The 82872-nt window shown below is 40.5% G+C and carries 84 protein-coding genes; 66 read left to right on the top strand and 18 right to left on the bottom strand.

Annotation, left to right across the window (positions count from 1 at the left end; translation table 11 throughout):
* The first annotated feature begins 68 nt into the window (after positions 1-68).
* The 8 genes from ACPLOV_RS05585 to ggt all read left to right on the top strand — a co-directional run bounded on the left by ACPLOV_RS05585 (position 69) and on the right by ggt (position 9543).
* Positions 69-845, top strand: a complete 777-nt coding sequence (locus tag ACPLOV_RS05585) for an AAA family ATPase (protein ID WP_424909834.1) — start codon at positions 69-71, stop codon at positions 843-845.
* A 19-nt stretch (positions 846-864) separates the two neighbouring features.
* The gene (gene acsD, locus ACPLOV_RS05580; protein ID WP_424909833.1) at positions 865-1803 is read left to right on the top strand and encodes an acetyl-CoA decarbonylase/synthase complex subunit delta; all 939 of its coding nucleotides are present in this window, start codon (positions 865-867) and stop codon (positions 1801-1803) included.
* Between the two features lie 20 nt (positions 1804-1823).
* Positions 1824-3182, top strand: a complete 1359-nt coding sequence (gene acsC / locus ACPLOV_RS05575) for an acetyl-CoA decarbonylase/synthase complex subunit gamma (RefSeq protein ID WP_424910784.1) — start codon at positions 1824-1826, stop codon at positions 3180-3182.
* 30 nt (positions 3183-3212) lie between these two features.
* A complete protein-coding gene (gene acsE, locus ACPLOV_RS05570) occupies positions 3213-3998 on the top strand; it encodes a carbon monoxide dehydrogenase/acetyl-CoA synthase methytransferase subunit (RefSeq protein WP_424909831.1) in 786 nt (261 codons plus the stop codon).
* A gap of 52 nt (positions 3999-4050) precedes the next feature.
* Positions 4051-6174: an acetyl-CoA decarbonylase/synthase complex subunit alpha/beta gene (gene acsB / locus ACPLOV_RS05565; RefSeq protein WP_424909830.1), complete on the top strand. Its 2124-nt coding sequence runs from the start codon at positions 4051-4053 to the stop codon at positions 6172-6174.
* Positions 6175-6186: 12 nt separating this feature from the next.
* Positions 6187-6564: a glycine cleavage system protein GcvH gene (gene gcvH, locus ACPLOV_RS05560; RefSeq protein ID WP_424909829.1), complete on the top strand. Its 378-nt coding sequence runs from the start codon at positions 6187-6189 to the stop codon at positions 6562-6564.
* Between the two features lie 191 nt (positions 6565-6755).
* Positions 6756-7922 (top strand): hypothetical protein, encoded by a 1167-nt coding sequence (locus ACPLOV_RS05555; RefSeq protein WP_424910783.1) that lies wholly within the window; start codon positions 6756-6758, stop codon positions 7920-7922.
* A gap of 13 nt (positions 7923-7935) precedes the next feature.
* On the top strand, positions 7936-9543 hold the full coding sequence (gene ggt / locus ACPLOV_RS05550) for a gamma-glutamyltransferase (protein WP_424910782.1): 1608 nt from the start codon (positions 7936-7938) through the stop codon (positions 9541-9543).
* Between the two features lie 160 nt (positions 9544-9703).
* On the opposite strand, the gene ACPLOV_RS05545 is transcribed toward ggt, so the two are convergent.
* The gene (locus ACPLOV_RS05545) at positions 9704-10240 is read right to left on the bottom strand and encodes a spore maturation protein (RefSeq protein ID WP_424910781.1); all 537 of its coding nucleotides are present in this window, start codon (positions 10238-10240) and stop codon (positions 9704-9706) included.
* A gap of 26 nt (positions 10241-10266) precedes the next feature.
* The gene (locus ACPLOV_RS05540) at positions 10267-10845 is read right to left on the bottom strand and encodes a nucleoside recognition domain-containing protein (RefSeq protein ID WP_424910780.1); all 579 of its coding nucleotides are present in this window, start codon (positions 10843-10845) and stop codon (positions 10267-10269) included.
* A gap of 212 nt (positions 10846-11057) precedes the next feature.
* On the opposite strand from ACPLOV_RS05540, the gene acsV reads away from it, so the two are divergent.
* The 8 genes from acsV to ACPLOV_RS05500 are packed head-to-tail and all read left to right on the top strand — an operon-like array spanning position 11058 to position 17154.
* Positions 11058-13001, top strand: coding sequence for a corrinoid activation/regeneration protein AcsV (gene acsV, locus ACPLOV_RS05535; RefSeq protein ID WP_424910779.1), 1944 nt, complete (start codon positions 11058-11060; stop codon positions 12999-13001).
* Between the two features lie 5 nt (positions 13002-13006).
* Complete coding sequence (locus ACPLOV_RS05530) at positions 13007-13249, top strand: hypothetical protein (RefSeq protein WP_424910778.1); 243 nt, start codon at positions 13007-13009, stop codon at positions 13247-13249.
* Positions 13250-13263: 14 nt separating this feature from the next.
* The gene (locus tag ACPLOV_RS05525) at positions 13264-13455 is read left to right on the top strand and encodes a CooT family nickel-binding protein (RefSeq protein WP_068748223.1); all 192 of its coding nucleotides are present in this window, start codon (positions 13264-13266) and stop codon (positions 13453-13455) included.
* Between the two features lie 2 nt (positions 13456-13457).
* Positions 13458-13871, top strand: a complete 414-nt coding sequence (locus tag ACPLOV_RS05520) for a DUF3842 family protein (RefSeq protein ID WP_424910777.1) — start codon at positions 13458-13460, stop codon at positions 13869-13871.
* Positions 13872-13887: 16 nt separating this feature from the next.
* Entirely contained in the window at positions 13888-14379 is a 492-nt protein-coding gene (locus tag ACPLOV_RS05515; protein WP_424910776.1) for a nucleotidyltransferase domain-containing protein, read from the top strand.
* On the top strand, positions 14376-14783 hold the full coding sequence (locus ACPLOV_RS05510) for a HEPN domain-containing protein (protein ID WP_424910775.1): 408 nt from the start codon (positions 14376-14378) through the stop codon (positions 14781-14783). Before ACPLOV_RS05515 ends, ACPLOV_RS05510 begins: the two co-directional genes overlap by 4 nt.
* Positions 14784-14801: 18 nt before the next feature.
* Positions 14802-15920 (top strand): DUF362 domain-containing protein, encoded by a 1119-nt coding sequence (locus ACPLOV_RS05505; RefSeq protein WP_424910774.1) that lies wholly within the window; start codon positions 14802-14804, stop codon positions 15918-15920.
* Positions 15921-15933: 13 nt separating this feature from the next.
* Positions 15934-17154 carry a DUF401 family protein gene (locus ACPLOV_RS05500; RefSeq protein ID WP_424910773.1) on the top strand — a complete coding sequence of 407 codons (1221 nt, stop codon included), beginning with the start codon at positions 15934-15936 and terminating at the stop codon, positions 17152-17154.
* A gap of 29 nt (positions 17155-17183) precedes the next feature.
* Here the strand turns inward: ACPLOV_RS05500 and ACPLOV_RS05495 are convergent, their stop codons facing one another.
* Both ACPLOV_RS05495 and ACPLOV_RS05490 read right to left on the bottom strand, forming a co-directional pair.
* A complete protein-coding gene (locus tag ACPLOV_RS05495; protein ID WP_424910772.1) occupies positions 17184-19928 on the bottom strand; it encodes a phosphodiester glycosidase family protein in 2745 nt (914 codons plus the stop codon).
* A gap of 1 nt (position 19929) precedes the next feature.
* On the bottom strand, positions 19930-20628 hold the full coding sequence (locus tag ACPLOV_RS05490) for a heparan-alpha-glucosaminide N-acetyltransferase (RefSeq protein ID WP_424910771.1): 699 nt from the start codon (positions 20626-20628) through the stop codon (positions 19930-19932).
* A gap of 330 nt (positions 20629-20958) precedes the next feature.
* Between ACPLOV_RS05490 and ACPLOV_RS05485 the strand changes: the two genes are divergently transcribed.
* The 19 genes from ACPLOV_RS05485 (at position 20959) to ACPLOV_RS05395 (ending at position 38296) form a co-directional block, all read left to right on the top strand.
* Complete coding sequence (locus tag ACPLOV_RS05485; protein WP_424909224.1) at positions 20959-22143, top strand: M20 metallopeptidase family protein; 1185 nt, start codon at positions 20959-20961, stop codon at positions 22141-22143.
* A gap of 24 nt (positions 22144-22167) precedes the next feature.
* The gene (locus ACPLOV_RS05480; RefSeq protein ID WP_424909225.1) at positions 22168-23694 is read left to right on the top strand and encodes an AbgT family transporter; all 1527 of its coding nucleotides are present in this window, start codon (positions 22168-22170) and stop codon (positions 23692-23694) included.
* 123 nt (positions 23695-23817) lie between these two features.
* The gene (locus ACPLOV_RS05475) at positions 23818-25083 is read left to right on the top strand and encodes a M20 family metallo-hydrolase (RefSeq protein ID WP_424910770.1); all 1266 of its coding nucleotides are present in this window, start codon (positions 23818-23820) and stop codon (positions 25081-25083) included.
* Between the two features lie 41 nt (positions 25084-25124).
* Positions 25125-26312, top strand: a complete 1188-nt coding sequence (locus ACPLOV_RS05470) for a DNA polymerase IV (RefSeq protein WP_424910769.1) — start codon at positions 25125-25127, stop codon at positions 26310-26312.
* Between the two features lie 97 nt (positions 26313-26409).
* Positions 26410-26601: a Flp family type IVb pilin gene (locus tag ACPLOV_RS05465; protein WP_424909758.1), complete on the top strand. Its 192-nt coding sequence runs from the start codon at positions 26410-26412 to the stop codon at positions 26599-26601.
* Positions 26602-26840: 239 nt separating this feature from the next.
* Positions 26841-27365: an A24 family peptidase gene (locus ACPLOV_RS05460; protein ID WP_424909759.1), complete on the top strand. Its 525-nt coding sequence runs from the start codon at positions 26841-26843 to the stop codon at positions 27363-27365.
* Between the two features lie 14 nt (positions 27366-27379).
* Entirely contained in the window at positions 27380-27787 is a 408-nt protein-coding gene (locus ACPLOV_RS05455) for a TadE/TadG family type IV pilus assembly protein (protein WP_424909760.1), read from the top strand.
* Positions 27788-27804: 17 nt separating this feature from the next.
* On the top strand, positions 27805-28758 hold the full coding sequence (locus ACPLOV_RS05450; protein ID WP_424910768.1) for a TadE/TadG family type IV pilus assembly protein: 954 nt from the start codon (positions 27805-27807) through the stop codon (positions 28756-28758).
* A gap of 17 nt (positions 28759-28775) precedes the next feature.
* On the top strand, positions 28776-29474 hold the full coding sequence (gene cpaB / locus ACPLOV_RS05445; protein WP_424910767.1) for a Flp pilus assembly protein CpaB: 699 nt from the start codon (positions 28776-28778) through the stop codon (positions 29472-29474).
* A 14-nt stretch (positions 29475-29488) separates the two neighbouring features.
* Positions 29489-30643 (top strand): response regulator, encoded by a 1155-nt coding sequence (locus tag ACPLOV_RS05440; protein ID WP_424910766.1) that lies wholly within the window; start codon positions 29489-29491, stop codon positions 30641-30643.
* A gap of 6 nt (positions 30644-30649) precedes the next feature.
* A complete protein-coding gene (locus ACPLOV_RS05435) occupies positions 30650-32056 on the top strand; it encodes a CpaF family protein (protein ID WP_424909764.1) in 1407 nt (468 codons plus the stop codon).
* Positions 31989-32942, top strand: coding sequence for a type II secretion system F family protein (locus ACPLOV_RS05430; protein WP_424909765.1), 954 nt, complete (start codon positions 31989-31991; stop codon positions 32940-32942). The genes ACPLOV_RS05435 and ACPLOV_RS05430 overlap by 68 nt, the downstream gene beginning before the upstream one ends.
* 12 nt (positions 32943-32954) lie before the next feature.
* Positions 32955-33797, top strand: coding sequence for a type II secretion system F family protein (locus ACPLOV_RS05425; RefSeq protein WP_424910765.1), 843 nt, complete (start codon positions 32955-32957; stop codon positions 33795-33797).
* Between the two features lie 12 nt (positions 33798-33809).
* On the top strand, positions 33810-34154 hold the full coding sequence (locus ACPLOV_RS05420) for a DUF192 domain-containing protein (protein ID WP_424909253.1): 345 nt from the start codon (positions 33810-33812) through the stop codon (positions 34152-34154).
* Between the two features lie 14 nt (positions 34155-34168).
* Positions 34169-34723 carry a hypothetical protein gene (locus tag ACPLOV_RS05415; RefSeq protein WP_424909254.1) on the top strand — a complete coding sequence of 185 codons (555 nt, stop codon included), beginning with the start codon at positions 34169-34171 and terminating at the stop codon, positions 34721-34723.
* Positions 34724-34726: 3 nt separating this feature from the next.
* A complete protein-coding gene (locus ACPLOV_RS05410; RefSeq protein ID WP_424910764.1) occupies positions 34727-35866 on the top strand; it encodes a sensor histidine kinase in 1140 nt (379 codons plus the stop codon).
* A gap of 17 nt (positions 35867-35883) precedes the next feature.
* Positions 35884-36546: a response regulator gene (locus ACPLOV_RS05405; RefSeq protein ID WP_424910763.1), complete on the top strand. Its 663-nt coding sequence runs from the start codon at positions 35884-35886 to the stop codon at positions 36544-36546.
* 22 nt (positions 36547-36568) lie between these two features.
* On the top strand, positions 36569-37348 hold the full coding sequence (locus ACPLOV_RS05400; protein WP_424909257.1) for a DUF72 domain-containing protein: 780 nt from the start codon (positions 36569-36571) through the stop codon (positions 37346-37348).
* A gap of 21 nt (positions 37349-37369) precedes the next feature.
* A complete protein-coding gene (locus tag ACPLOV_RS05395) occupies positions 37370-38296 on the top strand; it encodes a Cof-type HAD-IIB family hydrolase (RefSeq protein ID WP_424909258.1) in 927 nt (308 codons plus the stop codon).
* Here ACPLOV_RS05395 and ACPLOV_RS05390 read toward each other — a convergent pair.
* The 4 genes from ACPLOV_RS05390 to ACPLOV_RS05375 all read right to left on the bottom strand — a co-directional run bounded on the left by ACPLOV_RS05390 (position 38265) and on the right by ACPLOV_RS05375 (position 42548).
* The gene (locus tag ACPLOV_RS05390; protein WP_424910762.1) at positions 38265-39221 is read right to left on the bottom strand and encodes a D-alanine--D-alanine ligase family protein; all 957 of its coding nucleotides are present in this window, start codon (positions 39219-39221) and stop codon (positions 38265-38267) included. The genes ACPLOV_RS05395 and ACPLOV_RS05390 overlap by 32 nt on opposite strands.
* A gap of 125 nt (positions 39222-39346) precedes the next feature.
* The gene (locus ACPLOV_RS05385) at positions 39347-40450 is read right to left on the bottom strand and encodes an HD-GYP domain-containing protein (RefSeq protein ID WP_424909260.1); all 1104 of its coding nucleotides are present in this window, start codon (positions 40448-40450) and stop codon (positions 39347-39349) included.
* 18 nt (positions 40451-40468) lie between these two features.
* Positions 40469-40912 (bottom strand): chemotaxis protein CheW, encoded by a 444-nt coding sequence (locus ACPLOV_RS05380; RefSeq protein ID WP_424909261.1) that lies wholly within the window; start codon positions 40910-40912, stop codon positions 40469-40471.
* A gap of 121 nt (positions 40913-41033) precedes the next feature.
* On the bottom strand, positions 41034-42548 hold the full coding sequence (locus tag ACPLOV_RS05375; RefSeq protein ID WP_424910761.1) for a methyl-accepting chemotaxis protein: 1515 nt from the start codon (positions 42546-42548) through the stop codon (positions 41034-41036).
* A 293-nt stretch (positions 42549-42841) separates the two neighbouring features.
* Between ACPLOV_RS05375 and truD the strand changes: the two genes are divergently transcribed.
* The 18 genes from truD (at position 42842) to ACPLOV_RS05285 (ending at position 59916) form a co-directional block, all read left to right on the top strand.
* Positions 42842-44011 (top strand): tRNA pseudouridine(13) synthase TruD, encoded by a 1170-nt coding sequence (truD, locus tag ACPLOV_RS05370; RefSeq protein WP_424910760.1) that lies wholly within the window; start codon positions 42842-42844, stop codon positions 44009-44011.
* 72 nt (positions 44012-44083) lie between these two features.
* Positions 44084-45040: a polysaccharide deacetylase family protein gene (locus tag ACPLOV_RS05365; RefSeq protein ID WP_424910759.1), complete on the top strand. Its 957-nt coding sequence runs from the start codon at positions 44084-44086 to the stop codon at positions 45038-45040.
* 86 nt (positions 45041-45126) lie between these two features.
* Positions 45127-45495: a 6-carboxytetrahydropterin synthase QueD gene (gene queD / locus ACPLOV_RS05360; RefSeq protein ID WP_424910758.1), complete on the top strand. Its 369-nt coding sequence runs from the start codon at positions 45127-45129 to the stop codon at positions 45493-45495.
* Positions 45486-46262, top strand: a complete 777-nt coding sequence (gene folE2 / locus ACPLOV_RS05355; RefSeq protein WP_424909266.1) for a GTP cyclohydrolase FolE2 — start codon at positions 45486-45488, stop codon at positions 46260-46262. The genes queD and folE2 overlap by 10 nt, the downstream gene beginning before the upstream one ends.
* Positions 46259-47473, top strand: coding sequence for a dihydropteroate synthase (gene folP, locus ACPLOV_RS05350; RefSeq protein WP_424909270.1), 1215 nt, complete (start codon positions 46259-46261; stop codon positions 47471-47473). Before folE2 ends, folP begins: the two co-directional genes overlap by 4 nt.
* On the top strand, positions 47437-47898 hold the full coding sequence (gene folK, locus ACPLOV_RS05345; RefSeq protein ID WP_424909267.1) for a 2-amino-4-hydroxy-6-hydroxymethyldihydropteridine diphosphokinase: 462 nt from the start codon (positions 47437-47439) through the stop codon (positions 47896-47898). Before folP ends, folK begins: the two co-directional genes overlap by 37 nt.
* Positions 47899-47937: 39 nt before the next feature.
* Entirely contained in the window at positions 47938-48783 is an 846-nt protein-coding gene (locus ACPLOV_RS05340) for a DegV family protein (RefSeq protein WP_424910757.1), read from the top strand.
* Between the two features lie 35 nt (positions 48784-48818).
* Positions 48819-49337 (top strand): gamma carbonic anhydrase family protein, encoded by a 519-nt coding sequence (locus tag ACPLOV_RS05335; RefSeq protein ID WP_424910756.1) that lies wholly within the window; start codon positions 48819-48821, stop codon positions 49335-49337.
* Between the two features lie 100 nt (positions 49338-49437).
* On the top strand, positions 49438-50535 hold the full coding sequence (locus ACPLOV_RS05330; protein ID WP_424910755.1) for a BMP family lipoprotein: 1098 nt from the start codon (positions 49438-49440) through the stop codon (positions 50533-50535).
* A gap of 63 nt (positions 50536-50598) precedes the next feature.
* Positions 50599-52125 carry an ABC transporter ATP-binding protein gene (locus ACPLOV_RS05325; RefSeq protein ID WP_424909548.1) on the top strand — a complete coding sequence of 509 codons (1527 nt, stop codon included), beginning with the start codon at positions 50599-50601 and terminating at the stop codon, positions 52123-52125.
* Positions 52122-53213 carry an ABC transporter permease gene (locus ACPLOV_RS05320; RefSeq protein WP_424909547.1) on the top strand — a complete coding sequence of 364 codons (1092 nt, stop codon included), beginning with the start codon at positions 52122-52124 and terminating at the stop codon, positions 53211-53213. The genes ACPLOV_RS05325 and ACPLOV_RS05320 overlap by 4 nt, the downstream gene beginning before the upstream one ends.
* A gap of 1 nt (position 53214) precedes the next feature.
* Positions 53215-54099, top strand: a complete 885-nt coding sequence (locus ACPLOV_RS05315) for an ABC transporter permease (RefSeq protein WP_083947372.1) — start codon at positions 53215-53217, stop codon at positions 54097-54099.
* Between the two features lie 26 nt (positions 54100-54125).
* Entirely contained in the window at positions 54126-55358 is a 1233-nt protein-coding gene (locus ACPLOV_RS05310) for a fucose isomerase (protein WP_424910754.1), read from the top strand.
* A gap of 38 nt (positions 55359-55396) precedes the next feature.
* Positions 55397-56116: a GntR family transcriptional regulator gene (locus tag ACPLOV_RS05305; protein ID WP_424910753.1), complete on the top strand. Its 720-nt coding sequence runs from the start codon at positions 55397-55399 to the stop codon at positions 56114-56116.
* A 1-nt stretch (position 56117) separates the two neighbouring features.
* Positions 56118-56525 (top strand): cytidine deaminase, encoded by a 408-nt coding sequence (locus ACPLOV_RS05300; RefSeq protein ID WP_424909543.1) that lies wholly within the window; start codon positions 56118-56120, stop codon positions 56523-56525.
* A gap of 22 nt (positions 56526-56547) precedes the next feature.
* On the top strand, positions 56548-57882 hold the full coding sequence (locus ACPLOV_RS05295) for a pyrimidine-nucleoside phosphorylase (RefSeq protein WP_424909542.1): 1335 nt from the start codon (positions 56548-56550) through the stop codon (positions 57880-57882).
* 15 nt (positions 57883-57897) lie between these two features.
* Positions 57898-59067: a phosphopentomutase gene (locus ACPLOV_RS05290; protein ID WP_424909541.1), complete on the top strand. Its 1170-nt coding sequence runs from the start codon at positions 57898-57900 to the stop codon at positions 59065-59067.
* A gap of 27 nt (positions 59068-59094) precedes the next feature.
* Positions 59095-59916, top strand: coding sequence for a purine-nucleoside phosphorylase (locus ACPLOV_RS05285; RefSeq protein ID WP_424910752.1), 822 nt, complete (start codon positions 59095-59097; stop codon positions 59914-59916).
* 56 nt (positions 59917-59972) lie between these two features.
* On the opposite strand, the gene ACPLOV_RS05280 is transcribed toward ACPLOV_RS05285, so the two are convergent.
* Positions 59973-61076, bottom strand: coding sequence for a BPL-N domain-containing protein (locus ACPLOV_RS05280; RefSeq protein ID WP_424910751.1), 1104 nt, complete (start codon positions 61074-61076; stop codon positions 59973-59975).
* A gap of 6 nt (positions 61077-61082) precedes the next feature.
* Positions 61083-62537, bottom strand: coding sequence for a sodium/proline symporter (locus ACPLOV_RS05275; protein WP_424908902.1), 1455 nt, complete (start codon positions 62535-62537; stop codon positions 61083-61085).
* Between the two features lie 423 nt (positions 62538-62960).
* Between ACPLOV_RS05275 and ACPLOV_RS05270 the strand changes: the two genes are divergently transcribed.
* The 4 genes from ACPLOV_RS05270 to ACPLOV_RS05255 all read left to right on the top strand — a co-directional run bounded on the left by ACPLOV_RS05270 (position 62961) and on the right by ACPLOV_RS05255 (position 66863).
* A complete protein-coding gene (locus tag ACPLOV_RS05270; protein WP_424908903.1) occupies positions 62961-63962 on the top strand; it encodes an aspartate kinase in 1002 nt (333 codons plus the stop codon).
* Positions 63963-64076: 114 nt separating this feature from the next.
* Positions 64077-65090, top strand: coding sequence for an aspartate-semialdehyde dehydrogenase (locus ACPLOV_RS05265; protein WP_424908904.1), 1014 nt, complete (start codon positions 64077-64079; stop codon positions 65088-65090).
* Positions 65091-65100: 10 nt separating this feature from the next.
* The gene (gene dapG / locus ACPLOV_RS05260) at positions 65101-66276 is read left to right on the top strand and encodes an aspartate kinase (protein ID WP_424908905.1); all 1176 of its coding nucleotides are present in this window, start codon (positions 65101-65103) and stop codon (positions 66274-66276) included.
* Positions 66277-66308: 32 nt separating this feature from the next.
* A complete protein-coding gene (locus ACPLOV_RS05255; RefSeq protein WP_424908906.1) occupies positions 66309-66863 on the top strand; it encodes a pyruvate kinase alpha/beta domain-containing protein in 555 nt (184 codons plus the stop codon).
* Positions 66864-66892: 29 nt separating this feature from the next.
* Here ACPLOV_RS05255 and ACPLOV_RS05250 read toward each other — a convergent pair whose 3' ends face one another.
* From ACPLOV_RS05250 to ACPLOV_RS05240, 3 genes are all read right to left on the bottom strand, one after another.
* Positions 66893-67408 (bottom strand): TlpA family protein disulfide reductase, encoded by a 516-nt coding sequence (locus ACPLOV_RS05250; RefSeq protein WP_424908907.1) that lies wholly within the window; start codon positions 67406-67408, stop codon positions 66893-66895.
* Between the two features lie 24 nt (positions 67409-67432).
* A complete protein-coding gene (locus tag ACPLOV_RS05245) occupies positions 67433-68083 on the bottom strand; it encodes a cytochrome c biogenesis CcdA family protein (RefSeq protein WP_424910750.1) in 651 nt (216 codons plus the stop codon).
* A 147-nt stretch (positions 68084-68230) separates the two neighbouring features.
* On the bottom strand, positions 68231-69331 hold the full coding sequence (locus ACPLOV_RS05240) for a coiled-coil domain-containing protein (protein ID WP_424910748.1): 1101 nt from the start codon (positions 69329-69331) through the stop codon (positions 68231-68233).
* Between the two features lie 80 nt (positions 69332-69411).
* On the opposite strand from ACPLOV_RS05240, the gene ACPLOV_RS05235 reads away from it, so the two are divergent.
* The 5 genes from ACPLOV_RS05235 to ACPLOV_RS05215 all read left to right on the top strand — a co-directional run bounded on the left by ACPLOV_RS05235 (position 69412) and on the right by ACPLOV_RS05215 (position 74876).
* Positions 69412-70146 carry a metallophosphoesterase family protein gene (locus tag ACPLOV_RS05235; protein WP_424908910.1) on the top strand — a complete coding sequence of 245 codons (735 nt, stop codon included), beginning with the start codon at positions 69412-69414 and terminating at the stop codon, positions 70144-70146.
* Between the two features lie 14 nt (positions 70147-70160).
* On the top strand, positions 70161-71519 hold the full coding sequence (locus tag ACPLOV_RS05230) for a sigma-54 interaction domain-containing protein (protein ID WP_424908911.1): 1359 nt from the start codon (positions 70161-70163) through the stop codon (positions 71517-71519).
* 303 nt (positions 71520-71822) lie between these two features.
* Entirely contained in the window at positions 71823-73211 is a 1389-nt protein-coding gene (locus ACPLOV_RS05225) for a tryptophanase (RefSeq protein WP_424908912.1), read from the top strand.
* Positions 73212-73237: 26 nt separating this feature from the next.
* On the top strand, positions 73238-74770 hold the full coding sequence (locus ACPLOV_RS05220; RefSeq protein ID WP_424908913.1) for a sodium-dependent transporter: 1533 nt from the start codon (positions 73238-73240) through the stop codon (positions 74768-74770).
* A complete protein-coding gene (locus ACPLOV_RS05215; protein ID WP_424908914.1) occupies positions 74763-74876 on the top strand; it encodes a MetS family NSS transporter small subunit in 114 nt (37 codons plus the stop codon). The genes ACPLOV_RS05220 and ACPLOV_RS05215 overlap by 8 nt, the downstream gene beginning before the upstream one ends.
* A gap of 53 nt (positions 74877-74929) precedes the next feature.
* Here the strand turns inward: ACPLOV_RS05215 and ychF are convergent, their stop codons facing one another.
* Together ychF and ACPLOV_RS05205 are read right to left on the bottom strand one after the other, a co-directional pair.
* A complete protein-coding gene (gene ychF, locus ACPLOV_RS05210) occupies positions 74930-76024 on the bottom strand; it encodes a redox-regulated ATPase YchF (protein WP_424910747.1) in 1095 nt (364 codons plus the stop codon).
* Between the two features lie 98 nt (positions 76025-76122).
* Positions 76123-77298: a Gfo/Idh/MocA family protein gene (locus ACPLOV_RS05205; protein ID WP_424908916.1), complete on the bottom strand. Its 1176-nt coding sequence runs from the start codon at positions 77296-77298 to the stop codon at positions 76123-76125.
* 145 nt (positions 77299-77443) lie between these two features.
* Here ACPLOV_RS05205 and ACPLOV_RS05200 point away from each other — a divergent pair, with 145 nt between their 5' ends.
* Both ACPLOV_RS05200 and ACPLOV_RS05195 read left to right on the top strand, forming a co-directional pair.
* On the top strand, positions 77444-78259 hold the full coding sequence (locus tag ACPLOV_RS05200; protein ID WP_424908917.1) for a Cof-type HAD-IIB family hydrolase: 816 nt from the start codon (positions 77444-77446) through the stop codon (positions 78257-78259).
* A 14-nt stretch (positions 78260-78273) separates the two neighbouring features.
* A complete protein-coding gene (locus tag ACPLOV_RS05195; protein WP_424908918.1) occupies positions 78274-79842 on the top strand; it encodes a hypothetical protein in 1569 nt (522 codons plus the stop codon).
* Positions 79843-79852: 10 nt separating this feature from the next.
* Here the strand turns inward: ACPLOV_RS05195 and ACPLOV_RS05190 are convergent, their stop codons facing one another.
* Both ACPLOV_RS05190 and ACPLOV_RS05185 read right to left on the bottom strand, forming a co-directional pair.
* A complete protein-coding gene (locus ACPLOV_RS05190) occupies positions 79853-80578 on the bottom strand; it encodes a pseudouridine synthase (RefSeq protein WP_424910746.1) in 726 nt (241 codons plus the stop codon).
* A gap of 102 nt (positions 80579-80680) precedes the next feature.
* Positions 80681-81100: a hypothetical protein gene (locus ACPLOV_RS05185; RefSeq protein WP_424910745.1), complete on the bottom strand. Its 420-nt coding sequence runs from the start codon at positions 81098-81100 to the stop codon at positions 80681-80683.
* A 117-nt stretch (positions 81101-81217) separates the two neighbouring features.
* Here ACPLOV_RS05185 and ACPLOV_RS05180 point away from each other — a divergent pair, with 117 nt between their 5' ends.
* Positions 81218-82309, top strand: a complete 1092-nt coding sequence (locus ACPLOV_RS05180) for a S8 family peptidase (RefSeq protein ID WP_424910744.1) — start codon at positions 81218-81220, stop codon at positions 82307-82309.
* 13 nt (positions 82310-82322) lie between these two features.
* Positions 82323-82631 (top strand): hypothetical protein, encoded by a 309-nt coding sequence (locus ACPLOV_RS05175; protein ID WP_424908064.1) that lies wholly within the window; start codon positions 82323-82325, stop codon positions 82629-82631.
* A 1-nt stretch (position 82632) separates the two neighbouring features.
* Here the strand turns inward: ACPLOV_RS05175 and ACPLOV_RS05170 are convergent.
* A partial coding sequence (locus tag ACPLOV_RS05170; RefSeq protein ID WP_424910743.1) for a hypothetical protein occupies positions 82633-82872 on the bottom strand: 240 nt, incomplete at its 5' end.

Here is an 82872-nt window from a genome sequence, read left to right as displayed (position 1 = left end):
CTTTAATGGAAGCTGTTCACGATGTTCACGGAGAGTCTGTTCATAATGCTTAAAATGGAGATGATTATATGGCATATACGATTGCTTTAGCAGGTAAGGGAGGTACCGGTAAAACCACCCTTGCTGGATTTACAGTAGATTATCTTATAAAAAAGGGATTGGGTCCCGTACTTGCAGTGGATGCTGATCCAAATTCCAATTTAAATAACGTCCTCGGGATGGAAGTGGAGTTCACCTTAGGAGAGATTCGCGAAGAAGTAAAAAATATGGACAATCTTCCAGGCGGCATGACCAAAGCCGATTATCTGAATTTCAGACTGCAGCAAGCCATTGTAGAGGGAAAGGGATATGACCTGCTGGTAATGGGAAGGCCCGAAGGATTGGGATGTTACTGTTTTGCAAACGGCATTTTAAGAGAAGCAACAGATAAACTTTCGAATTTTTACTCTTTTATGGTAATTGACAACGAAGCAGGACTTGAACACCTTTCCAGGAGAACCACAAAAAAAGTCGATCTGATGTTTGCCGTAAGTGAATGCTCTAAAAGGGGAATAGATGCCGCTTACAGGGTAAAAACATTAATTGAAGAACTTGAACTGGATGTAAAGGAACTTTTTCTAATTGTTAACAGGGTACCAAAAGAGGGAATACAAAAGGAATTGATGGATCACATCGAAAAATACAATATTCCTCTGGCAGGCCTGGTACCCCTTGATGAGAACATCTATGAATACGACAATAAAGGTATACCCCTGGTGAATTTGCCTGAAGAAAGCCAGGCAATAAAGGCTTACAGGAGTATACTTGATAATATTCTTTTACCTCGGGTTACTGTAAAAAAATAGGGATATGGAGGCGAAGGATATGGCTTATAAAAATCCCCAGCAAAAGTTTCAGGGCAAAATAAAGGAAGTTGTTCTGGGTGAAGGCTTAAAATTAGGCGGGGAATCGGTGCTTCCCTTTTACTCTTTTGACGGAGATACGGGAAACACACCCAAGGTTGGCATGGAGGTTTGGGATATACCTCCTGTTGATTGGCCCGAAGGATTGATGAATATTATTAAGGATGTAGCCGATGATCCTGCAAAATGGGCAAAGTTTTATGCGGAAAAATACAACCCCGATTTTATAACCCTCAGGTTTATAGGTGCAAATCCCGATACCCTTAATAGGAGTCCCGAAGAGTGTGCTGAAATTGCAAAAAGGGTGGCAAAGAACGTTGACGTTCCTCTTGTTATTGCCGGATGTGACTCTAATGAAAAGAATGCGAGAATCTTTACAAAGGTAGCGGAAGTCCTTTCCAATAAAAATTACGCTTTTCTTTCCGCGGTTGAAGGTAATTACAAAGAAGTCGGTGCTGCGGTGGGATTGGCTTACGGAAACCTGGTGGTGGCGGAATCCTCTGTGGATTTGAACTTGGCAAAGCAGCTCAATATTTTACTTACTCAGCTGGGTGTAAAACCTGAAAAGATGCTTATGAATCCGGGAGTGTCTTCGGTAGGATACGGATTCGAATACGTTATTACCACCTTGGACAGGATAAAACTTGCTGCTTTAGAGCAAAACGATACAACCCTGCAAATGCCTATCATAATGCCTGTATCCTTTGAAACATGGAAGGTGAAGGAATCCGTTGCTTCAAAGGAAGATGCTCCGGAATGGGGAGACAGGGAAGAAAGAGGAATTGCTATGGAAGTGTCCACTGCGGTAGGTGTGCTGACAGCCGGTGCAAATGCTGTTATCTTGAGGCATCCAAAGTCCCTCGATGTGGTAAGAGGATTCATTAATGAAATGGTCAACTAATTGGGAAGGGAGAGGTAATTATGGCTTTAACAGGTATGGACATATATAAAATGCTTCCAAAGAAAAACTGCAAAGAGTGTGGTTTTCCTACCTGCCTCGCTTTTGCTATGAAATTAGCCCAGGGGGGCGTAGAAGCCGAAAGGTGCCCCTATATGTCGGAGGAAGTAAAACAAAAGCTTTCCGAGGCTACCGCTCCTTTGATGAAAACGGTTAAATTCGGATACGGTGAAAAAACCTATACCCTTGGAGGAGAAACTGTCCTTTTCAGGCATGAAAAGACTTTTGTGAACAGAAATAGATTTGCCGTAATGTTCAGCGATGCGATGTCCGAAGAAGAGATCAATAGTAAAATTGGACGCATGAACAAAATAAATTACGTTCGCATAAATGAGAGAATGTATGTGGAAATTGCCGCGGTGAAATGTGAAAGTGACAACAAAGAAAAATACTTAGGACTTTTGAAAAAAGTCAAGGATGAATGTAAAGATGCCGTGCCCATGATCGTTACCGAAAATGCGGAAATTGCAAAAGCAGCGGTGGAAGAGGTAAAGGACTTAGGACCGATACTCTACGGTGCAAACGAGCAAAACTACGAGGCGATGGTAAATATTGCAAAGCAGTATAATATTCTTTTAGGTGTTGAGGCGAACAATTTAGAAGAATTGTATAAACTGGTAGAGAAAATACATGCCCTTGGTTATAAAGAATTAATACTGGGGACAAAGGCGGAAAGCGCCAAAAAAGCCTTTGAAGATGTGGTAAACATCAGGAGGACCGCTCTAATTACCCAGGACAGGGTCTTTGGATACCCTGCAGCAGTCTTTGTAAACCGGTTATCAAAGGATAAATTCCTGCAGCTTTCCTATGCCACCATGTTTGTTGAAAAATACGCGTCAATAATAGTCCTGGACGATATTGATTATTCAGTAGCGCTGCCGTTATTTGCCTTAAGACAGAATATTTATACCGATCCGCAGAGGCCTATGAGGGTGGAACAAGGTATATACAGGATAGGACAGGCCGATGAAAATTCACCGGTTCTCGTTACGGTGGATTTTGCCCTGACCTATTTTATAGTTTCCGGTGAGGTAGAGAGGTCAAAGGTGCCTTCCTGGGTGCTGGTTCCCGATGCGGGTGGATACTCCGTGCTTACAGCCTGGGCAGCAGGGAAGTTAAGCGGAAAATCAATTGCAAAAGCTGTGAAGGATTTTGGAGTGGAAGAAAAGGTAAAAACCCGGGAAATTATTATCCCCGGAAAGGTGGCGGTTCTAAAATCCGACATTGAGGATGCCCTGCCCGGCTGGAAAGTGGTTGTGGGTTCCGAAGAGGCGGCTTTGCTTCCGAAGTTCCTGAAAGATTATATGGCCAAAAGGGCTTAATCGAGTTTGAAAATTCAGGAGGTGCGCATTATGGCAAGGTTTCTAACAATTGGAGAAAGGATCCACGTGATTTCTCCGGTCATAAGAAAAGCTCTTCAGGAAAGGGATCCAAAACCCATCCTGGAAAGAGCGAAGGAACAGGTATTAGCAGGGGCTCATTACCTTGATGTAAATATAGGCCCTGCTGAAAGGGATGGAGAAGAGTTAATGCAGTGGGTGGTAAAGCTTCTGCAAGCCGAATTCCCCAATACCCCTCTTTGCCTTGATACTGCCAATGCCAGGGCGATAGAAGCGGGATTAAAGGTTTACGATCCCAAACCGGGCAAGGCTATAATAAACTCTGCCGATGCAGGGTCAAGAATGGGTATGCTGGAAGTTGCGGCCGAATACGGTGCTATGGTAATAGGCCTTTGTGCTAAAGAGGGAATCCCCCGGGACAATGATGAAAGAATTACCTACTGCACTGAAATCCTGGATAGAGCTATGCAGCTCGGGCTCAACCCGGAAGATATTTTATTTGACCCGCTTTTTGTGGTGGTAAAGGGGATGCAGGATAAACAGCAGGAAGTATTAGAAGCTGTAAGGCAGATTTCCGAAATGGGCTTAAAAACTACCGGGGGACTGAGCAATGTTTCCAACGGATGCCCCAAAGAGTTAAGAGGCCTTATCGAGGCGGTATTTTGTTCAATGGCAATTCAGAGCGGATTAACTTCTGCTATTATAAATCCCTGCAACAAAATGCTGATGGATGTAATCAAAACGGCCGAAGTAATAAAAGGCTGGAATTTATACTGCGATTCATACCTGGAACTTTAAAAATGATTAATGGCCTGAAGGCCAAATATAAAATCCTTGGAGGGATTAGATTATGACATTATTTGATATCATTTTTGCCGGTTCAAAACAGGCTTTAGAGGCGGCTAAAGGTGTGGTGGAAGACGCAATTTCTAAAAAGGGAGAAGAAGGCAAGGTAGCTTTCCCGGAAACAGCTTACAGCCTTCCGACCATTTACGCAGCTACCGGGAAAAAGCTGGGTACTCTTAAAGATTTAAAGGACGCTCTTTCAATTGTAGAAAGTCTAATTGTAGAGGAGCAGAGCTTAGAAAAAGCATTAAATGCAGGACTTGCAACGGCGCTTTCTGCGGAAATAATAGAGGCTTGCAAATACGCTACCCAGGAGAAGCCCTATTCCGAGCCCTGTGCGGGATTTATTTCCGATGCTATCATTCGCTCCCTTGGCGTTCCTCTTGTAACAGGAGATATCCCCGGAGTGGCTGTGGTCATCGGAGAAGCACCTTCTGCCGAGGAAGCGGGGAAGGTGATTAAAGGCTATCAGAATAAAGGGCTCCTGGTATTCCTGGTGGGGAAAATTATCGATCAGGCAATAGAGGCCAAGGTAAAAATGGGACTGGAACTCAGGGTTATACCCTTAGGATATGATGTCACTTCAGTAATTCACGTAGTAACCGTTGCCATAAGGGCAGCCCTAATTTTCGGAAACGTCCAGCCGGGCAACGTAGGAGATTTGTTAAAATACACAAAAGAAAGGGTTCCCGCTTTTGTAAACGCTTTAGGCCCCTTGAGCGAGATCGTGGTATCGGCCGGGGCTGGAGCTATAGCCTTAGGGTTCCCGGTTATTACCGATCAGGAAGTTCAGGAAGTGCCCCATTATTTAATAGTTCAAAAAGACTACGATAAAATGGTGGCCACTTCTTTAGAGGCAAGGAACATAAAAATAAAAATAACGGAAATACCCATCCCCGTCGGTTTTGCGGCAGCCTTTGAAGGAGAAAGGGTAAGAAAGGAAGACATGTACGCCGAGTTCGGAGGAGGAAGGACACCTGCCTGGGAGCTTGTAAGAAAAAGAGAAATGGCGGAGATTGAAGACCATAAAATTGAGGTTATAGGTCCGGACATTGACACCTTAGGGCCTGATGGCGGCAAACTGCCTTTGGCGGTTCTGGTGGATGTAGCGGGTAGAAACATGCAGGAGGACTTTGAACCCGTTCTTGAAAGAAGGATTCATTATTTCTTGAATTACATTGAAGGCGTAATGCATATAGGTCAAAGGGATATAATGTGGCTTAGAATCAGTAAATCTTCTTATGAAGCGGGGTTAAGGCTCCATCATCTCGGCGAGGTACTATATGCAAAAATGCTTGACGAATTCGGAAGTATAGTCGATAAGGTTCAGGTGACCATCATCACCGACAGGGAAAAGGTGGAAGAACTTGCAAAAGAAGTGGCAAAACCCCGTTATGAAGCCAGAGACGCAAGACTTGCGGGATTGACCGATGAAAGCGTTGATGAATTTTATTCCTGCACCCTCTGTCAATCCTTTGCCCCCGCCCATGTATGTGTTGTAACACCTGAAAGACTTGGACTCTGCGGGGCGGTAAGCTGGCTTGATGCAAAGGCTACAAAAGAGATTAACCCCACGGGAGCCTGTCAGCCTATTGTAAAAGGCGTTGCAAGGGATGAAGTAAAAGGTATATGGGATTCCGTTAATAAAGCGGTGGAGGAATTATCCCACGGAGCAACAAAAGAAATCTGTATATATTCTTTAATGGAAAATCCGATGACCTCCTGCGGATGCTTTGAATGTATATGCGGCATTATGCCCGAAGCTAATGGGGTAATTATAGTAAACAGGGAATACACCGGGATGACGCCTCTTGGGATGACTTTTGGAGAACTTGCGTCCACTACCGGCGGTGGAATGCAGACACCCGGCTTCATGGGATTGGGCAGGCAGTTTATTACCAGCAAAAAATTCATTTTTGCTGAGGGCGGGATTAAGAGATTGGTATGGATGCCGAAGGAATTAAAAGAGGCCTTGAGGGAAAAAATAAACGCAAGAGGAAAAGAACTGGGTTATGACAATTTCGCCGATATGATTGCCGATGAGACGGTGGGAACGGATCCCGATTCGGTAACTGAATTTTTAACCAGAGTGGGCCATCCCGCACTTACCATGGATCCAATAATGTAAGGAGGTAAGAAAATGTATTTTCCACAGGATTATAAATACCACAAAGAACACACCTGGGCAAAAATAGAGGGAGATATAGCGGTAATTGGAATTACCGATTATGCCCAGGATAAATTGGGAGAGGTGCTGTTTGTGGACCTTCCCGAGGAGGGAAGCAGCATTAAGCAAAACGAGATTTTTGGGTCCGTAGAATCGGGTAAGGTGGCCTCTGACCTTTACGCCCCCCTTAGCGGCGAAGTAATAGAGGTCAATGAAGAATTAGCGGACAGTCCCGAACTTATCAACGAGTCGCCTTATGAAAAAGGATGGATGATCAAAATAAAGATTGAAGATCCGGCAGAAATTGAAAATTTACTGGATTATAATGATTACGAGAGTATATTAGAGTAAAATAATTACTAAAAAATTATCATATTTACCGGTAAAGCTCCTGCGGTCAAAACCGCAGGAGCTTTTTGCACTATTATAAGAATTTCTTCAACCACTAATATTATTCAAAACCGAAAACAATTAATGAATATTAATCCTCATTCTTGAATATCTATTTATAAAAGTATACCAAAAACCATAGGGGGGTCGTTATGAATTTCAAGTTATTATTTATCTGTCTTGCTGTTTTTGCAATTGGGGACATATTGGGAGCCTGGACAAAGGCGAAGCTATCTTCCGTTTTTGTTGCTTTAATGCTTTTTCTGGCAGGATTTTTGACAGGCGTTATTCCGAAAGATATAATTAACCAGGCTGGATTAAGTCAGATTGCAAAATGGGCTTCACCTTTTATAATTTTTCACATGGGGACAATGATAAACTTTAAAGAGCTGATTAAGGAATGGAAAACCGTTGTATTATCGATTATTGCAATGTTAGTAGCAGCTTTGTCGATATTTATCATTCTGCCTTTAATAGGTAGAGAAGCGGCAATTGTAAGTATACCGATTATAAACGGAGGAATTGTAGCTACTCAAATAATGACTCAAGGGGCTATGGAAAAAGGGTTTTCCCAGGCTGCTGCCTTAGGGGCAATCGTATATGCGGTACAAAAATTTGTGGGAACACCACCCGCATCTTTATTTGGGCTTAAAGAGGCAAATATTATCCTTAATGAACATAGAATGGGCATTAAAAGGGAAGTATTTATAAAAAAGGAGGAAATTTCAAAAGAAAAGGAGAAAACTTTTTATGAAAGATTTGAAAAATATTTTACCCCATTTACATGTCTTGGAGTAACGGCATTTTTTGCATGGATGTCCAGGCTCTTAGAAAGTATTACTCCTGTAAATTATTCTATTTGGGCACTGATTTTAGGTGCATTGGTGGGATATTTTGGGCTCGTTCCTCCAAAAATCCTTGAGAAGGGCAATTCAGCCGGGCTATTGCAGATGGCCATTTTTGCAAGCATTATTCCCTCACTTGCGGAAATAAATGTAGCGGACTTAGCAAAACTCAGCTTTCAGACCTTACTGGTTTTTGCCGTTGTTTTAATAGGGATTTTCATATTTATTTACCTTATACCTTTATGGAAGATTGTGGGCTCAAGAAATTTAGCAGTGGGAATAGCGGTGGCTCAATTACTGGGCTTTCCGGCTACTTACCTTATTGCCAACGAGATAGCTACTGCTGTATCAAAAACCCAGGAAGAGAAGGAATTAGTACTTCAGAAGATAATGCCTGCTTATGTGGTAGCGGGTTTTGCCTCAGTAACCACTATTTCGATTATTATCGCGGGAATTTTTGTAAAATTTTTATAGGGGGGGTAGTCAGGTGTTAGAATTTGATCTTTTGCAGTACAATTACCCTTCAAGAAGGAATGTGGTTCTGTCAAAAAAGGGGATGGTAGCAACTTCTCACCCCTTAGCCGCTCAAGCGGGTATAGAAATAATGAAAAAAGGAGGCAATGCGGTAGATGCGGCAATTGCGGCGGCAGCATGTTTAACCGTGGTAGAACCTACCGGAAACGGCATCGGAGGCGATGCTTTTGCAATCGTATGGTATAAGGATAAAATGTACGGATTAAATTCCAGCGGACCTGCGCCAAAAGGAATAACTGCTGACAAATTATTGGATATGGGATTAAAGGAAATGCCAAAGTACGGCTTTATTCCGGTAACGGTTCCGGGAATTCCCGCGGCCTGGGCAGCACTTAATAAAAGATTTGGCAAGCTCAGCTTAAAGGAGGTTTTGGAACCGGCAATCCGGTATGCCTATGAAGGCCATCCGGTATCGGTAAACGTAGCAAAATTATGGAAAAAGGCTTACGATACTTTTATTCAGCTGAAAGGAGAGGAATTTAAACCCTGGTTTGATACCTTTTGCCCTGACGGAAAACCGGTAAAAGCTGGAGAGGTATGGAGTTCAAAAGATCACGCCCGCACCTTGGAATCCATAGCGGAAACTTATGCGGAATCCTTTTACTGGGGAGAATTAGCGGAAAAAATTGACGATTTTTCGAGAAAATTCGGCGGTTTTTTAAGGAAGGAAGACCTGGAATCCTTTGAACCGGAATGGGTAGATCCGGTAAGTGTAAACTACAGGGGTTATGATGTATGGGAAATTCCTCCAAATGGTCACGGAATCACGGTATTAATAGCTTTAAATATATTGAGCGGTATGAGCTTTGATTCAAAGGAAACCGTAGAAACCTATCACAAGCTCATAGAAGCGGTAAAACTTGCCTTTGCCGATGCACAAAAACACATAGCAGATCCTAAGTACATGAAAGTTTCCGTGAAGGATCTATTAAGCTTAGATTATGCGGAAAAGAGGAGAAAATTAATCGGAAATGAAGCGATGGTACCCGTTGCCGGTGAGCCTAACAAAGGAGGGACGGTTTACCTAGCAGCGGCCGACGAAGAGGGAAATATGATTTCATATATTCAGAGCAATTACATGGGGTTTGGTTCGGGTCTGGTGGTACCGGGAACGGGAATTGCCCTGCATAACCGGGGGAATAATTTCTGTTTAGATAAAGAGCATGTAAATTGCATAGCTCCCGGTAAAAAGCCTTACCACACTATAATCCCGGGGTTTTTAACAAAGGATGGGAAAGCTGTAGGGCCTTTTGGAGTGATGGGTGGCTTCATGCAGCCGCAGGGACATTTACAGATTCTCGTAAGCATGCTGGATTTTAAACTGAATCCTCAGGATGCTCTCGATGCACCCAGATGGCAGTGGGTGAAGGGTAAGACGGTCCAGGTAGAACCGGGTTTTCCTGCAAATATTGCTCAGGCCCTTGCAAGAAAAGGTCATGATATAGTGTATGAAACGGAATCTATAAATTTTGGAAGGGGGCAGATTATTTGGAGGACTGACGACGGTGTATTCATCGGTGGGACAGAACCGAGAACGGATGGGTATATAGCCGTATATTAATGATAAAGGGTCTATAATAAGAAAAGGCTGTTGGGTACCAAACCAATAGCCTTTTTAATGTGCGCGCGGCATGTTTACAACCTATAGGGTGAAAGTCCATTACGGGGGTTGATAGCACCAACCGTTAGCTGAAGGCAAGGAGCTTCACATTTTAAATGGTTCACATTAAAAGAAGTTTTACTGCAATTACGGAAGCAATAAAGCCAGTAAGGTCGGCAAAAAGGCCTGCAGGAAGGGCGTGCCTCGTATTTTTTATACCTACCGATCCAAAGTACACTGCTAAAATGTAAAGGGTTGTATCGGTTGCGCCGTTCATTGTCGCTGCGATCCTTCCTAAGCAGGAATCCGGCCCGTAGGTTTTAAAAATTTCCACCATTATACCCTGGGCTCCTCCACCGGAAAGAGGCCTGATTATAGCCATTGGCAATACTTCCGCGGGAATCCCCGTAATCCTGGTTAATGGAGCAAGTAAAGAAATGAACAAATCCATGGCACCGGAAGCTCTAAATATTCCCACACTTACCATTACTGCCATTAAATAGGGGATAATTCTTACAGACGTAAAAAAACCTATTTTTGCACCTTCTACAAAGACCTCGTATATTTTTATTTTTTTTATGTATCCGTAAGTCATAATAAAAAGGATAAAAATGGGAATTGCCCATTGAGAGAGAATATTTATTAAACGGTAAAGCAAAACAATCCCTCCATAGTTAAAAGTATCTAATAAAACTTTTCAAGGATTTTTACAGCGATGATCCCCGCGATTGTAGAACAAAGGGTGGCCATTAAGGTAGTACCTATGATTGCGGAAGGATTGTCAGAACCCGATGCTTTCATTAAAGCTAAGGTGGTTGTGGGGATAAGGGTAATGGAAGAAGTATTTATTACTAAGAAGGTGCACATGGCGTTGGATGCGGTGTCTTTTTTAGGGTTTAAATTTTGAAGTTCTTTCATGGCTTTTAAACCCAGGGGTGTGGCAGCATTCCCGAGGCCCAGTAAATTTGCAGCAAAATTCATCGCCATTGCCCCCATAGCGGGATGGTTCGACGGTATATCGGGAAAAAGTTTTTTCATAACGGGTTTAAAAAAAGAAGCTATCTTTTCTATAAGCCCTGATTCTTCTGCGATTTTCATAAGGCCCATCCAGAAAGAGATACTGCCGATTAGCCCAAAACATAGTTCAACAGTGGATTTACTGCTTTCAAATACCGCCTGCGTGACCGCATCAGTTTTTCCAGTGATAGCACTTAAAACAATTCCCGTAAAAACAAAAAAGAAAAATATAAAATTCATCGCCATTGCCAATTACCCCCTCATATATATTTATGAAAAATGTTTGGCATAAATCCATAAAAAAAATAAGGGGAAATGGTAATAGCTGTAAGAATATGATAAATTTATATTAAATAATTTAATAAAAGGTGGATAAATATTGTTAAATAAATAACAAAATGCCAAACATTGTGTTATAATTAAAAATGAGAAATATGTCACAAGATGGGTGATAAAAAATGGAAAAATGTACCGTAGTATTTAATCCTGCAAAAAAAAGTATAATTGTAAAAAAAGGTGCGAACCTGCTGGAAGTAGCGAGAAAGGCAGGTATATTTATTGATGCACCCTGCGGAGGAAAGGGTAACTGCGGAAAATGCAGGGTAAGGGTAGTAAGCGGTGAGCATCGAATGGAATTTACATCTTTACTAAAAGAGGAAGAGCTAAAAAATGGGATCAGGCTGGCATGTCTAACTTTTGTCGAAGGCGATATGGTAGTGGAGTTACAGCATGTGGACGTTGTGGAAGGTATTTTCGTGGAAGATATAAAGCCGGGAGATGAAAAGAGCGAAAGGATTGAAAAGGCATGTAAAATGCTAATGGAGCAGGGTTTTAAAAGAGATAGCGGAGCTTTTTCTGCATATTTGGAATTACCGCCACCTACCTTAGATGATAATGTGGCGGATTTAGAAAGGTTAAAAAGAGAACTCAGGAAAAAGTACGGAATAAATGACCCGATGTTTTCCTTAAATGTAATGAAAAAAGTTTCGGCAAAATTGAGGGAAGGAGATTTCAGGGTAAGAGGCCTTATTTTGAAAGATAAATCTTCATACGAAGTATTGGGATTGGACGGTTTTTATACCGATGGTATTTACGGTATATGTGCGGATATCGGTACTACTACGGTAGCGGTAAACCTGGTGGATTTAAATACGGGCGAAATAATAGCTTTTGCCTCCAGCGCAAACCTTCAAATCCAGTACGGAGGGGATGTAATAAGCAGGATAATATACTCCGGTGAGGAAGGAGGGTTGGACAGGCTCAGGAAATCGATAGTAGATGGAACTATAAATCCATTGATTAATAAAATCACCCTGAAAAACAACATAAAAAAAGAAAACATAGTTTTATGCGTGTTTGCCGGGAATACTACCATGAGTCACCTCTTTCTGGGGATTGACCCTGCCAATATAAGAATTGAGCCGTATATTCCCGTTTTTAAAGAATGTCCTGAACTGAAGGCGAAGGATGTGGGTATAAACGTGAACCCCGAAGCAAAAGTTATACTCCTGCCCAATGTGGCGAGCTATGTGGGAGGGGATATTGTTTCGGGAATTCTGGCTTCGGGTATATGGACTCAGGATAAAAATATACTATTTTTGGATCTGGGTACAAACGGAGAAATTGTACTGGGGAACAGGGATTATTTGCTTACCTGTGCTTGCTCGGCAGGGCCCGCTTTTGAAGGAGGGGAGATCAGCTGCGGGATGAGGGCTGCACCCGGGGCAATAGAGAGCATTAAAATTGACAGGGAAACCTTTGAGCCTTCAATAAATGTCCTGGGGGGTAAAAAACCTAAAGGTGTTTGCGGTTCGGGACTGATTGACCTTATTGCAGAAATGTTTCTTTCAGGTATAATTGATTCTAAAGGGAAGATTTCCCGGGAGGTTCCATCGGATAGGATCAGGTACGATGAGGACCTGGATGTAATGGAATACGTCCTTGTCCGGGACAAGGACAGTTACGATGGAAGGGATATTACGATAAATGAAATTGATATCGATAATCTTTTAAGAGCAAAAGCCGCAGTCTATTCGGGTTTAAGTGTGCTTTTAAACAGTGCGGGGTTGACGTTGCAGGATGTGGACAAAATAATTATAGCGGGAGGAGTAGGCAGTAATCTACACATAAGAAATGCAATAAACATAGGTCTTTTACCCGATGTGGAAGAAAGTAAATATTACTATATGGGAAATGCCTCTTTGATCGGCTCTTACCTTTGCCTTTTATTTTTGGAGGCAAGGGATAAAGCAAAGGAAATATCCGATTCAATGACTTACATCGAATTAAGTACCTTTCCTTCCTACATGGAAGAGTTCATAAAGGCGTGTTTTATACCCCACACCGATTTAAACTTGTTTCCCGGTGTGGTGAGTTTATTGGAAAAAGTCAAAAGGAGATGAGTGTTATGCACATGCACGAAGGGCATCCCGGTAACAGCGAAAATCAGGCATCGGGAGATATACAAACATTAAAGGTTTTGCTCGCTCACTGGATAGAACACAATAAATCCCATGAAGAAAATTTTAGAAAGTGGGCGGAGAAAGCAAAAAACCTTGGCAAAGACGAATGCGGGGAGTATATAAAGAAAGCGGCCGATTTGTTATTAAAAGCCAGTGAAGCGCTCTTTGAAGCAAAAAAATATATCTAAGAGGGGTGAAAAAAATGTGCGAATCCAGGGTGGTTCTTATAGAAGACGGTAAGGAAAAAGAGATAATGGAAAATGTGATTTACATTGAACCCCAGGAAGGGAAAGTATTTATGTACGACCTTTTGGGTCAGCAAAAACTTGTGGATGCGGTAATCAAAGAAATAAAACTGCTTGATCATAAAATTATTCTTGAAAAGAGGAAGTAGGTATGATTATAGCGGTGGTAGATGGAATGGGGGGAGGAATTGGGAGCCAGATTATTTCCCTTTTGAGGCAGGACCTTCCCCCGGATGTAAAAATATACGCTTTGGGAACCAATTCGGCAGCAACGACCAGCATGATGAAAGAAAAGGCTAACAGGGGCGCAACGGGAGAAAATGCCATAGTAACTACGGTAAAGAAGGTGGATGTAATTGTTGGCTCGCTGGGAATTGTAATACCTAATGCCATGATGGGAGAAATCACGGAAAAAATAGCTTCTGCTATAGTTGAAAGCAGGGCGAAAAAGATATTGATACCAATTGTAGACTGTGAAGATGTTGTGCTTCTTGGGATTGAAAAAAGGCCCCTTTTTCTTTCGATAAAGGAGGCTATTGAAAAAATCAAGTCAGAGTTTCAGTAAAGGTAGGAGTGCAGGCATGTATAGAAAGTATTTTCAAGATATCGTTGATTTACTTGTAAAAGAAGTTAAAAATTTTTATAAAGACAGATTGATAACCTTAGCAATTTTTGGTTCTGTAGGCAGGGATTCTTTTAGGCCGGATTCGGATATTGACTTTTTGATTATTGCGGATGACTTGCCCCGGGGTAGGATGGCGCGCATTAACGAGTTTTTAAAAGTAGAAAAAAAGATTGAGCCATTAATTAACAGTCTTAAAAAGCAGGGCATCAATACATATCTATCTCCGGTTATAAAACAAAAAGACGAAGTTTTAATGGGCAGCCCTCTTTTTTTGGATATGGTGGATGATGCGAAAATCTTGTACGATAAAAACAATTTTTTCAGGGATTATCTTCTTAGTTTGAAAAAAAAGCTAAACGAACTGGGGGCTCAAAAAATATACAAAGGAGGAGCCTGGTACTGGGTTTTGAGCAGAGATTACAAAGAAGGTGAGGTGATTGAAATTTGACCAACGAAACACTGGCCAGAAGTTATCTCTTAAAAGCTCAGAAACGTTTGAAGATCTTAAATGTACTGCTTGAAGAGGAAGCTTATTCTGATGTGATAAGGGAAGCTCAGGAAATTGTGGAATTAGCGGTGAAAGGGATGCTCAGGCAGATTGGAATAGATCCTCCAAAGCAGCATGAGGTAAGTTCGCTTTTGATAGAATATAAGGAAAGATTGCCCCGGGATGTAATATCGGATTTAAATGAAGTTATGCGTATTTCTAAATGGTTGAGGAAGGAGCGAGAATTTTCTTTTTACGGGGATATTGATTTTATACCTACAGAAGAGTATACCCTGGAAGATGCTGAAAAGGCAATAAAGGATGCGGTGTTTGTAGTTTCAGTAGCACAAAAGGTAATAAAATAATCCGGGGAGGTAATAACTTTGAAATCAAAGGTGTATTTTTTTGATTTAAGGGCTAAGAAGAGAAACGAAAGCCTGTCGGCAAAGGTGGGCAGGATTTTTGATTCCGCGGGATTTAGCAGGATCATTTCGGAAAACGATATGGTAGCATTAAAGCTTCATTTTGGAGAAAAAGGGAACAATGCCTTCATAAATCCAATTTTTGTAAGGCAGGTAGTGGACAGGGTAAAAAAGTGCGGTGGGAAGCCTTTTTTGACCGACACAAATACTTTATATAAGGGCTCCAGGAGCAATGCAATTGACCATGTGGTTACGGCAATTGAAAATGGTTTTGCCTATGCGGTGGTTAATGCACCTGTTATTATTGCTGACGGATTGGTTAGCAAGGACTCGGTAGAGGTAGAGATTAACAAGAAGCACTTTGACAAAGTAAAAATAGCTTCGGCAATTTACTATTCCAATGCGATGATTGTCCTTTCTCATTTTAAAGGTCATGAAATGGCCGGCTTTGGTGGTGCTATAAAGAATCTCGCTATGGGTTGTGCCCCCGCATCGGGAAAACAGCGTCAGCACTCCACATTAAAACCCAGGGTTGCCGAAAACTGCAGAGCATGTCTTGCCTGTATTAAGAATTGTCCCCGGGACGCCATTACCCTTGTGGATGGTAAAGCCTACATAGATGCGGAAAAGTGCATAGGCTGCGGTGAATGCATCTCCATGTGCGTATTCAACGTGATTAAGCCCGTATGGAAGACTGACATAAACGAATTTGTGGAGCGAATGGTAGAGTACGCCTACGGGGCTTACTTAAATAAAAAAGAAAAAACAGCTTTTATAAACTTTGTGATGAACGTAACTCCCCTATGCGATTGCACTCCCTGGAGCGATGCTCCAATAGTTCACGATATTGGTATCTTAGCTTCCTTCGACCCCGTTGCCTTGGACAAAGCGTGTTTTGACCTTGTCAATTCCCAGAATGGCAATCCGCATTCCGCCTTAGGGGATAAGAACAGCGGCTTTAAAGCAGGAGAGGACAAATTCAGAGCAATTCATCCCGAGACAAGGGGAGAATACCAGTTAGAATACGCTGAAAAACTGGGGATGGGAACCAGGGATTATGAATTAGTAAGACTAATGTAAAAAGGAGATTTTTATGCTGTTATTATCGGTAATAATTTTTGCTGTTTTTTGTAATATCTACCTTTTTAGAAAAAATGTAAATATAGGCGTGATAATGCTTTTAAACTCATTGCTGGTAGCCCTGTACAAAAGGATGCCTTTTAATCTAATGATTTCTACAGCTTTTAAAGCGGTATTATCGGAAAAAACCTTAGAGCTTATATTCATTCTGATAGCTATTATGATAATTGAAAATATAATGAGGACCAGCGGCATGATCGTAAAGATGGCCCAGAGCCTGAGGGTTTTTATAAAAAACGGACTTTTTTCAGCGATTATGCTTTCTGCAGCCCTGGGACTTCTGCCTTCTCCTGGTGGCGCAAGGTTTTCCTGCCCCATAGTGGAGGAGGTTACTGGGGATGGGTTATCAAACCTGAATAAAGCCTATATAAATTACTGGTTCCGGCACGTGTGGCTTGACGGTTTTATCCTTTACCCTGGTGTAATTTTAGCTGCAAAATTGCTAAATGTAACTGTTGGCAGGCTATTTTTTCACCTGTTGATTTTTATATTCGTGTATGCGGTATCCGGAATACTAATCATTGGAGAAAAAGGGGAAGAAAAAAATAAAAAAATAAACGTAGAAAATAATAGTTATAAAAAAAGGGCTTTAAAGGATATTGTTTTTAGCCTTTCGCCGGTAATTTTGATGATAGGACTTTATCTTTTGCTGGTAAATCGGTTCGAATATGCTTTAGATGTCTCGGCTGTAGCAACTATAATATATTTGATTTTTTTGAACCGATTGGATTTTAAAGAATTTAAAAGGGTTATAAAAGAATCTTTGAACTTAAATTACGTAGTGTTGATAATAGGAGTTATGGTTTTTAAAGATTTTTTAACGGTTTCCGGTGCGGTGGAGTCATTTTCCCGGACGGTGATTTATTATAAAATCCCGAAGGAATTGCTGTTTATACTTATACCGCTCATTTCCAATTTCTTTTTCGGGGTAACAGTAAGTTTCGTATCCTTGGCTTTTCCGATTTTGATACCCTTAGGACTTAATCAAAATCTATGGCATGCTGCCTGTGCTTTTGCTGCCGGTTTTATTGGCGGGATGATAACGCCTGTGCACCTTTGCAGTGTGATGTCAGCGGAGTATTTTAATGTGAGTATTGAGAGGCTTTTGAAAAAGGTGATGGTTTCCTCTTTTGCGGTAATGATAACAATAATAATAGTATTAATTTTATCGTAATAAAAAAGCAGCCGTCGAAGGCTGCTTTTTTAATAATTTATTACCGCTGTCCTTGTTTTATCATCCCATGTCACTTTGGCTCCCAAGTTTTCGGCCACATATCTTAAAGGAACGTAAACCCTTTTGCCTACCATCTCCGCGTATTTATTTGCAACTTTAAGGGTTATAGTTTTATTTCCTTTAAAAATACTTACTTCCTTCTTTTTAGAATCCCATTCCACCTTAGCTCCCAGGTTTTCCGAAATCAGCCTTAAAGGTACCATGGCGCTTCCTTTTTTATTAAGGTAAGGTATTGCATCGGGAGAGAAAAGGTCTTTACCGTTCAGACTTATGGAAAAATCTACTACAGGGATTGTAAAGGTCTTTTGAAGAAATGCAGCAGTGACTTTAAGAGTAAGGTTTCCTTTTTCCTGAGCATTGATGCTTAAATGCTCCCTGTCAAAAGTGTATTTTTTGTTGAAGCTTAAAGCTATGTCGTAATTATAAGGGTAATTAATTGAGAGTTTACTCTGATAGTAAGAAATTCCTTCTAATCTTATCTCGGATAAGATTCCTTTTTTTACGTAAAGAGTTTTATTTTCTATATCCTTAATAACAGGAACTACTGAATAATTGGGAAAACTGCTGTGGATATCAAAAAGCACTACTGCAGGGGCTGGATTCCCAATAGAAGGAATCCCTATGAATTTCACGGAGTTTTCCTTGAAAACGTAGAATTTTTCATCCTTACTTATAACGTGAACCTTCACATTTTTTTGAGCTAATTGAGTAAGCAGTTTTTTAAAAAGTTCGGCTTCTAACCTGTCGTTGAATTTTTCTAAGGGGGTATTTAAAAATACAAAAACTTTTTTGTATTTTGCCGCGCTGCTCAGGTCTTTTAAAAAGGAAATCCATTGATTGTAATCGGTGGCATTTATTCCGCCCTTTTCCGCTCTTAAAAAGATGAATAAATTGTCTTTATCGGAAAAAGATTGATAGCCCTTACCAAACCCTTTCAGGTTGGAAAGGTAGTTTTTGGGGATTATCTGATTTAGCTCCTCTAAACTGCCCGTGTCATCAAGGGTTATAATATAATCAGCTTTAAGTTTTTTGATAATATCCAAGGTTTTTGTCAATACCTCTTTATACTCCGCATCCGATAATTTATTTTCCGCCATACCGCTGAGTATGGCAAAATCCGCATCGGAAATTTTTTTATTTTCAGCGTCCTTCCTTTCAGGGCTGGAAAAATCCAAACCTTTGAAGTCAGAGGTTTCTTCAACGGGGATATTGAATTTATTTATATCCTCGGGGTGTATGTAAGATGGCACGCCGTTTTTATCAATTCCGAAAAACTCTGAACCTGTTTTTATAATTTTTACCGGTTCTATGATTTTTATATTTATCGATTTGGTGACATTACCGTATTTTGCGGTTATCACCGCATCCCCTTCTTTTTGCGCAAAAAAGGTGTTTTTATCAAACTTGCCTGCGCCTTTGGAAATGCTCCACTGCACCCGGTTTTGGTCTACAGCAATCGGATTAAAATACTCATCGTAAGCTTTTACATCAAGGACAAGTCTTGAGTTTTTTGCAACGGTAAGGGAAGGACTCTTTATAATAAGTCCGGCAATTTTTCCAAGGGGAGCTTTGTTTACTATGCCAATTCCGTTGACTATAGGCCTTTCCTTTTTCTCGGAAGGATTGTTTAAAACCTTTATATTTTCCTCTCCCAAAGGTCTTCCTACCATGGTGGAGGAGCCGCCGCCGTCTAAATTAAGTGCAAAATAAGCTCCCAGGTTTAACATTAAATTGGCCAGTTCTTCCTGGGTTACCCCGTCGCTTTCTTCCTGCCTTCCATCCACCGCTACCATCAATAGTTTTGTTTTATCCTTGGTGAAGCCTATGGCGGTCCTGGGATGCACGCCGTTTATATTATGGGAAAAGTTTTCGGGAATTTTGCCGTTATCCACCAGGACGGCACCGCCGCCAACGGCGGTTTTGATGTTGGAAATATCCGGTATAAATTTCAGTTGTATATTAATAGAATCACCCTGAGAAATTTTAGAATAAATCTGAGCTGCCAGGTCCTGTCCCACTGCTATAACCAATCTTCCCTCATCAATAGTAGAGGATTTTCCGAAGAAAAAGTTTTCGATAATTCCATCCTTTATGATGAGAAAAAGGGCTTCACCTTTTTCAGGGGGTAACTTATAGGTTTCCTTACCGAAAAAGGTATTGTAAAGCATTACCTTTCCCGCAGGGTCTCCTATTTTATTTACCGAAGCTACGGGAAAAACCGTGCCGTCTTTCAGGGTTATTTTACCTTCGAAGGAAAAATTCATTATCAGGGGAATTTTATCAAAGGTCATGGCAAAAGCGGACATATCGGTGCGATTGGAAGGGGATGAAAGGAGTTTTCCCTCATTTATTTGTACCCCGATGGCGGAGGAGGGATTTGTCATGGAAAAAAAGTCGCCGTTTATCCCAGCTACGGCATTATTTGATTTTACAAGGTCGCTTAAAGGTTTTCTCTCCGATAAATTCTCTTTATTGTATAAGCTTACTATATCAATATAAGGAGAGGTTAAATCCACCGTTAGAATATGTATTTTTTTAAATCCCTGGGAAGTAAATATCGTCCTTTTCTCGTATATGACTCCCTTTGCTACGGGAGTTTGTTCTTTTTCTTCGTAAAGGGTTACCCATCCCTGGGCAAAAATACAAAAAGGCAGTAACACGTTCAAAAGGTATAAGAACGTTACTAAAAAGGCAAGTTTTTTTAATTTGTTCAAGCTAGAAACCTCCTTGAGTGAATTGAATAAGGAATTTATATATAAAAAGGAGTCCCAGGATTACGGGTTGATGAAGCAGGTAAATTAAAAGCGAGTTTTTACCCAGCAGATGGAAAAAATTTTTCTTTTCATGTTTTGCTGTTAACCTTTTGCCCTTTGCATAAAAAGTCTTAAAGAATGCCGTTCCCAGGAGGAAAACCCCGAAATAGGGGAAAACGGGATAATAATCCAGAGATGCAAAATCATCGGAAATAAGGCCAAGGGGGAAAAGAAAATTATTTTCCACCCTTATGCCGTCAAAAACGATTCCGATAATAATTGAAGCTATGGATAACATCAGCAACAGGGGTACATTCCTTTTTTTAAAAAAGAATGAAAGCAGGTAGGATACCCCCATAAAATGAAGTATGCCGAATTTAACGTACATATCCGGATCGATCGCATAGGTGACCAGGGTAATTAAAATACCCAGGGAAAAAATTTTTAAACCCCGCAATAAATAATTTTTACTGAAGTTTACGCTGATACCCGCAAGGAAAATAAACATCAATGCGGATAACTTACCCTCGTAATACCAGAAGCCTCTGCTGTAGCTAACAGGAATCCCCAGATAGTAATTCAGGTCAAAAATTATATGAAAAATTACCATAAGAATAACCGCTAAACCGCGCAAAAAGTCTATCTCATCAATTCTTTCCATAAGTCCCACCTTTTTTTACCGGTTGTTATAAGTATAACAGGAAAAGCATCCGGTGTCTATTTTTGGCATTTTAAATTTTGATTACAATTTGTTTATAATACTGAGTTGTAAAAATTTTTATCAACAAAATCATAGTAAAATAGTATAGATTATAAGAAAAATAAAATAAAAAAGTAAAATATAAAGATTTATATAGATAATTTCATATAATCGACAATAATGAAATTTTACAACATTTCTATGTATGTTTTATAATATTCGCTAAATACTTATTTATCCTTTTAATTGGTTAAAACGATAAATGAAAAATTACATACGGGGAGGGGTAATGTGAGAGATTTAAAAGAACTACTAAAGGAAGTATTTCCAAAGGTAGTCGAACTTCGCAGGGATTTTCACGCCAATCCCGAGCTCGGCTATCAGGAAGTGAGAACTGCAGAAGTCATCGCAAAAACTTTAGAAGGACTGGGCATTACCGTTAAGAAAAATGTGGCAAAAACCGGTGTGGTGGGATTGCTGGATACCGGAAAGCCCGGTCCAACGGTAGCTTTGAGGGCAGATATTGACGCTCTGCCTGTCAAGGATGCGAAAAAAGTCGAGTATGCATCCCGCGTGGAGGGAGTCTGTCACGCCTGCGGTCATGACGGGCATACCGCAATACTTCTCGGTGTTGCAATGGTGCTGTCAAAGTTGAAAGAGGAATTTTCGGGCAAAGTAAAATTTATCTTTCAGCCCTGTGAAGAGCATCTTCCGGGCGGAGCAAAGTTCATGATCGAGGAAGGGGTACTGGAAGATCCCAGGGTGGACAATATTTTCGGACTTCACCTGTGGACCAATTACCCCATAGGCAAGGTGGGGGTAAAGGCGGGCGCTTTGATGGCTGCTCCGGACTCCTTTGCCATAGAAATCCTCGGGAAAGGTGGACACGGTTCTGCTCCTCATCAGGCAATTGACGCCGTAGTAATTGCCGCACAGGTGGTTCAGGCGCTCCAGACAATCGTAAGCCGCTCGGTAGATCCTTTAGATCCTGCCGTGGTGAGTGTGGGAGTAATGCAAGCTGGATACGGCTTTAATGTTATTGCGGACACAGCAAAAATTATTGGAACCGTTCGCACGTTTAAGGAAAGAACCAGGGCTGTTATAAGGAAGAGGATGGAGGAAATTGTAAAAGGGATCACCTCTGCTTTTAACGCCGATTACCGAATTGAGTACACCGAAGGGTATCCGGCGCTCATAAATGATGAAAAGGTTGCGGAATTTGTTAAAAAGATTGCCGCGGAAACCCTGGGCGCCGAAAATGTATGGGAAGCCGAGCCGGTGATGGGCGGAGAGGATTTTGCTTATTTCCTTCAGAAGGTTCCCGGCTGCTTCGTATTTCTGGGGGCAAGGAATGAAGAAAAGGGAATAGTTTATCCCCATCACCATCCCGAATTTGATTTTGATGAGGATGCCATGCTCCTCGGGATGGAGTTGATGGTTAAATACGTTTTGAGAAATGAAGAAATTAAAAATTAAATTAATTAAAGAAGGGGGTCTTTTATGAGCAATATGGAAAATACTAAAAAAAGGAGGTCCTTGCTGGACGGTTTTCTGAATTTTGTTGAAAAGGCCGGTAATAAATTACCGGACCCTGCCACCATCTTCTTTGGGCTTGCTATTTTAATGCTTTTGCTTTCTCACTTAGCCGAGATGGCTGGATGGCAGGCGGTAAATCCTGCTACAAAAGAAACTGTAAAAGCGGTAAGCCTTTTAAAGAGGGAAAATGTTGTAAGAATATTGACCGAAATGGTAAATAACTTTGCATCCTTCCCGCCCCTTGGCTTGGTACTTGTCGTTATGATGGGCGTAGGGGTGGCGGAGTACAGCGGACTTATAAGCGCATTATTGAGAAGGCTTTTAAGCGGCGCTTCTCCTTCCATTATCGTTCCCGCCGTAATATTAATCGGCGTCCTGGGTAATGCGGCCGGCGACTCGGCATTAATTATCATGCCGCCTTTAGCAGCAATGATATTTTTGAGCATGGGAAGGCATCCCCTTGCCGGTTTGGCCGCAGCTTATGCAGCGGTAGCGGGAGGTTTCAGCGCCAACCTGTTTGTCAACATGCTGGATGTTTTGCTCGCAGGATTCACCGAAAAAGCCGCCCAGATAATCGATCCAAAATATATAGCAAATCCTGCGATGAACTATTATTTCCTGATAGCTTCCACCTTTATCCTCACTGCGGTAGCCTCCTGGGTTACAGTTAAAATAGTTGAGCCCCGCCTGGGCGAGTATACGGGTGTAAGAGAAGAATTCCATCCCTTGACCGAAAGCGAAAAGAAGGGTCTTAGAGTTGCCGGAATAGTTGCATTGATTTACATCGCTATAATCGCTTACTGGACATTGCCTGCAAACGCTTTGCTGAGAGATCCCAAGACAGGGTCCCTTATTGTATCTCCCTTTATGAAGAGCTTGGTGCCCATAATGACCGGATTATTCCTGTTCCCTGCAATAGGTTACGGTGTTGCTGCGGGAACGATTAAATCGGATAAAGACTTAGCGGCTCAGATGTCCAGGGCTATGAGCACCATGGGTTCATATATCGTTATAGCGTTTTTGGCAGCTCAGTTCATTACCTTCTTCAACTGGAGCAATATAGGTACCATTTTGGCGATTAAAGGAGCGGACTTTTTAAAGAACATAGGATTTACAGGACTTCCGCTGCTCATCGGTATTATTATATTCTCCTGCTTGATAAATATTTTGATAGCCAGCGCATCAGCCAAATGGGCGGTTCTGGGTCCGGTTTTCGTGCCAATGCTTATGCTTCTCGGGTATTCGCCCGCATTGACCCAGCTTGCTTACAGAATCGGTGACTCCATTACAAACCCGATAACACCGCTTTTAGCTTACTTCCCGATGGCCCTTTCCAGCGCAAGAAAATACGACGAAAAACTGGGTATGGGAACGCTTATTTCGATATTACTGCCTTATTCCATTTATTTTGCGATATTCTGGATTATCCTCTTTGCAATATGGTATATGTTGAATTTACCCTTGGGTCCCGGAAATATGATTCACTTATAATTGCAGTTTCTTTTTGGTTAAAAAATCTCTTACCGGCAATAGCCGGTAGGAGATTTTTTAATAATTGACATAAAATTAATTTAAAGGAATAAATAGGCGATAGAGGAGCATAGGAGGGGTAAAATGTTATCTTCAAATATAGAAAGAATAAAAAGGGATATTGAAAATTTAGCCCGCTTTACCTCTACACCCGGTCAGGGGGTTACCCGTTTTACCTATACCGGGGAACACAAAAAGGCGATGGATTATATCGTTGAGGAGATGAAAAAAGCGGGTTTAAAGGTAAGGGTAGATAGTTTCGGGAATATTTTCGGCAGAAGAGAAGGTAAAAAGAATCTACCGCCTATTATGGTAGGTTCGCACATAGATACGGTTAAAAACGGCGGGGCTTTTGACGGACAGGCGGGTATTGTAGCAGGATTGGAGCTTTCAAGGGTTTTGAAGGAAAAGGATTTAAAGCTTGACGCCCCCCTGGAAATAGTTGCTCTAATTGAAGAAGAGGGCGGAAGGTTTGGGGGAGGCTTGATGGGAAGCAGGGCATTGGCAGGTTTGTTTGAGGAGGAATTGTATAATCTCCGGGATGAGGAAGGCATAATACTTTTTGATGCAATGAAATATTTTGGATTATCTCCGGAAAAGCACGAAGAGGCAAGGCTTTCAAAGGGATCCATCGCATGCTTTATTGAACTTCATGTGGAGCAGGGGCCCGTTCTTGAAAAGGAAAACAAGGATGCGGGAATTGTAGAGGCGATTGTGGGGATAGCGCAGTATAATGTCACGATAAGAGGAAGGGCCGATCATGCCGGGACTACCCCGATGAACATGCGCCTCGATGCTCTTTTAAAGGCTTCTGAAGTGATTCAAAATATTAACCGATGGGCAAGGCAAAAGGACGATTATACTGTTGCTACCGTCGGAAAAATAAAAGCCCTTCCCGGTGCTTCAAATATTGTGCCCAAGGAAGTGGAATTCAGCGTGGATATTAGGTCCATAAATGAAAGCAGTATGAAGGATATAGCCATGAAAATAGAGGATAATCTAAGGGAAATGAATGGGGAGGGTTTTGAGACTAAATTAACAAATTTACTTTACGTAAAACCGGTATTTATGGATGAGAAAATAAGGTCGGTATTAAATAAAACAGCAAAAGAGCTCGAGCTTTCAACTAAAGATATGGTGAGCGGCGCGGGACACGATGCCATGATTTTATCGAATATTTGTCCGGTCGGCATGATATTTGTACCAAGCCACAGGGGCAGGAGCCATTGTCCCGAAGAATTCACATCTTTTGATCAACTGAAAAAGGGTATAGACCTTTTGATAAATGCTGTGATTAATTTGGATGGAGAAATTCAGGCTGGGCTTGATTTTTTTCCGGCAGGGGGTTAAAATATAAATAGAACAAATGTTCGTAAAAGGTGGAATAAGGGATGCTGAATATTCTTCATGTGGATATGAATGCCTTTTACGCCTCCTGCCATCAGGCGAAGGATCCTTCGCTTAAAGGAAAACCCGTGATTGTAGCCGGCGACCCTAAAAAAAGGAACGGGATAGTTTTGACGGCTTCGTACGAAGCGAGGGCATACGGTGTAAAAACGGCGATGCCGAATTTTCAGGCAAAAAAACTTTGCCCTCACGCCGTTTTTTTAAAGCCCGACTATTTCCTTTATGTAGAGATGAGCGAAAGGGTAATGGATATACTGAGGAGATTTACTCCGGATGTGGAGGTTTTCAGCGTGGATGAAGCCTGGCTGGATGTTTCGGGCTGCGAGAGGCTTTTTGGAGATTCGGTGGAGATAGCCGGGAAGATTCAAAGGACAATAAAGGAGGAACTGGATCTTCCCTGTTCCATAGGGATATCCTGCAACAAAATCCTCGCAAAGATGGCATCGGACTTAAAAAAGCCTGCGGGCATAACGGTGCTTCATCCCGAAGAGGTGCCCGGGGTTATATGGCCCCTGCCCGTGGAAGAGCTTTACGGTGTGGGAAAGAAAATGGCTCAAAAACTTTATTCTATGGGTATAAAGACCATAGGAGACTTAGCCGGTATTCCGGTGGAATTTCTGGAATCTTCTTTCGGAGTAATAGGAAGGCAGCTTCACCTCTGGGCTAACGGTATAGATGATAGCCCGGTTAATCCCGAATTTTCAAAGGGGGAAAAGTCCATAGGCCACTCTTTAACCCTTCCAAAGGATATCACCACTTTTGAGGAAGCAAAGGCGGTATTGCTTTCCCTTTCCGAGCAGGTGGGGAGAAGGGTGAGGAGAAAAAAATTTGTAGGGAGGGTGGTTACCCTTACCCTCAGGGATGATTCCTTTCTTACCCGGACCAGGTCCGCCACCATTCCCTATACAAACACCACCGAGGATATTTACAGGACCGCAAAAAAGCTTTTGGAAAACAACTGGGATGGAAAAACACCTTTAAGACTTCTGGGCGTCAGCCTCTCGGGGCTTACCCGGGATTTCGAGCAGATCTCCATTTTTCCCCGGGAGGAAAAAATAAAAAGGCTTAACAAGATTGTGGATGAGATAAAGGATAAATACGGGGAGGGGGCCATCTGCAGGGCCGGGCAGAAAGCCGAGGTGGTTGGGATTAAAATAGGCTTCAGGTCATAGGACCTGGAGCCTTTATTTTGAGCCTTTTGAATCATGTTTGAAGGCATTTTCGGATTTATTATATACTTAAGAAAAACTAAAGGAGGAGGACGGGGATATGTTAAAAAGGATGATGGATGGCGTAAAAAAGCTCTGGGCGGAAGAAGAAGGACAGGGAATGGCGGAATACGGGCTCATATTGGCATTGGTGGCTATTGCGGTTATCGCGGCATTGGGCTTACTTGGAGGAGCGATCAGGGATAAATTCACTCAGGTAAAAGACGGATTACAAAATGCCCCCCAACAATAATTAAAAACATTGGTTCGAATATAAAATTAAATCATATATAATATCGATAATATCATTAATAATTAATAATCATTATTAAAAATGAAATAAGAATCGAACAAAGGAGGCTTTAATAAACTTAACACCCAAAGAAAAAATTGAATCGTAATAGCATCTTATCATGAGCAAATTCAAAAATAAAATCAATTGGCCCTACTCAAAAGGTAGGGCCAAATTTGCAAATGCCGGGAGTGGTGAAATTGGAAATATTAAGGGGGGTCATTCTAATAACCCTTTTATTCCTATGCTTTTTGACTGACATTACCAAGAACAAAATATACAATTTTGTGGTTTTTCCGGCTATGGTTCTGGGGATTTCGATAAACGGCTTTTTTGATGGGTTTTCGGGAATTATTCAAAGCGTAGAGGGTATGCTCCTTGGGATGGCGTTTCTTATTATCCCCTATGTATTAAGGGGTATAGGAGCGGGGGATGTAAAGTTTTTAGGAGCGATAGGGGCTATTATGGGGCCGGGTTTTACGTTAAACGCCTTCCTTTTTTCGGCCATAGCCGGGGGGATAATTTCCCTTGCCATAATGCTTTCCGATAAAAATTTGCGTTATAAGCTGAAAGCTGTTTTTCTTACCTTTTTATCCATGCTCGGCTTAATACCAAAGGGGTTAAACCTTCTGGAAAACCTTGATTCTCCAGTGAAAAAGGGGCGGTTTCCCTACGGAGTGGCGATAACCTTCGGTACCCTTTTGGCCTTCCTATTTCCGCTATAAGAGGGTGCATAAATATGCTTTGGATAAAGGGCTTAATAAAAAATGAAAAAGCACAATCTATGGTAGAATTTGCCCTGATCCTGCCGATGATCATCCTTTTGCTTTTTGGAATATTGGAATTTGGCAGGATTTATTATTCTCAGATAGTCCTCGTAAGGACTGCCCGGGAGGCGGTCAGGATGTGCGCGCTGGGAAAATCCGATCAGGAGGTAATCGAGAAGATATTTGAAATCACTCCTCTTCCCGATACGATGGAAAATTTGAGAGTGGAAGAGATTTTACCTCCGGAAGGGGAGAGGAAAACCGGAGATGCCGTTACGGTGAAAATTTCTTATAAACTGCCCTTGATTACACCCTTTTTTTTCAGTTCTCCGGGTAACCTTTTGACCCTGAAAGCCCAGGCAACGATGAGGATGGAATAAATGGCGAGGTGCATGAAATGATTATAAAGGTAATTAAAGAAAAAATTGTAGGATTTATCAAGGGGCAGTGCGGCCAGGCGATGGTGCTTTTTGCCCTATCCCTGCCGGTAATTCTGGGAATGACGGGACTTTTTATGGATACAGGGCTAATGGTGCTGGAAAGGGAAAGGCTTCAAAAGGCGTGCGATGCTGCGGCTATTGCGGGTGCCTATGAACTTCCCGATGAGGAAAGTGCCCGGGAAAGGGCAGCGGAATATTTTCAGATGAACGGTTACTCCGCTGAAAACCTGACGGTTTTTATAGTACCCGAGCAAAACAAAATAACCGTCGAAGGCAAAAAAAACGTAAACCTTACCTTTATGAGGGTAATGGGTTTTAATAATGTGGAAATAAAGGCAAAGGCTTCTTCGGTTTACGGTGCGGTAAACGGGATAACGGGAGTGGTGCCTTTCGGGATTCCCGACCAAAATCTCGAATACGGTAGACTCTATACATTAAAAGCAGCTCCAAAGGATGAATATGGGCCCGGAAATTACGGAGCGTTGGCCTTAGGCTTTAGGGGGTCCGCCAATTATGAAAACAATTTAAAATACGGTTACAGCGGTTTTTTAAGGGTAGGAGACTGGGTGGAAACCGAGCCCGGCAATATGTCCGGTCCCACCGAAAGAGGTGTGAACTACCGGCTCAATGCGTGTCCCCATAGCCCCCAGTGCAGTATAGAAAATTATCATCCGGGTTGTCCCAGAATAATGATAGTGCCTGTTTTTGACCCCTCCTCACTTTTACAGGGAAGGGATAAGGTAAAGATTGTAGGATTCGCGGCCTTTCTAATAAAAGGTATTTCCGGAAGCGGCAACGAAAACGAGGTTACCGGGTATTTCTTAAAAATGATACCTCCGGATGGATCTGATTTTACGATAAGCGGTTCCCAGCAAAACTATGGTCTTCATGCAGCTAAATTGGTGGAATAGGAAATGGGGGAATAGATGTGAGGAGCAAAATAATATTATTTCTTGCGCTTATTCTCGGATTGCTGGCAGCCTTTGGGACTTACAAATACCTCGGCGATTTAGAGCAAAAGTATAAGATTGCCGGAGAGTTTATAGAAGTGGCGGAGGCGGCAAAAAAAATTCCGCCTAAAACTGTGATTGAGGAAAACATGTTAGTAAAAAAAGAGATACCCTTAAAATACGCACCTTATAATGTTTTAAAAAAACAGGATGTGGTAGGAAAAATTTCAAAATACGAGATACTGCCCGGGCAAATGATACAAAAGGAAATGTTATTTGATAAAAATGACCCATCTGCCGGATTGTCGTTGAGAATTGAACCCGGGAAAAGGGCAATTTCCATTCCAGTGAATAATGTAACGGCTCTGAACGGACTTTTATCCAGCGGAGACAGGGTAGATGTACTGGTAACCTTTGATGCCCCCCCGGATAAAAAGTACGCGGTAACTTCAACGATAATACAAAATGTGCCGGTGCTCGCTGTTGATTACAATTTAAGCCCTCAGGGACAGACAAAGGTTGAACCCAAAACGGTTACATTAATGGTGACCCCCGAGGAAGCCCAGCAAATAGCCTTTGCCGTCCAGCATGGAAGCATTCATTTGTCCTTGAGGTCGCCTCAGGATTCGGGGAAAACGCAGTTAAATTCTACAAAAGCTGAAAATCTTTTCAGATGAGCGGAGGTGTTAACATGGCCATTACGGTAGTTATTGCCGATGATATACCGACTACCAGGGATGACATAAAAAGATTGCTTTATTTTGAAAAGGATATTGAAGTGATCGGAGAAGCTTCGGACGGATATGAAGCAGTAAGTTTGGCACAAGAGTTAAATCCGGATGTTATACTGATGGATATTAATATGCCCAAAATGGATGGAATTGAGGCTACGGAAAGAATTACCACTTTGAATCCTCATACGGCGATCGTTATTATTTCCATCCAGGGAGAGAATGAATACCTTAAAAAAGCAATGGCCGCAGGAGCCAGGGAATACCTTATAAAACCCTTTTCCTCCAAGGAACTTTCGGATACTATAAGAAGGGTTTACGAAAACCAGCAAAAAAGAAACTCGGCTCTCGGGGTACAAAGAGCGGAAAAAAAGGAAGGGAGCTTGCAAAAAAAAGGCAAGGTGATTTCCGTATTTTCTACAAAAGGCGGGGTAGGGAAAACCGTCATTGCGGTGAATTTAGCTTCAGAGCTGATAAAAGACGCAAATAAGAAGGTAGTACTTGTGGATCTGGACATCAGCGCTGGAGATGTGGCCCTGTTGCTCAATGTGGCGCCTACCACCAGCATCATAGATTTGATAAAGGAACAGGAAGAGATAAACTACGAGTTTCTCCAGGTATTTTTACTTCCTCATGTCTCCGGGTTAAAAATACTGGCTGCTCCTGAAAACCCGGAGTTTTCCGAATACCTGACTTCAAATTTAGTAGAAGAGATAATCAAAATATTAAAGGAAAATTTTGATTATGTTATAGTGGATGTGCCCAGTTATTACAGCGATGCAGGTATTAGCGCACTGGAGGCTTCGGAGCATATATTATTGCTTTTAAATCAGGATATTTCCTCTTTAAAAAGGGCGAAAATCGACATGGAAATTCTAAAAAAGTTGAATTTAGATCAAAAGGTGAAAATTATCCTCAACAAAAAGGACAATGTCGGCTTTACACCCGCAGATATAGAAAAAGCCCTGGGAATAAAAATTTTTGCTTCCATAGCTGGTGATGAAAAAACGGTGATAAGTTCGATTAATAAGGGTACCCCTTTTGTGGTGGGATTACCAAAGGCCAAAATATCTTTGTCTGTTGCAGAACTTTGTCAAAAGCTAAACCTGGGGTGATAAAAAATGTCCCTGTTAGAAAAACTTGAAGGTGCTAAGATACAAAAGAATATAAAGGAAGAAGACATAAAAAGGTTGAATGAGCTTAAATCAAGGCTCCACAGAAAACTGGTAGAGGAATTAAAAAACCTTAACGTGGGGGACGAAGGCAAGGAATTGCTAAAAGCGAAAATTGAAGAATATACCGAAGACTTTTTAGCAAAAGAAGGGGAATATGTAACAAAAGGTGAGAGACAAAAAATTGCCCAGGAAATGATCAATGAGATAATAGGGTTTGGACCCATAACCCCACTTATAGAAGATCCGGAAGTTAGCGAAATTATGGTGAACGGGCCAAAAAAGGTATATGTGGAAAGAAAGGGGAAAATCGAATTAACGGATGTAGCTTTCCGCGACGAAGAACACGTTATGAACATAATAGAGAGAATAGTAGCGCCCATCGGCAGGCGAATTGATGAAAGCATGCCCATGGTGGATGCGAGATTACCCGACGGTTCCCGCGTGAATGCCATCATACCTCCCCTTTCGCTAATAGGGCCTGTAATTACGATAAGAAAATTTTCTCAAAAACCCTACACCATTCAGGATTTGATTAAATTCGGGACTTTGACACAAAATATGGCGGTATTTTTAGAAGCCTGCGTAAAAGCGAGGCTGAATATCCTGGTAAGCGGCGGAACGGGAAGCGGTAAAACTACCACCTTAAACGTCCTTTCTTCTTTTATTCCGGAAAATGAAAGGATTATCACAATAGAAGACGCTGCTGAACTGCAACTGCAGCAGCCCCATGTGATCACACTGGAGAGCCGTCCGCCCAACATCGAAGGAAAGGGCGCCATCACCATCAGGGACCTTGTAAGAAACGCTCTCAGGATGAGGCCGGACAGAATTGTGGTAGGAGAGGTAAGGGGTGGAGAAGCCCTGGATATGTTACAGGCAATGAATACCGGGCACGACGGATCTTTAACCACTGGTCACGCGAATTCTCCAAGAGATATGCTTTCCCGATTGGAAACAATGGTTTTAATGGCCGGCGTTGACCTTCCTGTAAGGGCAATAAGAGAGCAGATTGCTTCGGCTGTTGACCTTATAATTCACCAGAGCAGGTTAAAGGATGGCACGAGAAAGATAGTAAGCATTACCGAGGTTCAGGGGCTGGAAGGCGATGTAATTGTGCTTCAGGATATCTTTACTTTTGTGCAAACCGGGGTTGACCAAAATGGCAAGGTGCAGGGATATTTTAAATCCAGCGGAGTACTCCCCAGATTCATGGATAGGTTCGAGGCATACGGCATAAAACTTCCCCTGACAATATTTAATCCGGATTACAGCGAGGAGGTAAAAAATGATACTTCAAATCCTTCCACTGCTAAACTTTCTCGTCGTTTTTTTGATGGTGTTTTACGTTTATGAAAAGATGAGGGTAAAAGAAGAAAGTTTTTTAATCAGGCTGAGAGCGGGGAATAAAAAACCGGATATTAAAAGGAAAACCGATTTTAAAGGCGTACTAAAAAACATGATAAAGTGGGGGGGCAATTTTTCCTTTGCGAAATCCCTGGGTAAGTTTGTGGACAGCAAATTAGAAGAGGCGGATGTATTATTAAAAGGCGAGGAATTTATCAGCATTGTTTTCTTTTCCTTTGTATTTTCTTTTATATTTGTCTTTGCGATCACCGTCAATACGATGATTTCCATTCTTATTTCTATTCTTGTATCTTTTTTACCTTTCCTTTTGCTGGAATCCGCAAGACAAAAAAGGCTGCAAAAAATAAATTCTTCTATTATCGATGCCCTTACCATTATGTCCGGGGCGTTAAAATCGGGATTCAGCTTTTTACAGAGCATGGATTTTGTTCAAAAGGAGCTAAAGGGGCCTTTATCAAGGGAATTTTTCAGGGCTTTAAAAGAGATAAATTTTGGTGCTTCTACCGAAGATGCGCTGAAAAATCTTTCAAAAAGGGTAAAAAGTGAAGATTTAGACCTGGTCATTACCGCGGTCTTAATCCAAAGACAGGTGGGGGGAAACTTAGCTGAGGTACTGGACAATATTTCAACGGTTATCCGGGATAGAATTAGAATTAAAAGAGAGGTGAAGACTCTGACGGCCCAGGGGAGAATTTCCGGGCTGATAATTGGACTTTTGCCCGTGTTTCTGACCTTTTTTATATTGGCGGTAAATCCCGAATATTTAAAAGAGCTTTTTATAAATCCTCTGGGGAGAATCCTTGTTTTAATTGCATTTCTGGGTGAAATAACAGGTTTTATGATTATAAGAAAGATAGTGGATATTAAATACTGAGGTGGGGTTACTATGTTATTATTTATTTCGATGACCGTGTTTTTATTCATTCAGTTATTAGCGATTGAATTTGCCAGAAAATTTTACGAACCGCAGATTTACATACAAAAAAGGTTATATCAAATGGCTGCCGAAAAAGGGGAAGTAAATTTAAGACAGGCGGAACTTTCCCTGCCCCTTTTTAAAAGAATAGTTGAACCGATGGCGGCAAAGATTTCCGGCATTTTTAATAAACAGGGGTTGCAAAAAATCATTTTTTCTGCACTGGCATCATTGCTTTTTTATATATTTTTTAAAACCTTAGGGGCGGTGGATTATAAAGTTTTATTTTTTACAGTATCCGGAGGAATGATAGGGTATTTTGTGCCGGATATGATACTTGATATGAAAAAGAGAAAGGTAAAAGAGGATATAGAAAAAAGCCTTCCGGAAGTTCTGGATCTTCTGACGGTTTGTGTAGAAGCGGGGCTTGGATTTGACGGTGCTCTGGCCAAGGTGGTGGAAAAAACAAAAGGGGTGCTTTCAAAGGAATTTTCGGGGGTGCTAAATGAAGTAAGGATGGGAAGGCCTCGAAAGGAGGCTTTAAGGAATATGGCAGATAGGCTTTCTGTAGATGAATTATCAAATTTTGTGGGTTCCCTGATTATGGCAGAACAGCTCGGAATAAGCATCGGAAATGTGCTCAGACTTCAATCAAGGGAAATAAGGGCAAAAAGAAGGCAAAAAGTAGAAGAAATGGCGATGAAAGCTCCGGTTAAAATGCTTATCCCTATTATTCTTTTTATTTTCCCGGCAATATTTATCGTCCTTCTTGCACCGGCAGTATTCCATATAATGAAGGCTTTTATGAACTAAGGGGAGATTGTAATGCGTGTAGTAAATTATAATAACGATGAAGTTTTGGTAAAAAATCTAAGAATAGCAAATACCTTTTTTAAAAGGTTCAGAGGATTAATGGGAGAAAGAAGCTTTTCGGAGGGAGAGGGTTTACTTATAATTCCGTGTAATTTTATCCATACATTTTTTATGCGCTTTCCCATCGGCGCGGTTTTTTTGGATAAAAAGGATTATGTTATAAAAGCGATGGAAATTAAACCCTTTCGTATTTCGCCGGTGGTTTATAAAGCAATAAAAGTTTTAGAATTACCCGGGGGTGTGATTAGAAAAGGATCGGTAAAAGAAGGAGACAGGCTGATTTTTATTGAAGATTAAAAGGGGTGGAAGAAATGTGGAAAAATATACTTTTTTATATATTTGTGAATATTATTAATATCATAATATTCGGTGCATATTTTTTGTACGGGGCTTTTTTTCTTAAATTTTCAATAATTCACCTTGTTTATTACGGCGCAGCTCTTTTTCTAATTATTATAGCATTTGACCTTTTTTTGTATTATATTTATATTAAAAGAACGATTATAGCTCCTTTGAATAAGGTTTTAGAAACTGCCAATGAATTGTCGGGAGGAGATTTATCAAAAAGGTTTACAAAAAATCTTCCCAAGAACTTTTCCCACTTTTTTTATCCTTTAGATAATTTTGTGGATTACTTAGAAAGATTTTTAAAATATATGGAACATACCGGGAACGAGATAGAATATTTATCCCAAGGTTTACTCAGCCGGTTAAATATTATAAAAAATACTGAAAATGAAGGTAAAAGGGCTGAGGCCATGAAGGAAGTAATAAGCAATGCAAAAAAGATTAACAGGATGAGTTTACAGGTGAAATCCCTTGTCCATCAGTTCAGGGCAAAAGAGAAAAAAGAAGCAGGGGGATAAAAGTTGATAGAACTGTCCTATCTTGATTCCATAATCCAGAAGGTAAAGCAGGTAGTGGAAAACAGCAAAGAAGAAATTTATAATTTAAGCGAGAACGCAAGACAGGAGTACGAAAGGGCAAAAAAAGAATTAGAACAGGTTAAAGATGAGATAAAAATTACAATCGAAGAAGTGGATCAGCTGGAAAAAGAATATATTAAAGCGAGAATGAAATTAATGGAGGTAAGCAGAAACTTTAAATTTTTCAAGGAAGAGGATATAAAAAATGCCTACGAAGTAGCCCATTCAAAGCAAATAGAACTAATCAACAAGAGGGAAAAGGAAAAACTTTTGAGAAATACCAGGGATCATTTGGAGAGGTATATAAAAAATGTGGAAAGGACAATAAAGCGTTCCGAAGAATTGATGATAAATATAAACATGGTAATAAAGATTTTAAACAACGAACTTTCCGCATTGAGCGATAAAATCGGGGAACTGCAGCAATTTCAAGCCCTGGGTCTTTCGGTGATTTCCGCTCAGGAAGAGGAAAGAAGGAGGATAGCCAGGGATATTCACGATGGCCCTGCGCAGAGCCTTGCCAATATAGTTATGAGGTCGGAGTATATTTTAAAGCTGATGGAAGTAAATCCGTCGATGGTAAAAGAGGAGTTATTTGCATTAATAGAGCTCGTGAGAAAAAGCCTTGCGGACGTAAGAAAAATAATATTCGATTTAAGACCCATGTCCTTGGACGATCTGGGGCTTTTACCCGCTTTAAAAAGGTATATAGAGCAGTACCAAAAGGAGTACGGAATATTCGTAGAGATGATCGTAATGGGCAGGGAATACGATTTGGATTCTTCCATAGCCATTGCGGTTTTCAGGATTATCCAGGAATCTTTAAACAATGTGAGAAAATACGCTAAGGCTACTGAAGTAATTATAAAATTGGAGTATTTGAGCGAAAAAATAAACGGCAGTGTTAGAGATAACGGATGTGGTTTTGATGTGGAAAAAGCACTGACCCAAAAAGAAGGCTCGGCCTTCGGAATAATGGGCATGAGGGAGAGGGTCCAACTTTTAAACGGTAAATTCGAAATCAGGTCAGTAATCGGTAAAGGCACGGAAGTAATTTTTTCAATTCCGGTAAAAAAGAAATAAAGACCGGAGGGAATGAGATGGTGGAAGAAAAAAAAGAAAAAATAAAGGTAATAATTGCCGACGACCACGCTCTGGTAAGGGAAGGGATTGCAAAAATATTGTCCTTGGAAGCGGATATTGAAATTTTAGGAGAAGCTTCTGACGGTAAGGAAGCGGTGGAACTTGCAAAAAAATTAAAACCCGATGTGGTATTGATGGACATTAATATGCCCAATGTTAACGGTATAGTTGCAACCAGGGAAATAAAAAAGGAAAATCCCGGGGTAAAAATTATAGCCCTTACCATTCACGAGCAGGTGGATTACCTGCTGGAGTTAATACGATACGGAGTTTCCGGGTATCTGTTGAAGGATGTAACCCCTGACGAACTTATAAAAACAATAAGGCAGGTTTTTTCAGGCAAGGGGGTAATCCCTCCTTCCATGACGCCGAAGGTATTTGAAGAAATAAACAAGCTCTCGCAAAAAGACGAAAAAATTACCTTCAATCTCACCTCGAGGGAAATAGAAATCTTACAGGAGTTAGCCAAAGGGCTTTCCAATAAGGAAATAGCTGATAAACTTTTTATAAGTGAAAAAACGGTGAAAAATCACCTTACAAATATATTTCAAAAAATGGGAGTAAACGACCGTACCCAGGCGGTATTACTGGGTATAAAACATAATATTATAGATATATAAAAAATATTTGGGGGGCTTAAATTTGATAAAAATAGCAACTTCCGGATACGCTTATAAAGATTGGATAGGGAAGTTTTATCCCGAAGGTATAAAGGAGAAGGATATGCTTTCTTATTACAGCCGGGAGTTTCCTTTCACCGAGGTTAATTCCACCTACTACTCCATGCCTTCCCCCTATATGTTTTACCATATGCTCAGAAAAACCCCTGAAAGCTTCATCTTTGTCATAAAAGCCTTCGGAGGGATTACTCATCAGCGGGATCTGTCGCCCGAAACCTTAGAAAAATATAAAAAAGCTATAAAGCCCGTTATTGAAGAAAAAAGATTGGGCTGCGTTTTAGCCCAGTTCCCTTACAGCTTTCACAATAATGACGAAAACAGGGATTTTTTGAAAAGGTTGAGGGAAGCTTTCAATGAAATTCCGCTGGCGGTAGAATTTCGGACGGTAGATTGGTTAACACTGGATATCTTAAAACTTTTGAGGGAATTAGATATGGCTTTCGTCTGTGTGGATGAACCCAGGATCAAAGGTCTACTTCCTCCCGTTGTAGTGGCTACCAGCAAATTCGGTTACGTAAGGTTTCACGGAAGAAATAGTGAAAACTGGTATAATAATCGGGAGGCTTATGAGAGGTACAATTACCTTTATACGGAAGAGGAATTGAAAGAATGGGTGCCCAAGATTAAAGAGTTAAAAAGAAAAACCGACACGGTTTTTGTAGCGATGAACAACCATTTCAATGCTCAGGCGGTTATCAATGCCAAACAGCTTTTAAAACTTTTGAGCGACTTTACGGATTAAATACCGGGAGTGTACTGGGTTATGAAAAGGTATAAGCTGATTGCTCTGGATGTGGACGGTACATTGATAAACAGCAGGTACATTCTTACGAAAAAAACAAAAGAAGCGCTAAAAAGGGTCATGGAATGCGGAATATACGTGACCTTATGCACCGGGAGATTTTACAATAGTGCTTTAAGGATTGCCAAAAATATTTCCGTTAACGCTCCTCTTATTACTTCCGACGGTGCGCTTATCAGGGATATTTATTCGGGGGAAATTTATTACGAAAAAGGTTTAGAGGAAGAAGTACTAATGAAAATAATCGATGAGGTTAGCCGTTATCCGGAAATTAAACTTCAGGTTTTTTTGAGAGATAAAAAAATATTTTACGGAAGAAGTTATCAAATGGCTCAACTGAAGAGGTTTTCCGCTTTTGCCCGGAGGCTTTCCCCATCGGGGGTTATTAATTATTTAAGGGATTTTGTGCTTATTCCGGTGGAAAATATAAAAGACGTAGAGACATTAAAAATATATTTTTCCCGAATTTATAAAGATAAAAAAGTGAGGGATTCACTGGGGCCACCTTTAAAAGCGGTAATTTCCGGTGATCCAGCCCGTCTATCCTGGCTCTGGGCAAAGTTTGATTGTATTTTTGGGAAATCCGTGTACATTACGTCAGCGGTTAAAAATACCATGGATATAATAGATGGAGAGGTATCAAAAGCGAAAGGTTTAAAAGTGCTTTCTAATATCCTGGGCATAAAGAGGGAAGAAATAATAGCTTTTGGGGATAATTACAATGATGTTTTAATGCTGGAATACGCCGGGCTGGGGGTACTTATGGGGAATGCACCTTCAGAATTAAAAAGAAAGGGGCTGCCCCTGACGCTGTCGAACAACGAGGAAGGGGTAGCCCACTTTATAGAAAACCACTTTAAAAATACCTTTTTTTCGCACTCTCAATGATGGCTCCAAAAAATTCTCTGCCGGATAACCCTGAGGCTTTGGCCATATAACCCATGTATCCGTGATGGGTTTTCCCCGTAGACATGGTGAGGCCCGCAAAGGTGTTTATTTCCAAAAAGTACGGTATGCCGTCTTCGCTTAAGATCATATCTATCCTGCCGTAATCCTTGGCGTTGAGCACCCTGTAAATAGAAAGAGCGGTGCTTTTTATTTTTTGTTCGATTTCGGGAGGAAGCGGTGCCGGGCAGGTTATCTTCTCTTTATCGAACATTTTATGTTCAAAAGTATTGGTCTTTACACCGCTGTAACTTATTTCTAAAAGAGGCAAAACCGTTAGGTTTTCGTAACCTATGATTCCCACGGTGATTTCTCTTCCTTTAATGTATTCTTCTACAAGGGCGGGTTGGCCTATTTTTTCGGTGATTTTTGCAATTACCTTTTTTAAACCTTCTTCGTTTTCCACAATGTTTTCATCGCTGATGCCCGAGCTGTTTCGTCCCCTCAAAGGTTTGACAAACAGGGGGAATTTTAAATTATGGGAAGGTATATCGTCGGGGCTGCTGGAAATAAAAAATTTTGGTGTTGGCAGTTCGTGATAGGCGACTATTTTTTTTCTGGCAGCTTTGTCCAGGGATACCAGATCCAGGCCGGAACCTACGAAGGGAATATTAAAAGCGGTCAGAAAAGCAACTTCTTCTAAGGATGAGGCGTTGAAAACCAGGTCTACCTTTTCCTCTTCTATCTTTTTCAAAGTTTCCTTAGGATTATCTTTTTTCCATTCAATCATTACCGCATCGTAGCCGTTTTCCTTTATGAAAGTATAATGATGGTAAGCCTCATCATAGGCGTCGTCAAATACGTTGTCGGATATCCTTTTTTGGAACTCCACATTCCTGAACTTCCTCCAGAAGACCCCTACCTTCACGGTTCATCCTCCCCTTTCATTTATTTTTAAAATATATAAGCTATGGGTTAAAACCATAGCTTATATAAGAAAAAAGTTACCGTGTTTAGATTTTAGCAAAAACTTAATTTTATGTCAAAATTATGTTACAGGTTCAAATTTATTAAGTTGTAAAACCTGCTTCTTTCAAAAGTGGGCACAAAATTTAGCGCTTCCTCCGGAGTCAGCTGTCTTCTAATAGTAATTTTGAGTTCTTTTGTCAGATCGATGTCCTCGAGACTCCTTAAAAGTTTTACCCTTGGCCTGAAAGGAAGTTTGGAAGATGCTATAACCATGGCCGGTTCTTCGGTGCTGAGCATTACTAAGGTTCCCGGTGGGAAGGGGTCTATACATGATAAAAATGCCTTTGTTATATCGTAGGGGAAAAGGGTGTCGCAGGAACCTTCCAGCATTTCGTAAACCTCATGCACCGGCAAAGCCTTTCGGTATACCCTGTCGGTGGTCATGGCGTTAAATACATCGGCGATAGCACACAGGTAGTCCAGCTCGTAAATTTCATCCTTTTTTAACCTGCGGGGATAACCGCTGCCGTCGAATCTTTCGTGGTGGTTCAGGACTATATTTAAAGAGTACGGGTTTAGATTCTCGTCTTCTCTTTTGCGCAATTTTTCATAACTGTAGATAGGGTGTTTTTTTATTATCTCGTACTCTTCCGGAGATAATCTTGCGGGTTTATTTAAAATTTCGGGAGGGATGTCCAGTTTGCCCACATCGTGTAAAATGCTGCCCATTCCCAGGGTATACAGCTTTTTTTTGTTAAAGCCGAGTTTTTTACCTGCCATAACCGAGAGGATGCAAACGTCTACCGAATGAGCAAAGGTGTATAAATCGGTAGAACAGAGGTTGGTCAAATTATCGGATACCTCTTTATCGGAAAGGATTTCTTCCACCAGGCTTTTAACCACATCATATACCCTTTTTAAATTCAAGACGTGCTTGTTTTTTATCCAATCCATTAAGGTGTTAAGGGCAGCCTGTCTTAATTTTTCCGAAATAGTATCTTTAATTTGATATTCGTCAAAAGGTACGGGGCCTTCCACGTCCACCGTCAGGATGTTATTCTTTTTTAACAGGGTAATTAGACTATCGCTGAGCGTAACTCCCCGGTTTAAAAGAAGCTCACCCCTTCTTCCGAAAAGAGGCTTTTGCACCCTCATTCCCGGGGTTAAAAAATCGACAGGGATCTTCAAAATTATTACCTCCCGGATTTAACCTACTTTTAATAGTTCCTGTTTTTCCTCCAAACTGAAGATTTTTGCGGCATTAATCATTATTACCAGCTTTTCGTTGAATTTTGCGATTCCTTCAATAAAGGGCGCTTCCGGTATCAGGGCCCTGGGTGCGGGCTCTATGGAATCATCGTTAATAGAAGCCACTTCCAGAACCTGGTCCACTATAAATCCGGCCAGATGACCTTCTATATCTACCACCAGGATTCTGGTATCATCGGTATATTCCTTTTTTGGGAGTCCGAAGCGCTTTTTGAGGTCCACCACAGGGACTACCTTTCCCCTCAAATTGATAATACCTTCTATGAAGCTAACCGAATTGGGGAGACTGACTATTTTGAGCATTTTTATAATTTCGTTTACGGAGAAAATATCCATTCCGTAAAACTCATCGTTCAAAGAAAATATTACTAACTGCCTCATTTTTGCCTCCTGAAAATTAGAAAAATTTTACTCCTAGAATAATTTTATTCTTTTTTGTCGAATTCGGTCAAGATATATTATAAAAAATTTAAAAAAATAGCGGCTTTTGCCGCTAATGACATTATTTTGAAGTCAGCCGGAAAATGTCCTCGATGCTCAGGGCTACCTGGACTATACCGGGCCTATCCTTTCTTTTTACACCTACAAATTTGTAAAGTCTGCCGTCCACATTTCGGGGTTGTATTTTTTGCACTACTTTATCCGCTTTTCCCTTAAGTATTTTCCTGAATTCACCCGCCTGGGTGGTTTCATCTTCCGGGAACCTGAAGTTTAAACTTTGTTTGTCATTGTCTAAAACCACCACACCATCCTCATCGGTGATGCAAATTTCCGTAACTCCGTAGCTTTTTGCTATTTCCGGCATCCTTTCCAAGGAAAAATTCTCTTTTGTAAGCCTTTCCGCTACTTCCTGAGCAATTTCTAACAATTTATCTCCCAAAATGCTGTCAAACTCCCTGGTGAAGATTTCAAAATTTTCAACAGAAGTCGTCAAATTTTTTATCTGGGAGAAGTTCTCGCCAATGTACAGCTTTTGTTTATGGAGAATTTCCTCCACATTTTTTATGGAATCGGCAATCACAGAGGAAAAGTTGGACACATCCTGGATGTTTTCCGCCATTTGTTCGGTGGCCTGAGTTTGCGATGCGATGTTTTCCGAAATATTTTTTATTATCTCCTCTATGCCGGACATAACATTTGTAATATTTGAAAGGCTTTTTTTGGCGTCATCCGTGACCGATTTTTGCCTGTCCACTTTTTTCAAGCTTTGCTCTAATATGTCCGCCGATTTTTGAATGTAATTTTGTATATCCTTTACGAGATTGACTATTTCCTTTGAGAATTTCGATGTTTCATCAGCGAGTTTTTTTATTTCCTCCGCCACCACTGCAAAACCCTTTCCGGCGGATCCCGCCCGGGCGGCTTCTATCGAGGCATTTAAGGATAAGAGGTTGATCTGGGAGGATATTTCGTTGATATTATCGGAAACCGATGATATTTTGCTTAAGAGGTCTTTCAGCCCCATAATTTCCTTTGAAATAAAAAATATTTCTTTTCCCTGCTCTTCTATTATTGACACGGCATCTTCTATGGATTTCAAGCTTATATCCAGATCCGAGGCCGCATTTTTTGAAGTATCCATGGCCATTGACGAAAAAGAAGCGATTTCGTTTATACTTCCGTATAATTCTTCGGAAATGGCCGCACTGTTGACAATGCGGTCGTTAATATCCATAACATTTTTTAAAAAACCGGAAAGTATATCGTTCAAATCTTTTATGTTTTCTTCAAGTTTTCTGGAAGAAGAATTAATATTTGCAGAACCTGCAGCTATTTCGGCGGAGTTTTTTAAAATATGGTATATTATATTCTGTAAATATTTTTGAAGGTTTTTTATGGAGGGCATCATCCTTTCCACATCTTCTTCGATGCGGTCAAAAAGCGCCTGGCCTCTTGCATAGGAATCAAGGAGATTGCCCAATTGGCCAGCGGTTTTTTTGATTCTGTAAATTTTTATGCTCAGGTAAATTGTAACTGCAAGCAACAACGCGGTGACAAATAATATAAGATAAAGCAAGTTCTCAAACACCCCCAAATTTTTTAATTTCCATTATTCGACAAAATTTACGTTTTTTCCTTTGTGCAATGTATATATATTTTTTTATGAATTATTGTAAAGAAAAACCTTTTATGTTAATACGCAAATTAGAGGAGAGGATGCATGGAAGTAACCAGGGCAGGGGCTTTGGCAAAATAATTTTAAATAAAGGGAGCTGAGGAAATCAAGTTAGAAAAATGGCTTTGATAAAGAGGAATTAATATCGGCCTGGTAAAAAAGGGAGTATAAAAATTAAACAAAGGGTGATGCATTTGAAAATAAAGGTTTTTCCCGAGGATTTTATAGTAAAGGAACTGGCAGATATTAAATATCAAAAGGGCGGCAAGTACCGAATCTACCTTCTAACAAAAAAACACTGGAATACCGTTGACGCCCTGAAGTTCATTTCCAGGGAAAATAATATACCAATGGAGGTAATTGGAAATGCCGGGAGAAAGGACAGGCACGCTTTAACCTTTCAGTACATTTCTGTGCCCAGGGAATACGATCCGGTTTTCGACAGGGAAAATGTGCATTTGGAATTTACGGGTTTTTCTAATGATTACATTTCACCCAGGGTTTTAAAGGGGAACTACTTTGAAATTACTCTGAGAAAAATAGACAGGGAAGAAAAAGAGAAAATAATACAAAGGCTCAAGGAGATAAAAGAATGGGGATTTCCAAATTTTTTTGATGACCAGCGCTTTGGGAGCGTGGAAAATGAGGAAGAATTTATTGCGGAAAAGATTCTGAAGAAGCACTACAACGGTGCATTGAAGTTATATTTTACGGTAACCCATCCGGAAGATAAAAAAGAAGAAAGACAAAGAAAACAGGAAATTAAAAACCGCTGGGGAGATTTTGAAGCCATTCTGCCGCTGTGCAGAACGAAAACGGAGAGGGAAATAATCGAAATACTGAAAAAAGGGAAAAGCAAGGAGAATATGGTAAAGGCTTTAAATATTATCCCCAAGGAAGAACTTTCCATGTTTTTTTCAGCCTATCAGAGCTACCTGTGGAACAGGACGCTTTCTTTGATACTCCCCTCTTATGTGGAGGATTTATTTCCGGTAAAAGGAAAGATAACGGACTATTTAATTTACAGGAAAGTAAAGGATGAAAGGAAGTTTAAGGAACTGAAAAACCTGGAAGTGCCTACCGTTTCTTATAAAATACCGCAAACGGAAGAACTGGTGCGCAATGCGGTAATGGAAGTAATGAAGCAAAGAGGGGTTACCCCCTCGGACTTTAATCTTAAAAAGATAAGAAAATCCTTTTTCAAATCCTTTATGAGAAGAGCAGTGGTTTTTCCTGAAAACCTATATTTTTCAGGCTTTGAAGAAGACGATTTTTACCGGGGATATGAGAAGATAAAGTTAAAATTTGTCCTTCCCCCTGGTTCCTTTGCTACAATGCTTGTTAAATCCCTGAGCCTGTTATAATTTCCTTGCACTTCCTATTTTTTTGTCTTCCCGGGGATGTTAAAATGAAGGTAGAGGGGAAGGGCAAGGATTATGGAAAAGACAGGTAAAAATTATTTTTATATTGCAATTGCGGTAATATTATGCGTGATTTTTGGATTTTTAATGGGGTTTATTTATGCCTTTTCAGAAAGCAGAAATACAAGAGAAGTCCTCTCCCCGGGAGGAGTTGTAGATGGTTCAACCGATTCAAAAAATAAAACCGCGGGAAATAAAACCAAAGAAGGTTTTGAAGATTACTATTTTGGTGAAGTAAACACCATAATATATAATAGGCTCTTTCCTGAAAGAAAGAATTTTGCTATTGAGGAAGAAGATACGAAGAGTGAAAGCGGTAGAAAAATCAAAGATAAAATAGCCTACCTTACCTTTGACGATGGCCCCAGTAAAAACACGGAAAAAATTCTGGAGATTTTAAAAGAAGAGGGAATAAAGGCGACCTTTTTTCTTGTGGGTTATAAAGAAAGCGAAAATACGGTGATAAAAAAGATCTATGAAGAAGGGCATTCCCTGGGAAATCATACCTTCAGCCACAGATACGATAAGATATATACCTCGGTGGACGCCTTTATGAGTGACTTAAAAAAGCAGGAGGATTTAATATATAATTTAACGGGTGTAAGGCCAAAAATTATCAGATTTCCCGGAGGGTCCAAAAACACCGTTTATTTGAAAACCGGCCCTGCAGGAATTATGGCCCAGATCAAAAAGAAGGTGAAGGAAGAGGGGTATCATTATATAGATTGGAATGTGGTGACGGGAGATGCGACAATGCCCTATCCCGATAAACAAACCATGCTGGAAAATTTAAAAAGAGGAGTAAAGAATAAAAAAATAGCGGTAGTGCTTCTTCACGATACCGATTCAAAAAATCTAACTGTAGAGATTTTGCCGGAGATAATAAAAATTTTAAAAAGTGAAGGTTTTAAATTTGATACAATTAATGAAAAAAATATGGAATTTATAGAAAATTATGTGATGCAGCGATGAACGCTGCTTTTTATTTTAGTTTAATATGGCATTATATGGATTTGAAATGCTATAATATAAAAAAGGTATTTTAAAGAGGTGAGAAAATGATTTTAATACGCGAGTTTAAATTCGATGCGGCCCATAACCTGACCGCGTACAGGGGAAAGTGCGAAAGATTGCACGGGCATACCTATAAGCTGGTGGTAAAAATCCAGGGAACGCCCGATTCAGAAGGGATGATAATCGATTTTGTGGAACTTAAAAAAATCGTAGAAGACAGGGTCTTGAAAAAATTCGACCATAGTTATATCAACGAGATAATACCCCAGCCTACTGCTGAAAATATAGCGGAATACATTTTCAAAGAACTATACGATGCATTAAAAAGGGACAACTGCTGCCTTTACGAAGTACAAGTTTGGGAAACGACAGACTGCGGGGTTGTTTACAGGGGTGAAAAGAGTTGCAATTAAAGGATGTGCAGTCGGAAAAGGATGAAAGAATGGTGCCTCTAAAAAAGGTGGGAATAAAGGGTTTAAAATGGCCTCTGAAGGTGCAGGATAAGAAGAGGGGCTTTCAGTATACCGTCGCTAATATTACCATTTCGGCAGATCTTCACAGGGATATAAGGGGTACCCATATGAGCAGGTTTGTAGAGGTATTGAAAAATTTCGAAATATTGAGTCCAAAAGGTATAGAGGATATTCTTGTCGAAATAAAAGAAAAGCTGGGGGCGAACTCTGCCCATATAGAACTGTTAATTCCTTATTTTATATGGAAGGAAGCCCCCGTTACAAAAAGCGAATCTCCTCTGGAGGTGTGTGCAAAAATTTACGCCGAGCTGTCCGATAGTTATAAAATTTTTACAGGTGTGAAAGTGCCGGTGCACACCCTGTGCCCCTGTTCCAAGGAGATAAGCCAGGAAGGTGCTCATAACCAGAGGGCTGAGGTGGATATACTTACCAGGTCAAAAAAAATGATCTGGTTTGAGGACCTGATTGAAATTGCGGAAAGCAGTGCCAGCTGTCCCATATACACGCTCCTGAAGAGACCGGATGAAAAGTATATTACCGAAAAAGCCTTTGAAAATCCGAAATTCGTGGAAGATGTGACCAGGGACGCTGCTTTGCGGTTGGAGGAAGATGAGCGCATCGAGTGGTACCGGGTGGAGGTCACAAGTTTTGAAAGCATACACAATCATCAGGCTTTTGCCTGCGTGGAAAAGGGGTGGATGAATTGATCCTCGAAATTACACAGAAATACCTGAGAAAGGAAATGAATAGAATAGGAGTTCATCCCGATTCAATTCAAATTTTTGAGAAAAAACAAAATATCATACCCTTAAAACTTTTTGGGGTACCCTTTCCTGCAGCCAATATCATCAAGCAGGAAATGCTGGCTCTCGGTGGCGATGCGGCGGTACATAAAAATGTAATCGACGGCAAGGTAGAACGATCCGATATTTTACTTTTCGGAACTAAAAAGCATTACGAAGGACTCATGGAAAAACTGAGCAAAATGCCCTTTTTTGGCCTCTTGGAGATAAAAAAAGACTTAGAGGAGTTTTTTAATAAAAAAAGGATAGAACTTTTAATAAGCCCCTGGGGCAGAAAAGTATATTTAAACAATACACTTGTTATGGGGATAATAAACGTAACCCCGGACTCTTTTTACCCGGAATCGAGGAAAAAGAGCGTGGAAGAGGTACTTGCTGCCGCAGAAAAGATGATAGAAGAGGGTGCGGATATTCTTGACATCGGCGGACTTTCTACGAGACCGGGTTCGGAGCCGGTGGATGAAGAAGAAGAACAAAAAAGGGTTATTCCCGCGATCAAGGCTTTAAGGGAAAGTTTCCCAAGAGCATTTATTTCGGTGGATACCTACAGGGCGGGGGTGGCTCAAAAAGCCTTAGAAAACGGTGCGGATATGGTAAATGATATCAGCGGTTTTTCCTTTGATGAAAGGATTTTAGATGTGGTGGCAGATACAAAAGCTCCCTATGTTTTGATGCATATTAAAGGCACGCCCAAGGATATGCAGCAGAATCCCTTTTATGAAGATGTAATAAACGAAATAACAGCTTATTTTTATGAAAAAATTCAGGCTGCAGCAGATAAAGGAGTGGACCCCGAAAAAATAATTTTAGACCCGGGGATAGGCTTTGGTAAGAGGTATGAGGATAATTTGGAGATATTGTCCAGGATAAGGGAGCTAAAGAGCCTGAAAAAACCGATTCTGATTGGACATTCAAGAAAAAGTTTTATAGGCAAAACCCTGGGGGATATTTCCCCGGAGGATAGGCTGGAAGGAACTCTTGCTATTACAGCGATGTGCTCGCTCTGCGGAGTAGATATAATAAGGGTGCACGATGTTAAGGAAAATAAAAGAGTGTTAAAGATGCTGGAGGCGGTAAAATGCCAGATGTATTCATCGCCCTTGGAAGCAATGTAGGGGACAGGGAGGCAAATATTAAAACGGCAATAGAGAAAATAAGGTACAGGGGCATAAAAGTAGTAAAAATTTCCGATATTATAGAAACAGAACCTTACGGCTATATAGACCAGCCCAGGTTTTTAAACGCCGTATTGCAGGCAGAAACCCTGCTTTCTCCGAGAGAGCTTTTAAATACCCTTCAAGAAATTGAAAAAGAAATGGGCAGGGAGAGAAAAATAAAATGGGGACCGAGAAACATTGACTTAGATATAATTTTTTACAATGGTTTAATCTTAAATGAAGAAGATTTAAAAATACCTCATCCCGATGCCCACAACAGGATTTTTGTAATAAAGCCCCTTGCCCAGATTGCGGCGGATTTCGTCCATCCGGTTTTTAAAATAACGGTTAAAGAAATATTAAAGAGTTTAGATTCAAAATAAACCAGAAAGGTTTTAAAAGTTTTGAGGGGGTATGTTTTTATGTCAAAAACTGTCATTATAACCGACACCTCGTGCGACCTGCCGGAAGAGGTGGTAAATAAATTACCCGTAATACGATTAAAAATGCCCGTATCATTAAAAGACAATCCCGGTGAGGATATCTCTTATCTTGATATCAAAGAATTTTACGAAAAGATGAGAAGGGGAGAGATAATTCCTGTAACTTCTCAGGTTCCGGTGAATGTATTTATCAACTGTTTTGAAGAGTTGCGGAAGGAAGGTAAAAAAGGCATAGTCCTGGGGCTTTCTTCAAAACTGACCGGCAGTTACCAGGCGGCACTGATGGCCAAGGAAACTGTAAAGGCCGACCACATAAAGGTTATAGATACAAAGTGTGCCAGCTTAGGGACTGGGCTTGTCGTTTACAAAGCCGCTCAAATGGCAGAAGAAGGAAGGGATTTTGACGAAATTTCCCGGGAAATAGAATTTTACGCTCATCATATGGAACATATTTTTACAGTAGATGACCTGGAATTTTTAAAAAGGGGAGGCAGGATATCCGGAGCTCAGGCATTTATAGGAGGGCTCTTAAACATTAAACCTATACTGCATATTGTTGATGGAGCGATTTTCCCTCTGGAAAAAGTCAGGGGAAGAAAAAATGTGGTAAAAAGGATGGTTGAAATAGCTGCCGAGAGAGGGAAAAATCTGGAGAATCAGTTAATAGGGATAAGCCATGGAGATAATGAGGAACTGGCTTTAGAACTTGCCGATGCAATGAAAAGGGAATTTAATGTAAAGCAAATTATGATTTCCTGGATAGGCCCTGTTATAGGCTCCCATTCGGGCCCGGGCACGGTGGCACTGTTTTTCCAGAACGCATAAATATTGAAAACTACAAATTAAGGAGGCAGTCGTCAGTGATAATAACCTTTAAAGATAAAAAACCATCAATTCATCCCACATCCTTCGTAGCCGATTCTGCGGATATAATCGGCGATGTAATGTTAGAGGAAAATTCCAGCGTGTGGTTCAGGGCTGTTTTAAGGGGTGATATTAACTATATTAAAGTAGGGAAAAATTCCAATATTCAGGACGGTTGCGTACTGCATGTTACCGAGAACAATCCCTGCGTGGTGGGAGAAAATGTTACCGTCGGGCATAATGCAATACTCCACGGGTGTACAATAAAGGATGGAGCTCTAATAGGAATGGGCGCAATAATTCTGGATGGGGCACAAATCGGAGAAGAGGCATTGGTGGCGGCAGGGTCGCTGGTACCCAGCGGGAAGGTAATTCCACCCAGGAGCCTTGCAGTCGGTTCTCCTGCAAAAGTAGTAACCGAGCTAACGGAAGAATATTTAAATTCTATCAGGAAGAATACCCGGGATTATGTGATACTTTCAAAAATTTTCTTGACAGGTGAATTTACTAATTGATAAAATGAAGATGTTAGACGTCAGACAACCTTGCGAAAGGGGGTAAAAGTTTTACTATTTTAAAAATAATTTACATAAATAAACGGGAGGGTATAAATATATGAAAATGAGAAAGATAATAGCCTTGATGCTCGTGGTATTAATGGCGGTTTTTGCCTTTGCTGGCTGCGCCAAGAAAGAAGCTCAACCGCCTCAGCAACAGCAGCAACAGCCTGCAGAAACCAAAAAGATTAAAGTAGGTCTTGTTTTCGACGTGGGTGGAAGAGGGGACCTTTCCTTTAATGACAGCGCTTATGCCGGTTTGGAAAGAGCCCAGAAGGAATTTGGAGATAAGATCGAGGTAAAATACTTGGAGCCTTCCGCAGGTGGAGAAAACAGGGAGCAGCTTTTAAGGCTTCTTGCTGAAGATGGATATAATTTAATCTTCGGCGTAGGTTTTATGTTTACCGATCATATTGCCAAGGTATCAAAGGAATTCCCCGATGTAAAATTTGGATTGATTGATGGTTTTATCGAAGGTCTTGACGAAAAATCTAATGTAGCCTGCCTGCAATTTAAAGAAGAGGAAGGTTCTTTCCTGGTAGGTGCTGCCGCTGCATTAAAATCTAAGACTGGAAAAATTGGTTTTGTAGGCGGTATGAAGATTCCTTTGATTGAAAAATTTGAAGCAGGCTATATGGCCGGTGCAAAATACGTAAATCCCAAAGTTGAAATAGTTTCCGACTACATCGGCACCACCGGTGAGGCTTTCAAGGACCCCGTAAAGGGTAAGGAACTTGCATTAAAGCAGTTTAAGGCAGGCGCGGATGTGGTATATCACGCTTCCGGAGCTTCCGGTATTGGCGTTATAGAAGCTGCCACTGCAGAAAAGAAGTTTGCAATCGGCGTTGACTCCGATCAATCCTTAACCGCAAAGGAAGAACAAAGACCCTACATCCTGACCAGCATGTTAAAGAGGGTGGATGTAGCCGTTTACGACACTATAAAGGATTACGTGGAAGGTAACTTCAAAGGTGGATACAGAGTCTTCGGACTTGCAGAAGATGGCGTAGGATACGCTTTGAATGATTACAATAAGAACATGATTTCCGATATTACTGCAAAATTAGATGAAATTAAAGATAAAATCGTAAAGGGCGAAATTAAGGTGCCCGCAGACAAAAAACAATACGAAGAATTTGTAAAAGGGTTAAAATAATTGTTACCTGCGGGGTGACGTAATGTCACCCCTTTTTAAATATTTTGCAAATGAGGTGAAATCTTGGAAAAAGCGATTGTGCTTAAAAACATTACCAAGCGTTTTCCGGGTATAGTCGCCAATGACCGCATTAATTTGGAAGTGGATAAAGGGGAAATTCACGCTATTGTCGGTGAAAACGGTGCCGGCAAGAGCACGCTCATGAAGATTCTTTCTGGACTTTACCAGCCTGATGAAGGCGAGATATTCATTTTCGGGAAAAAGGAAAGGATATCTTCTCCTAACCGGGCCATTGAACTTAAAATCGGAATGGTTCATCAGCATTTTATGCTGGTCGGCAGATTTTCCGTCCTGGAAAACATTATTCTCGGCGCGGAAAGGAAAAAGGGTTTTACCATAGACTGGGAAGAATCCAAAAAGGCTATTGAGAATTTATGCAGACTCTATAATTTCTCGGTAGACCTCAAGGCTAAGGTAGAAGACATATCCGTGGGGATGGCCCAGAGGGTAGAAATATTAAAGGTTCTTTATAGAGGCGCCGATATCCTGGTTCTCGATGAACCCACGGCTGTTCTTGCACCCCAGGAAGTAAAAGAATTGTTCGTCAATTTGCGGAGGTTAAAAGAAGAAGGAAAAACCATAATATTTATTAGCCATAAACTGGATGAAGTGCTGGAAATAGCGGATAAAATAACGGTTTTAAGAAGAGGGAAGGTAGTAGGAACGGTAGAGCCTCAACAGGTAAATAAAGAAGAACTGGCAAGAATGATGGTTGGTAAGCCGGTGCTTCTGAAACTGGATAGGGAAGAAGTGGAAAAAGGGGAAGTGGTGGTTTCCTTAGAAAACCTCCAGGTAAAAGATAGGGACGGGCGGCCGGTAGTGGAAGGTGTAAACATTAAAATACGGGCCGGAGAGATATACGGTATTGCCGGTGTAGAGGGCAATGGCCAAAAAGAATTAGCCGAAGCAATAATCGGCTTGAGAAGGGCTGATGAGGGCGACATAAAGGTGCTGGGAAAAAGCGTAAAGGATTTATCCATAAGGGAAAGAAGGGATCTGGGCATAGCCTTTATCCCCGAAGACAGGCATAAACAGGGGCTGGTGCTTCCGATGAAGGTATGGGAAAATGCAGTCCTGGGGCTTCATAGAAAAAAGGAATTTTACAGGGCTCCCTCCTTGGATGTAAAAAATGCGGAGAGATTCTGCAGAAACGTTGTTGAGGAGTACCACGTTTCTTTAAGTTCTATCCGACAGGCGGTGGAAGGCCTATCCGGCGGTAACCAGCAAAAAGTTATTCTGGGAAGGGAGCTGTCTCAAAATCCGGTCTTCATTATTGCCGCCCAGCCTACAAGGGGACTTGACATCGGGGCTTCGGAATTTGTTTACAGCCAGCTATTAAGGCTCAGAAAAGAAGGTAAGGCAATTTTGCTGATATCCGCAGATTTAGACGAAGTGCTCTCGCTTTCAGACCGGGTGGGAGTAATGTACGGAGGCAAAATAGTCGCCGAATTCGAGCCACAGGAGGTTTCCTTGGACGAAATAGGCCTTTATATGCTTGGAGCTCATGAAAAGGCTGGTGAAGCGTCATGAAGAGAAATTACAGCGTATTGATATTAAAAATAATTTCTCCCGTTTTGGCAATAGTTGTTGCAGCTTTTTTAAGTTCTCTGGTGATTCTGGCCATAGGGAAAAATCCCATAGAGGTTTTTTACACCATGTTCAGGTTTTCCTTCAGAAGGCTGGATAGCGTTGCAATAATTTTTTACAATTCAACGCCATTGATATTCTCGGGACTTGCGGTTTCCATAGGGTTCAGAATGGGACTCTTCAATATAGGTATTGAAGGACAGTATTTAATCGGTACCTTTCTTGCAGCCCTTGCAGGCTTTTCATTAAAAGGACTACCCGCAGTAATCCATATACCCCTTGTTATCCTATCCGGGGTCATCGGAGGAATGTTGTGGGCCTACCTCCCGGTGTATTTAAAAATAAAAAGAGGGGTACATGAAGTAATAAGCACTATAATGTTAAACTATATTTCCTACTCCTTAATTCACTTTTTAATTTCCGAGGTATTCCTGGACAGGAGCCAGAAACTTCTCATCAGGACACCGAAATTATTGCCCACAGCTTTGATACCGAAACTGCATGGACTTTTAGCCCTTTTTGGTGTGAATCTTCCGAAACACGTGTATCTAAACTGGTTTTTCCCGCTGGGAATCCTTCTGGCTTTTGCTGTATACTACATGCTTTATTACACCCCGTTCGGTTTTGAGCTTCGCTGTGTGGGGCAAAATCCCGATGCCTCCAGGACAGCGGGAATAAATCCGGAAAAAGTATTTTATAAAGGCTTTCTGTTAAGCGGAGCTATAGCGGGTCTCGTAGGGCTTTCAGACCTAATGGGATATTTCGGCTATATGGACCTGGATTTCCCAAGAGGCTATGGATTTGACGGTATAGCCGTTGCCCTTATAGGGCAGAACAGCCCCTTCGGGATAATAGCGGCTTCCATACTCTTTGGCTTTTTAAAGAGAGGAGCCGAGGGAATACAGACCCTGCTGAACGTCCCAATGGATACAATCGTAATACTGCAGGCTCTGATGATTCTTTCCATTGTTGTCATCAATAAAGTGATGAACGACTATATCCGTCGCATAGAGAAGAAAGGGGTGGCTTAAATTGTTTTTGATCGAGTTGATAGCGTCATCACTCCGAATGGCGGTACCCATCATCCTTACGGCAATTGGGGCGGTATATACCGAAAGAGCAGGTGTTGTGAATATAGGACTGGAAGGCATGATGATAGTGGGTTCCTTCTGGGGTGCCCTCGGATCCTATTATTTTGGACCTTATGTGGGATTTTTATTTGCAATGGCGGCGGGTGCTTTTTTGGCCTTGATTCATGCAATAGCCACGGTTACATTCAGAGTGGATCAGATTGTAAGCGGTGTAGCCCTTAATATTTTAGCCTACGGAAGTTCCAGATTTTTGAGTCAGGCGTTTTTCAAAATGGCCACTACAACTCCCCATGTAAACGGGCTTTTCAAGTTAAAGATTCCTCTGCTGGGGGAGACTTCACCTGTAATAATTTTAGCCCTCATTCTGGTGCCTGTAGCCGGATACATTCTGGAAAAGACCGTCTTCGGTTTAAGGCTGCGTTCTGTTGGTGAAAATCCTCTGGCGGCGGATACTCTCGGAATTAACGTTTTTAAGATGAAATACGCCGGAGTAATTATAAGCGGAGTGCTGGCAGGTCTTGCAGGAGCGTATTTAGCTCTGGAACATACCGGGATGTACGTGGAAGGAATGACTCAGGGCAAAGGATATATTGCCCTTGCCGCAATGATCTTTGGCAATTGGACTCCAAAAGGGGCCCTATGGGCATCATTACTCTTTGGTTTTGCAGAAAGTTTAAGTTTCAGGGTAGTGCAGAATGCGGTGATTCCCTACCAGTTCATAAAAATGATCCCGTACGTTTTGACACTGGCGGTGCTGGCCGGTGTGGTAAGAAAATCCACTCCGCCTGCTGCTGACGGTGTGCCTTACGAGAGAGGGACAAAATAAAATATTTTAAGGGAGGGCTTAAGGGTATGAGATTGAATGTCATACAATTGATGTCCCCTCTTCACGGAGAAGAAAAGGTAAAGGAAAGCCTTGCAAAAACCTATACGCTTTTTAATGAAAATTTTGAAGTAACCTATTTTGATTACGGGGAAATAAACGATGAATTTGCCAATAGGTCGAAGGATTTGACACTGGTATGGATAATGACGGGAGGGACGGAAGAAAAGTTCAAAAACATATTTGATTACCTTCCCAGGCCGGTAATTCTCCTTGCGGAGGATATAAACAATTCCCTCGCCGCTTCCTTGGAGATAATGTCTTTTGTCAGCGAATATAAAAAGGAAAAGGCATATCTTCTCTACAACGACAAAGATCAGGTACTGAATAAAATTAAAAGACTATCTCAAATAACGAAAACCATATCAAAAGTGGCTCTTTCTAACATCGGAAGTATAGGGGGGCCTTCCGGCTGGCTTATTTCCAGTGCAGTAGACTACGAGGGAGTAAAAAGGCGCTGGGGTTTAAATATTGTAGATATAACCATGGAGGAATTTTATAAAACCTTAGAAAGTTCTCAGGGTGACTACGATGGATATTTTGACAAAGCATTAAAAAGGATGGAGCCGGAGGAAAGGGATTTAGTGAATTCTCACAGGGTGTACAATGCCCTGAAGTCTTTAACCGAAAAATACAGGTTAAATGCTTTAACCCTGAAATGTTTCGACCTTTTAATGAAATACGGGATTACCGGATGTCCCGCGCTCTCCCGGTTGACCGATGAAGGCATTATAGCGGGTTGCGAAGGCGATTTACCCTCCACCTTTTCCATGTATATTTCTTACCTTTTGACCGGGGAGATTCCCTTTATGGCGAATCCTTCATCCGTCGATGTCAAAAAAAATACGATAATTTTTGCCCATTGCACGGTTCCTACAAAAGCCGTAAAAAATTATATATTGCGCTCTCATTTTGAGTCCGGGATGGGAGTGGGGATAAGGGGAGAATTTGAAAAAGGCAGGGTAACCATTTTAAAATTCGGCGGGGAAGACCTTTCAAAGGTTTCCTTTGCAAAAGGGAAAATAGTGGATAATCCTGAAAGCGAATTCCGGTGCAGAACCCAAATTGAGGTGTATTTGGAAAAGGATGTGGAGGATTTCTTATCGGGAACCCTGGGAAACCATCAGGTGATAATTCTGGGGGACCATACCGAATCCATTAAAGATTTGATTGCCATTAAAGGCTTAAATGTAAAATTATAATATTAATATATAATATTTTTAAAAGGGGTTGCGGTTTTGTGAATCATCCTGCGAAATTTGAATACGTATTAAATAAAATAAAAGAGATGATAGAAAAAGGAGAAATAAAAGAAGGAGAAAGACTGCCTTCGGAAATAGAGTATTCAAAGAAATTGGGGGTAAGCCGTGCAACTTTGAGAGAAGCCCTCAGGATTCTGGAAGATGAAGGATATGTAAAAAGATACCACGGTGTGGGAACTTTTGTTACCAGGCCCCGGGTCATAAAAAGCGGTATGGAAGAGCTAATAAGCATTACCCGGTTAATAGAAAAACAGGGCATGCGGCCGGGGACAAAAGACGTGTTGATTGAAAGGGTAAAACCCACAGAAAAGGAAGCTGCTTTAATGAATATACCTGTAGAAGACAATATATTCAGGATTCAGAGGGTGAGGACTGCGGATGATATTCCGGTGCTTTACTGCATAGACAGGATTCCGGCAAAATATGTAAAAAAAGAGTTCAATTTCAATAAGGAATCCCTTTTTCAATACCTGCAGGAGGATCTGGGCATCTATATAGCTTATGCAGTTTCCGATGTTATTCCCGTAAAAGCTAAGGTGAAGAATATTTATAAAAAGCTCGAGATGAAGTCCGCTTCCGGTGTATTACTGTTACTGGAGCAGCTGCATTTTGATGAAAATAATAATCCCATATTTTATTCTTCCAATTACTTTTCACCGGAAAAATTCAGGTTTTACATAGTGAGAAAGAGGGTGTAGGATGTTTTCTATTCAGGATTTAACTATAAAAGAAAGGGATTTGATTTCTAAGGCGCTGGAAGCCAAAGATAAAGCCTATGCGCCCTATTCAAAATTTAAGGTGGGTGCCGCTATTTTAACAAAAGAAGGTAAAATATATACCGGCTGTAATATTGAGAACGCTTCCTTTGGCCTTACGGTATGTGCCGAGCGGGTGGCTCTTTTTAAAGCCCTTTCGGAAGGGGAAAGGCGTATTGAAACATTAGCGGTAATTGCAGATGTGGATGAGCCGGTGTCACCCTGCGGTGCGTGCCGGCAGGTAATTCTCGAACTGGCAAAAGGGGCAAAAATTCTACTGTCCAATAAGGATGGCTCCCGGGTGATTAAAACCACTCCCGAAGAACTTTTACCCTACGGTTTTACCCTGTAAATTTGGTAAAGAAGGTGATGGTATGATTTTTGTTCCCGAAATAATCGAAAAGAAAAAAAGGGGAAAAAAACTTTCAAGGGAAGAAATTGAATTTTTGATAAAGGGTTACGTAGAGGGGGAAATTCCCGATTATCAGATAGCAGCATTTTTGATGGCCGTTTATTTTCGGGGCATGGATGAAGAAGAAACCACCTATCTTACACTGGCTATGGCCTCTTCAGGAGAAATGGTGGACCTATCAAAAATAGACGGAATAAAAGTAGATAAACACTCCAGCGGTGGAATAGCGGATACCACTACACTGGTGCTTATACCCCTTGTGGCTTCCTGCGGGGTAAAGGCTGCCAAAATGTCCGGCAGAGGGCTCGGGCATACAGGAGGTACCATTGATAAATTGGAATCGATTCCCGGCTTTAAAGTGGAACTTTCTCAGGATGAATTTGTCGAAAATGTAAACAGGATAGGGGCGGCAATAACGGGGCAATCGAAAAATTTGGTCCCTGCAGATAAAAAACTATACGCCTTAAGGGATGTTACGGCCACTGTAGATTCGATACCCTTGATAGCAAGCTCCATTATGAGTAAAAAAATTGCGGGCGGGGCGGATAAAATAGTGCTCGATGTAAAATTCGGGCGGGGGGCTTTCATGAAGACCTATGAAGAAGCTAAGGCTCTCGCCGAACTCATGGTAAAGATAGGAAATCTTGCAGGAAGGGAAACAGTGGCTTTTGTAACGGATATGGATCAGCCTCTGGGTCTTGCAATTGGAAATTCCATTGAGGTTATAGAAGCTATTGAGACCTTAAAAGGAAATGGGCATGAGGACCTGGTTAGACTTTGCCTTGAACTGGGTTCCGAAATGCTCCTTTTGTCCGGGCAATACAAAGAAAAAGAGGAAGCGGAAAATGCTCTGAAGGAGAACATGAAAAACGGCAGGGCTCTAACTAAACTAAAGGAAATCATAGGAGCTCAGGGCGGAGATGAAAGGGTAATTGAGGATTACAGCCTTTTGCCAAAAGCCAAGTATACCTTAGAGGTTTACCCCGGAAAAGAAGGATACATTAAGGAAATTGATGCCCTGAGATTAGGACTTACGGCAATGAAATTAGGTGCTGGCAGACAGAAAAAGGAAGATAATATCGACTTGGGTGTGGGAATTTGGATATACAAAAAAGTAGGAGATTTTGCCGAAAAGGATAAACCCTTGGCCCGTATTCTTGCCAATGACAGGGAGAAGCTGAACTGGGCGGTGAAAGAAGTTGAGGAATCCTTCCTCCTGACCGGGGAATACGTGCCAAAAAGGAACGTAATCTGGGCGAAAATTACCGGTAAGGAAGTTATAGAATATAAAAGCTGAAGTGAGGTAGGTAAAGTGATAGAAAGGGTAATACTCATAGTTCTGGACAGCGTTGGCATTGGTGAACTTCCCGACGCAAATCTTTTCAACGATGAGGGAAGCAACACCCTGGTAAATACAGCAAAAAAAGTTGGGGGACTTAATTTACCCAATTTGGAGAGAATGGGACTGGGTAACATTGCAAAAATACCGGGTGTAAAAAGCGTTGAAAGCCCAATAGCATCTTACGGAAAAGCAGCGGAAAAATCAGCGGGCAAGGATACAACAACCGGCCACTGGGAAATTGCGGGGCTCATACTTGAAAAGCCCTTTCCCGTCTACCCCCACGGATTTCCCGGGGAGATTATTTCAGAGTTTGAAAAAAGGATAGGAAGAAAGATCCTGGGTAATTACCCCGCCTCCGGAACGGAAATAATCAAAAAATTGGGCGAAGAACACATGAAGACCGGCTATCCCATAGTCTACACTTCCGCGGACTCCGTTTTTCAAATAGCTGCCCATGAAGAGGTAATTCCAGTCGAGGAGCTTTACAGGTACTGCGAAATCGCAAGGGAACTGCTTTCAGGAGAACACGCCGTTGCCCGGGTAATTGCCAGGCCTTTTGTAGGCTCTCCCGGTAATTTTACAAGAACTTATAACAGGAAGGACTTTTCTTTAAAGCCACCGGAGGATACCCTGCTGGATAAAGTAAAAAATAAAGGCTATGAAGTATGGGGAATCGGAAAAATAGGGGACATTTTTGCAGGAAAAGGACTTACCCAGGAGATACATACGGAGGGAAATATGGATGGGGTTGATAAAACCCTTGAAGCAATGAGCAGGGCAAAAAAAGGTCTTATTTTCACAAATCTCGTAGATTTTGATATGATTTACGGACACAGAAACAACGCGGAAGGTTATGCAAAAGCCTTAGAAGAGTTTGATAAAAGAATACCGGAAATTCTTTCTCAAATGAGAAAAGCCGATTGCCTTATTATCACCGCCGATCACGGTTGTGACCCCACTACTGAAAGCACCGATCACTCCAGAGAGTACGTTCCGGTTCTGGTGTACGGCCAGCAATTAAAAAGCGGGGTAAATCTGGGTACATTGAAAAGCTTTTCGGATATAGGGCAAACGGTAGCGGAAATGCTGGAATGTGAGCGTTTAAAACACGGGTGCAGCTTTTTTGATAAAATAAAATAAAAGGCCGAAAGGGCGGGATATTGGACTATGAGTTATAAAGAGGAACTTTTTAATGCCCTTGCTTTTCTGAAGGAGAAGGTTAATAGAAAACCTGAAATAGGAATAATACTGGGAAGCGGCTTAGGGGAACTGGGAGATCTTGCAAAAGACCCCGTAATAATACCCTATAGGGATATTCCGGGATTTCCCGCTTCCACCGTGAAGGGACACAGGGGTAATCTGATATTCGGTAAACTTTGCGGTAAGGATGTAGTTATGATGCAGGGGCGTTTTCACCTTTACGAAGGTTATCCTGTAAATAAAGTGGCTTTTGGCGTAAGGGTGCTCGGACTACTGGGCATAAACACTTTAATTGTCTCCAATGCCGCAGGGGGAATAAATGAAGATTTAAGACCGGGGGATCTTATGGTAATAAAAGACCATATAAATTTTACCGGAGAAAACCCCGTAATTGGTGAAGAAATAGAAGAGCTTGGACCGAGATTTTTCGATATGACCTTGGCCTATGATGAGAAATTAAGGATGATAGCCCGGCAGGTCTTTGAAGAATCGGGAGTAAAATTTAAAGAAGGGGTTTATGCTTTTTTTAAAGGACCCTCGTACGAGACGCCGGCGGAGATAAAGATGCTTAAAATCCTTGGAGCGGATGCGGTGGGGATGTCCACCGTTCCCGAGGTAATTGCGGCAAGACAGATGGGTATAAGGGTTTTCGGTGTTTCTCTTATAACAAATATGGCGGCGGGAATAAATAAAGAACCTCTTTCCCATGAAGAGGTGCTCGATATTTCAAAAAAAGCCGGCAAAAAATTTATCGATATAATTTTGAGATTTATAGAAAGAATTCATTAAACAAAGCCCCCGGGGTTTAAATCAGTTAAACCCCGGGGGCTTTTTTTGATTCAAGATTAAAAACTTAGATAAAACAATCCGTTAGAAATTAAAAGGTAAACTTGGCTGTATTTTCTTTGTGTAATTCCTATATTTCCAAATTCAGCATGGGGAGAATATAATAAAATCTTGTTATTGTTAATTCTTGTTTCTATAACTGCTGAAAAGTTTTTTAAATATTTATTGAATCGTTCCCTGGTGAGTATATTGTACCAATTATTAATAGCATCCTTAGCCGGAGTATTGTCGAGGAGGTCCCACCGTGGATAATCGGTGCTGGTACCTGAAGCAATAAAATCATCAAAAATCGCAAGAGATTTCACCTTAGGGGATAAAGGCTTTATTGCCGGACCTTCCCAGTATACCATGTCTAAGGTGTTTATATTTCCTGCTGTTAAACCAAAAGCAAAGGGATGAGCATTTTCTATAATTTTTATTCGTAAAAAACCGGTACCTGTCCGCCAGTAGTCCAATTCCTGTTCATCAGTGGCATCAACGAGGTTAAGCCAGAATCTATTGTTTTCCGAAGTAGAAGTTAAAGGAAGATATGCACCGGCGCAAATACCCAAATAATTACCCTTTGAAGAAATATATTCTTTTAATATACTGTATCCTTTGTTGCCAAGGCCATGGTAATAGGATTCTCCTGCGTCGGGACCGCCGGGTACGATGAGAATATCAAAAGAGTCCAGTAATCCCTTTCGTATATCATGATCATTGACATTTTCATAGTTAAATCCCATTTCACGAATTACTTCAATCAATGGATTTAAGCAGAACTCCGCTGCACCTTTTCCGGTATAAAGGGCTATCTTCTTTTTTGATAATCTTATACTATTTTCTATTTTAAAATCTGAGACTATTCCAGAGAAATAAACTTCACCTTTTTTCAATATTTCGATGATATCAGTATCTTTTTTGACAATAAACGCTCCTGGAGCAAAAAAATGTCCTTCGGGAAATTCTTCAGTATGAATTTTGGCTTCGGAAGTTAACCAGTAGACATCTTTTTTTTGAGATATAAAAGAATTAATAATATTAATTGTTTTTACCAGGTCTTTTTGAACACAGGTTACCCCCAATCTATCCATGGGGACAATTATATAATTTTCTTGAGGCATATGGCATCACCTCTTTTGATTTAAAAGATAATTTAAAAATTTTTCTTCGGTAGTTTTATCGGGACCTCCGGTTATCTTGCTAATAATTAGGAGTGATAGAATACTTAGTGTGAATCCCGGAATTAATTCGTAAATATAATTGGATAAACCAAGATTGTACCATAAAAGAATAGTTACCATTCCTACAATCATGCTTCCTATAGCGCCCTGTTTATTCAATTTTGGCCAGTATAAAGAAAAAATTACCAGGGGGCCAAAGCAGGCGGCTAAACCTCCCCAGGCATACAGAGCCACTTTGAAAACAAGGCCGCCTGATAAAGACATTAGCAATGACAATACAGAGATTATAATTACAGAAATTCTTTGGACTAAAATCAGCTGGTTTTCGCTCGTAACCTTAATGAATCGGGTATATATATTTGATGCGAATGAGGCAGCAGCCACCAGTAGGTATGCACTTACAGAAGATAAAATTGCAGCCATTACAGCAGCGGCAAATATACCGAGAGTATAATTAGGAAATAGATTTTTAGATAACACTATAAATATTTGCTCCGGATCTTCAGTTCCCGGATATAGTGCCCTTCCTAAAATACCGATTATGGCAGCTCCGTATGTGGTGAGTCCCACCCATATCATTGCAATAAGAGTAGAATCTTTTATCTCTTTTGGATCTTTTATGGACATAAAATTCGTCAATATATGAGGTTGTCCTGGGTAACCTATGCCTATTCCAATACCACCCATTATTAAACTAAAAATTGGCCAGAATCCTTTACTTCCACTTAAAAAGTAAAAGAAATTTTTATCCTGCTGTAATAAATTTAAAACTGCATTGTTAAGTCCACCTACATGAAACAATGAAACAAGAGGAACCAATATTAAGGCGATGAACATTAATGACCCTTGAACTAAATTACTCCAGCTGACTGCCAAAAAACCGCCTAAGAAGGTATAAATTAATACAATGCCAAGACCTATATAAATGCCGGTATTATAATCGAAACCAAAGGCGGCGTTTAATAGTTTACCGCTTCCAATGATTTCTGCTGAAGAGTTTATAATCATGAAAACTATGATAATAATGCCTGAAAGAAGGCTGATTGTTCCTTTATTATCGTTTAATCTTTTTTCAAAATAATCGATCAATGTTACTGCATTGTAGTATTCGGTTATTGTTCTTAGACGATTTGCAACTATTATCCAGTTAAAAAGGGTACCTGCCAAAATTCCGATAATTACCCAGATGGAGCCAAATCCTGACGCAAAGGCCATGCCAGGTAAACCTAACAGCAACCATCCGCTCATATCAGAAGATTCCGCTGAAATTGCTGTTATCCATTTGTTATTGCTTCTTCCGGCAATGGTGTAATCACTGTAGGATTTTGCCCTCAGGTATGTAATAAAGCCGATGAGAATCAATAAGAAAAGGTAGGCAATAAAAATTACTAAATTTATCAAGAAAATCCCCCCTCAATTTAATTAATTAAAATTATAAAACTTTCCCGTGAAAAAAAGTATTGATATAACTATACTGATAAACAATGGGACAAAAAACAGAAATAAATAGATAAATAATTGTGCCAAGGTATCACCTCCTCATTGCCTTCATAAATTCCAATTGTTATATACAAGGACAACTATATTATTGTATACAATCATTATAAATAACCTGAATATTATTTTCAAGTTAATAGTAAAAAAATTGTAAATAATTACTCATGAGGAAATTTAATATATAAATACAGAATAGCAAAATAATTTCAAAAAAAGGATATTTTAAATTTGCGTCGAATATAATATACCAATATGTTTTTATATTATAAACAATTGTCTACGATAAAAAGACATTATTTTGTTTAATTTTCGAAAGGAGGTACGGTTATGGCACTTGTGGTCCAAAAATTCGGAGGATCATCTTTGAATACCTTAGAAAACAGGAAAAAGGCTGTAAGCAAGATAGTGAAAGCAAAAAAAGAGGGAAACGATGTGGTAGTGGTGGTTTCAGCTATGGGAAGGAAAAACGATCCCTATGCTACGGATACCCTGCTGGATTTAGCCTTCCAGCATTACAATAAAACAAATTTGCGGAATTTAGATCTTTTGATGTCCTGCGGAGAGATAATATCTTCGGTGGTTGTTTGCGCTATGCTTGAAGGGGAAGGTTATGAAGCGGTGGCTTTAACCGGTTTTCAGGCGGGTATTACGACGGACAGCAATTTCTCTAATGCCGCTGTAAAAGAGGTAAAAACCGAAAAGATAAAAAAGCTGCTTAAAGAGGGGAAAATTCCTGTAGTAGCAGGATTTCAAGGTTGCACTGAAGACTTTGAAATTACAACTCTGGGCAGAGGCGGAAGCGATATTACCGCTATCGTGCTGGGCGGGTATTTAAAAGCAGATGTAGTGGAAATATATACCGATGTGCCGGGTGTAGCTGTTATTGATCCCTCTATTTATCCTTTAACCAAATTTTTGAAAAACCTGTCTTTTGACGAAATGATAAACATGGCCGTATGCGGAGCTAAAGTGATGCACCCCAAAGCGGTGGAATACGCAAAAAGTTTTAAAATGCCCTTCTATGTAAAATCTACTTTTTGCGATGGGGAAGGTACCCTTGTGGGCTTTAACGATTCAAAAGAATCTATCACCGGGATTGTAATAAAAGATGAGGAGCTATCATTGATTTTTGGCAGAGAAAACAGGCTGAGTAAATCTGAAGAAAGGAAAGTAATTAATATTTTAAAACAGTACGATTATAAAGAGGTTTGTTTCGGCAACTGCACATACAAAGTCCAGTTGAATCGCTGGTCTGCCAAAGAAGCTGCACTAAAAATTTATCAAGAGTTTTACGAAGAAGATTTTAACAAAAAAGCTATCTCTTTTTGAAACAAATTAAACTAATTTTTCATATTATATTTATTGACATGATTTTGGTTATGTTTTAAAATTTTTTTTATATACGCTGATGAGCAACACTATTCATCAAAAGGAGGATATGGGATGAAAAAATACAATGTTGCCGTTGTCGGAGCCACCGGCGCAGTGGGAAGGACCATGCTCAAAGTGCTGGAAGAAAGAGATTTTCCGGTAAACAACCTTCTTTTACTGGCTTCTTCCAGATCGGAGGGGCTTTCGCTGGAATTCAAAGGTAAGACATACCGGGTAAAAGAAGCTCAGCCTTCAGATTTTGAAGGTATTGATATAGCACTGTTTTCTGCAGGAAAAGAAATAAGCTTGAATTTGGCTCCCGAAGCTGTTAAAAGAGGAGCGGTGGTAATTGATAACAGCAATGCCTTCCGGTTAAAAAAAGACGTTCCGCTGGTAGTTCCGGAGGTAAATTCCAGGGACCTTTTATGGCACAAAGGCTTAATTGCAAATCCCAACTGTTCCACAATACAGATGGTAGTTGTATTAAAGCCTCTTCACGACAGGGCAAGAATAAAAAGGGTGGTAGTGTCTACTTATCAGGCGGTATCCGGAACCGGCCTTGAAGCAATCGATGAACTGAAAGCTCAATCCGAAGAAATTTTGAGGGGGAAAACTCCTGAAGCAAAAGTATATCCGCACCCCATAGCATTTAACTTGCTTCCCCATATTGATGTTTTTGATGAAACCGGATATTCCCTCGAGGAATGGAAGATGGTCCATGAGACAAAAAAGATAATGGGAGATAAGGACATTCAGGTAAGCGCAACTACGGTAAGGGTTCCTGTTTTGAATTGCCATTCGGAATCGGTTAATGTAGAGTTTTATAATAAGATAACCCGGGAAGAAGCTGTAGAAATTCTATCGAAAGCCGAAGGTGTAGTGGTCCAGGATGACCCTGCCAACAAAGTATATCCCATGCCTTTTTATATAAGCGGGAAAAATGAAGTTTTTGTAGGCAGGATAAGGCAGGATTTTACAGTGGAAAGCGGCCTTAACCTCTGGATTGTGGCTGATAACCTTAGGAAAGGTGCTGCATATAATGCCGTCCAGATAGCCGAAAGATTAATTAATATGAATCTTATTTGAGGTGGGTTCAATGAGGGTAGTTGTTCAAAAATTCGGGGGGACTTCGGTAGCAACACCGGGTGCCAGAGAATTGGTTATAAAACATGCGTTAAACAGGAAAAATGAAGGATACCAGACCGTTGTGGTGGTATCGGCTATGGGCCGGATGGGTGATCCCTATGCCACCGATACCCTGCTATCCCTTTTAAGCGGAAGAAAGGTGGAAGCCAGGGAAAGAGACCTTTTAATTTCCTGTGGAGAGATAATTTCGGCGGCGGTAATAGCCTCGCTTTTTCAAGATAAAGGTTACCGGGCGAAAGCCTTTACCGGTTTTCAGGCAGGGATAATTACGGATGATAATTTCGGGAATGCGAAAATTCTGGATGTAAAGCCCGATAATATAATTAAAGCATTAGAAGAAGGAATAATTCCGGTTGTCGCAGGGTTTCAGGGTGTTACCGGGGAAATGGATATAACCACCTTAGGAAGGGGAGGAAGCGATACTACGGCGGTAGCCTTGGGAGCTGCATTGAAGGCGGAGTGTGTAGAAATTTTTACCGATGTGGAGGGGATAATGACGGCGGACCCCAAAATAGTAAGCAATGCCAAAATGCTCGATGAAGTTAATTACAGGGAAGTAACGGAAATGGCATATAACGGGGCAAAAGTAATACATCCCAGGGCAGTAGAACTGGCAATGCATTATAACATTCCCCTGAGAATAAGGTCTACTTTTTCCGATGCTCAGGGCACTTTGATAAGATTGGTCCCCGAAAGGGTGGTTACGGGTATTGCCCATGCTACTCATATTGCCCAGCTTAAAATAAAAGTCCCCAGCAATGATAAAGAATTAGAGTCCAGGATTTTTAAAGAACTGGCAAAAAAGGGAATAAGTATTGACATGATTAATATTTTTCCGGATGTGAAGATATTTACCTTGGCGGAAGAAGCAGTTTCCAAGGCCGCAGAGGTGCTCAAGGATTTAGGGGTTTCCTATGAAATAACAAAAAATCTTGCCAAGGTAACAGTAGTGGGAGGAGGAATGACTGGTATTCCCGGGGTAATGCTCAGCATTATAGAAGCATTAAAAAAGGAGAATATAGACATACTGCAGACTTCCGATTCCCATACCACCATTTCCTGCCTTATAAAAGAAGAGGATGTAAAAAAAGCGGTACTTGCCTTGCATGAAAAGTTTGAGCTATAATCATAACAAAAAGTATTGGGAGGTAATGGAAGGTGTATTTCGAAAAACCCGGAGCTGAAAACACGCAAAAAACTGTAGAAATAGTGAAAAAAGCTGTGGAGGAAAGGGGAATCAGGCATGTTGTCGCTGCCTCCAATGAAGGCAGGACGGCAAAACTTTTGGTGGATGCAAATATAAACGCTAACCTTGTCATAGTAACTCATGCCTGTGGATTCAGGGCTCCCGGCGATATGGAATTTCCCGAAGATTTGAGGGAGGAATTGATAAAAAAAGGAGTGAAGGTGCTGACCACCACCCATGTCCTTTCAGGTGCGGAGAGAGGTCTTAGCAGAAAATTCGGTGGGGTTTATCCTGTGGAGATAATTGCAAATACCCTCAGAATGTTTGGCCAGGGCGTGAAAGTTTGCGTGGAAGTGGCCACAATGGCTCTGGATGCCGGGTTAATTCCCTACGGCGAAGAGATAATAGCAATTGGAGGCACGAGTGAAGGGGCGGATTCCGCCGTAATTATGAAACCCGCCCATGCCGCCAATATAATGGATACATGGATAAGTGAAATACTTTGTAAACCAAAAAATAGGAACTGACAGGCTACCTGCCTGATTTAGGAATAAGGTCAGGCAGGTTTTTTTATTACATCGTAGGATTTAATAAGATCGATAATATAACTTTTCGTAAGAGCACCTTCAATTCGGGTCTTTATAGTTCCGCTGCAGTCAATGAAAATATTTAAAGGAATTCCCCGGATGGAATATTTTTTAATTGTTTCTCCCCTTGGATCGGAAAGTACCGGGAAGGTGTAACCCTTTTCGTTTATATACGCTTTAACCTTTTCCACATCTTTATCCAAATTTACCGTAATTAAAAGGGTATTTTCCGGGAGTTCATTAAAAAATGACTGAAGCTCGTCTAATTCTTTTAAACAGTAAGGGCAGTTTATCGACCAGAAGTTGAGAAAAATGTTTTTACCCTTGTAGTCGGAGAACCGGACAGGGTTGCCTTTAAGGTCCTTTAGTTCAAAATCGGGAGCAGGGCTGTTCTCAAAAGGAGCGGGACCGCTGACCTGAGAAGGAGTACAACCTGTTATCAGCATTAATAAAAGGATTAAAAGAAAACAAAATACTTTTTTCAAACCGAAGCCTCCTTTCTAAAAAAATTATATTAGTTCAAAAAGAAGACTTAACCCGGTTACTATCAAAAGGGCTCCCGCTATTTTTTTTGAGAAGGGAGCAAATTTTAATAATAAACTTTTTGCTTTTTGTGAATTGCTAAAAATCACTGAAAAAATAAAAAAGGGTAAGCCAAATCCTGCGGAGAAAGAAAACAGGAGAAGGGATCCCATCTTTATATCCCGGGTTGTACCTGCCATTAATAAAATTGAAGAAAGAATTGGGCCTATGCACGGCGTCCAACCGGCCGAGAAAAAAATCCCGAGGATAAAGGAGGTGAAAGGGGATATAGAAATAAATTCCAGATATCTTCTTTTTTCCTTCATAAGAAAATTAAGTTTTAATAGATCCAGAAGGTTAAGCCCCAGAATAATTATTATTACATCGGCTATTTTTGAAAAAAGAAATTTATTCATTACTAAAAACCTGCTTAGAGCGGTAAAGGAAAGTCCCAGTGCCGTAAAAGTGATGGAAAATCCTCCAATAAAAAAAAGGGAATTAACAATCAAGCTTCCTTTTTTTTCGCCGCTTCCCGCAAGAATTCCCGCATAAACAGGGAGCAAAGGCACAACGCAGGGAGAAAAAAAGGCCAGCACCCCTCCTGCAAAAGCGGAAAAAAATGAAATTTGATAGTTCATTATCTTTCCACCATCCATTTTATATATTCAAAATAGAAGTAAACTATGCCTGATCACCTTTTAATTTCATAGTAAATTATATCATAAAATATCAATATATTCGAATATAAAAAACAAAAATATATTCTACTGTTATTACTTTTATTTTCATTTTTTGAAATTCATAATTAGTTTCCCCTCTTGGGTTTCTATCGAGGCAATTTTTAGTTCGTAGGGTAGAGGAGGGGGTGTGAAAGATAAATCGTAACCGGTCAAAAGATCTTTTATTACTTCCGGCAAAAGGGTAATTCCATTAAATTCTAATCTTATTGGATCAAACTTTATTTTTCCTTCCTCCGTAAGAGCTACCGTGCAGGTAATGGAATAAACCGTATTACCGGATTTATCCTTTTCGGATACTGTTATTCCTTCCTTAGTAACTTTAAAATACACATTTTTCAATTCTTCCTTCCCTGAAAGTAGTTTTTCCGTCAGGGATTTTTCATAAAATTCTCCCTTAGCGGTAAGGGTAAAGTAGTTCACATGAAGTTTATCCGGGCTTATGGATGTCCAGGGAAGGGAAGTTAAATTCTTTAATAGATAATCAAGGGAAGGTAGCACCACCTGCCAGTTTTTGCTCATATCTTCAAGAAATTCAGGATCCTTAAAAATCCTCCTGGCTTTAGCCAGTTCCGTTTCCTTAAAAATTTTTGCTTTTTCCAGCTCCAAAAGCGTATTTTTTGATTCCTTTTCTAATTGAGCAATTTTCTTTTGTTTTTCCATTATTTTTTCTTCCTCCTGCTTTTTTAAAACTATTAAGGTTTTTACTTCATCAATTACATTATTATAGTATTCCGTTACAAAAATAATGTTATCAAGCCTCCTCAAGAAGTCACCCAGGCTTTCGGAACCGGCGAGAACGGCAAGAAATGTGCCAAACCCTCCTTTGTAAGCGAAGACAATAAAGGAAGACAGTTTTTTACGTTTTTCTTTCAGTGTACCTTCCAATTTTTTTAAATCTCTTTTATTATTTAATAAAGTTTTGTTTAATTCTTCTCTTTGTCTCTCCAAATTGCTGATTTTTTCTTTTAAAGAGTGTATTTTTGAATCTAAGGATAAAATCTCCTCAAGTAACTCCTGCTCTTTTGAATCCATTATCGGAACAGGTGACGGAAGGGAAAAGGAAACAAAAGGACAGGAAATAAAAATGAAAATGAGGTAAAATAGTAGTATAAATAGGGTTAAGAGGGATTTTGTATTTTTCACCATAAATTTTCCTCCCGAAAAATAATATTCGACGCTTTTTGAAAATATCCTTGAAAAATTATTTTAAGGAAAGGAGTATAAAAATGAAAATTGCTTTTTTTTCCGATGTTCACTCCAATTTTGAAGCATTAAAAGCAGTCCTCGAAGATATAAAACTTTATAATCCCGATAAAATCCTTTGTCTCGGGGACCTGGTAGGTTACGGAGCAAGCCCCAATGAAGTTATAGAGCTGATAAGGGAAAAAAGTATTACAACGGTGATGGGAAATTACGATGAAGCAGTAGGGTTTAAAAAGATTGTCTGCGGCTGTGATTATAAAACGGAAGAAGAGGCAATGCTCGGGGGAATTTCTCTATCCTGGACCTCGGAAAATATTAAAGAGGATAACCGCGAATTTTTAAAAAATCTGCCCCGCAAGGTGGAGTTTGAAGCGGAGGGCTATAAAATCTTGGCCGTGCATGGAAGCCCGGAGAGGACAAATGAATACCTTTTCGAGGATACTTCCCTGGAAAGGTTCACAAAATTTTTTGAGGAAAATCACTGTCACATACTTTTATGCGGTCATACCCATATTCCTTACGTAAAAACCATAAAGGACAGATTTGTAATTAATGCCGGGAGTGTGGGAAAGCCGAAGCCCGAGCAAGGGAAAAATAAATTTTCAAATGATGCCACTTGGGTTTTTATAGAAATAAAACCGGGAGAACTTACCTTTAAAATAATGAAAGTCCCCTATGACTTTGAAAAAAGCGCAGGGCTGATAGAAGAAAGGGGACTGCCGAAATTATTCGCAAATCTTGTGAGAGGAATCGCGTAAAGGGCGGGGTTTTAATGAAAATTCTTTCCGAAATGATAAACAGCATAGAGATTATTTTAAACCATGTCCATGAAGGTATAGTAATAGCCGATAAAGATGGAAAGATACTGTACGTGAATGAAGCAAATGAGCGAATTACAGGTCTTGAAAACAGCAGGATTCTGGGGAAGTATGTGAAGGAGGTCGCACCGGATTCTTCAATACCCGATGTAATAAATACGGGCAGGGAAAAATTGGGGGTTAAAACCCGGGTAAACGATAGATATGTGATTTCCAACATTGTACCCATCAAAAATAAAGGCAGCGGTGAGGTAATAGGAGCTATTTCGGTGTTTTTGGATATTACCGAGCTGGAAAATTTGAATGCCAAATTAATAAAAGCGGAAGAAAAGATAAACAGGCTTTCCCTTCAGCTTTCGAGCTTCATAGGAAATGAGGAACCCATAATTGGGAAAAACGCTAAGATGCAGAAAGCTTTTTCTCTTGCGTTAAAAGCTGCCAACATAAATTCTAATGTTCTTATAATAGGCGAAAGCGGCACCGGAAAGGAAGTAATAGCAAAATTTATCCATGATAAAGGGGTAAGAAAACATAAACCCTTCATTGCCGTTAACTGCGGAGCAATACCGGAAAATCTTTTGGAAAGCGAACTTTTTGGCTATGAAGCTGGAGCCTTTACAGGAGCGTCTTCCAAGGGGAAACCCGGTCTTTTTGAACAGGCGGAGGGGGGAACCCTTTTCCTTGATGAAATAGGGGATATGCCTTACCCGTTACAGGTTAAATTACTCAGGGTTTTGCAGGAAAAAGAAATTATGAGGGTGGGAGGCACCCAGAAGATAAAGCTGGATGTAAGGGTTATAGCTGCTACCAATAAGGATTTGGAGATGATGGTAAAGGAGAAGAAGTTCAGGGAAGATTTATATTACCGTTTAAATGTAATAAAAATAGATGTTCCGCCATTAAAAGAAAGAAAAGAGGACCTTCCGCTGTATATTTCCTATTTTCTTAATCGATTGGCCAGAAGGCTTGACAAGTCAAAACCCAAAATTGCTTCTACTGCTATGAAAATGCTTTTAAATTACGATTATCCCGGTAATATACGGGAACTGGAAAATATTCTGGAAAAAAGCATGATTATAGATGACGACGATTTGATAACGGTAGAGGACCTGCCCGAATACCTTATAAAAGACAGCCCTTATCAGTATTACGATTCGGCCAAAGACCGCTGGCCGAAGCTTTTTGAAGTCGAAAGAAACCTTATAGAAGAGAGCCTCAAAGTATTTAAAAACAAAAGTAAGGCCGCCCAGGTGCTCGGGATACCCCGGTCTACATTGTACAGAAAAATAAAAGAATACGGTATCAACTGTTAATATTGGCAAATATCTAAAAGTAAAAGAATAATAAAAGAATTGCGGACAATACTAAAAAATTATGCAAAATTGTATCAAAATAAGACATAAATTGTTATAAATTTATGAAACAAATGTCTCGAAAAGAGACATTTGTTTATTTATGTACAAAAATGATACATGATGTAAAATAAAATTTTTTTTATAAAAAAAGTTTTTTTGAAGTAATAAGGCCTTTCAATCATTCAACATTGATGGCATAAAGATTGCATTAATAATATTTCGTTTTTGCAAATACCTATAAAATAAAAAGGAGGCCTTAAAATGCTGGACGATCTTACGAGAATGGCAGAACCTTACAGAATAAAAATGGTCGAGCCCTTAAAAATACTGACAAGGGAGGAAAGGATTAGAAAAATTAAAGAAGCGGGATACAACCCCTTCATGTTAAAATCCGAAGATGTATACATCGATCTACTGACCGACAGCGGCACATCTGCAATGAGCGATTACCAGTGGGCGGGTATGATGCTCGGAGATGAAGCCTATGCAGGAAGCAGAAACTACATCCACCTCTGCGATGTAGTAAAGGATGTTTTTGGTTACAATTTTACGGTACCTACCCACCAGGGAAGGGGTGCTGAAAAGGTATTATTCCCCCTCCTGATCAAAAAGGGTCAGTATGTACTGGGTAATATGCATTTTGATACAACTAAGGCGCATATTGAATTAGCCGGTGGTATTGCCAAGAATTTTGTTATTAAAGAAGCCGAAGACACAGAAAATTACCATCCCTTTAAAGGGAACTTTGATGTGGAAAGAATGGAAGCCTTCATTAAGGAAGTAGGTCCTGAAAATGTTGCCTTTATTCTTGCTACTGTTACCTGCAACAGCGCTGGCGGACAGCCGGTATCCATGGAAAACATTAAAGAAGTAAAAAGAATTGCCGATAAATACGGGATAAAGCTCTTTATTGATGCGGCGAGATTTGCTGAAAATGCTTATTTCATTAAAGAAAGGGAAAAAGGCTACGAGAATAAGACTGTCAAAGAAATAGTCAGGGAAATGTTCTCCTATGCGGAAGGCTTTACAATGTCCGCTAAAAAGGATGCCCTCGTGAATATCGGCGGATTAATTGCCCTTAAAGACGATGAGGAGCTTTACAAAAAGGTACAGCAAATGGTTGTTCCTATGGAAGGATTCGTTACCTACGGCGGTCTTGCAGGAAGGGATATGGAAGCCATGGCTCGCGGTTTGGAGGAGGTACTGGACGAAAACTACCTTTACTGGAGAATTAACCAGATAAAATACCTCGGCGACAAACTCAGGGCATCCGGCATACCCATTCAGTATCCCACCGGTGGACACGCGGTATTTATAGATGGAAAGAAATTCTTGCCTCACATCCCGCAAAATCAATATCCATCCCAGGTAATTTGCGTGGAACTGTATATAGAAGCGGGAATTAGAGCGGTAGAGGTAGGAACCCTTCTGGCCGGAAGGGACCCGATTACAAAAGAAGAGATACTTCCAGCTCTTGATTTCGTAAGGCTGACCATACCCAGAAGGGTATACACCAACAGCCACATGGATGTAATTGCTGAAGCCGTAAAAAGGGTCTATTCAAGAAGGGAATCCTTGAAAGGACTGAGATTGGTTTACGAGCCACCGGTATTAAGGCACTTCCTTGCAAGATTGGAGCCGGTAGAGTAAAAAAATAAAAATTAAGGGGTGAGGTTATGGAAAATTTTGAAAGGGATCAGTGGAGATCAAGGGCAGGATTCATATTTTCTACCGTTGGTGCTGCCGTTGGTCTCGGAAACTTCTGGCGCTTTCCTTTTATGGCCTACCAGAATGGAGGCGGCGCCTTCATTCTGCCTTATTTCTTTGCACTCCTGACCGCCGGGGTGCCTTTGATGATAATGGAATTTTCCTTCGGTCACAAGATGAGAGGCGGAGCCACCTTATCTTTTGCAAGACTTGGTAAAAAGTACGAGTTTATCGGCTGGTGGCAGACAATGGTGCCGCTAATTGTAATGTGCTATTATTCAACTATTATTTCCTGGAGCTTAAACTACCTGGTTTACGCAATTACCCAGGCCTGGGGAGCTGATCCCAATGCCTTTTTCGGCGGGAAATTCCTTGGGGTATCCAGCGGTCCCTGGGACCTGGGCGGCTTCAGGTGGAACATTGCTCTTGCGGTAATTATCGTGTGGCTCTTGAATTACACCATTACTAAAAAGGGTATTTCGGGAGGAATCGAAAAGGCCTGCCGGGTAATGACCCCGCTTCTGGCACTGTTAATGGTGATTATTACAATAAGGGGATTAACCCTACCCGGTGCGGCTTACGGTCTTAACTGGTTTTTAAAACCCGATTTTTCAAAGATTATGAACGCAAAGGTTTGGATTGCGGCTTACGCTCAGGTTTTCTTCTCAACTACTTTAGCGGTAGGTGTAATGATAGCCTATGCCAGCTACCTGCCCGAGAAATCCGATATAGTAAACAACTCTTTTATCACGGTATTTTCAAACTCCAGCTTCGACTTTATGGCAGGGCTTGCCGTATTTAGTATACTCGGTTATGTTTCCGTTGCTTCGGGAGTGCCTTTTGAAAAAGTGGCAACGAGCGGTGCGGGCGTAGCTTTCGTGGCTTTCCCGAAGGCTATAAGCATGCTGCCAATGCCCAAGTTCATGCAGAGCCTTTTCGGAATAATATTTTTCTTTGCACTGTTCATCGCAGGAATATCCTCCAGCATTTCCATGCTTGAATCCTTTGCTACCGCTGCCCTTGATAAGTACAATCTGTCCCGGGAGCAGATAATTACCAGGATTTCTATTGGCGGATTTATAGGTAGTATGTTTATTGCAACCGGTGCGGGAGTTCACATCCTCGACATTGTTGACCATTTTGTTGGGAATTACGGAATTGCTCTACTCGGTTTAATAGAAGCAGTATTGCTGGGTTATGTTTACGGAACGGATAAAATTAAGGAACATGCCAACAGGTATTCGGATTTCAGAATTGGATGGTGGCTGGATTTCTGCGTAAAATACCTCACCCCGATTATCCTCGGATATATGTTCATACAAAACATCATCAATGAATTCAAAGCTCCTTACAGCGGTTATCCCATGAGCGCCGTTATAATTCTCGGCTGGGGTGTGGCAATAGGAATGCTGGTGGCGGCTTTATACCTTGCATCAAGGCCGTGGACAAAGATGGACCCCTATGGGCAGGTTAGTGAAAAGGTGGTGTCCAGAAATGACTAATACAGGTATGGAACCCGGTGCTATTGCGATGCTGGTTTTTGGAGTTACCCTTCTTTACGGCGGACTTGCACTTTTCATTTCCATCGCTCTGAGAAAATCGCGTTAAATAGAATATAGCAAAAAAGGTGCCTTTTAAAGGCACCTTTTTTAATGACACTATTACACATTAAACCTGAAGTAGACCACATCTCCGTCTTTCATGATATAATCTTTACCCTCAATCCGAATAAGCCCTTTTTCTTTTGCCTCATTTTGATTTTTGCATTTTTTCAGGTCTTCAAAGGATATCACTTCAGCCCTGATAAAGCCTCTTTCGAAGTCACTGTGAATTTTTCCGGCTGCTTGAGGTGCTTTTGTACCTTCTTTTATTGTCCATGCCCTGACTTCCTTTGGACCTGCCGTAAAAAAGGTTATTAAACCGAGCAGTCTGTAAGAAGCTTTTATTAGCCTGTCCAATCCCGACTCTTCAAGGCCGTATTCCCTTAAAAGTTCTTGCTTTTCTTCTCCTTCCAGTTCTGCAAGTTCTGCTTCAATTTTCGCGCAGACCGGAATAACTTCGGCCCCTTCTTTTAACGCATATTCCTTTACTTTTTTTAGCAGTTCTCCTTCTTTTTTTGAAAGCAGGTCCTCTTCGGATATATTTGCCACATAAATGACGGGTTTAGAAGTCAGTAAAAAATACTGCCTCACCTTTTGAATTTCCTCTTCTTCCAGCTCCATAGCCCTTACCGGGATACCTTTTTCCAGATTTTCTTTTATTCTTTCAAGAAGTGCAAGTTCTTCTAAATACTGTTTCTCCCCGGATTTTGCCTGTTTTTTGGTTCTATCAATACGTTTTTCTATTGTTTCCATATCGGCGAAAATCAATTCAAAATTAATGGTCTCTATATCCCTGACGGGATCGACCTTTCCATCCACATGAACCACATTGGGATCTTCAAAGCACCTGACCACATGGGCAATGGCATCTACTTCGCGAATGTGAGAAAGAAATTTATTGCCGAGGCCCTCACCCTTACTGGCTCCCCTGACCAGCCCGGCAATGTCCACGAATTTTATAACCGTAGGGGTGATTTTTTCCGGATTTTCCATTTTCGCCAGAAAATCCAGTCTTTCATCGGGCACGGGAACAACCCCCACGTTTGGTTCAATGGTGCAGAAAGGGTAATTGGCGCATTCAGCCCCTGCTCTGGTAATAGCGTTAAAAAGGGTGCTTTTTCCCACATTGGGTAGACCTACAATACCTATCTCCATTGTGATTTTATCTCCTTTCAAAGGTGGTAACACATTAATGAATTATATAAAATACTGGAGATTTTGTAAATAAAAAAGAGGGAATTGCCCTCTTATATTTAAATCTTTATAGAATTTTTTTCCAGATCCCGGGCTATTTTTAATGAATTTAAGGCATCCTCTAAAGTGACCTCCGGAGATTCTTTTTTACCTTTTATTGCTTCGGTTAAATCTTCAATACCTTTAAATATAGAAGACTTATACACTTCCCACCGGTCCTGCTTTAAGGAAAACTCAAATTTTACTCGGCGGGAGGCCGTAAAGGATTTTCCTTTCCCTTTAAAAAATCTGGAATCACCTTTGTATTCTGCTAATATATTGCAATTTATATCAATATTTACTCCGGGTAAGTAATCATCGGAATTCCTTAAAAGGGTTTTTGTTAAAAATTCTTCCTCTTCTTTATTAAGTAGAGCTTCAATTTCCAGTTTTTCGGGAATCCAGCCGTTGACCTTTGCATAAGCCCTGTCAAAAATAAAATGAAAAGAAGTTTTTTCAAAAGCTTCGGGTTTGGTGAAGCTGTGGTAATAGGATATTACCACATTTCCTTCATGGAGGGAAAACCCGTATACCCTGTCTATTAAGGCTTCTCCTTTTCTTACAAAGTTAATTGCTTGTACCTTTACCGGCATTTTAAACAACCAGTTTACTATATCGAAAAAGTGAACACCGTGTTCTACCCAGATTCCTCCGCTTTTTTCGTAGTCCCAGAACCAGTGAGAAGGCAAAAGATGGTCATCATGGGCATAGTTTTCTAAATATGCCCTTTCAGGGAATCCAAAAATCTTTGCATCACAAATTTTCTTTAAAATTATATAAAGAGGGTTTCTCCTCATTACGTAGTCTATGGTGGCTTTTAAACCCTTTCGGGAAGAAATGTCTACCAGCTCTTTTATTTGTTCGACGGTAAGGGAGCCCGGTTTTTCTAAAAATAGGTGCTTTCCTGCTTCTAAAGCCTTTTTACCCATTTCAAAATGTAAAAAAGGCGGTGTGGCAATTACAATGATTTCGGTTTTTGAATCCTTAATTAATTCGTCGGCACTTGTATAGATTTTATCTATCGCATATTTGCTTTTAAGTTCTTGAAGCCTTGCAGTATTTACATCGCAGACCGCAGTTAAATTAAATTTATCCTTACCTTTTTTTTGCAGGGAATCCAATATCATTTCACAAATCCATCCTGCTCCTATAATTCCTATGTCAATGGGCGTAATTATCCCTCCCCTTAAAGGCAATTTTTTATATTTTATCCCTTCTTCTGGATTTCCATTACATATCGGGATAAAGGGGGACTGATTAAAAGCTGAAAAAAATAAGGAGAAATCCGGGGGATTTTATTGTAAAATATAAGTGAGGAAGAAACCGCAGGGGGTCTAACAAATGGAATACAGGCTTATAGTAACGGATTTAGATGGGACATTGCTGGATGAGAATAAAAATATACCCGAGGAAAATATAAGGGCAATTGAAGCTTTCAGAAAAAAAGGGGGGCTTTTTACAATAGCCACTGGAAGGGGAGAAAGGGGAGCACTTCCCTATATAAAAAAATTGAACTTAGATATTCCGGCGATACTTTTCAACGGAGGGGAACTTTACGATCCCGAAAAAGGACGTATTTACACCGTCTACCTTGAACGAAAATTGTACGATATTATTATAGACCACTTTATGGATAATCCTGAGATAGGAATAGTTGTTCATTTTCACGATAAAGTTTTTATTTCCGAAATAAAATCCGCCCATGATTATTATATCAATGTACAAAAAGTGATATACGATCGGGTATACAATTTAAAGGAAATAGAAAGGGCAAATAAGATACTCCTTGTAGGGGATGTGGCACTGGCTAAGGAGGAAATAAAAAAGATAGAGCAAAAATACGGTATAAACATTAATGCGGTACAAAGTGATAAATACTATTTTGAGATTTTACCCGAAAATGTATCAAAAGGAGAAGGTTTAAAGAAACTGTGCGATTACCTCAAAATTCCTTTGGGAAAAGCCTGTGCTGTGGGGGATAATTTCAACGATATTTCCCTCCTGAAAACGGCAGGACTCGGCGTAGCTGTGGAAAATGCCGAAGAACCATTGAAGAAAAAAGCCCGGTTTATTACCAGGAGAAACGATGAAGGAGGGGTAGCTTTTTTAATTGAAAAAATACTTTTGGGGAAAATGGAACCATTTACTATAAAATAAAAGGAGATGTAAAAATGGGATTTAAAAAATTATCAAAAATCCTTTTGGTTTTATTGCTAATTTTAATGATCACCGTATCCGCGATTTCCTGCGGTAAGCAAAATACGGCACCACCCTCTCAAAATTCGCAAAACCAAAATAATGAAAAAGAAGATAATACCGATAATAATGAGGTTACGGTAGAGTTTAATGATTTAAAACTAATGAGAAAGATTAACCCGATGGTAGAAAATACCACATATACGGAAGCGGTATCGAAGGCAGGGTATTTTCATTCCTTTGTTTATTACCTTACAGATTCCTTTGCCTCCGAAGACGGAAATTTTCCTATTATCAAGGAAGATGGAGAAAAAAATATTAAACTGTACGTTATTTCTAAGGACTTAAAAACGGTTTTAACCGCCGACAGGATTGAAGCGGAAAATGCGGAGAAAGGCTATCTTTTTTACCTTTTAGGATGGAAGGGCAATAAGTTATATTACCTGAAAGCCGAAAAAGATGGAGAAAAAATTGGTTTTTCAGCTTACAGTTTTAATACTGTCGACAGGAACAAAAAGAAAATTGCTTTTATTGAGCTGGAACACCTTTATATAGGTAACTTTAAATTTTTGCCCGAAGAGGAAAAAGCAATAATATTTGTGCCAGGGAAATATATTCAATTAGAGCTGGCAAGCGGTAATATTACCCTGTTAAAATCCGGGCTTCCTTTCTACGATGGACTTTTTTACCCTCAAATATCTCCGGATGGGAAGTATATTGCTTACAGCTTATTAGAGCCGGAAAGAAGGGGGATCTATGTCTTTGATGTAGATAACAAAAAAGAAGTTTTTCTTGCCAGAGCCGGTGAAAGAGACTATTTTACCCCCCGCTGGTCACCTGACGGAAGGTATTTAGCTCTTTATTATGTAGTAAAAAATGAAAAAGGTGACTTTGAATACGTAGAAGGGGAGGACGGCCCCTATCCCATCGCCGACGGTATACGGGTGATTGATTTTAAAGAAAATAAAGAGTTTGATATAGCCTTGCAGGGCATGAGAATAGGATTTTCCTATTTTAATGGAGATTCGGATTATATGATCTTTTCCAGTGTCCCTCTTGAAAACGCTAAGGAGCTCAATAAATACAGTGTATTTAATCCGGAAAAAATGAATTCTATAGCCTTTGATGGACTGTGGATTTACAATTTGAAAGAGAATAAAGCAAAAAAAATAAATGAAGAAAATATTAAAATGGGGTTTTATCCTGCATTGATACTTTCCGAAGAAGAGTATTATTTTTATAAAACTATTGATGAGGGATGGAAGGATTTAGTATATTACAACCACGGGTCCCGTCAGGTAATCGATACCGGGTACAGGTTTATACCCGAGATGTATCAAAATCTTAAGCTGATAAAAGGTAATTTGATTATTGTTGGAATTAATAATGGAGAAATCAGCATTTTTAAAGTTAACAAAGGAGAAAGAAAGGAGATTTTCAGGACAAAAGGTGTATTTAGGGAATACAATATTATTAACGGCAATATCGTACTATTTTATAACGATGAACAGGAAAAGGAAAAACTTACCGTAATTCTTTTATAAAATGATACTTTTAAGCCAGCTCATTCTTCAAAATTTCTAATTCTTCCTGCGTCAGCTCTCTCCATTCACCGGGGGAAAGGGAGTCATCTAATCTTAATGAACCTATTGCCGTTCTTTTTAAGTAAACTACCCTTTTCCCCAGTGCTTCAAACATTCTCTTTATCTGGTGAAATTTGCCTTCGCATATTTTCACTATTGCCCTGGAAATTTCATGGCTTTGAACAATGGAAAGTTCGGCGGGCAGGGTTTTAAAGTCTTCTAATTGAATGCCTTTACTGAAAGCCTGCACGTCATCGGCGGATAAATAACCTTCTACCTCCACGTAATATTCTTTAAAAACTTTATTTTTTGGGGATAAAAGCTTATGGGCAAGGATGCCGTCATCGGTGAGAAGAATTAGACCTTCCGCATCCTTGTCAAGCCTTCCCACAGGGAAAAGGTTTCTGTGAGAATACTCACCTTCTAAAAGGTCTACAACGGTTTCATCCTTCTTATCGTAGGTGGAGGATACCACGCCGGCAGGTTTATAAAGCATCAAGTACAGGTTTCTTTTAAAGGCGATGGGATCTCCCGAAACACATATTTTATCGGTTTGGGGAGAAACGTGAAAACCCGCGTCTTTTATAACTTCACCGTTTACCGATACTTCGCCTTCCTTTATTATCTTTTTTACATCCTTTCTCGTACCGAAACCGCACATGGAAAGAACCTTATCCAGCCTTTCTTTCCTTTCCATTTTTTAAAAACTCCTTTCCCGATTTTTTTGCCTTTATATATTATCATCTTTTTTTCCTTTTTAAAATAAAAAAAAGAGGTTGAAAAAATCAACCTCAAAAAATTATTTGTCGTTTAAAACCTGGACCAGAGTATTTGCCATTATCTGTCTAAATTCTTCGGTGTGTAAAATATTGAGTAATAAGGGGCCGAAAAGCTTCTTACCCTGTAACAGAGTATTATTAATTTCCGTTTCTTCGGCAGATTCTATTAGTTTTTCCCGGGCTATACTGGAAATAGATGCCAAGCTTTCCACTAAAGCTTTCAGAAAGTCAAAAGAATTAGCGGCAATTTTTAAGGAATTTTCCATTTTACCTGTGATAATTGTGTGGCGGAGTATTTTTTTGCCCAGAAGTAAGAAATTTTCCTCCTCCCTATTACCTTCCTTTTCTTCTCCTTGGGGACCTGTAATTTCAGATATTATTTCTTCTTTAAATTCCTCCAGCTCACATTTTCCTTCAATTTTTCCCATTTCTTCGGACATTTTAATCACCTCAGCTCAAATATTATCAATTTTATAATATGCCTTATCACATAAATGTGTTAGGGTGAATATCTTAATATTATAAGCCTGAAAAGGGAATGGGGGGGGGTTAAAATAGTGGATACTGGGTCCCATTATAACTATGAAAACAAGATAATAGTTTTTAAAAAAGAAACGAGGCCTTCTCAAAGGTTTGAGATTTATAAAAAATACGGGCTTGCTGTGGATAAAAACTTCCGGAGGCTAAAAATTGTCGTATGCAGGGCAAAAAGGCCGGAGGTTTTCAGCCTTTTAAGCGAGGAGCCCTGGATAGAATCGGTGGAAGAAGATGTCAGCGTAAATATTCAGGTTATACCCGAATCTGTAAAAGTTTATTCCTTAAGGGGGCAGGAAATACCCTGGGGGGTGCAAAAGTTAAAAGCACCGGAATGCTGGCAAAGTTTTAGCGGTGAGGAAATAAGAGTAGGGGTCATTGATACCGGAGTTGATGCGAATCACCCGGATCTAAAGGATAATGTAAAAGAACTAACGGGGACTTACAAAAAAAACCTGATATCCGATGACAACGGGCACGGTTCCCATGTCAGCGGAACCATTGCAGCTTTAAACAATGATATAGGAGTGGTGGGAGTTGCACCAAAAGCAAAAATTATCTCCGTAAAAGCTTTTGATAAAAACGGAAGTGGACAGCTTTCAGGAATTCTTGAAGCAATAGATTGGTGCATCAGTTCAAGGGTGGATGTTATAAACATGAGTTTTGGAATCCCCAATGACAGTAATGCCCTGAAAAGAACTATCCAGGAGGCCTATGATAATGGTATCGTTCTCGTAGCCGCAGCTGGAAATACCGGTAAAAAAGACGGTGTTCTTTTTCCCGCAAAGTATGAGGAAGTAATAGCGGTTACCGCATGCGATAGAAGGGGGACATTTGCACCTTTTTCCAGCCAGGGTAAAGAAGTGGACTTCATTGCTCCGGGGGTCGACGTATTGTCCTGTTATAATGACGGCGGTTATGTTCTAATGAGCGGGACTTCAATGGCCTGCCCTCATGTTTCCGGGGCTTGTGCTTTAATCCTCAGCAAGAAACGTTTAAAACCTTCTGAAGTAAAAGAAGTATTGGCAAGAACCGCAAGGAGCCTTGGATATTCCAAGGAAAAACAGGGGGCCGGTTTTATTGATGTTAAAAGGGCTTTAACCTTAATTGATTAAGGAGGAAAATCTTATGAATTTTGAAGAAATGAAGAAATTTCTCGAGTCAACGGGCTTAAATGCTGAATCTATTTCAAAAATTATGGCGGATTTTGGTATTTCTCCTGAGAATATGGATAAAGCCAAGGAACTTCTTGAACAGTTCGGAATAAAGGAAGTTGACCAGAAAAGTTTAGAAGATGTCATGAAATCCTTTGTGGATATCCTGCCACCGGAAGTAAAAAAACAGGTTAGCCAGCTTGCTTTAGAATTTGAAAAATTTTACCCGGATATGCCGATGCCCGAGGATATTAAAAAACTGCTGGAAAAATGGAACTCATAAATTAAAATAAGACCCTGGTTAATACGGCCAGGGTCTTTCTTAATGTGCGTTTTTCAAATTTTAAAACCCGGTGAAGAACAGACTGCAGCAGCAGAAAAGCAGAATAATTATAAAAATCACTATGAATATCCACCACCAATTGTTGCATCCGCCTCTGGTTACTTCTGTCATTATTTTTTACCTCCCTTATTGAGATTTCTAATTTTATAATATGCGGTGGTGGTAAAAGTGTGAAAGTTTC

Origin of the sequence: Thermovenabulum sp. (assembly GCF_049723235.1) — a bacterium.
GTDB lineage: Bacteria > Bacillota > Thermosediminibacteria > Thermosediminibacterales > Thermosediminibacteraceae > Thermovenabulum.
The sequence above is the reverse complement of the archived record's forward strand: the minus strand, read 5'-3'. Positions and strand labels throughout refer to the sequence as shown.

Coding starts and splice junctions, on each gene's coding strand:
- ACPLOV_RS05455 (WP_424909760.1), top strand. CDS start 27,380: ATGCTTTGGATAAAGGGCTTAATAAAAAATGAAAAAGCACAATCTATG.
- ACPLOV_RS05270 (WP_424908903.1), top strand. CDS start 62,961: ATGGCACTTGTGGTCCAAAAATTCGGAGGATCATCTTTGAATACCTTA.
- ACPLOV_RS05480 (WP_424909225.1), top strand. CDS start 22,168: ATGAGCAATATGGAAAATACTAAAAAAAGGAGGTCCTTGCTGGACGGT.
- ACPLOV_RS05235 (WP_424908910.1), top strand. CDS start 69,412: ATGAAAATTGCTTTTTTTTCCGATGTTCACTCCAATTTTGAAGCATTA.
- ACPLOV_RS05490 (WP_424910771.1), bottom strand. CDS start 20,628: ATGGAAAGAATTGATGAGATAGACTTTTTGCGCGGTTTAGCGGTTATT.
- ACPLOV_RS05405 (WP_424910763.1), top strand. CDS start 35,884: ATGGTGGAAGAAAAAAAAGAAAAAATAAAGGTAATAATTGCCGACGAC.
- ACPLOV_RS05440 (WP_424910766.1), top strand. CDS start 29,489: ATGGCCATTACGGTAGTTATTGCCGATGATATACCGACTACCAGGGAT.
- ACPLOV_RS05435 (WP_424909764.1), top strand. CDS start 30,650: ATGTCCCTGTTAGAAAAACTTGAAGGTGCTAAGATACAAAAGAATATA.
- ACPLOV_RS05465 (WP_424909758.1), top strand. CDS start 26,410: ATGTTAAAAAGGATGATGGATGGCGTAAAAAAGCTCTGGGCGGAAGAA.
- acsE (WP_424909831.1), top strand. CDS start 3,213: ATGGCAAGGTTTCTAACAATTGGAGAAAGGATCCACGTGATTTCTCCG.
- ACPLOV_RS05280 (WP_424910751.1), bottom strand. CDS start 61,076: ATGCCTCAAGAAAATTATATAATTGTCCCCATGGATAGATTGGGGGTA.
- ACPLOV_RS05185 (WP_424910745.1), bottom strand. CDS start 81,100: ATGTCCGAAGAAATGGGAAAAATTGAAGGAAAATGTGAGCTGGAGGAA.
- ACPLOV_RS05415 (WP_424909254.1), top strand. CDS start 34,169: ATGTGGAAAAATATACTTTTTTATATATTTGTGAATATTATTAATATC.
- ACPLOV_RS05195 (WP_424908918.1), top strand. CDS start 78,274: ATGGGATTTAAAAAATTATCAAAAATCCTTTTGGTTTTATTGCTAATT.
- ACPLOV_RS05420 (WP_424909253.1), top strand. CDS start 33,810: ATGCGTGTAGTAAATTATAATAACGATGAAGTTTTGGTAAAAAATCTA.
- gcvH (WP_424909829.1), top strand. CDS start 6,187: ATGTATTTTCCACAGGATTATAAATACCACAAAGAACACACCTGGGCA.
- ACPLOV_RS05520 (WP_424910777.1), top strand. CDS start 13,458: ATGATTATAGCGGTGGTAGATGGAATGGGGGGAGGAATTGGGAGCCAG.
- ACPLOV_RS05450 (WP_424910768.1), top strand. CDS start 27,805: ATGATTATAAAGGTAATTAAAGAAAAAATTGTAGGATTTATCAAGGGG.
- acsV (WP_424910779.1), top strand. CDS start 11,058: ATGGAAAAATGTACCGTAGTATTTAATCCTGCAAAAAAAAGTATAATT.
- ACPLOV_RS05395 (WP_424909258.1), top strand. CDS start 37,370: ATGAAAAGGTATAAGCTGATTGCTCTGGATGTGGACGGTACATTGATA.
- ACPLOV_RS05555 (WP_424910783.1), top strand. CDS start 6,756: ATGAATTTCAAGTTATTATTTATCTGTCTTGCTGTTTTTGCAATTGGG.
- ACPLOV_RS05585 (WP_424909834.1), top strand. CDS start 69: ATGGCATATACGATTGCTTTAGCAGGTAAGGGAGGTACCGGTAAAACC.
- ACPLOV_RS05425 (WP_424910765.1), top strand. CDS start 32,955: ATGTTATTATTTATTTCGATGACCGTGTTTTTATTCATTCAGTTATTA.
- ACPLOV_RS05430 (WP_424909765.1), top strand. CDS start 31,989: ATGATACTTCAAATCCTTCCACTGCTAAACTTTCTCGTCGTTTTTTTG.
- ACPLOV_RS05285 (WP_424910752.1), top strand. CDS start 59,095: ATGAGTTATAAAGAGGAACTTTTTAATGCCCTTGCTTTTCTGAAGGAG.
- acsD (WP_424909833.1), top strand. CDS start 865: ATGGCTTATAAAAATCCCCAGCAAAAGTTTCAGGGCAAAATAAAGGAA.
- ACPLOV_RS05330 (WP_424910755.1), top strand. CDS start 49,438: ATGAAAATGAGAAAGATAATAGCCTTGATGCTCGTGGTATTAATGGCG.
- acsC (WP_424910784.1), top strand. CDS start 1,824: ATGGCTTTAACAGGTATGGACATATATAAAATGCTTCCAAAGAAAAAC.
- ACPLOV_RS05190 (WP_424910746.1), bottom strand. CDS start 80,578: ATGGAAAGGAAAGAAAGGCTGGATAAGGTTCTTTCCATGTGCGGTTTC.
- ACPLOV_RS05200 (WP_424908917.1), top strand. CDS start 77,444: ATGGAATACAGGCTTATAGTAACGGATTTAGATGGGACATTGCTGGAT.
- ACPLOV_RS05530 (WP_424910778.1), top strand. CDS start 13,007: ATGCACATGCACGAAGGGCATCCCGGTAACAGCGAAAATCAGGCATCG.
- ACPLOV_RS05245 (WP_424910750.1), bottom strand. CDS start 68,083: ATGAACTATCAAATTTCATTTTTTTCCGCTTTTGCAGGAGGGGTGCTG.
- ACPLOV_RS05525 (WP_068748223.1), top strand. CDS start 13,264: ATGTGCGAATCCAGGGTGGTTCTTATAGAAGACGGTAAGGAAAAAGAG.
- ACPLOV_RS05320 (WP_424909547.1), top strand. CDS start 52,122: ATGAAGAGAAATTACAGCGTATTGATATTAAAAATAATTTCTCCCGTT.
- ACPLOV_RS05500 (WP_424910773.1), top strand. CDS start 15,934: ATGCTGTTATTATCGGTAATAATTTTTGCTGTTTTTTGTAATATCTAC.
- ACPLOV_RS05470 (WP_424910769.1), top strand. CDS start 25,125: ATGCTGAATATTCTTCATGTGGATATGAATGCCTTTTACGCCTCCTGC.
- ACPLOV_RS05225 (WP_424908912.1), top strand. CDS start 71,823: ATGCTGGACGATCTTACGAGAATGGCAGAACCTTACAGAATAAAAATG.
- ACPLOV_RS05175 (WP_424908064.1), top strand. CDS start 82,323: ATGAATTTTGAAGAAATGAAGAAATTTCTCGAGTCAACGGGCTTAAAT.
- ACPLOV_RS05295 (WP_424909542.1), top strand. CDS start 56,548: ATGATTTTTGTTCCCGAAATAATCGAAAAGAAAAAAAGGGGAAAAAAA.
- acsB (WP_424909830.1), top strand. CDS start 4,051: ATGACATTATTTGATATCATTTTTGCCGGTTCAAAACAGGCTTTAGAG.
- dapG (WP_424908905.1), top strand. CDS start 65,101: ATGAGGGTAGTTGTTCAAAAATTCGGGGGGACTTCGGTAGCAACACCG.
- ACPLOV_RS05380 (WP_424909261.1), bottom strand. CDS start 40,912: ATGAGGCAGTTAGTAATATTTTCTTTGAACGATGAGTTTTACGGAATG.
- ACPLOV_RS05265 (WP_424908904.1), top strand. CDS start 64,077: ATGAAAAAATACAATGTTGCCGTTGTCGGAGCCACCGGCGCAGTGGGA.
- folK (WP_424909267.1), top strand. CDS start 47,437: ATGCCAGATGTATTCATCGCCCTTGGAAGCAATGTAGGGGACAGGGAG.
- ACPLOV_RS05475 (WP_424910770.1), top strand. CDS start 23,818: ATGTTATCTTCAAATATAGAAAGAATAAAAAGGGATATTGAAAATTTA.
- ACPLOV_RS05300 (WP_424909543.1), top strand. CDS start 56,118: ATGTTTTCTATTCAGGATTTAACTATAAAAGAAAGGGATTTGATTTCT.
- ACPLOV_RS05310 (WP_424910754.1), top strand. CDS start 54,126: ATGAGATTGAATGTCATACAATTGATGTCCCCTCTTCACGGAGAAGAA.
- ACPLOV_RS05340 (WP_424910757.1), top strand. CDS start 47,938: ATGTCAAAAACTGTCATTATAACCGACACCTCGTGCGACCTGCCGGAA.
- queD (WP_424910758.1), top strand. CDS start 45,127: ATGATTTTAATACGCGAGTTTAAATTCGATGCGGCCCATAACCTGACC.
- ACPLOV_RS05515 (WP_424910776.1), top strand. CDS start 13,888: ATGTATAGAAAGTATTTTCAAGATATCGTTGATTTACTTGTAAAAGAA.
- ACPLOV_RS05240 (WP_424910748.1), bottom strand. CDS start 69,331: ATGGTGAAAAATACAAAATCCCTCTTAACCCTATTTATACTACTATTT.
- ACPLOV_RS05365 (WP_424910759.1), top strand. CDS start 44,084: ATGGAAAAGACAGGTAAAAATTATTTTTATATTGCAATTGCGGTAATA.
- ychF (WP_424910747.1), bottom strand. CDS start 76,024: ATGGAGATAGGTATTGTAGGTCTACCCAATGTGGGAAAAAGCACCCTT.
- ACPLOV_RS05215 (WP_424908914.1), top strand. CDS start 74,763: ATGACTAATACAGGTATGGAACCCGGTGCTATTGCGATGCTGGTTTTT.
- ACPLOV_RS05540 (WP_424910780.1), bottom strand. CDS start 10,845: ATGGCGATGAATTTTATATTTTTCTTTTTTGTTTTTACGGGAATTGTT.
- ACPLOV_RS05230 (WP_424908911.1), top strand. CDS start 70,161: ATGAAAATTCTTTCCGAAATGATAAACAGCATAGAGATTATTTTAAAC.
- ACPLOV_RS05220 (WP_424908913.1), top strand. CDS start 73,238: ATGGAAAATTTTGAAAGGGATCAGTGGAGATCAAGGGCAGGATTCATA.